The sequence below is a fragment of the Streptomyces sp. NPDC051322 genome, assembly GCF_040689485.1.
Lineage (GTDB): Bacteria > Actinomycetota > Actinomycetes > Streptomycetales > Streptomycetaceae > Streptomyces.
On the sequence record NZ_JBFBAK010000004.1, the window covers coordinates 170296 to 283986 of the forward strand.

Sequence of the window (113691 nt, forward strand, 5' to 3'; positions counted from 1 at the left end):
CGTTCGCTCTGCCGGGTTTCTGCCGTGCTCACCGCTCGGCCGAGAGGACCTGCGCCGTCTGCCCTTCGCCCTGCTCCGGGGCATCGGCGTTGGCCCGGCGCGTCATGAGCGGAGCCGTGTCCGCTGCCGCTGAGCGGTTGCGGAGCAGCACCAGGCACACCACGCCGGTGGCCACCCACACGCCGGCGCCGAGCAGCGCGGCGGTGAGATAGCCGTCGCCCGACGGCAGGGTGTGTCCGGCGGCGGTGTGCGCCTGCAGCACGGTCGCGCTCAGGGCGCTGCCGGTCGAGTAACCGACGTAGCGCAGCACCTGGTTGAAACTTATCGCGCTGCCGGTCTCGTGTGCGGGCACGGCCCGCACGATGAGGCCGGGCATCACGGCGAAGGTACAGCCGACACCCAGCCCGGCCACGCCCATGACGGCGAACATCTCCCAGAGGCTGTCCCGGGCGAACACGAAGATCAGCATGGCGGCGAGCGAGATCACGTAGCCGACCGGGAGTACCCGGGCCAGCGGTATCCGTCGGGTCAGCAGCGGCACCAGGCGGCCGGCCGCCACACTGGCCACGGAGAACGGCAGCAGTACCAGACCGGTGACGACCACGGAGGAGCCGAAGCCGTATCCGGCGCTCGTCGGTGTCTGGACGAAGCGGGTCACCACCGTCATCAGCAGATACATCGCGACCCCGGCGATCAGCGCGGTCACATCAGCGGTGAGCACCACCCGGTCCCGGGCCAGCCGAAGATCCACCAGTGGATGGGGGGTGCGCAGTTCGTGGGCGACCCACCAGACCAGCAGCAGGACCGATCCGGCAGCCAGCGCGAGCAGCCGCGCCGAGGTCCATCCCCACAGTTCGGCTTCGCTGAGTACGAAGAGCAGCCCGGCCAGCGCGGCGCCGAGCAACAGGGCGCCGAGCACGTCCAGCGGCCGCGCGGCGCGGTGTGCGGTGGAAGGCAGCACGATCGCGGCGGCCACCAGCGCCGCGGCGCTGACGACCGCCCCGAACCAGAAGCCGGCGTACACGTCGAAGGACTGCGCGATGAGCCCGGTCAGCGGATAGCCCAGGCCGACGCCCGCGACGGTGGTGATCGACAGCAGCGCGACGGCCGGCCGGGACCGCTCGGCGGGCAGCGCGTCCCGCGCGGTAGCTATGGCCAGCGGGGTGAGGCCGAGACCGACGCCCTGCAGCGCACGGCCGGTGACCAGGCAGGCGAATCCCAGGGGCAACGCGGCCAGCACGCTGCCGAGCAGTACCGCGACCAGCGCCCCGAGGATCACCTGGCGGCGGCGCGGCCCGTCGCCGAGCCGTCCCATCGTCGGCGTGGCGACCGCACCGACCAGCAGGGTGACGGTCAGCGACCACTGCGCGTCGGTCAGCGAGACGTGCTCCACCGCGGCGATGGTCGGGATCAGCGGGGCGCCGAGGCTGCTGACCACGGCGACCAGCATGCCGAGGGAGACCAGCACCGGAACCAGCGCCCGCTCCCGCACGGTGGGCTGCTTGTTGGCTGCCTGCACGACGGAATACCACCTCTTCGTCATCACGCTCTTCGGCATCACCCACTGTCCTCGGACGATGTCCACAGATGATGTCTACAGATGATGTCTACAGATGATGACATGTGCTGGGCCCCGGGTTGACCACCGTGCCATGCTGGCCTGCGTCCCCATCGCCACCGACCGCCGGAGTCCGCGATCCCCGCCGCCGAACACCCGCCCCGCTCCCCCGCGAGATCCGCGGCAGACCGGCTGCTCGACCTTCTGGGCGCCTTCAGCCTGGACCGCCCGGCTCTGTCACTGACCGAGCTCAGCCGCCGGGCCGATCTCCCGGTCCCCACCGCGCACCGGCTGCTGGCCGCGCTCACGGCGTGGGGGGCGCTGGAGCGGGACCAGGACGGGCTGTACCACGTCGGGCTCCGGCTGTGGGAGGTCGCCGCGCTGGCGCCGCGGGGGCTCGGCCTGCGCCAGGCGGCACTGCCGTTCCTGGAGGACCTCTACGAGGCCACCCACGAGAACGTCCAGCTCGCGGTCCGGGACGGCATGGAGGTCGTCTACACCGAGTGGCTGTCGGGGCATTCGGCGGTGGGCGTGCGCATCCAGGTAGGCGCCCGCTGGCCGCTGCACGCGACCGGTGTCGGCCTGGTGCTGCTGGCCTACGCGGACACCGCGCTGCAGCAGCACTTCTGCAGCCGCCCGCTGCCCGCGTTCACTCCGTACACCGTCACCGAGCCGGCCCGGCTGCGCCGCATCCTGGCCGAAGTACGGCGCACCGGGTGCGCGGTGAGTGAGCGTCAGGTCACCGAGGACGCGGTGTCTGTGGCCGCACCGGTGTTCGGGCCGCGTGGTGACGTGGTGGCCGCGATCTCCGTCGTGGTACCGGCCGCCGGCGCCAGAACCCATGCGTTGGCCCCTGCCGTGCGGGTGGCGGGCCGGAGCATTTCCCGGGCCCTCGGCTGGCAGTCGCCGCCACCCGCACGCTGAGGTCCGCCGAGCACTTCCGTCAGGCGGAAGTGGCGTTGCCGTCCCCCCGGATCCGTCAGGAACCTGTTCGCACACCGCGCAGCCTCTTCAGGGACGGAAGTGCCATGACTCCATTCGCACGCAATCAGTGGTACGTCGCCGCCTACGGCTCCGAGGTCGGACGCGAGCTGCTGGCCCGCACCGTGCTCGACGAGCCCATCGCCCTCTACCGCACCGAGGACTCCGACACCGTCGTCGCGCTGGCCGACCGCTGTGTCCACCGCCGCTTCCCGCTCTCCGCGAGCAGACTGGACGGCGACCGGGTGGTCTGCGGCTATCACGGCTTCACCTACGAGACCACGGGCACCTGCGTGCAGGTGCCCGGGCAGAAACGTGTCCCGCGGACGGCCAGGGTCAGCTCCTATCCGGTGGTCGAGCAGGACTCCTTCGTCTGGATCTGGATCGGCGATCCCGCTCTCGCGGACCCGCTCACCATCCCCCGCGCCGAGCATCTGGTCCGGCCCGGGTGGACCACGGTCTGCGGCATGGAGCCGATCGACGCCGACTACGGGCTGCTCGTCGACAACCTGCTGGATCTCTCCCATGAGACCTACCTGCACGGCGGATACATCGGCACGCCCGAGGTCGCCGAGACGCCCATCACCACGGAGGTGGACGAAGCAGCCGGCGTGGTCCGGGTCGGCCGGCACATGGACGACGCCGAGTGCCCGCCGTTCTACGCGCGCTCCACCGGTATCGAGGGCAGGATCACCCGGAAACAGGACATCGAGTACCACGCCCCCTGCCTCTATCTGCTGCACAGCCGCATCACGCCGGTCGGCCAGGCCTCCCCCGCCTTCCTCACCGAGATCACCTACGCCATCACCCCGTCCGCCGAGGGCAAGGTCTACGACTTCTGGGCCGTCTCCCGCGACTTCGCCGTGGACGACACCGAACTCAGCGCATTCCTGCGGGACTTCAACCACACCGTGGTGATGCAGGACGTGGACGCACTCAACCTGCTGCAGACCGCGCTCGACGCCGAACCGGGCCCCTACCAGGAACTCAGCATCAACATCGACACCGGCGGACTCGCCGCCCGCCGCATCCTCGCCCGGCTGGCCGACCGGTGAGCAGCGCCGACGACCCGGGCGAGGTGTACCGGATCTCCTGGGTACCCGGTACGGACCTGCTCTCCGGTGTCTGCCACTGCGGGGCCGAGCAGTCCGCCGACGACCCCGTGGTGCTCTGGGAGTGGATGCTGTCCCACCCGGTGGGGCACGACCCGGTGGAGCACGAAAGGACGACAGAATGAACGACCACGAAGCGGAGCTGACCGTTTCCCGGCGGACCGTCGAGGCCTCCGGCGTGGTGTCCCTGACGCTGCGTCACCCCCAAGGCGCCGAGCTGCCCCCTTGGCAGCCGGGTGCCCATGTCGACCTGCTGCTGCCGGGCGGGCAGGAGCGGCAGTACTCGCTCTGCGGTGACCCCCACGAACGCACCCGCTGGCGGATCGCGGTACTGCGCGAGGAATCCGGGCGCGGCGGTTCTGCGACCGTCCACGACGCCCTCACCGAAGGTACGACGGTCCGGGTGCGGGGACCACGTAACCACTTCCCCTTGCAGCCGGCGCCGCGCTACCGTTTTGTCGCCGGTGGAATCGGCATCACCCCGATCCTGCCGATGATCGCCGCGGCGGATGCGGCGGGCGCCGAGTGGACCCTTCTCTACGGAGGCCGCAGCCGCAGCTCGATGGCGTTCGCCGATGACCTGGTGGCCCGCTACGGCGACCGGGTCGACGTGGCACCACAGGATGAGACGGGGCTGCTCGATCTGGATGCCCTGCTGGGCACCCCGCAAGCGGACACCCTGGTGTACTGCTGCGGTCCCGGCCCGCTGCTGACGGCCGCCGAGCGCAGCTGTTCGTCCTGGGAGGCGGGGACGCTGCACATGGAGCGCTTCAGTCCGAAAGAGCTGCCGGCCGAATCCGGTACCGGTGCCCACGCCTTCGAGCTGGAGCTCCGGCGCTCGGGACGGGTGCTGACCGTGGCGCCGGAGCGCAGCGTGCTGGACACGGTGCGGGAGGCCGGGATCGACGTCCTCTATTCCTGCACGGAAGGCACCTGCGGCACCTGCGAGACGGACATCCTGGAGGGCGCCGCGGACCACCGCGACTCGGTGCTCACCGCGGCGGAGCAGCAGGCGAACGAGACCATGATGATCTGTGTGTCCCGCTGCCTGGGCTCCCGTCTGGTGCTCGATCTGTAGAACCGGGCGGAGCGGGGTCGGCGGAGGGACTCAACCGATGGGCAGACCCGCGTAGTTCTCCGCGAGCTCGGCCGCGGCGTGCGGCGAGGAGGCGATCCGGCCGAGCTGCGACAACTGCAGCCGGGTCTGGAATTCACTCTGCTGCGGGTCGGTGTGCAAGGTGGTCGTCATGAACCAGGAGAAGTGCTCGGCCCGCCAGACCCGGCGCAGACAGGTGTCCGAGTAGGCGGCGAGCAGGTCCGTGTCGCCGGTGCGCTGCAGGTGCGCCAGCGCCCGGGCCAGGACGATCACGTCCGAGGCGGCCAGGTTGAGTCCCTTCGCTCCGGTCGGCGGCACGATATGCGCCGCGTCGCCCGCCAGGAACACCCGCCCCCAGCGCATCGGCTCGGTCACATGGCTGCGCATGGGGAGCACCGCCTTGGAGGTGATCGGGCCGCGCCGCAGTTTCCACTCGCCGTCGACCGCGAAGCGGGCGTCCAGCTCGTCCCAGATCCGTTCGTCCGGCCATTCGGCGGGATCGGTGTCGTTGGGTACTTGGAGGTAGAGCCGGCTGACCGTGGCGGAACGCATGCTGTGCAGCGCGAACCCACGCCGTGAGTGGGCATAGATCAGCTCGTCGCAGGAGGGCGGTACGTCAGCGAGAATCCCGAGCCAGGAGTACGGGTACACCCGCTCGTGGCTGACCCGGTGCTTCTCCGGTATCGCGGCGCGGGTCACTCCGTGGAATCCGTCGCAACCGACCACGTAGTCGCACTCCAGCGTCCGTTCGCGCCCCTCGTGCCTGTAGTGGATCACGGGCCGGTCGGTATCGGCGCCGGTGATCTCGCGAACGGTGGCTCCGAACAGGAGCGGGGGGCCGTCGGCGAGTTGCAGGGCGATGAGGTCCCTGACCACTTCGGTCTGGGCATAGACCCAGACCTTGCGGCCGCCGGTCAGCTCGGGGAAGTCGATACGGTGGCCGCGCCGTTCCCAGCGCAGTTCGATTCCCTCGTGGACGATGCCCTCACGGTCCAGCCGGTCGGCCGCGCCGCTTTCGCGCAGCGCGTCGACCGTGCCCTGTTCCAGGATTCCGGCCCGCTGACGCTGTTCCACGTACGCGCGTTCGCGGCTCTCCAGCACGACGCAGTCCACGCCGGCCCGGTGCAGCAGCCGGGCGAGCAGCAGTCCGGCCGGCCCGCCTCCGACGATACCGACGGTGGTGCGACGGGCGGTCGCGCGGGGGGCGGTGCCGCGCGGGGCGGTCCGGTGTCCGGTGGCGTCGTGTGGCGTGGCGTCGTGTGGCGTGGCGTCGTGTGGCGTGGCGTCGGCCATCAGTGGCCCTCCTGGCAGTGAGTCGGATGTGCGGCCAGATGTCCGGTCAGCGCCGCGAGCACCGGGCCGGGCTGCTCGACGGGGGCGAGGTGGGATGCCGCCGGTATCTCCACGAGTACGGCGCCCGGGATTCCGTCGGCCAGTTCCGTGGCGTGGTCGAGCGGGGTGGCCGGGTCCTGTTGTCCGGCGACGACCAGGGTCGGTGCGGTGATGCGTGCCAGGTCGGCGCGGAGATCGAAGCCCGCCAGGGCGTCACAGCAGTCCGCGTACCCGGCCGCCGATGTCGCCAGCAGGTCGCCGACCATCGCGGTGGCGGCCGGGGTATGCGCGAACGCGGGGGTGAACCAGCGGCCCGGGGCGCCGGAGGTGAGGGCTTCGGTGCCTTGTCCGCGCACCAGAGCGGCCCGTTCCTGCCAGCCTTCGGGGCCGCCGAAGCGGGCCGATGAGCAGACCAGGGCGAGCGTCGTCACCCGCTCGGGATGATGCACGGCGAGCCAGGCGCCGACCGCGCCGCCCAGCGAGACTCCCGCATAGGCGAAGCGGTCGATACCGAGAGAGTCGGCCAGCGTGATGACCAGACCGGCCAGATCGGCGACCGTGACGGCGAGGTCGGTGCCGAGTGCGCGCAGGAGGCCGGCCGGGGTGCCACCGTGGCCGGGCAGATCCCAGCGGACCACGCGGTGCCGTTCGGCCAGGGCGGGCGCCTGGGCGTCCCACACGGCCAGCGACGTGCCCAGCGACGGTCCGAGGAGAAGAGGCGGCGCCCCGGTGGGCCCGTCGCATCGATGGTGCAGCACAGCGGTCATCAGAGGGTGTCCTCCGGGGTGGCTTCGGTGGCTTCGGTGGCTGCGGGTCTCCCGCGCGACAGGGCACGGTCGATCAGCGCCTCGGCGGCACCGGGATAGGCGGTCGGATCGAGCAATTCGGTCAGCTGCCGGGGGGTGAACGCTCCGGCGATGTCCGGCTCGTCGGCAAGCGCGTCCGCCAGCGGGACGGACGTCTCGGCGGCCCGCCGGGAGGCGCGGGAGAGCAGATCGCGCCCCGCCGCCCGTCCCATCAGCGGTTCCAGGACGGCGACGAGCCGCTCGGAGACGATCAGACCGCCCGTCAGGTCGAGATGGTCGCGCATCGGGCGCTGCCGGACCCGCAGACCGCCGACGAGTTCAGCGGCGTCCCGGGCCGCTCCGCCGGCCAGCCGCAGCGCCTGGCGCAGCGGCTGCCACTCGGCGTGCCAGGCACCGGCCGGACGTTCGTCCTCCGCGGCCATCGAGCCGAACAGCACCGCTGCGAGCGCGGGCAGTTGGCGGGCGGCCGCGGCGATCAGCGTGGCACGGACCGGGTTGGCCTTGTGCGGCATGGCGGACGAACCGCCACCCGAGCCCTCGGCCACTTCGGCGATCTCGGTACGGGAGAGCACCAGCACATCGGCGGCGATCTTGCCGAGTCCGCCGCCGGTGAGCGCCAGAGCGGCACCCAACTCGGCCACCGGGGTCCGCAGTACGTGCCAGGGCAGCAGCGGTTCGGCGAGGCCGGTCTCGGCGGCGAATCGAGCGGCGAGCGGCAGCGCCTGTTCCCCGAAGGAGGCGAGCGTCCCCGCCGCGCCGCCCAGTTGGGCCGGCAACACCACGGCACCGAGCCGGTCGCGGGCATCGAGCACCAGATGACGCCAGCCCACCGCCTTCAGACCGAAGGTGACCGGAACGGCCTGCTGGGTCAGCGTGCGGCCGGGCATGGGCGTACCACGATGCTCGGCGGCCAGCCGGGCGAGGTCCACGGCCGCGTCGTCCAGGTCCGCCGTGATCAGCCGGACGGCCCTGCGGGCCACCAGCATGGCGGCGGTGTCCAGGATGTCCTGGCTGGTGGCCCCGCGGTGGACATGGCCGGCGTACTGCTCGGGCACCGCCCGGGTGAGGGCGGTGACCAGCGGGATCACCGGGTTGCCGCCGGTGCGGGCGCGCAGGGCCAGCGTCCGCAGGTCGAAATCGGCGGCGCGCGCGGCGCGGTCGACCGCTGCCGCGGCCTCGGCGGGCGCCAGGCCGAGTGCCGCCTGAGCGCGGGTCAATGCGGCCTCGGCGTCCAGCATGGCCTGCAGGAAAGCCCGGTCACCGGTCGCTTCCTCCACCGTCGAGCCGGCCCAGCCCGGGCCGAGCAGTCCGATGTCCGCGGCGTCCGGGTCCGGCCCGGGATCAGTGGAAGTCAAGGAAGACCGTCTCCTCGGTGGTTCCCCCCTGGAGCCTGATGTCGAAACCGTAGACGCCCGTGCGCTCCTGGCGGGCCAGCAGGGTGGCGCGTCGTTCCACCGGAAGCGAGGTCAGCAGCGCGTCCGGTTCGTGGTCCGGCAGATAGGCCCGGGTGTAGAGATGGTGCAGCAGGCCACGGGCGAAGACGCAGATGGACAGGTACGGCGCCGATCGGTGCGGCTGCAGCGTGCGGACGGCCCAGTGCCCGTCCGCGTCGGTGGCGACGCGGCCGAAGCCGGTGAAGTCCACCCCGTGGCGGCCCAGCACCACGGCGTTCACCGGGTCGCGGCGCAGCGATCCCGGTGCGCCGGCCCGCGAACCGTCCGGTGCGGACTGCCAGAACTCGAGCAGCGCGTCCGGGACCGGCCGGCCCTCACCGTCGAACACCCGGCCGTGCAGGGTGACGGTGTCGGGGTGACCGGTCGGTGCGATCTCTCCGCCGCCGGTGAAGGGCAGGGCATAGCCGTAGAAGGGGCCCACGGTCTGCGAGGGGGTGGGGCCCGGGGTGTTGGGGGTGGTCACTGCGCGTCCTCCGTCCAGGTCGCCTGCGGGCCGTCCAGCACGATGTCGAAGCGATATCCGAGCGACCATTCCGAGCGGGACAACTCGTGGTCGTAGGCGGCGACCAGGCGCTCACGGGCCGCCGGGTCGGTCACGGACTGGAGAATCGGGTCGTAGCGGAACAGTGGGTCACCGGGAAAGTACATCTGGGTGATCAGCCGTTCGGTGAAGGCGTTTCCGAACAGCGAGAAGTGGATGTGCGCAGGCCGCCAGGCGTTGTGGTGGTTACGCCAGGGATACGCACCGGGCTTGATGGTGGTGAACGTGTAGTTGCCGAGGTCGTCCGTCAGGCACCGTCCCGCGCCGGTGAAGTTGGCATCGATGGGGGCCGGGTGCTGGTCGCGCAGGTGGGCATAGCGGCCGGAGGCATTGGCCTGCCAGATCTCCACCAACTGGCCGCGTACCGGTTTGTTATGACGGTCGGTCACCCGCCCGGTGACGGTGATCCGTTCACCGAGCGGCTCACCGGAGTGCTGGCTAGTGAGGTCGGCGTCGAGGTCGGTGACATCGGTGACGCCGAAGACGGGGCCGGTCAGCTCGACGGCCTCGGGGTCCTTCACCACCACCAGGGACTGCTGGGGGTGGCGCAGCGCGGTGCTGCGATACGGCCGGTAGTCGCGGGCGGGATGCGGCTGCCCGTTGGGCTCGACCGCCGCTATCTCCGCGTCGATGGCTGCCTGTTCTGTCATGCGGGTTCTCCTCCTGGAACGTCGTGGGGCGCCGTACGTGGGGCGCCGTACCGGGGTCGCTACCGGACTTTCGCCGCGGTGCGGTCGCGCAGTTCCTGAGCGCTCACCCCGGGCGCGGTTTCCACCAGCAGCAGACCGTCCTCGGTGACGTCCAGCACGCCCAGGTCCGTGATGATCCGGTGCACGCAGGCCTTTCCGGTGAGCGGCAGGGTGCAGTCCTCGAGGATCTTGGCACCGCCGTCCCTGGCGTTGTGCTCCATCAGGACGATCACCCTGCGGGCACCGTGGACGAGGTCCATCGCGCCCCCCATGCCCTTGACCATCTTTCCCGGGATCATCCAGTTGGCGAGATCTCCGCGGGCCGAGACCTGCATGGCGCCGAGCACCGCGATGTCTATGTGTCCGCCGCGGATCATGCCGAAGGAGAGCGCGGAGTCGAAGAAGGAGGCGCCGGGCCGCACGGTAACCGTTTCCTTGCCCGCGTTGACCAGGTCGGGGTCCACTTCGTCCGCAGTGGGATAGGGCCCCACACCGAGGATCCCGTTCTCGGACTGGAGGACCACGTCCACGCCGGCCGGCAGGAAGCCGGGGATCAGCGTCGGCAGGCCTATGCCGAGGTTGGCGTACGTGCCGTCTTCCAGCTCGAGGGCCGCCCGGGCCGCCATGTCATCCCTGGACCAGGCCATCAGTCGCGCACCGTCCTCTTCTCGATCTTCTTGGCCGCGGCCTGCTGCGGGGTCAGTTCGACCACCCGCTGCACGAACACGCCGGGGACATGGATGCTGTCGGGGTCGAGTTCGCCCGGCTCGACCAGTTGCTCCACCTCGGCGAGGGTGACCCGCCCGGCCATCGCCGCCAACGGATTGAAATTGCGTGCCGCCCGGTGGAAGACCAGGTTCCCGTGACGGTCGCCCACCGCGGCACGGACCAGCGCGAAATCGGTGGTGATGGCGCGTTCCATGACGTAATCGGCGCCGTCGAACTCGCGCACCTGCTTCGGCGGCGAGCCCACGGCGACCGTGCCGTCCGGGCCGTAACGCCAGGGCAGTCCGCCCTCGGCGACCTGGGTGCCCACGCCGGCGGGCGTGAAGAAGGCCGGGATGCCCGCGCCGCCCGCGCGGAGCCGCTCGGACAGGGTGCCCTGCGGGGTGAGCTCCAGCTCGAGTTCCCCGCTCAGGTAGCGGCGGGCGAACTCCTTGTTGTTGCCGACATAACTGCCGGTGACCCGGACGATCCGCCCGGCGGCCAACAGGATGCCCAGGCCGCCTCCGTCCACTCCGCAGTTGTTGGAGACCACACTCAGCCGGCTCGCGCCCTGCCCGTGAAGTGCGTCGATGAGCACATCGGGCACTCCGCTGAGTCCGAAGCCCCCCACGGCCAGCGAAGCTCCGTCGCCGATGTCGGCGACCGCCTCAGCTGCGGTGGGAACCGTCTTGTCCATCCGTTCGTCCGATCGTGTGCGTTCGCCCAGTGAACTATAGTTCAATTGCTGCGCAGAGTCTCCGCCTGCCATCGCCGCTTGTCAACGGTGCCGGTCGCGCTCGGCACGGCAGGTACCGTTCCCACACGAGGAGGGCGCAGATGCCGCAGAGCAGCACCGTCGACGCTTCCACCGAGGCCACCGCCGGGAGCCCGCTGGAGCGCGGTCTCACCGTGCTCCGGACGCTCGCTTCGGCGCCGGGTGGCCGGTTGCGTGCCAGCGAACTGGCCCGTGCCACCGGCCTCGCCCGGTCACCCGTCGACCGGATCGCCACCACGCTCGTCCACCTCGGGCATCTGCGCGCCGAGGACCGCGACCTGGTCCTCGCGCCCCGTTCGATGGAACTGAGCGGTGCCTATCTGCGTGCGGTCGCACTGGTGGACCTCCTCGCTCCGTCGTCGGAAGCACTCGCCGACGAACTCGACGAGTCGGTCTCTCTTGCCGTCCCCGATGTGGACGCCGTCCGTTTCATCGCACAGGCCGCGCGCCGTCGCACCCTCTCCGTGACCTTCAGTGCCGGGGACGCGCTGCCCGCCGAGGTGTGCGCCCCGGGAGCGCTCTTCGCCGCGGAGTGGGGCCCGGAGGAGTACGCCGTGTGGCGCGAGCGGCGGCGGGATCCGGACAGGTCGCTTCTGGCTGTGCCGCCGCCACCCGCCGTGGATCTGCCGGCCGAGGAGGCGGCGTTGGCCCGTCGGGCGGCCGTCGCCCGGGAGCAGGGGTGGTCGGTGGACGATCAGTTCATCGAACCCGGCCTCGTCGCGGTCGCCGTACCGGTCCGGGACACCGCCGGCCGCGCCGTGTGCGCGCTGAGCGTGGTGTCCCACACCAGCCGCCACTCCGCCGCTTCGCTGCGCGACGCCGTGCTGGCCAGGATGCAGCGGACGGCGCAGCAGATGGCGCAGGCACTCGCTGCCGGAGCCCCTGGCGCCTCCAGCGATCCGGCGCCTGCGCAGCAGCGCGACACCTCGCTGGACCCGAAGGCCGAGCTGGGGCCCAGCTACCTTCAGTCACTGGCCAGGGGCCTCTCGGTGCTCGCCGCGCTGGGCAGCGCAGGAGGCGGAATGACCCTGTCCGAGGTGGCACGGACCACCGCTCTTCCCCGCGCCACGGCCCGGCGCGCACTGCTGACGCTGCAGCAGGTGGGCTATGCCGCAGCGGACGAGGGGCTTTTCGTGCCGAGGCCCCGAGTGCTGGAACTGGGCTACTCCGTACTGTCGCGACTGACCCTGGGTGAGCTCGCCCAGCCGCACCTGGCCGCCCTGGTGGGCCGGATCCACGAGTCGGCGTCCGTCGCCGTCCTGGACGGCGACGACATCCGCTACGTGGCCCGGGTCGCCGCCGGACGGATCATGAGCGTGAACATCACGGTCGGCACCCGCTTCCCCGCGTACGCCACCTCGATGGGCCGGGTCCTGCTGGCCGGGCTGCCCGGCGGTGAACGCACTGCCCGACTCGGACGCATCACACCACGCCCCCTGACCGGACACACGCTGACCGACCCCGCAGAGCTCCGCGCGGTCCTCGACCGCACGGCCGAGGCCGGATACGCCATGGTCAACGAGGAGTTGGAGGAGGGCCTGCGGTCCGTGGCCGTCCCGGTACGGGACCGAAGCGGCTCGGTGATCACCGCCGTCAATGTCTCGTTGCACGCCGGCCGCACCTCGGCCGCCGAGGCGCGCGCCACCATCCTGCCGGCGCTGCGGGAGTGCGCTGCCGCCATCACGGCCGATGTCGCCCTGGTCTCCGAACGGACGCCGATCAGGATCGGTTGAGCCGCAGCCGGCTCGTATCAACGGGTTCAGCGTTGCATTACTGCGGGCCCAGTTCCGGGCGCCCTCTCATGAGCTGCCATACATGCAACGCGCTTGCCCATTCCGTCCGTCCGTACGCGGTCGCACGTCTAGAGCGGACCGGAATCGGTCGGCTGGATACCCGCTCGGCGAGCGACGGCCTCACCGTGTTCCAGGTGTTCGCGTCCTGCCTCGCCCAGCTGCCCCAGTACACGCGCGAGGACCGTCTCAACCGTGGCCAGCGTGGGTACCAGGCTGTCGTACGGGGAGGGCGCGGCCACCTGGTTGGGGAGGACAACGTCGGCAAGATTGGTCACCGGCGAGAGCCAGGTATCGGTGAAGAGCACGATCTTGCTGCCGCAGTCCCTGGCCATCTCCGCAATGACGATCTTGTCCGGTTCATAACGGCGGTAGTCGAAGACGATGAGGACGTCCTGACGGCCCAGCCCAGCGAGAATTGCGGTGCGCTCCACGTCCCGATCCGGCAGAAGTACCACTTGGCCGCGCAACTGCATGAGATGCAGGGCCAGATACTGCGCCAGCAGATGCGTGAACCGGCCGCCGACGAGAATCACACGACGCTTCGGATGGCAGAGCAGATCGACTGCCGCCTGCATGTCGTGCGGCGGCAGTTCCCGCAGCGTACGGGCCACCGCAGCACTGAATACGTCCGGCTCGCCCTCGCCCGCGTCGTCTGCGGCGCCCCGCACTTCTCCCTCCTTCCGGTGCGGGCTGCTGGCGTATCCACGTGTGCTGTACAACTCGAGAGGCGAGGCGCTGCGTTCTTCCAGTTCCCCGCGCAACGCTGCCTGGAAGTCGGGGAACCCCTTGTAGCCGAGCCTGTTGACGAAACGGATTACGGTGGGGGCGCTCACCCCTGCCCGTTCGGCGAGTGTGGCCACGGTCTCGAATCCCGCCGACGGGTAGCCGGCGAGCAGCACGCGGGCCACTTTACGTTCAGCGGGACTGAGGTCACCGAGCTTGTACCGGATCTCTTCGGCAAGTGAGGGCATGGGATGAGCCACCTTTCCAAGGACCCAGGTTACGCAGGGGCAGCAGGTCAGCTGTCGCGCGCATCTCCGAGAGCCGCGATCAGAGCTGCCAGCAGCGCGATGCGGGAGGGGACCGTTGTGACGTCCAGCCACTCGTCCGGGCCGTGGTCCCCGCCCCCGACCGGTCCGAGGCCGTCGAGGGTGGGCACTCCGGCGCCGGCGATGGTGTTGGCGTCACCGACCCCGCCGGTGGCGGCGGCCCCGAGGCCCAGGGCCAGTTCCTTTCCTGCCTCCAGGGCGTGAGCGAGCATGTCCCGGGCCTCCGGGGTGTCCTCCATCGGCGGACACGCGTCGGTCTGTCGAACGGTAGCGCTGGTGCCCGGTACGGACAGCCGGGCGGCTGCGGCGCCGATGGCCTCGCCGGCGCGCTCAATGCCGCCGACGGTGGACGAACGCACCTCCACATGCAGTTCGGCTTCGGGGCAGACGATGTTGATGCGGCTGCCTGCCCTGACGATTCCCACGTTGACGGTGACGTCGTCCCAGCGTCCGTTCATCTGTTGACAGGAGACGAGCAGACTGGCCGCGGCCAGTGCGGCGTTCGCACCGCGCTCCGGTTCGATACCTGCATGTGCCGCCCGCCCGGTAATCGTGATCAGGAAGTCCGCGACACCCTTGCGCGCGATGACGAGATCACCGTTCTCCCGGGCACACTCCAGGCCCACGGCGTAGTGCATGCCGTCGGCGATGGCAGCTGTCACCGAGCGGCTGGCCGGCGAACCGATCTCCTCATCGGGAGTGGCGAGGAAGACGATCTCCGCGAAGGCCGGCAGCCTCCGGTACAGCAGGAGCTCGACAGCGGTGAGGCCGGCCAGCAGCCCTCCCTTGTCGTCGCTCACACCAGGACCGTGGGCGAGCGGACCCTTCCGTGAGAAGGGCCGCAGCGCTGCCGTCCCGTCGTCGAAGACGGTGTCCATGTGGCCCGCCAGGAGGATGCGCCTGCCGCCCTGTGCCACGGGGAGGCTGCCACGCAGCCGGCCGACCACCATGTCGCCGAATCCAGCGCTCGGGTCCTCGGTAGCGACGGGAACCCGCTCCACCTCGAAACCCATCGTGGCCAGCCGCCGAACAGTCCATGACGCGACGCGGTTGACCCCTTCGGGACTGTAGGACCCCGAGTCGATGGAAACCAGGTGCTCCAGCTCGGCGAGATAGCGGTCCTGGCGGGCGAGAGCCTCGGGCAGGATGAGGGCCGCGGTCCGGGCTGCTGTTCCCTGCTGACGTACGTGGGTCATCACAGCACCTTCGAGAGAAACGCGCGGGTCCGTTCGTGCCGGGGCTCGCCGAGTACCTGCAGCGGGTCACCGGCCTCGATCACGACACCGCCATCCATGAACACGGCGGAATCGCCCACCTCCTTGGCGAAGCCGATCTCGTGAGTGACCACGATCATCGTCATGCCGTCGGAGGCGAGCTGTCTCATGACGTCCAGAACCTCGCCGACCAGTTCGGGATCCAAGGCGGACGTCGGCTCGTCGAAGAGCATCAGCTTGGGCTTCATCGCCAATGCTCTGGCGATGGCCACGCGCTGCTGCTGGCCACCGGAGAGCTGGGCCGGATACCGGTCGACGCGGTCGGCAAGACCGACGCGCTCCAGAAGGCGCAGGGCGTCGGCCCGAGCCGCAGCCCTGCCCTCGCCAGCCACCTTCACGGGGGCCTCCATGACGTTCTGCAGCGCTGTCATGTGCGGGAAGAGATTGAACCGCTGGAACACCATCCCGATGTCCCGGCGGCTGAGGGCGACCTCACGCTCCTTCAGCTCATAAAGCCGGTGGCCCTGCCGCCGATATCCGACCGGAGCACCGTCGACCGTCAGCCGGCCCCCGTCAAGTTTCTCCAAATGGTTGATACAGCGCAGGAAGGTCGACTTGCCTGAGCCGGACGGTCCCAGCAGGCAGCACACCTGGCCACGTTCCACGGTCAGGTCGATGCCCCGCAGGACGTCGACCCTACCGAAGTGCTTGCGCACGCCATCGGCGTGCACCATGGGCGTTCCCATCGTCACTCCTTCGTGTCAGCCGGTGTGGAGCCCGCACGGGAGACGCGCAGTGCAGCGCCCGTGACAAGGCGCTTCAGCGGGCCTGCGACGGCTGGAGCGGCGGTGCCACGCCCGTACCGGCGCTCCAGCCAGCTCTGTGGCAGGCTCAGCCCGGTAACCAGGATCAGGTACCAGATACTGGCGACCACGAGCATGGGGATGACCTGGTAGCTCTGAGCGTAGACATCCTGGATGTTGGACATCAGGTCGTGCGCCGAGATCACGGACACCAGGGCGGTCATCTTGAGCATATTGATCGTCTCGTTGCCCAACGGCGGGATGATCACCCGCATGGCCTGTGGCAGCACGATTCGCCGGGTCGCGAGGGCGGGACGCATGCCCAGCGACTGAGCTGCCTCGGTCTGACCGGCGTCGACGGACTGGATGCCACCGCGGACGATCTCGCTGATGTACGCCGCCTCGTTCAAGCCGAGGGCCATGAGCGCCGCCACCGCGGGCGTAAGCAGTGTGTTGGTGTCCGCCCGGACGAAGGTGACATGGGTGAAGGGGATACCGATCAGTACATGTTGGTAGAGCGCGCCGGCGTATCCCCAGAAGATGATCTGAACCAGCAGCGGGGTGCTGCGAAATATCCACACGAACGATGTCGCGAGCGCATGAAGCACGGGATTGGACGACAGCCGCATCACGGCGACGATGACTCCGAGGCCGAGGCCGACCGCCATCGCAGCCGCCGTGAGCCATAGTGTGGTGACCAGTCCGCGGAATACCAGGTCCGCGAAGACATAATCTCCGATAACCGACCAGTGCAGGTTGCTGTTTCCGGCCAGGGAGCCGATCAGCCCGGCGAGCGCGCTGAGCGCAATCGCGGCGGCCAGCCAGCGACCCCAGTGCCGGACCGGAACCGCAGTGACGTTCTCCGGCAGGGGCTGCGGTGGGGCGGGGGCCCTCTGCGTGGAGCCGGTGGATCCGACGGCTGCCATATCAGGACACCGCCGAGTTCCGAGTGGCTTCCTTTACCGCAATGTCGGCAACACCGTACTTGTCGCAGATCTTCGTGAGGGTGCCATTGCTGATCAGCTTCTGCAGTGCCTTCTGGATGGCATCGGTCAGCCCGGGAAGGCGTTTGGCAACGCCGATTCCGTTGGGGGTGGCGTCGTAGCCGCCACCATGCGCTGGATCCTCGACGACTTCAAAGGCGCGGCCCGCATCCGCCGACTTGGCCGTCCATGCAGCCGCAGGCAGGGTGAGCAGATCGGCGGCCACTTTCCCTGCGCGCAGGGCTAGTTGCGCATCGGAATCCTTGGGGAAGGTCTGGATGGACACCGGGCTTTTGCCGGCCTCGGTACACGTGGACTGATGAGCCTCGAGGACTTCCAGCTGATGGGAAGCAGCCTCAGCACCGGCCTTCCTGCCGCAGAGGTCATCGAGACCGGCGACCTTGTCCGGATTTCCGTTGGCGACGAGGATCCCCGATCCGGACACGGAGTAGTCCACAAAGTCCAGGACTTGCTGGCGCTCCTTGGTATCGGTCATGGCGGATATGACTGCGTCGAACTTCCCGGCCTGAATGGCTGGCACGATGCCGTCGAACTTCTGCGCCGTGAAGGCGAATCTCACCCCCAACGTGGCGCCGAGCGCCTGTCCGAGGTCATAGTCGAGCCCGGTGAGACCCGGCCTTCCCGCGGTCACGAACATCACGAACGGCGCGTACGGCACATCGGTGGCCACCCGGACCGTGCCGGAGGACTTCACCGCGTCGGGGAGAGCGGCATGAAGTCCGGGATCACGATGGACGCGCGCACCGGCAACGCTGACGACCGCAGCGGGGGCTGCTGCCCTGTTGCCCGGACTGCCGCTGTCGCATGCAGACAGCGTGATGGCGGATGTGATCGCCAGTGCGGTCGCCGCTTCTGCGCGGCGGAATGAGCGGGTGTGCAACACGGACTCCTCCCACGGATGCTGCCGTGCGGTGTTCACCGCCGGCCGTGGTTCGTACGTTACACAGACAGCGAGTCAGCGCATAGACGTAACACCCATTACATCGACACAGCGATCGATCCACGCGAGGAAGGCGCTCGCGAGGCGAGGACACGGAACCGTTGGGGACGTACTGCTGAGCAATCAATTGACGCCTTGGCGTTTCATAATGCGATACCTCGATGCCATCCGTAACGCCTATATCGTCTTGTCGAGCCCTCTGTGATCGGAATTTTGCAAGTTTCTCCCCCATTTTTGCGCACACTCATAGACTTCATGCAGCGGTGCTTCTAGCCTTCTCGCGTCCGCAGAGCCCTACGAGCCGCAAGGACGTATGCCTGTGATCCCTCCACCCGGGCGCCGCTTGCTCCGCCGCGGTCTGTCCGCCTCGCTCTCACTCGCCCTCGCCGCTACGGCCGCCGCCGTGGTGTTGTCGACCGCCTCCAGCGCCCCGGCCGCCCAGGCCGGCGTACCCGCGCCGTCCCCGGTCGGTATCTCCGGCCGGGGAGCAACCGTGCCGTTCCAGGAACAGGAGGCCGAATACGCTGCTACCAACGGCACCTTGATAGGCCCCGACCGCCTCTACGGTCATCTCCCCTCGGAGGCGTCCGGACGCCAGGCGGTGACACTCGACGCGACCGGCGAATACGTCGAATTCACCCTCACCGCGCCGGCCGACGCCATGTCGTTCCGCTACTCGCTACCGGACACACCGGACGGCGCAGGACGCGACGCGGCCATCGACCTCCAGGTCAATGGAAACCAGCTCAAGAGCGTCCCGGTGACGTCCAAGTACAGTTGGTACTACGGCGGTTACCCCTTCAACAACAATCCTGGTGACACCGACCCGCATCACTTCTACGACGAGACGCGCACGATGTTCGGGTCGACTCTGCCCAAAGGCACCAAGATCCGTCTGCAGGTCTCGTCGACGTCCGCGTCACCGACGTTCACCATCGACCTCGCCGACTTCGAGCAGGTGGCCGCGCCGATCGCGCAGCCGGCCGGTGCGCTGAACGCGGTGAGCGACTTCGGCGCCGACCCCACCGGGGCCACCGACTCGACGGCCAGGATCCAAGCCGCCGTCGACGCGGGCAAGAGCCGGCACCAGGTGGTCTACATTCCGCGGGGCACCTTCCAGGTGCGCAGCCACATCATCGTCGACCAGGTGACCCTGGCCGGGGCCGGCCCCTGGTACACCGTGCTGACCGGCCGGGACCCCACCGACCGCAGCAAGGCGGTCGGTGTCTACGGCAAGTACGCCGATGCCGGCGGCAGCAGCAGTGTCACCCTCAAAGACTTCGCCATCATGGGCGATATCCGCGAGCGCGTGGACAACGACCAGGTCAACGCCATCGGAGGCGCGCTGTCCGACTCCACCGTCGACGACGTGTGGATGCAGCACACCAAGGTCGGCGCCTGGATGGACGGCCCGATGAACAACTTCACCATCAAGAACAGCCGCATCCTGGATCAGACGGCCGACGGCGTCAACTTCCACATGGGCGTCACCAACTCCACCGTCACCAACACCTTTGTGCGCAACACCGGTGACGACGGTCTGGCCATGTGGGCGGAGAACGTACCGAACGTCAACGACAGCTTTACATTCAACACGGTGGTCCTGCCGATCCTGGCGAACAACATCGTCACCTATGGCGGCAAGGACATCACCATGTCGGACAACGTGATGGCGGACACCATCACCAACGGGGGCGGGCTGCACATCGCCAACCGTTACCCAGGGGTCGACTCCGGCCAGGGTACGGCGGTCTCGGGCACCACCACCGCTGCCCGCAACACCCTGATCCGTACCGGGAACAACGACTTCAACTGGCAGTTCGGCGTGGGCGCTGTCTGGTTCAGCGGCCTCAACGAACCGATCAACGGCGATATCGACATCACCGACAGTGAAATCCTGGACAGTTCGTACGCCGCGATCATGCTGATCGAGGGAGCCACCAACGGGCTGCACTTCAAGAACGTCAGGATCGACGGCGCGGGCACCTACGCGCTGCAGATCCAAGCGCCCGGCACGGCGTCGTTCACCAACGTCACCGCCACGCACATCGCACAGGCCAACCCGATACACAACTGCATCGGGTCCGGCTTCGTCATCACACAGGGCACCGGCAACTCGGGCTGGTACGCCGATCCACCGGTCTGCACCGGCACCTGGCCGGCTCCGGTGTGGACCAACGGCGGGGTGCCGGGCGGCGGCACCACGCCGACCGATCCCCCCACCGGCCCCAGCGACCCGCCGACCACTCCGCCCGCCGACCCGGGCAACATCGCCAAGGACCGCCCGGTCACCGACACCGGCCATGCCGACGTCTACAACGCGGCCAAGGCGCTCGACGGCAACGCCGACACCTACTGGGAGAGCACCAACCACGCTTTCCCGCAGTCCATCACCGTGGACCTCGGCGCGGCCAAGACCGTCAAACGGCTGGTCCTGAAGCTCCCACCGGCGACCGCCTGGGCCACTCGTACGCAGACGCTGAGCGTGTCGGGCAGCACCGACGACTCGTCGTTCAGCACGCTCAAAGCATCGGCGGACTACACCTTCGACCCGTCCGGTGGGAACACCGCCACGGTGGCTCTGCCCGGCACTGCGACCCGCTACCTGCGAGTGACCGTCACCGCCAACACCGGCTGGCCGGCCGCGCAGCTCTCCGAGCTCGAGGCCTATACCGGCTAGCAGACGGCTGCACGGCTCGCCGCAACGCACCGCGGCGCGCCGTGCACCCCTGCGGCGGCGGGCGTAGTCTCTTCGTGTACGAGGCCTGTACGAACGCGCGCACATCTTGACCTGGCACTTCTCACCTTGACCTGGCACTTCTCAAGGGAGGCGACGGTGACCGGACAGCGCAGGGCAGCACCTTCGGCCGCATGCGCGGCCGCATTCGTTCTGACGATCGCGACGGCCGGACCGCTCGCGGCAGCAGGTTCCGCCTCGGCGGACGACGGCATCGGCTCTCTCTCGGCGCAGCAGATCACCCGGCGGGCACACGATGCCCTGTTCGGGGTGACCTCCCTGCATCTGAGTACCAGGGGCAGCCTCGGGGCCCCGGGCACACCGGCCTCGATGGACCTCACGCTGGACCGCGCCGCGAACTGCCGGGGCTCGGTGAGCCTGGGGAAGCAGGGATCCGTCGAGATCATCAAACGAGGTGACACGGTCTGGATCAAGCCCGACCGGACGTTCTGGGAGCACCGGACGCCTCGCGGCAGCGCTGCGGCCAAGCTCTTCGGCGGGCACTATCTCAAGGGCTCCGCGAAGCAGCAGCCCCTCAAGGATATGTCGCAGGTCTGCGATCTGGACGCCTTCCTGAAGGCGACGGGCGACAGCCCCGACCCCACGCCCGCGAAGCTCACCAAGGGCAAGGAGACCACGGTGCACGGGATCTCCGTGATACCGGTGCGCGGGGTGGTCGGAGACCGCACCGAGACGCTGTATGTGGCCACGCACGGGAAGCCGTACCCGGTGCAGCTCTCGGTACGGGATCATGCCTCGGAGGCAACGATCCGCTTCGCCGACTTCAACAAACCGGTCCCGTCGAAGACGCCACCGGCGAACCTCACCATCGATCTCTCGACCGCGGGGCGCCAGACGGGCCCGGTCGGCGCGGCGTGACGAACGGTACCGAGTGACGGACGGTACTGCGCTGCCCGGTGGGCCGGAGCTCACCGGGCAGCGGAACATCAGCCGGTGCCCGAACCGGCGCGCCGACGGGCGCCCAGGAAGACCCCGGCCCCGGCGATGACTACCGCACCGAGCGCGCCGCCGTACAGCAGGCCGTGCTGCGACAGTCCACTCCCGGCCAGCTCTTCCATGGGGGCGGTGGTCTGCGGGTTGGTGATCGTGGCCGCGACCGGCGCCACCCGACGGATCGGGCCGACCGATTTGACGGACCCGTCCTGGTTGAGGAGCACCTGCTTGTTGTTCGGATGCCTGAAGTCGAGCATCCCGGTGAGCGATCGCGCCCGCGTGTCGAAGGAGTGGTCACCGATGCGACGGGTGTGCCAGTTCTCCTCGACGAACTTGATGATGGAGGTCTGCTCGGTCCGCGTGTGGTCGATGCTGTTGACCTTGGCGTACGGGGAGATCACCATCATCGGCTGCCGCGCGCCGGGTCCGCAGCGGTCGGCGTATCCGCCGGCCGCCTTCGGGCCCTGCCGGCAGGCCGGCGAGTCGACGGACCTGCCGTTCGACTGCACGGTCGTGTCGTCGGAGCCGTTGAGCGGCTTGGCGTAGACGTGGTCGTACCAGCCGTCCGAGTCGTCGTAGGCGACGACGACCGCGGTGTCCTTCCACTGCGGGGACTGCTGGATCCTGTTGATCTGTCCGACCAGGAAGTCCTGCTCGTCGAGCGGATCCGAGTAGCCGGCGTGGCCGTCCTGGTAGGCGGGCGCCTTCAGGAAGCTCACCGACGGCAGCTTGCCTGACTTGAGCGCCGCGTCGAAGTCCGTCAGATCGTAGTTGTGGTTGGCCTGGCCCGCGTGTCCGATCTCGGCGACGGACTTCGGGGGCAGGTGGTGCGGATTCGACGTGGACGCGTAGTAGGCGAAGGGGTTGTGGTGCGGGCTGTAGTCCACCACCTGCGCGCCGCCGACGTTGGCGTGGGTCGTGCCACCGCACTTGGCCAGGTCGTCCTGCTTGCCGGCCCACGGCGTGCTGGGGCGGAAGCCGCCCTGGAACCAGCCCCAGCTCACCTTCTTCTCGTTCAGCCGGTCGCCGATGTTCTTGCCACGGAGCTCGGCGAGCGAGGACTGGCTGGTGTGATCGCTCCCGGAACAGTCGTCGTAGGCAGGGTCCGGGTCGTTGATCATGGTGCCGACACCGTGCGCGTCGGGGGACGAGACCGCCGCGGAATCGGGCTTGTCGGTCTGTACCGGGTGCTCGGTGGACGATTTCGGATCGGTGGAGACCACGCCGTGCGTCTGGCCCGAGACCAGCTCGACCGCACCCGGCGTCGAGGGACCGTACGCGGAGCCGAAGGAGTTGTCATTGAGGCTGTAGTGCTGGGCGTAGTTCCACAGCGCGGTGACGGTGTTGCCGTCGTAGTAGTCCATCGCAAGACCGGGCTCGCCGAAGAGGTTCCCCGAGCACTTACCGGAGTCGGTGTTCTCCACGAACTTGTCGGCCTTGCCGCCGTTGTACGCGTACTGCTCGGGGCTGTACGCGTGGTTCTGGTCGCAGGTCATGGCCTGGTCGGGGGTGAGCCGCTTGGGCAGGTACTGGTTGGGGTTCTTGTCGAGGAGTCCCGCGGTGCGCAGATTGTCGATATCGCGTGGGGTGTGCCGGGATGCGGTGAAGGGTGTGCCGTCGGTGTTCGCGGCCTCGGGGTAGGTCGCGAAGTAGTGATCGAACGAGATGTTCTCGTCGAAGATCACCACGAGGTGCTTGATGGGGGTGGCGGTGGGACGCCCCGGATGGTGGGTGCCGGGTGCTGCGGCCCAGGTCGGAGCGGCCCCGCCGAGCACGGTGAGCGCGGCGGCTCCCGCCAGGGCCGCCCAGCGGCGTGCGGCTGTTCTTCTGCCCGTGTTGCCCATACGGTTCCGCCTTCCAGTGCTGACCGGATGCGCCTGCGACGCGCTTGTGGAGCCTGTGTACCACCGACCACACCCGCCACACCACGATGGGCACGAAAGTCGATCGTGAAGGCGTGACAACCCGTCACGTCCTCCGTACGTCGCAGAGGGCGGCGACGTCCGCCAGTCGCTCCACGAGTCCGCCGACAGCGGAGTTCACCTTTTCACGGTCACCTCGGCCGAGCTTGTTGAGCGGTGTCCACCGGCCTCGGTGACGGTGCCCGTCCAGCACCTGCTGGGTCTTGTCCAGTCCGCTGTCGAGTGCCGTGAGTTCCGGGTAGCGGCTGTTGAGCAGGGGACGCAGCCGGGAGAGCACGACCCGCGTTCCGTCGAGATTGGCACGGGCGGTCGCCAGGTTGCTGCCGCTGCCGTAGTCGGTGCGGCCGGTCAGCTCGAACTGCACGGTGTTCTCCAGGATTTCGTGCGCGCGCAGGCCCAGGTCGAGCGGGTCCATCCGCGCTCGGCTCCAGTCCGTGCGCAGCGTCCGTACGTCCTTGACCAGCCGGTCCGCGAGCGGGCGCAGGGCGGCTGCCGACTCGCCGTGCCACAGGCCGTACTCGATGCGGTGGAAGCCGGTGAAGTCACGGTCGCGCACGCCACCGGCCAGGCCTGCCGTGGTGCCGTTGATCGCCGCGTCGGCATCGCCGAAGGTGCCGTAGGCGGCCCCCATCCGCTCGTACACGAGGTGGGCGGGCAGCCACGCCGTGCGGGCCTGAGCCAGATCACCGGCCCTGACCGCGCTACGGAGTTGCTCGGTGGCGCGCACGAGATCGTTCATCCGGCCGGTCACCCAGGTCTGGTAGCTCAGGGTCGGTGGGATCAGGTCGTGCTCGCTCACCGGAACGGCGGCGGGACCACCGGCGTCGGCTCCCGAAGCGCGTTGCCGCGGCCCGGCAGGGACCTGGACCGTCGGTCCGGTGACCGGCGAACCGTCGTCGGGATAACAGGCAAAGGCGTAGAACCCTCCCGCGATGTCCGCCCGCAGCGGACGGGTGGTGCCGGGACCCAGCCCCTCGATCTCGCCGTACACCGCGCCGCCGGGCACCTTCTTCAGGTACACCTCGACGGGTGTGCTCGAGGTGTTGTGCACGTCGAAGACCTGGTTGCCCGCGTGCGGGTCCTGCCAGCCGGCTCCGCAGCCGCCCGCCGAGGCCTCGACGCGGGTGTGCCGCAAACCGTCCACCGGCCTGACGGCAGGGTGCATCGGATGGTGCACAAGACCGGTCACCACCACCGCGAGCAGGACCAGAGCGGCCACCAGCGCCCCGTCGCCCGCCACCAGCGCACGCCTCGAAAGGCGTGGGACGCTCCGATCCGGCACACCGGCCTCCTGACGCAGCGGCACATGGGCGAACGCCATGGTAGACGGGTGGACGCTACCGTTCCTGCATGCCTCGAACAATCGATCCCGCCCCGGTGACCGCAGATGACCTCCAGAGCGCCGTCCGGCTCGCCGTCACCACGCTGCGGGACGCGCCCCCGTCGGCGTGGGACCGCAACGCCGGTTCCCTGGAGTGGGACTGCTGGGAAACCGTGGAACACCTCAGCGACGACCTTTTCGCCTATGCGGCCCAACTCGGCCCGCAGGTACCGCCGTTGGACGGAGAAGTCCCCTTCGTCTGGAAGAGCCGGCGGCCCGGCGGCCCGGCGAACGTGATTCACGCGGACCGCGCCGGGGGCCCCGAGGGCCTGCTGCAGGTGCTGGAGGCCAGCGGCGCATTGCTCGTCGCGATGGTGCGCACGACAGCGCCGACGGTCCGCTCCTATCACGGTTTCGGCGTCTCGGACCCGGAGGGGTTCGCGGCGATGGGCGTGGTGGAGACCCTGGTCCACACCCACGACCTGGCCGAGGGGCTCGGGCTCGCCTTCTGCGCGCCCGACGATCTGTGTGCGCGCGTCCTGGCACGGCTGTTCCCGGACGCGCCGGATTCCGCCGACCGCTGGTCCACCCTGCTGTGGGCCACCGGGCGCACCGAACTGCCCGGCCGCCCGCGCCTCACCACCTGGCGCTGGTACGGGGCGCCCGGGCCCCGGTGACCGCGCTCAGCTCGCGTCCTCGCTGTCGGCCGCCCTTCTGCCGGCGGGACGGGCGCGTACGTGCATCCGCTCGCCCTGCTTCCCGAACAGGCTGAGGAATTCGACCGGTTCCGGCCCCGCGTTGGCGAAGGCGTGCGGGGTACGGGTGTCGAACTCGGCCACTTCGCCGGCGGTGAGGACCATGTCGTGTTCGCCGAGGACCAGCCGGAGCTTGCCGGACAGCACGTAGAGCCAGTCGTAGCCCTCGTGCACACGTTGCTCCAGTTCCCCGGTGCACTCCGGTCCCGGTGGGAGCACCTGCTTGTAGGCGTTCAGTCCGCCCAGGTGCCGGGTCAGCGGAATGAAGGTCATGCCCTGGCGGGTATAGGGGCGGGGGTACACCCGGGGATCGCCGGTCTGCGGCGCGTCCACCAGTTCACCCAGAGGTACACCGTGTGCCTTGGCCAGAGGCAACAGCAACTCCAGGGTCGGTTTGCGCTGCCCGGACTCCAGGCGGGAGAGCGTACTGAGCGAGATCCCGGTGGCCGCGCTGAGCTGGGCCAGGGTGGTGCCACGCTGCTGGCGCAGCGCCCGCAGACGGGGGCCCACGGCGCTCAGGACGCTTGCGAGGTCGTTCTCTGCCATGCCCCCATTTGCCGACCTGGCAAGAACCTTTGTCAAGCAGTACGGCTCTGACCGACTATCCGATCCAGGAACAGCAGACAGGAACAGCGGAGAGGAAACGCAGATGAACGAGCACCGCACCGAGCACCCCACCGAGGACGGCGTCGCCCTGTCAGGGGCGGAATTCTGGGACAGCCGCTACCGCGAGAGCGACCGGATCTGGAGTGGCAACCCGAACACCACCCTGGTCCGCGAGACCGCCGGTCTGCAACCGGGCAGTGCACTGGATCTCGGCTGCGGTGAGGGTGCCGACGCGATCTGGCTCGCGCAGCAGGGCTGGACCGTGACCGCCACCGACATCTCCGGCGTCGCCCTCGACCGTGCTGCCCGGCACGCCACGGCGGCCGGTATCGCCGACCGGGTCGACTGGCAGCAGCACGACCTGGGCAGCAGCTTCCCGGCGGGTGTCTTCGATCTGGTCTCCGCACACTTCCTGCACTCGCACGGTGATCTGCCGCGCGAGCAGATTCTCCGGACGGCCGCGGGAGCGGTGGCTCCCGGTGGCATGCTGCTGATCGTCGGGCATGCCGGCTGGCCCGCCTGGGAGAGCGCGCCGGATCATGACGTGCACTTCCCCACGCCCGATGAGGTCCTCGGCTCGCTGCGACTCCCGGAGGGGCAGTGGGAGGTGCTGATCAGCGGAGAGCACGAGCGCATCCAGAACGACCCGGAAGGACGGCCCACCACCCGCACGGACAACACCCTCAAGGTCCGGCGTTCGGCGGGGTGAGCCGGGCGGAGGGAACCGGCACGAGAGATATCCTGTTCATGTGACGATCGCCGCAGCAACAGAAGACCCCGGTGAGGGAGAATCAACCGCGGCGTCGGCGCAGCCTCGACAGTTCATCGTGACGGTGTACGGCCTGTACTCCCGAACCGACGGCGGCTGGCTCTCGGTGGCGTCGCTGATCAGCCTGCTCTCGGACCTGGGCATCGACGCACCCGCCGTACGGTCTTCCATCTCCCGCCTCAAACGGCGAGGCATCCTGCAGGCCGAGCGACGCGACGGTACAGCCGGCTACGCGCTCTCGGGCGAGGGCCTCTCGGTGCTGCGGGAAGGCGACCACCGGATCTTCCGGCGGCAGCGCGGGACGCTCGCCGACGGCTGGCTGCTGGCCATGTTCTCCGTACCGGAGTCGGAGCGCAGCAAGCGGCATCTGCTGCGCTCCCGGCTGACCCGACTGGGATTCGGCACGGCCGCCTCGGGGGTGTACATCGCACCCGCTCATCTCTACGACACCACAGCGGAGATGCTGCGGCGTCTTGAACTGGACGGTTACGCGGACCTGTTCCGTGCCGACCATCTGGCCTTCGACCATCTCGACGACAAGGTCCGGCAGTGGTGGGACCTGGGCCGGCTGGAGCGGCTGTCCCACGAGTTCGTCCAGCAGTATGCCACCGTGCTGGACCGTGCGGAGCGTTCACCCGCTCCGGACGAGCGGGCTGCCTTCGTCGACTACGTACGGGTACTGACCGACTGGCGGCAGTTGCCGTATCTCGACCCCGGGCTCCCCCGGGAACTGCTGCCGGCCGACTGGGCCGGCATCCGGGCGGCGGACCTGTTCTTCACCCTGCAGACGCGACTGGAGACGGGTGCCCGGGACTATGTGACGGCGGCGCTTGCCCGCTGACAGCCGGCGAGCGGGCCGCGCCGCCGCACAACAGGTGCACGGCCCGGCCCCCGGTCAGGCCTTCGCCGAGGCCAGTGCGGCCAGCTCGCTGTCCACCACCGCCTGGTGTTCCTCGGCGTCCTGACGGGCCTTCTTCGGGCTCCACCGGCCGGCCATCACAAAGACGAACGGCAGGAAGAGGACCTGACCACCGACGCAGATCCACCACCAGGTGCGCCATTCGCCGGGCCCCTCCTTGGCCGCCTTCTGCACCCGTGGTCCGTACTCCTGCAACACCTTGAGCTGCGGCTGCGCCTTCTGCACCAGGGCGAGATCTGCGGGGCCGACCTCCTTGACCGCGCGGGCGCCGAGTTCGGCCGGCATGGTGGCAGGGGTGTATTTGCCCATCTCGGCGAAGAGCTGCGGATGTGCTTCCACCACCGCGAGAGCGGGTCCGGCCTGCGCCTGGGCGGCCGTCACCTGGGCACCGTGCTCCACCAGCGGAGTGACCGAGGTGACGACCACCGGAATGCAGGCGGAGGACACCGCGACGACGATGCGGATGGTCCAGCCCCATACCGCGAGACCGGCCGCGGTCGCCGCCGGATTGCGCTTCTCCACTGTCTCGGTGAAGCTCGCCATCCACGGCGCGTAGGCGATCCCGCTGAAGATCCCGATCCCCATGAAGAGCCAGGCGAACGTGTAGTAGCCGGTCCCCGGATGGGTGGCCCGGGTCGCGAAGACCGCGGTGGCCACCACCGTGCCGACGGCTCCGACGATCATGAACGGCTTGCGGACCTTCAGCCGGTCCGACCCCAGGCCCACCAGGACCAGCGCGATGGCGTTCGCCCCCCAGTACCAGTTGGCCAGCCCATTGGTGCGCTGCTCGCTGAAGCCGTAGTTGACGGCGAAATAGACCACGAAGTTACCGACCGCCGCGAAGTACAGCAGCAGGAAGGCGGAGATCGCGAAGGCGGATCCCAGGATGTCCGGGCGGAGCATCTGCCGCCACTCCCCGCGCCGTAGCGTCTCCGTGTCGAGCCCCTTGGCGCGTGCCTCGACCAGGACACGGTCCCGCAGGCTCACCATGATCTGGTCACGCAGCCCCGGTGACAGCTCCCGGAGGGCGAAGAGTGCCACGGCGAACACGACGAGGCCGGCGATCGCCGAGTAACGCAGCTCCTGCTGCCAGCTGGACGTGGCGAGGGTGTTGCTGGTGACCGTGGTGACCACCAGGCTCCCCACCACCGGCCCCATCGTCCAGTACCCCATCGCGGTGGCCCGCCCCAGCTGCGGCGAAAAGTCTCTGATCAGCGCGGGCGTGGCCACCAGCACGATGCCCTCGATGAAGCTGACCAGCGCGAAGAGCACCAGGTAGACGCTCTTGTCCGAGGCGTTCGGCAACCCGAAGAGGACCAGCAGAGCGGCCACCAGCAACCCGTAGACGACCAGGTTGGCCCGGCCCCAGCGGTCCGCGAGACCCGCCAGCAGGGAGGCGAAGGCGCCGATCGCGTTGCCGATCACCGAAACCCAGATGAAGTACCGGTAGGTCATGTGGAAGTGCGTGATGATCGAGGTGGCCACCGCGTACTGGATGTACAGCATGTAATACAGCACGACGGTGGTGACGACCACGATCGCCAGATAGACCATCCGCGGCCCGGTCGACGGATACTCCGCGAGGTCACGGCGGTACAACCGGGCGAACGGGCCGCGCGGACCGGCCACCGGGACATCGGGCGCGGCTCTGTCGGCATCGAACGGCGTCGGAACGGCGGACATACGACCTCCTGGGGATCACGAAACCGGGCGCGCTGCATCGGTGCGACGAGGGCACAGTGCGGCCCGGCGCCGAGAGTGTGGCCAGAGAGTAGTACCGACTGGTCGGTACGCCTAGGGTCGCGGCAGAGCTTTCCCCCGGGCACGGTCGCAGAGAGGGAAGATGCCGTCGGTCCGACTTCGGGGGGTGCCCGCCCGTCCTATTCCACGGTGGGCGGTTCGGTGGCCGGTTCGAACCAGGTGGGTTCGCCGGCGAGGGCCCGCTTGATCCTGGTCAGCGCGAAATCTCCGAGCTCGGGGAGCGCGTCCACGGTGAACCAGCCGACGTCCAGTGACTCGTCGTCGTTGACCCGGGCGCGGCCGCCGGTCGCCCGGCAGAGCAGGCTGATGTCCATGAACTGGCACCGGTCACCGTTGGGGTACTGAATCTCCTTGAGCGCCTGGACCAGGATCACCCGCTCCGGTACGCACCGGACGGCCGTCTCCTCGTAGACCTCCCGGACAGCGGTGTCCGCGGGCTGTTCTCCCGGCTCGGGGATACCGCCGATGATCGACCACTTTCCGGTGTCGGCGCGCCGGCCGAGCAGCACCCGGCCCTCGTCATCGAGGACGACAACGCTCACCCCGGGCAGCAGGAGCAGCTGTTGGCCCGCGGTGGCACGGATTTCTCGGATGAAGTCGGGAGTAGCCATGTCCGGAACCCTAACGGTGGCTGCGGCGGGACCTCACTGTGCGGGTCGCCGCCCAGCCGAGCCCGCCGGCGGCGACCGCCACCAGCAGCCACTCCGGCAGGGTGCCGAGCCGGGTCGCGGGGGTCTGTGAGGAGCGCTTGGGGACTTCGGCGACCAGGGCGGCGGCGGTGAACATCTTGGTCTTCTGGGCGATCGAACCGTCCGGCCTGATGACCGCGCTCACGCCGGTGGTGACCGGGACCATCACGGCCCGGCTGTGCTCGACGGCGCGTACCCGCGACATGGCGAGCTGCTGGTAGGTCATCTCGCTGCGGTCGAAGGTGGCGTTGTTGCTCGGTACGGAGATGATCTGCGCGCCCGCCTTCACCTGGTCCCGGACCGCCCAGTCGAACGCGGCCTCGTAGCACGTGACGGGACCGACCCTGGTCCCTGCCATGTCGAAGTCGGCCGGCTTGTGACCGGGCACGAAGTCCTTGCGGACCAGGTCGACGTCGGAGCTGAAGATCCGGAAGAAGGACCGGTAGGGCATGTACTCGCCGAACGGCTGGAGCTGCCGCTTGTTGTAGGTGTCGACGGGGCCCTTCACCGGGTCCCAGAGGATCTGCTGGTTCAGCGGCGAGCCCGTGCCGTTGTCCGGGGTGACCACGGCGCCGACCGAGATCGGCGCTTTGATCGCCTTGGCCGCCCGGTCGATCTCGTCGTAGGCGTCGGCATTCAGATACGGGTCGATGTCGGAGGAGTTCTCCGGCCACAGCACCAGGTCGGGCTGCTCGGCACGGCCCGCCTTGATGTCGGCGGCGAGCTTCAGCGTCTCCCGTACGTGATAGTCGAGCACCGCACGGCGCTGGGACGCGAAGTCGAGCCCCATCCGGGGCACGTTGCCCTGGATGAGTGCGACGGTGGCGGTGCCGTCCTCCGCACTGTCGTCGACGAGCGGCAGCGCGGCGAACCCCGCCACGACCGGCAGGACGGCCAGCACCGCGGCGGTCAGGACCCTGCGGTCCAGCAGCCGCCGCAGGGCGGCCCAGTGACGTACGGCATCGGCCAGACCGAAACCGCAGAGCACGACGGCGAAGCCCAGCAGCGGAGTACCGCCGACAGCGGCCAACGGCAGGAACACCCCTTCGGGCTGCCCGAAGGCGACCTTGCCCCACGGGAAGCCGCCGAACGGCACCCGGGCCCGGGCCGCCTCGACGGCGATCCACACCCCGGCCGCCCACAGCGGTGCCAGCGGAAGCCGGGAGACATAGGCGATCCCCGCTCCCGCTGCGGCGATGAACAGCGCCTCGACCGCTGCGAGCCCGAGCCACGGGCCCGGGCCGACCTCCACTCCGGTCCACACCAGCAGCGGCAGCAGGTAGCCGAGCCCGGCGAGATAACCGAGTCCCAGACCGACCCTGGCCCGCCTGCCGTACAGCGCGAGGCCGAGGACCGCGAAGGCGAACGGCGCCAGCCACCACAGCGGCCGCGGCGGGAAACTCGCGTACAGCAACAGCCCTGACAGGGCTGCGGCCACCGGCCGGACCAGAGCACGGGCCAGCCGGCGGCCGCGCGATGTGCTGGAGGGCTGCGGGGCGAGCTGGTCCGGCTCGTCGAGGGAGGTGGTGGGGGCGCTCACCAGGCGGAGTCTACGGTGGCGCGCCGCTTGCGCGGGAGGCCGGTCCGCACGGCGGGACGGAGGGCGGGGCCCGTCCGGTCCGCCGGGACGCTTCTCAGGCCCCGGAGGGCCTTCCGCCGGGTGACAGGCGGAGCCGGTCGCGGATGATACGGACGCCGGCCTCCGCATCGTCGACCGTGACGGTGAAACTCCGCCCGTCACCGAGGGTGAGAACGAGGCCTTCCCCACGGCGCACCACCACGGCCATGCCGTTCTCCGGATGCCAGCGGTATCCCCATCCGCCCCACTGACGGGGGGTCACTCTCGGAGCGAACTCCGCGCCGACCACATGGGCGAGCAGGATGCGCCTGCGCGGCACGCCCATGTATCCGCAGCGCACCTCGAAGCAGTCCTCGTCGATGTGCACCGCCACATGGACGAAGGCCAGCGTGCCGTAGAGCATCAGCAGACCGGCGGCGACACAGCCGACCACGGCCATCGCCAGCGGCACGTTGCCCGATGTCCAGGCGGAGTCCACCGCCAGTTCGATACCGAGGGCCAGGCACGCCACGCCGGCGGCCGAGAGCAGCCACTGCGCACGGTTGGTCGCACGGCCGGTCCAGACCCGGGGAGGGGGCTCGATGGGGTCCGTCATGCGTTGCAGCGTACCCATCATCCGGGCACCCGGCTGTGACGCGTCGGGGGCTATCCGGTGCGGACCGCCGACCCGACCGCCCGCAGCAGCAGACCTTCCGGGTACCTCAGTGCCTCGGCCGGCAGCTCCGCCGGGCGTCCGCTGAGCAGTACGGTGAGGACGCCGCTGGGCGCGGCCCCGGGTGCGGGCCCGGCACCGATACGGCGCAGCGCCTGCGCGGCCACGGCGCCGGCCGAGCCGTACAGGTCGACGTCCGGCCCTTCCGGACGCCGGACGGCCGTGCGGATCCGCTCGGCGACCAGTTCGAAGTGGGTGCAGCCGAGGACGACAGCCCGTACACCCGGTGGAGTGAGGGCGGCCGCGGCGGCGACGGCGCGGCCGATGGCGTCCTCGTCGGCGTACTCGACCGCGTCCGCCAGTCCCGGGCAGGGCACTTCGGTGACTTCGGCGCCGGTCGCGAACCGGTGGATCAGGTCGCGCTGATAGGGGCTGCCGGTGGTCGCCGGGGTCGCCCAGATGGCCACCGATCCGCCGTCCGCGGCGGCCGGTTTGATGGCGGGCACCGTGCCGATGACCGGGATACCGGGCTCCAGCTCGGCGCGCAGCGCGGGCAGCGCGTGGACGGAGGCGGTGTTGCAGGCGACGATCAGCGCGTCGGGCCGCTGCTCGGCGGCCGCCCGCGCCACGGCCAGCGCGTGAGCCGTGACGTCATGCGGCGCGCGGGGGCCCCAGGGCATCCCGTCGGGATCGGATGAGAGCACCAGATCCGCATCGGGCCGTAGCTCCCGCACCGCGGCAGCCGCCGCGAGGAGTCCGATTCCTGAGTCCATCAGCGCGATCTTCACCCGGTCACCTTAGTCGACGGCCGGTGCGCCCCGCCCTCGGTGGGGCAGACTGCGCGGATGAGCGTCATTGCCTGGATCGCCGTCGGATCGCTGGCCGTATGGGTGTGGCTGCTGCTGGGGCAGGGCCTGTTCTGGCGTACGGACCAGCGGCTGCCCCCGCGCACCGAGCCGGACGACTGGCCCTCCGTCGCCGTGGTGGTGCCGGCGAGGGACGAGGCGGCGGTCCTCCCGATGAGCCTTCCCTCGCTGCTGGCCCAGGACTATCCCGGCGACGCCGAGGTCTTCCTGGTCGACGACGGCAGTACCGACGGGACCGGTGAGCTGGCCGGAGCACTGGCGGCACGAGGCTGCGGCTTGCCGCTGACGGTGGTCTCCCCCGGTGAACCCGGTACCGGCTGGACCGGGAAGCTGTGGGCGCTGGGGTACGGAATCGGGCTGGCCCGGGCGCATGAGCCGGAGTACCTGCTGCTGACGGACGCCGATATCGCTCATGAGCCGGACAGCCTCCGGGAGTTGGTGTCGGCCGCCGTGTCGCGCGACCTCGACCTGGTCTCGCAGATGGCGCGGTTGCGCGTGGCGAGTTTCTGGGAGTGCCTGGTGGTGCCCGCCTTCGTGTACTTCTTCGCCCAGCTGTACCCCTTCCGGTGGGTCAACAGGCCGGGCGCCGCCACCGCCGCCGCGGCCGGCGGCTGTGTGCTGCTGCGCACCGCGGCCGCCGAACGGGCTCGCATCCCCGAATCCATCAGGCAGGCCGTGATCGACGATGTGTCACTCGCCAGGGCTGTGCAGCGCAGTGGCGGCCGCATCTGGCTCGGCCTCGCCGAACGCGTGGACAGCGTGCGCCCGTATCCCGGTCTCGGCGATCTGTGGCGGATGGTCTCACGGAGCGCCTATGCGCAGCTCCGGCACAACGTTCTGCTGCTTCTGGGCACCGTCCTCGGCCTTTCACTGATCTACCTGGCGCCGCCCGTCACCCTGGTGGCCGGGCTGCGGTCGCAGGACGCGCCGGCGGCCTGGGCGGGGGGACTCGCGTGGCTGGTGATGGCGGGCACCTATCTGCCGATGCTGCGCTACTACCGGCAGTCGCTGTGGCTGGCGCCGCTGCTGCCGTTCACCGCGCTGCTCTATCTCCTGATGACGGTGGACTCGGCGGTTCAGCACTACCGGGGACGGGGCGCCGCCTGGAAGGGCCGGACCTATGCCCGGCCCGAGCGGAATGCCGGCCCCGAGGCGGCCCGGGACCACTGACGGCCGCCCCCTTTTCGTCGGACGGCTACTTCCTCCCCGGGGTCCAGTTCATTCCCCAGCCGTAGGCCTGGTCGACGGTACGCTGCGGGCTGACTCGGCGGGCGGGCACCAGGTATCGGGCCTCGCGTTGGATGACGAGGTCGCCGCCGTTGTTGGTGATCAGGGCGAGCGCGCACACCGTGGACGGCACGGTGCACTCGTCGAGCGAGAAGTCGATCGCCGCGCCGTGCTGCGGCTGGAGGGTGACCGTCGCATGCAGGTCGGCGAAGCTCCTGGCCCCCTCGTAGATCGTCACGAAGACGAGAATCCGGCGGAGTTGGTTCATCCGGTCGAGGTTGATCGTGATGTTCTCGCCGGTGGACACGGAACCGGTGCGGTCGTCCCCGTCGAGGTGGATGTACGGCGGCTGGCTCAGCGACCCGAAAGCGTTACCCAGTGCCTGCACGACGCCTTTGCGGCCGTCGGTCAGCTCGTACAGCGCGCAGAGGTCGAGATCGAGGTCGGCGTGCGTGGCCACGGCCCTGCCGAGCTTGGCCCCCCAGCTCTTGAACTGCTTGCGCACCTCCCAGTTGAGATTGATCCGCATGGAGCCCGAGGTGCCGCCCTGTTTGGCGAGGGAGACCCTGGGGGCCTCCTTAGTGAGGGTGACTTTGCTGAGCCGTACCGGCGCCGACGCCGACACGGCCGCGGGCGGGGGTGAAGCGGGCGGCGCCATCGGGGCGGGCGTCGTGGGGGCGGGCGGAGCGGCCTGCCGGCTGTCGTCCACGCTGATCCCGAAGTCCGTGGCCAGGCCTTCGAGCCCGCTGCCGTACCCCTGCCCGACCGCGCGGAACTTCCAGGCGCCCTGGCGCCGGTAGAGCTCGCCGAGCAGGAAGGCCGTCTCCACCGTGGCGTCCTGGCTGTCGAACCGTGCGATCTCCGCGCCGCTCGTGGCGTCGAGCAGCCGGATGGAGAGACCTGGGACCTGTCCGAAGCTACCGCCGTCGGCCGAGGCGGCCAGGACCACCCGGTCAACGGCGGTCTCCACCCGGGCGAGGTCGACGGCGAGGGTATCCGTCATCAGGTCGCCGACCGGCCTCTTTCCTTCGTGGCGGACCGCGCCGGAAGCGTGCGCCGACTGGTTGTAGAACACGAAGTCGGCGTCGGAACGCACCTTCCCGGACACCAGCAGGAGTGCCGACGCGTCGACGTCCGGGACTCCCGGCCCCGGCCTCCAACCCAATTCGACCCGCACGGCCTGAGCCGACACAGGAACATTGGTTCCCTTAAGCATTGACATGCTCGCCCCCAACTGGCGCCGTGAAGCCGAAATCTTGCGCACCACCAACCTAATCGCAGGTGTCCCGGGTGCGCTGCTCCGAGGGCTGCCGAGCACCCAGGAAGATCGTCCGTCCGCGCCCCCGCAACCCGTCGGTAACCCGCCGCGAGCAGGCCACTACTTGATTCGAGCACACGAGGACGACCGTTTTTGCCAAGTTCGCTCGCATTGGGGATCCGCCGTCACTCGCAACACGCGAAACAACCCTCTTATCGGTCTCCCCAATCAGCACATCGTGGGCTTTACTTATGTGCCATGACGTCCCCCCGTGCGACCTACGGCGGCGGTTACTACTCCGCGCCGTCTTTCCCGGACACCCCTATCTACGATTCTCTCGTCGCAGAGCGGGGCACCCCTCAGATCGCACCGATCCGAGTCCCGTCCGCTTACGACACCGGCAACAGTTATCTGCCGGCTCTGCCGTCCGCATTGCCCGCGCTGCCCGCCGGCCCCTCCCAGCACGCCCCCGCCTACGGTTATCCGCAGGCCATGGCGCAGCCGGTGCCGATGCAGCACGCGCAGTCCCCGTACATTCCGCAGCAGGCCTCGGCCCCCCGCGGTTATCCGGGACCGCAGCAGTACCCCCAGCAGCAGCGCCCCCAGCAGCAGCGTCCGGCGGCCGGTGCCGGTTACGAGGCGATGCGCCCGGTGACGCAGCGTCCAGCACCCACGCCGTACGAGGATCCGTACAACCGCCCGTATCCGGGACGCGGATACTGAGCCGCCGCTGAGCAGCTCAGCACCGGGTGGCAGGATGCAGACATGCCTGAACCCGGTCGCGCAGTCCTGCAGAGCATCCACGTGTATCCGGTCAAGTCCCTCGCGGGGCAGGCGCCGGACTCGGTAGTCGTCGAGCCCTGGGGGCCGGCCGGAGACCGCCGGTGGATGCTGGTGGACGCAGCAGGTACGGCCGTCACCCAACGCCAGCAGCCACGTCTGGCGTTGGCCGGTGCGGAGCCGTTGTCCGACGGGGGAATACGGCTGTCCGCGCCCGGCTGCGAACCGCTGACCGTCCGTGTGCCGGGGCCGGCCGCCGCCATCGGTGTGCGCCTCTTCGGTGACAAGATCGAGGTCGTCCCGGCGCACGCCTGTGCACATACGTGGTTCAGCACCTATCTCGGCACCGAGGTGCGGCTCGTCCACCTCGACGACCCGGCGCGCCGTCGCACGATCGATCCGCGGTATGCACGGCCCGGCGAGACGGTCAGTCTCGCGGACGGCTATCCGCTGCTGGTCACCACGGCCGCTTCGCTGGACGCGCTCAACTCGCTCATCGCGCAGGGCGATCTCCCCGATGAGGGCCCGCTTCCGATGGATCGTTTCCGGCCGAGTCTGGTCGTGGCCGGTGTGCCGCCCTGGGCGGAGGACGACTGGCTGCGTATCGCTGTCGGCGACATCCCGTTCCGGGTGGTCAAACCGTGCGGGCGCTGCGTCGTGACCACCACCGACCAGCACACCGCCGAGCGCGGCAAGGAGCCGCTGCGCACTCTCGCCCGTCACCGCCGCGTGGACAGTGACCTGCTGTTCGGCCAGAACCTCATCCCCGAGCTGACGGGTGTCATTCGGGTCGGCGATCCGGTGCATATCTTGGAATGACGGAACCCGGCCGTGAGTGAGATCGGTCTCGAATGAGATGCGTCTCGCAGGGAACTCACAGGTAGTAGGGGCACGTTGAACGGGGCGAGGGTGGAAGGAGTACAGGGACCGTGCGAACAGCTTCCGGCGTGTGGCGCTGGCGGCACAACCCGTTGCGCCGCGGGACCGACCTGGCCGAGGCCTGGGTGGCACTTGCCGCGGTGCTGCTGATCGTGCTGGCGGGTCCGCTCGTGGGCTGGTTCTGCGGAGCCTTTGTCGACCGCGCGCTGGGTGACGTCGCGCAGGTTCAGCGCCTCCATCGCCATCCGACGACCGCCACGGTGATCCGTGCGCTGCCCGCCCGCTCCGCGGTGCCCAACCCCGACGGGATCGCCGACGTCATCCCGCGTGGCCGGGCCGCCGCACACTGGACGGGTGCGGACGGAAGCCGGCACACCGGCGCGCTCTCCACCGTCAAGCGTCACGACTCCCCCGGTGACCGACTGCGGATATGGACCGACGATCACGGGGAGATCGTCACGCGGCCCATGACACCGTCCACGGCGCGGGCCCACGCGATACTCGCCGGATTCGGTGCCGCCACGGCGACCGCGGGAGTCATCGTGGCAGGCCGGCGACTGGTCGTGTGGCGGCTCGTGCGGCGGCGCTACGTACAGATCGACCGGGACTGGGCCGAAGCCGGTCCCGACTGGGGACGAACCGGCACCGGCAGCTGAGACCGGCGCTTGCGTCAACTCCCGCGTCCCACGCGCGCTACGGTGGGGCGAGATCCGTCGCGTACACGAGGTGGGGGCACAACAGCGCCATGGCACAGGGCACGGTCCAGGTGACGTACACCGGCACATCGCGGTGGCGACGCCGCACAGGCGAGTACGCCTCACTCTCCGCAGCCCTGGAGGCCGCCGGCGACGGCGATGTGCTGACAGTCGCCCCCGGCACCTACCGCGAGAATCTCGTCGTCCGGCACGCCGTTACACTGCGCGGCAGCGAGGGCGCCATCGGGTCGGTGCGGATCGCACCCGCCGACGGCATCCCGCTCACCGTGCGGGCGTCGGCCGTGGTGCAGGACCTGCAGATCGAGGGCCAGGACGCGGCGGCGCCCGCTCTGCTCGTCGAGGAAGGCACCCCCGAACTTCTCACCCTGCGGATCGTCACCCGCTCGGCCGTCGGCATCGAGGTACGCGGGGCGGCCAGGCCGACCCTGCGCCGCTGCACCGTCGACAACCCGGCGGGGGTGGGCATCGGCGTACTCGACGGCGCCGGCGGGCTGTTCGAGGACTGCGAAGTGGTCGCGGCCGGTCAGTCCGGCATCGCGGTGCACGGCGGAGCACATCCCCGGCTGGAGCGGTGCCGGGTCCACCACTCCTCCGGCGCGGGGCTCAGCGTCACCGGCGACGGCAGCGGCCTCGAGGCGTTCGGCTGCGAGGTGTACGAGATCAAGGGCGCCGGAGTGCAGATCGCGTCGCGGGGCGCCGCGCACCTCACCGACTGCACGGTGCACCGCACTTCGGCCGACGGGATCACCCTCGACACCGATGCCGTACTCACGCTGTCCGATTGCGACATCCATGACATTCCGGAGAACGCGGTTGATCTGCGGTCCCGTTCGGTGCTGACGCTGACCCGGTCGACCGTGCGCCGCTTCGGCCGTAACGGCCTGTCGGTCTGGGACCCCGGCACCCGGGTCGACGCCAACCAGTGCGAGGTCCACGACAGTACGGGCGACTACCCGGCCGTCTGGGTCAGCGACGGTGCGACCGTCGTGCTGGACTCGTGCCGGGTCCACGACGTGCCGGACGCCATCTTTGTACTCGACCGCGGCTCCCGCGCGGACGTCGTCGACAGCGATCTCGCCCAAGTGCGCAACACCGCGGTGTCGGTGAGCGACGGCGCCACCGCGCAGCTCGACGACTGCCGCATCCGGGAGGCCTCCACCGGTGCCTGGTTCCGCGACCACGGCAGCGGCGGCACACTGAGCGGCTGCACCATCGACGCCGCCCAGACCGGCGTCATCGTCACCAAGGGCGCCGATCCGCGGATCGAGCGCTGCACCGTCACCGCGCCCGCCGAGGCCGGGTTCTACGTATCGGCCCAGGGCCGCGGCGCCTTCCACAACTGCCGGGTGACCGGCAGCAGCGGATACGGCTTCCACGTCATAGACGGCTGCCGCACCACCTTGACCCGCTGCCGCACCGAGCGGTGTGCCCGCGGCGGTTACGAGTTCGCCGACGGCGGCGCCGGACACGGTGAAGGACCGGCCGGCGGCCCGGTGGTCGAGGACTGCAGCAGCGACGAGAGCGGTGTGCTGACCGAGCCGCGGGAGGTCCCCGCGGTGGCGACGGCGACCCGGACCACCGGACTGCTCGGCGCGGTGCCCGAGCAGCACCCCGCGGAGCCGACCGCGCCCGCCGCGCCGGCGCCGCCTGCCGCCGGTGAGCCCATACGGTCGTCTTCGGATGTGCTCGGCGAGCTCGACACCCTGGTCGGGCTGGAGAGCGTCAAGCGGGAGGTCCGGGCCCTCACCGACATGATCGAGATCGGTCGACGGCGCCGGGCAGCGGGTCTCAAGGCCGCGTCGGCCCGCCGCCATCTGGTGTTCACCGGTTCCCCGGGCACCGGTAAAACCACGGTGGCCCGGCTGTACGGCGAGATCCTGGCATCGCTCGGCGTGCTGGAGCGTGGGCATCTCGTCGAGGTGTCCCGGGTCGATCTGGTCGGTGAGCACATCGGCTCGACGGCCATCCGCACCCAGGAGGCCTTCGACCGGGCCCGCGGCGGCGTGCTGTTCATCGACGAGGCGTACGCGCTCTCCCCCGAGGACTCGGGACGCGACTTCGGCAAGGAAGCCATCGACACGCTGGTGAAGCTGATGGAGGACCACCGGGAGGCGGTGGTGGTGATCGTGGCCGGCTACACCGCGGAGATGGAGCGTTTCCTGGGCGTCAACCCCGGTGTGGCGTCCCGCTTCTCACGAACCATCACCTTCGGCGACTACGCCCCCGACGAGCTGCTGCGGATCGTGGAGCAACAGGCCGACGAACACGAGTACCGGCTGGGCGACGGCGCCTCCGAAGCGCTGCTGAAGTACTTCACGGCGCTGCCCAAGGGACCCGGCTTCGGCAACGGCCGCACCGCCCGCCAGACCTTCGAGTCCATGGTGGAACGGCATGCGGGCCGGGTCGCCCAGTTCTCCGAGATGTCCACCGACGATCTCAGTCTGCTCTTTCCGGAGGATCTGCCGGAACTGCCCTGACCTCCGCTGCGCGCCGGCCGTCCACGGTGGTGGGCCGGACCGGCACGGGCTCGCCCGCCGCGCCGGGCTGGTGCGGCACCGCCACCGCGAGCCGGGCGAGCAGCGCCGCGCGTTCCTCGGTGAACACCGGGTCGGCCTGGTAGTCGGAGTGCCCCAGAATCGGGGCGGGCAGCGGGTGGTCGCGTGTTCGGCCGTAGGCGAGCGGATCGAGCAGTGGCCCCCGGTCCACATCCCCGCCCGGCATCACCTCGCCGCCGATGGGATCCGTGGCGCGCCACAGATTGCGCCAGCAGTGCACTTCCCGGTGCAGGCCCTCGAGACACACCGGTCCGAAGTACGCCGGGAACCACCGCCCGTAGAGCCGCTCCAGGGGGGACCCGTACGTGAGCAGGGCGACCCGGCGGCGGGTACGGGCAGGAAGCTGCCAGACCGCGGCCGCCGCCAGGACGCTCCCCTGGGAGTGCCCGGAGATGACGAGGCGCCCGCCGGTGAGATCGGTCCAGGTGAACATCCGCCAGGTCAGGTCGGGAACGGCGCGCTCGGCGTAACAGGGCGGCGCGAAGGGATGAGCGGCGCGCGGCCAGAAGGTGCCGACGTCCCAGAGAATGCCGATGGTGCGGCGGGCCGATGCGTCCCGGTAGGCGCGCCTGCCGCAGGCCACGAAGAGTATGAAGCCGAGGCCGACCAGCCAGGAGCCCAGCGCCTGGACGGACTGGGCCGCCGAGGCGATCAGAGCGGGGGCCGACCCGGCAGCCCGGCCCGGCACCTCCCCGGTCAACCCGGCACCGGCCACCGCGCCCGCACCGAGCAGCAGGGTGACCACTGCGATGATCCCGAGGAACCACGGCGCGGCGTCGGTGAGCCGGGCGCGGGCCCGGACGCCGGCGATCTGCCGGGTGCGTACGGTGTCGGGGCTCTCCCCCGGGTAGTCCTGCATGATCTTCTCGGCGATGCGGTTGCGGCTGCGCCGGGTGCGCACCGCGCAGATGGCAGCGGGGATCAGCAGGACGAGCAGCAGGACCGGGATCACCGAAGCCTGCCAGCTGAGCAGCACCGGTGGTCCGGGGATGGAGCTGCTACTTCCCATACCCGGGGTGCCGGGCCCGTCGAGCCAGTCGGCCATCCGCTGGGCGACCCCGCCCGTCATCACCCCGGCCAGCGCACAGGCCAGCAGGGCGACGGCCGGCCCGCCGAGCCCGCTGAGCACGGCGCCGGCGCCGGCGCCGGAGGCCCGGCGGCGGCGTACCAGCGCGACGGCGCCGAGGGCGACCACGAGCGCCAGCTGAGCGACGGTGATGATCCCGAAGGTGCGGTCACCGGGGAGCGTGCCGTGGGACGCCCAACCCGGGCGGGACCAGGCGGCGTACCCGGCGGACAGCACGAGCAGGGCGAGCGAGAGCCCGGGCAGCAGGGTGACCACGGCGCGGTCGAGTTCCTCGTCCAGCCGGGTCTCGGTCCGCCCCCTGCGGCACACCACCCACACCACCACGGCCGCCGCCACCAGCAGGGTCGCCTCGAGCAGTCGGCCGACGGCCTCCAGGAGCGTGCCCGAGGCGCGCCGGTCGCATCCGGCGGCGGCGAGCGTGAGCGCGGCGGCGACGGTCAGGAATCCGGCGGCCGTGTGCGCGGCACGCAGCCGTGCGACGAGCCGGCGCCCGTACCAGAATCCGGGCCGGCCGAGTGCGGGACGGTGGGACGGGTCGACGTCTTCGGTGTGGAACTCCCCGCTGAGCGGCTGCTGCGACTCGTACGCGCTCCAGGTGCGGTTGGAGAGGTACCACAGCAGCGCGGTCAGTGCGGTGGGCGCCAGTGCGGCCACGGCCAGCCGACGGCCGGGCTGGGACCACCAGCCACCGTGGGCGACGGACAGAAAGCCGAGCCAGGACCTGCCCTCCGAGCAGCCGGTCGAGCCCGCGCACTGCCAGGCGGTCAGGTCCAGCGCCACCTCGCAGACAGCGGCCACCAGCAGCACGGTGAGGCTGAGCGCGACGAGCCGCACCAGTAACCCGTACAGCCGTGCGGACTTGGGCATCCGGTGACTGGCGGGCAGCATCCAGTGGGCGAGGTTGACCACCATGAAGGGGAGCAACAGCAGCCACAGGGCGCGAGCGCCGTTGCCCGAGGTGAGGTTGCACCAGACGTAGGCCTCCGGGACCGGGCGGTCCCGGTACCGCTCGGGGTGCTGTGCGGCGTCCACGTCATCGGCGCAGCGGTAGACCGCCGCCGTCTCGTCGCCGCTGACCCGGACCGTACGCGGATCGCCGAGCATCTCCTGCGGGGTGGTCCCGCCGACGCCGTGGACCAGCAGTTCGAGCGCGGGTTCTGCGCCTTCCCGGGCGGGCGGGGCTGAGGACACTGCGGTGACTCCCTCTCGTCGAGGTGACGGTCGCGGCGGCATGGCGTCCATCATCCGGTAGGACGGCGGCCCACCATACGGCTCCTCATGAATCTCCCCGCGGAGCAACCCTGGCAACCAGTGGCACATCCGGGAACTGTGCGTGCGAGGATGAGGGATCTGCCGGACAACGGAAGGACCGGGCCTGTCGGTGAGCGAGAATCAGAATCTGCTCGCGGAGCAGCGTCGTGCCCTGATCATCGACGAGGTCCGGCGGCGTGGCGGCGTCCGTGTCAATGAACTCACCCGCAAGCTGAAGGTCTCGGACATGACGGTCCGCCGGGACCTCGACGCGCTGGCGCGGCAGGGCGTCATCGAGAAGGTGCACGGCGGCGCGGTGCCGGTGGTCGAGGCCTCGACACACGAACCGGGGTTCGAGGCCAAGTCCGGCTTGGAGCTGAGCGCCAAGGAGGACATCGCGCGGGCGGCCGCGGCGATGGCCGTGCCGGGCAGCGCGATCGCTCTCTCCGGCGGGACCACGACCTTCGCTCTGGCCCATCAGTTGCTCGATGTGCCCGATCTGACCATCGTCACCAATTCGGTACGGGTCGCCGATGTGTTCCATTCCGCGCAGCAGGTGCTCGGCGGTACGGGACACCGGCCGGGGGCCGCGACCGTGGTGCTGACCGGCGGGGTGCGTACCCCTTCGGACTCGCTGGTGGGGCCGGTCGCCGACCAGGCGATCCGGTCACTGCACTTCGATGTGCTTTTCCTGGGGGTGCACGGCATATCCGCCGAGGCCGGGCTGTCCACGCCGAACCTCGCGGAGGCGGAGACCAACCGCCGGTTCATCCAGTCGGCACGGCGGGTGGTCGTGGTGGCCGACCACACCAAGTGGGGCACGGTCGGGCTGAGTTCCTTCGCGACGCTGGAGGACGTGGACACCTTCGTCACCGATGCCGGGTTGTCCGCCGGGGCGCGCGAAGAGATCACCGAGTCACTGCCGGGCCTGGTGGTGGCGGGCGAGGCGGACTGAGGAGAGAGCCGCTCAGCGCGTGGCTGTGCGGCTCACGTTTAGTGGCCCGGCACCCGCCGCCTCACTGCGTCCAGCGGCCGGTGGTCAGGAGTTGCTCGATGGCCGCGGCGTACGGAGCGATATCGAGACCCTGCTCCTCGAGCCAGCTGTCCGAGTAGTACTTGTCGAGATAGCGGTCGCCCGGGTCGCAGAGCAGCGTCACCACGCTGCCGGTACGCCCCTCGGCCACCATCTCGGCGACGATCTTCAGCGCTCCCCACAGTCCGGTACCGGTCGAACCGCCCGCCTTGCGGCCGATGGCCCGGTCCAGCGCGCGGACCGCGGCGACGCTCGCGGCATCCGGGACCTTCATCATCCGGTCGATGGCGCCGGGCACGAAGCTGGGCTCCATACGGGGCCTGCCGATCCCCTCGATCCGCGACCCGCAGTCACTGGTCGCCAGCGGATCGCCCCGGGTCCAGCCGTCGAAGAAGCACGAGTTCTCCGGGTCGGGGACACAGATCCGGGTGTCGTACTGCATGTAGTGCACATAGCGGGCGATCGTCGCCGAGGTGCCGCCGGTTCCGGCGGTGGCGACGATCCAGGCGGGCTCCGGATACCGCTCCAGCCGCAGCTGCTGGTAGATGGACTCGGCGATGTTGTTGTTGCCTCGCCAGTCGGTGGCCCGCTCCGCGTAGGTGAACTGGTCCACGTAGTGACCGCCGGTGACATCGGCGAGGGAGGCCGCCTCCTCGTACAGCCGCCGGGAGTCGTCCACGAAATGGCACTGCCCGCCATGGAACTCGATCAGGCGGCATTTCTCCCGGCTGGTGGTGCGCGGCATCACCGTGATGAAGGGGATGCCGATGAGCTTGGCGAAGTACGCCTCGGAGACGGCGGTGGAGCCGCTGGAAGCCTCGATCACCGGCCTGCCCGGCCGGATCCAGCCGTTGCACAGTCCGTAGAGGAACAGCGAACGGGCCAGCCGGTGTTTGAGGCTGCCCGTCGGGTGCGTCGATTCGTCCTTGAGGTAGAGATCGATGCCCCAGCCCTCGGGAAGCGGGAAGCGCAGCAGATGGGTGTCGGCCGAGCGGTTGGCGTCGGCCTGTACCTTGCGGACGGCCTCTTTCAGCCAGGCCCGGTACTCCGGATCGCTGCGATCGATGTCCACTGTTGCCGCGGCCACGGCGTCCGGTCCCTGTTCGGCTGTGCTCACGCGTGTCTCTCCTCGCCCTGTCAACTCTGCTCGCCACGCGCCACAATATTCCCCTCACCAGCACAAACGATGACTTGGACGCTCCATAGGACGTGCTTGGGCGATAACGGCTCGAACCAGCACATGCCCATACGGTCCGGAGGCCGTTGCGTACTGGTGCGCGGCGCTTCGCCCCGTCAGACTGCCTGGAGAGACCCATCCGAAGGGGGCGGGAACAGTCATGGCGGAAGCAGAATTCACCGCGACGGGTGTACGGATCGAACGGTGGCCCCGCTCGCTCACCCGGGCCGGCCAAGTGTTGATCAAGGACGGCCGGCTGGCCCTGCTCACCAGCAACGGCCGTGAGATCGACAGCGCGCCGCTCGGTGCCGTCAGCGCGGCGAAGCCATGGTTCGCCGGGGTCGGCCGCATGGTCGCGACCCTGAACGGCACCCGCTACCGGCTGACCATGGGACAGCGGAACGTGCGGCTGGACAGCGCGAAGGCGGTGGGCCGATTCCTCGAGGCGGTACGCGGCGCGCGGCACTGAGGGGACCGCGAGTTGCGGAGCCGCACCCCCTGGGCGACCCTGGACACACATCACTAAGGGTTTACCGGCGGTCACGCTGAGAACAACCCCCCGCCGGGCCACTTCGTCTTCTTCCGGACCTCATTCGGGGAGTCGCAGCCGTGATCACCCAGCCAGCCAGGCATTGCGCAGTGGAGCTTCAGGCTCTGCCTTCGCGCATAGGACAAGTCCGTAGAATCGTGTCGGCCCAATTGCGTTACTGGCATCTCGACCCGCTCATCGACCAAGCCGCCCTCGGTGTCACCGAGTTGCTCACCAATGTCCACCGCCATGCCGAGCCGGACAAGCTGTGCACGGTCGAGATGGACCTGTTGCTCGACCGGCTGACGGTATCGGTCCGCGATCACGATCCCCGGATTCCTACCGTGAGCACGGCGGACCAGCTCGCCACCTGCGGGCGTGGGCTCTCGATGATCGCCGCGGTCAGCGAGAGCTGGGGCATTCGCCCGCAGGGCGACGCCGGGAAGGTCGTCTGGTTCACCCTGCCGGCCTCGGCCTCCGGCACTCTCGCAGCCGTGGAGACGCTCTACGGGGCGACGACGCCCGGTCCGTTCGCGTTCGCCGAGGCCCCCGCCGCCGCTGCCGCCCGGTCGGCTCTGGTGAGCTGACCGGGCGGCCGGCGGCCGGCGCCCCGTCCCGGCCCGCCGGCGGCGTGGCGGTGGTCATGCCGCGCCGCCCTTGGACGCCGGGCCGAACTGCTCGTCCAGGACCGACAACCGGCGCCAGTACTCGTCCTCGTCGATCTCACCGGTGGCGAAACGCCGGCCGAGGATCGCGATGGGCGACTGCTCACCGTGCCCGGCGCGTACCCGCGCCGGGCCCTGCCACGGCCCGCTGCGGCCACGCCACACGGTGCGGCGCAGCACGGTGACGACGGTGAAGACGACCGCCGCCCAGAAGAGCGGGAAGAGCAGGATCCACGGGCCCGGCCCGCCGGAAAATGCCAGGGTGTTCATATCGGTTCATCTCCTCGCTGGGGATGGCTCCTTACTGACCTCGAGCCTCCCTCCGCAGGGGGTCCCGGTCGTCGTACGGGCAGCGGCTCCGCGCGTACCACGGCGGGAGTACATGACGGGGCCGGGACTGCTCCCGTCAAGACTCTTCGTCCGGGGCTGCTTCCGCCGGGACGGTCGCAGCAGGTGGACCGGCCGGCATCAGCCCACCAGGGACAGAGGGTCGTCGAGTACCGGCTGCCAGGCCAACTCGGCCGCGCCCACCAGGCTGTTGTGGTCCAGCGTGCAGGGCAGGATGGGCACGCCGCCGCTGCGCCCCCACAGGCTCCGGTCGGCGACGACGGCGCGCAGCCGCTCCGGATCGGCGTCCAGCAGCGCACGGTGCAGTCCGCCGAGGATGATCCGGTCGGGGTTGAGGATGTTCACCAGCCCGGCGAGGCCGAGACCGAGCCGGTCGACGACCTCCTGGGCGGCGATCCTTACACCCGGGTCGTCGTACTCGGTGCGGAGGATGTCACGGGACTGCTGGAGCAGCGAGACCTCGGGGCCCGGAGTGCGCCCGGCGGCCGTGAGGAAGGCGAGCGGGTCGGTCTCGACGTCCAGGCAGCCGCGGCTGCCGCAGTAGCAGGGCCGGCCCTCCGGGTGGACGGTGAGATGGCCGACCTCCAGGGCGAGGCCCGAACTTCCGGTGTGCAGGCGGCCGTCGAGCACCAGGGCGCCTCCCACCCCGCGATGCCCGGTGGCCACGCAGAGCAGATGCTGCGCGCCGCGGCCGGCCCCGTGGCGGTGTTCGGCCAGTGCCGCCAGGTTCACGTCGTTGCCGGCGAAGACCGGACCCACGATGCCCGCCGCGCGGACCCGGTCGGCGAAGATGTCGCGGACCGGGGCGCCTGCGGGCCAGGCGAGATACGGCGGTTTGAGCGCGGTGCCGTCCGGTTCGGCCACCGCGGACGGAACGGCCAGCCCCGCCCCGACGCAGCGCAGACCGGTGTCGCGCAGCAGCGCGGCGCCCTCGTCGACCACCGCGCCGAGCACTTGCGCCGGGTCGGCGGAGATCGTGACACAGCCGGGTGAGGTCGCCACGGCCCGGCCGCCGAGCCCGATCAGCGCGGCCCGGAAACCATCCGCGTGCACCTGGGCGGCGAGCACGACGGGGCCCTGGTCGTTGACCGAGAGCCGGTGTGACGGACGTCCCTGCGATCCGGCCGCAGCCCCGGGGCTGGAATCGACCTGGATCAGCCCGAGCGCTTCGAGTTCGGCGGCGACGGCGCCCGCGGTGGCGCGGGTGACGCCCAACTCGGCCGTGAGTACCGCACGGGTGGGCGCGCGCCCGGTGTGGACCAGTTCCAGCGCCGGCCCCAGGGCGCTGCGGCCACGCTCCAGCTTGGTCCGGTTCGTCGTCACCTTGCCGTTCATGACGGCGAGTCTCCCATGATCCTGACCGGGCGAAGACGATCCGGTAGCACCCTTGTCGGCGCATCCGGCCGCCCCTATCCTTCTTTTGTGCCGAACCTAAACAAAATGCGGGTGGCGTCCTCCGGGGGCTCGAGGGCTGACGGCGCCGTTCCTTCCCTGCTCCGCCTCCGCATCGCCATCACCGTGTTCTTCGCCGTGGACGGCTTCCTCTTCGCGGGCTGGGTGGTCCGTATCCCCGCCGTCAAGCAGCAGACCGGCGCATCGGCGAGCGCCCTGGGTCTGGCGCTGCTCGGAGTTTCCGCGGGGGCCGTGATCACCATGGTGCTGACCGGCCGGCTGTGCAGGAGGTTCGGCAATCATCCGGTCACCGTGGCCTGCGGGGTGCTGTTCTCGCTGAGTATCGCCCTGCCGGCACAGACCCACTCGGCACTCGCCCTCGGTCTGGTCCTGCTGGTTTTCGGCGCCGGCTACGGCGGGCTCAACGTCGCGATGAACAGCGCAGCGGTCGATCTGGTGGCGGCGCTGCGCCGACCGGTGATGCCGAGTTTCCACGCCGCCTTCAGCCTGGGCGGCATGGTGGGAGCCGGTGCCGGCGGACTGGTGGCGGACCGCGTTTCGGCCGCGGTGCATCTGACCGGGCTGACCGTCATCGGACTGGTGGTGACCGTGGTGGCCGGCCGTGAACTGCTGCGCCACCGGCCGCCGTCCGGCGCCGTCCTGGCCCGGGGAGCGGACAGGAAGCCCGGGTCGCGGCGGCTGAGTACCCGGAGCCGCCGACTGGTGCTGGTCTTCGGGCTGATCGCGCTCTGTACGACCTACGGGGAGGGCGCCATGGCCGACTGGAGCGCCCTGCATCTGAAGCAGGACCTGCACGCGCATCCGGGCGTAGCCGCTGCCGCGTACTCGGTCTTCGCGCTGGCGATGACCATCGGCCGACTCACCGGCACCACACTGCTGGAGCGCCTCGGCCAGACTCGCACCCTGGTGGCCGGCGCGACGCTCGCCGCGGCCGGGATGCTGCTCGGTTCGCTGGCCACGAACACCTGGTCCGCGCTGCTCGGTTTCGCGGTGGCCGGTCTCGGGCTGGCCAACAGCTTCCCGGTGGCGGTGGCCAGGGCCGGCGCACTGGCGGGGCCGAACGGTGTCGCCACGGCCTCCACGCTGGGCTACGGCGGGATGCTGCTGGGGCCGCCGGTCATCGGCTTTCTCGCGGACTGGTTCTCGCTGCCTGTCGCGCTCACCACGGTGGCGCTGCTCGCCGCGACGGCCGCCCTCATCGGCGGCGCCACCCGTCATGCGTCCTCATCGGCAGGGTGAGGGACCCTGGCACAATCGAGGCCATGGTGATGAAGACGGCCGAACTGATCAACTCCCTGGACGGGGAGGGGCGGTTGCTCGCCCGAGCGGCAGCCGAGGCGGGTCCGGAGGCCGAGGTGCCCGCCTGTCCCGGCTGGCGAGTGCGCGATCTGCTGCGTCACACCGGCATGGTGCACCGCTGGGCGACGGCTTTCGTCGTGGAGGGATACACCACATTTCACCCCGGCGGCGGCGAGCCGGACCTCGACGGAGACGCGCTCGTCGACTGGTTCGGAGAGGGGCACGCCTCGCTGGTCGCCGCGCTGACCGCGGCGCCGGCGGACCTGACGTGCTGGACCTTCGTCCCCGTGCCGTCCCCCCTGGGCTTCTGGGCGCGGCGCCAGGCACACGAGACCGCAGTGCACCGGCTGGACGCGGAATCCGCCCGGCCGGAGCGGGAGCCCGGCACGGTGGGCCCCGAGTTCGCCGTCGACGGCATCGACGAGCTGCTTCGCATGTTCCACACGCGGCCCAAGAGCTGGGTGCGGACGAACGAACCGAAGACCCTGCGGGTGCGGGCCACGGACACCGGAGACGTGTGGACGGCCCGGCTGTCCGCCGAGCCGATGCGCACGGACCGTACGGACATCGGGAGCGCCGACTGCGAGGTGAGCGGGAGCGCCGGGCTGCTCTACGCGACGCTGTGGAACCGGCGGCCGCTCTCCGCGGTATCCGTGACGGGCGACAGCACCCTCGCCCGGCTCTGGCGCGACAACTCCGGGATCACCTGGTCCTAGACCGACTGTGCCGGTCCCCACGGCGGTTCCTTGCCCGCCGTCGGAAGTCCTGTGACACTAGCCGGGTGGGGCGAAGGACGCAGGCGGAGCGGGATGCCATCACCGTGGAGATCGGCTTCGCGTTGGTGAGCGCGGTGTTCGTGGCCGCGGCCACCTTCGGCGGGATCGTCTGCCCCCTGTTCTTCCTCGATCTTCCGAGCAGGATCGCGCATCTGCTCGTCACGACCGGCAGCACGCTGGCGGTGATCGTCTTTCTGGCGCGGGTGGTGTTCGTCCTGTGGCGTTTCGGCGGCGGGCCGCCTCAGCCGAGCCAGCCCGGGCGCACCAGGCCGGACTCGTAGGCCAGCACCACCAGTTGAGCCCGGTCCCGGGCGCTCAGTTTCACCATGGCCCGGCTGACGTGTGTCTTCGCGGTGAGTGGGCTGACGACGAGCCTGCGCGCGATCTCGTCGTTGGAGAGCCCGATGCCGACCAGCGTCATGACCTCTCTTTCGCGTTCCGTGAGTTCGCCGAGATCCGCGGCAGCCGTGGGCTCCTTGGAGCGGGCGGCGAATTCGGCGATGAGGCGGCGCGTCACCCCCGGCGACAACAGGGCGTCGCCGTCCACCACCGCACGTACCGCACGCACCAGTTCCTCCGGCTCGGTGTCCTTGACCAGAAACCCGGAGGCACCGGAGCGGATCGCCTCGAACACGTACTCGTCGAGCTCGAAGGTGGTGAGCATGACCACCTTGACCCCATGGAGGTGCTGGTCCTCGGTGATGCGGCGGGTGGCTGCCAGACCGTCGAGCACCGGCATCCGGATGTCCATCAGCACGACGTCCGGCCGCAGTTCGCGAACCGAGGACAGCGCCTGCGCACCATCCGCGGCCTCCGCCACCACCTCGATGTCGGGCTGGGCGCCGAGCAGCGCCCGGAATCCGGCCCTGACCAGGGACTGGTCGTCGGCGAGCAGTACGCGGATCACAGCGACTCCTTCGGGGCACCGGAGAGCGGGATGACGGCTTCGACCCGGAAGCCGCCGCCCGGCTGCGGGCCCGCGTCGATGGTGCCACCGAGGGCCGCCGTCCGCTCGCGCATACCCACCAGCCCGTTGCCGCTGCCGCCCGCATCGGCGCCGGTGGCGGGCCCGGCGTCGTCGATCCGCAGGACCAGCCGCCGCGGCGGATAGCCGAGGACGACGCGTGCGGTACGGGACTCGGAGTGCCGCACCACATTCGTGAGCGCCTCCTGAATGATCCGGAAGGCGGCGAGATCGACACCCGGCGGGAGTGGGACGGGGACGCCCTCCGTCACGGTGTCCACCGTCAGGCCCGCCGACCGCGCTTGCTCGACGAGTTCGGAGAGCCGGTCGAGCCCGGGGGCCGGAGCCCTGGGCGCTTCACCCGGCGCCCGCAGGGTGTCGAGGACCTGGCGCACCTCGCCCAGTGCCTCCTTGCTCGCGGCCTTGATGGTGGTCAGTGCGGTACGCGCCTGCTCCGGATCGGAGTCGAGAAGGGCGAGACCCACCCCGGCCTGCACATTGATGACCGAGATGCTGTGGGCGAGCACGTCGTGGAGTTCGCGCGCGATGCGCATCCGTTCCTCGTCGGTGCGCCGCTTCTCGGCCGCCTTCCGTTCGGCGCGCTCCCTGGCCCACTGCTCGCGGCGCACCCGGGCGAGCTCCGAGGCGGCGAGTATCGCCAGCACCCAGGCGGCGACGGCCAGTTCCTGGCCCCAGGACGCCGGGTGATCGCCGGACGGCGGCAGCCAGGGGTAGAGCCAGTGAGCGATCACTACATGTCCGGCCCAGAGCATGCCGATGGCCGACCACGCGGCGTGACGGTGCCCCGCCACGATGGCGGCGAAGCAGCCGACCGCGGCGGTGAGGAAGACCGGGCCGTACGGAAATCCGGCGCCCACGTAGATCAGGGTGGAAGCGGCGGTGGCCCAGGCGACGAGGACCGGGTGCCTGAGGCGCAGCAGCAGGAAGGTCTGGCCGAGCAGGAGCAGCGACCGGCCGAAGGCGTCGAGCGGGACACGTTGGCCGAGCTGACCGTGCTGGGCGAAAGCCGTCCCGCCCAGCACGATCACGGTCAGCACGAGGGTCGAGCGCCAGGGCAGCCGGCCCCTGGACGAAGCTGCCCAGGGCGGCTGCCATCCGTCCGGTCGGCCCTGCGCCCAGGGCCGGCCGCCGCGTCTGCGCACTCGCTGCTCGTCCGTGCCGGGCTCGTCCATGCAGGCAACGCTAGACCGGCGACGCTCTCCAGGCGTCAGACCGGCGCGGTGACCGCGTCTACTCCCGCCGGAGTAGACCGACGGAGTCGGCGAGCTGCCCTGCGGCCTGTGCGAAGAAGACGTCCCGGTCCTCGACCAACCGGTTGAACTGTCCGAAGATCTCGAAGGAGATGAGGCCGAAGAGCTGCGCCCAGGCGGCTGTGAGCGCCACGGCTACCGGGGGCGGGAGGTCGGGCGCGATGTCGGCGGCGAGCCGCTCGGCCTCGGGGCGCAGCTCACCGGCGATGGCGGGGAGGCCCAGACCGTCGGCGCGGTGCGCGTCACGGACGATGGTGATCAGGACCTGACCGGTCCGGGACGCCGGGCCGATGGTCGCCTGCGGCGCGGTGTAGCCGGGCACGGGCGAGCCGTAGATCAGGGCGTACTCATGGGGGTGGCCGATGGCCCAGCGGCGGGCCGCGGCGCAGACCGCGGCCCAGCGCGCGGGGGCCTTGACCTGGCCCGCGGCGGCGAGTGCGGATTCGGCGGCTTCTCCGATCGCGTCATAGGCGTCGACGATGAGGGCGGTGAGCAGGTCGTCCCGACTGGGGAAGTAGCGGTAGAGACCGGAGGAGACCATGCCCAGTTCACGGGCCACGGCGCGCAGCGAGAGTTTCACGGCGCCCTGGTCGGCGAGTTGTCTGCGTGCCTCGTCCTTGATGGCTGCGGTGACTTCGGCGCGGGCTCGTTCCCTGGCTCCTCGGACAGCACTCATGGTGAGCAGTCTGCCAGATAAGCGGAGCACCGACCAAGGACGTGAGCGCCATACACAAAAAAGAGCACTGCTCTTGCAATGGTTCACCCCTGCGTGCAGACTGCTCTACAGAGAGAGCAGTGCTCACACTCAGCGAAGAGGCACCCACATGACCACGTACGTCAAGAAGCCCGGCTGGTTCACCGTCCATGTCCTCAACCGTCTCGTCGCCTGGCTGACCCGGCGCGGCGTCAGCGTCTGGGGATCGCGCGTCCTGGCGGTGCGTGGCCGCAAGAGCGGTGAGTGGCGCCGTACCCCGGTCAACGTGCTCACCCTGGACGGCGGCCGCTATCTGATCGCCCCTCGCGGCCATGTCCAGTGGACGCACAACATGCGGGCCGCCGGCGGCGGCGAACTCCTCCTCGGCAGGAACACGGAACCCTTCACCGCCACCGAAATCCCCGACGGCGAGAAGCCGGAAATCCTGCGCGCCTACCTCAAGCGGTGGAAGGCCGAGGTAGGCGCCTTCTTCGATGGCGTGGGCCCGGAGTCGAGCACCGAGGAACTGCTCCGGATCGCGCCCAAGCACCCCGTCTTCCGCATCACCGGGACGAGCTGACCGATCACTCGGCCCCGGTCGCCGCCTTGCCGGTGTCCTGGCCGGAGCCCTCAGCCAGGTCAGCCGCCGCTTCGGTGGCGCCCGCACCCGTGGCGTCCTCGGCCGCGCCCCCCGCCGGACCGCTCTTGCCGGGCTCCTTGCGGTCCATCGCCGTCAGCGCACGCTGGGCCAGCGGATGGGTACGCACCAGCTCGCCCAGGGAGGTCGAGCCGCGGGTGATCCCGGCGAAGGCCTTCCAGGCCGGACGGAACCCGGTGATCACCGCGTGCAGCACCATCGGGCGACGCTCGAATAGCTTGAGCATCCGGCGCCCCACCGCCATCTCCACGCCGAGTCCGGCCTTGACGGCGAACGCGTAGTTCAACGCCTGTCGGCGGGCATCCACCGCGTCGTGCGCCTCGGAGACCCGGACCGCCCATTCACCCGCGAGCCGGCCCGAGCGCAGCGCGAAGGAGATCCCCTCACGCGTCCACGGTTCCAGCAGCCCGGCGGCGTCGCCGCAGACCAGCACCCGACCGCGGGAGAGCGGCGAGTCCTCGCTGCGACAGCGCGTCAGGTGTCCCGAGGAGACGGCCGGTTCGAAGCCGGCGAGTCCCTGGCGGGCGATGAAGTCCTCCAGATAACGCTTGGTCGCCGCGCCCTCACCCCGGGCCGAGATCACGCCGACCGTGAGGGTATTGCCCTTGGGGAACACCCAGGCGTAACTGCCCGGGATGGGGCCCCAGTCGATGAGCACCCGCCCGGCCCAGTCGTCGGCGACCGTCGGCGGCACCGGAATCTCCGCTTCGAGACCGAGGTCCACCTGGTCCATCTTCACCCCGACATGGGCTCCTATCCGGCCGGCACTGCCGTCGGCGCCCACCACCGCACGTGCCAGCACCGTCTCACCACTGGAGAGGACGACGGCGACCGTGCGCCTGTCGGGCACCGCCGAGCCGTGCTGCTCCACCCGCGAGACCGCCACCCCGGTGCGCAGCTCCGCGCCCGCCTTCTGCGCGTGCTCCACCAGTTGCAAGTCGAATTCCGGACGGTTGATGAGCCCGAAGAGCATCTGCTTGGAGCGGCGGGTCCGCGTCAGCTTTCCGTTCATCGAGAACGTCACCGCGTACACCCGGTCGCGCAGCGGCAGTTCGAAGCCGGGCGGCAGACAGTCGCGCGATGGACCGATGATGCCGCCCCCGCAGGTCTTGTAGCGGGGCAGCTCGGCCTTCTCCAGGAGCAGCACCCGCCGCCCCGTCACCGCCGAGGCGTAGGCCGCCGAGGCCCCGGCCGGACCTGCGCCGACCACCACCACGTCCCATACCGGCTGGTCATGTTCCGTGCCCGCGTCTGCGTTCTCGCTGCTCACGATGTGCTGCTGCTCCCGATCCGACCGGTGGCCCGTGCTGTCGACGGCATCCTACGGCGCGGTGTCGACCGATCACCCTGTGGGAGGATCGGTCAGCCCGAAATCGTACTCAGGCGTACACACACGCACAGGTATTCCAACGTCGCACCCACGAGGAGCGTGCCCATGACCGCGAATCCGATTGCCGAGACCATCGCCTCTCTCATGCCCGGTGCCCGCGCGGAGCTGACCGAGCTGGTGGCTTTCCAGTCGGTTGCGGATCCGGCGGTCTTCCCGAGGAGCGAGTGCGAGGGTGCGGCGAACTGGGTTGCCGACGCCCTGCGCGGCGAGGGATTCCAGGACGTCGCCCTCCTGGACACTCCGGACGGCACCCAGTCGGTCTACGGTTTCCTGCCGGGCCCCGTGGAGGCACCGACCGTGCTGCTCTACGCGCATTACGACGTGCAGCCGCCACTGGACGAGTCCGCCTGGCTCTCCCCGCCCTTCGAGCTGACCGAGCGCGACGGCCGCTGGTACGGACGGGGCGCCGCGGACTGCAAGGGCGGCTTCATCATGCACCTGCTCGCGCTGCGCGCCCTGAAGGCCACCGAAGGCATCCCGGTGTCCGTCAAGGTGATCGCCGAGGGTTCGGAGGAGCAAGGCACGGGGGGTCTGGAACGGTACGCCGAGGCGCACCCCGATCTGCTGACGGCGGATGCCGTCGTCATCGGGGACACCGGCAATTTCCGGGTCGGTCTGCCGACCGTCACGGCGACGCTGCGCGGGATGACGATGCTCCGGGTCCAGTTGGACACCCTGGAGGGCAATCTGCACTCCGGCCAGTTCGGCGGCGCCGCTCCCGACGCACTCGCCGCGATGATCCGCCTGCTGGACTCGCTGCGCGCCGAGGACGGTTCGACGACCGTCGACGGTCTGCCCGCCGATGCCGTCTGGGACGGCCTGCAGTACGCGGAGGACGAGTTCCGGCAGGACGCGAGGGTCATCGACGGTGTCGCGCTGATCGGCACCGGAACCGTCGCCGACCGCATCTGGGCGCGCCCGGCCGTCACGGTCATCGGCATCGACTGCCCGCCGGTCGTGGGTGCCACCCCGTCCGTGCAGGCGAGCGCGCGGGCGCAGATCAGCCTGCGGGTGCCGCCGGGCGCCGACGCCGACGAGGCGACCAAGCTGCTCACTGCCCACCTGCGGGCGCACACCCCGTGGGGGGCGCGGATCTCGGTGGAACAGATCGGCCAGGGCCAGCCGTTCCGGGCCGACACCGGCAGCCCGGCGTACACCGCGATGGCGGAGGCGATGAGGGTCGCCTACCCCGGAGAAGAGATGCAGGCATCGGGCATGGGCGGCTCGATCCCGCTGTGCAACACGCTGGCGTCGCTCTACCCGGCGGCGGAGATCCTGCTGATCGGGCTCAGCGAGCCGGACGCCCGTATCCACGCGGTCAACGAGAGCGTCTCCCCGCAGGAGCTGGAGCGGTTGTCGGTCGCCGAGGCGCACTTCCTCGTCAACTACGCACGATCCAAGAAGGCTTGAGCGACACGTCTCGCCAGGTTCCCGCAAGGGTGTGCCCGGGTCGTTCCCCGGGCACACCGCAGGTCCGGTCGTGCGTCCGGCACCGGGCCGTACGGGACCGTCAGCCGACCGGAACGCCTGCCTCCAGGTTGAACACAGCCGAGTTCTCGCGGGCGCGCAGTGCCCAGCGCAGCCGTGCGTAACGGTGGGGCGGCAGCAGCTCCGCCGCCTCCCGCTCGCTGACGAATCGCCAGCCTCGCAGTTCCGATCCGGGGAGCAGCAGTCGTTCGGTCTCCGCGCTCCCCAGCCGGCCACCGTCGAACAGCAGCCGCAGCCCGCCGTAGCCCGGCGGCCGCGGAGGCTCCCAATCGACCACCAGCAGCCGCGGTACGTGGCCGAGTTGTATCCCCGTCTCCTCGGCCACCTCGCGGATGCCCGCGCGCGCCGGCGCCTCGCCGTTCTCCACTATCCCGCCGGGGAACTCCCATCCCGGCTTGTAGGTAGGGTCGACGAGCAGCACCCGATCGTGCTCGTCGAAGAGCAGCACCCCCGCTGCCAGGGTCTCCCCGGTCGGCGCCGGGGTCTGGACGATCTCGCACACCCCGGCCTCTCCGGTCCGCAGCGCATCGGCGATCCGCTCGGCGGTGGCGGCCGGTGTGAGGCCGCTGTTGTCGACGACATGGGCGTCCGCGGTGAGCCAGCTGAGCGCCGCGGTGTACGGCGCGATGTGCTCGTAGGCCCACTGCCGCATCCGCTCAGTGCCCTCCGGGTCGTCGGGCAGTTCCCCGCGGCCGGCGATCCGCTCCCGCAGGATCGTTTCCTCGGTGGCCAGCAGCACATGACAGACCGGGATCCGCCGGGAGGCGAGCCCGCCGAAGATCTCATCGCGGTACTCCTGTCTCAGCAGCGTCATCGGCACCACGAGCACCCCGCCCGTCTCCGCGAGGAGCGCGGCAGCGGTATCCACCACCATGCGCCGCCAGATCGGCAGGTCCTGGTAGTCGTTCACCTCGGCCAGCCTCTTCTGCGGCAGCAGGAACCGCAGCGCCCCGCCGAGCACTTCGGGGTCGTAGAAGGTGCTGTTCGGGATCAGATCGACCAGTTCTCGCGCGGTACTCGTCTTGCCCGCACTGAACGCACCGTTGACCCAGACGATCACGGTTCCCCCTCTTCGGTAGCCCCCAGTGGGTTGCCCGCAACACCCTGCCACGAAAACCCCATGGGGCGGCATGGCGCCCTGCGCCCCTTCGGGACACAACTGTGCCGGTCCTGTTTCCAACGGGCCGACCGTGGTTCGTAGGCTCCGAGGCGTTATTACTCACGAGTCCGTCGTGACGCGATCGCCCGGGACCTCGTTGACAACTCCGTCAGCGGGGAGCCGAGCGAGGCAGGGAGGGTGAACGATGAATCGCCTGGTGGTAGGACAGTTCCCGGCCGGCGGCCCGCGCGGCAGCTGGCCGGCGGAGGAGTACGCGGCGGCGCAGCGGGCCGCCGGTAAGCCGGTCGAGGTCGTGATGGACCTGGAGACGGATGCCTTCCTGGTCGTCTGCCGGGGCGAGAACACCGAGTAGCTGTCAGTCGGTCCCACGCGGAAACCAAACACAAGCGAACGCAGGGGCGGCGAACCGGGCTCGCTTCGGGCCCATCACCCCCGCTGCGTCGCCGCGAACAACCGTTACCGCGACTCTTCCAACAGACTCCAACACGGTCTAACGTGAGCCCGGTCACTGACGCGTACATGCAGATTTCCGACCACGGGCCCGCCTGGAGGAACATCACGATGCAGCTTCCGCCCCGTACCGACCGTCGAAGAATCAGAGGCATGATCGGAGCGGCGGTCACCGCTCTGCTGTGTGTCGGCGGCCTCGCCTCCCCCGTTGCCGCGGACGTCGGCGACAGCTCCCCGACGCCGCAGCTCGGTAACGGACTGGCGCTGACTCCGCCGATGGGATTCAACAACTGGAACTCCACCGGGTGCAGCTCCGACTTCAACGAGACCATGGTCGAGGGCATCGCCGACCTCTTCGTCGACAAGGGCCTCAAGGCGGCCGGTTACCAGTACGTCAACCTCGACGACTGCTGGGCTCTCTCACAGCGCGACGCCAACGGAAAACTGGTGCCGGATCCTGCGCGGTTCCCGCACGGCATCAAGGCAGTGGCCGACTATGTCCACGCGAAGGGGCTGAAGCTCGGCATCTACACCAGCGCGGGGACGAAGACCTGCAACAGCAAGGGTTTCCCCGGCGCGCTCGGCCACGAGTACAGCGATGCCCAGCAGTTCGCCGACTGGGGCGTCGATTACCTGAAGTACGACAACTGCAACAACCAGGGCGTCGACGCGAAACAGCGCTACAGGACGATGCGTGACGCCTTGAAGGCCACCGGACGCCCCATCGTCTACAGCATCTGCGAGTGGGGTTCCAACAAGCCGTGGGAGTGGGCCGGCGATGTCGGCAACCTCTGGCGCACGACCGGCGACATCAGCGACAACTGGAGCTCGATGCTGTCGATCCTCAAGCAGAACCTGCCGCTCGCCGCGGCGGCCGGCCCGGGGCACTGGAACGACCCGGACATGCTGGAGGTCGGCAACGGCGGAATGACCGACACGGAGTACCGCACTCACTTCTCCATGTGGTCGATCATGGCCTCGCCGCTGCTGATCGGCTCCGATCTGCGCAAGGCATCGGCTGCGACCTACGACATCGTGACCAATGACGAGGTCATCGCGGTGGACCAGGACCCGCTCGGCAAGCAGGGCACCGTGCTGTCCTCGGACGGCGGCCGGTGGGTGGTCGTCAAGGAGATGGCCGACGGCAGCCGCGCCGTGGCTCTCTTCAACGAGACGGACAGCCCTCAGCACATCTCGACCACGGCGTCCGCCGTCGGCCTGCCCGAGGCTCCCGCGTACAGCGAGCGCGACCTCTGGCAGCACCGGACGTACAACACCGCAGGCGCTCTCTCGGCCACTGTCCCGGCGCACGGTACCGTGCTGCTGCGGGCCTCCGCGGACCAGAAGTGGGCCAGCCACCCGTCCGCCGTGGACGTCGGGGTCGACGGATCGCTGCTGGTCGAGGCAGGCAAAGCCGCCCCGCTGACCACCACGGTCACCGATCTGGGCCGTACACCGGCGCTGCGGGTCGGCACTGCGCTGACCGGTCCGGCGGGCTGGCAGCTGAAGGCGGTGTCGGGCACGTCGGCGTCCGCGGTGCCGACCGGGGAGTCACTCCGGACCTCGTGGCAGGTCACGCCGCCCGCGGGCGGCGCCGCCACCGGTGCGTACAACCTGACGCTGACCGCGACCTACCGCTCGTCCACCGGCGAGCGTCTGCGGACCGTGCTGCCACTCACCGCCCATGTGGTGGTCGCACCACCCGCCGGACAGTCCTCGCTCAGTGATCTGCCGATGCTCTCATCCTCCAACGGCTGGGGCCCCGTCGAGAAGGACACCAGCAACGGCGAGGCCCAGGCCGGTGACGGCCATCCCCTCACCATCGGCGGCACGGCGTACGCCAAGGGCCTCGGAGTGCACGCGTCGAGCGCCGTCGAGTACTACACCGGCGGCGCCTGTTCAGCGGTGACCGCACAGGTGGGCGTCGACGACGAGAAAGGGGCCAACGGCACGGTGACCTTCGAGATCTGGGCCGACGGCAAGAAGGCGGCATCGACCGGTGTTCTGACCAACGCCATGCCCGCCCAGCCGCTCAAGGCTGACGTGAGCGGGGCGCAGACGGTGCGTCTGGTGGTCACCGACGGCGGGGACGGGGTCGACTCCGACCACGCCGACTGGGCGGACGCCACGCTCGGCTGCTGAGCTCAGCTGCTGACCGACGCCGCCGCCTCGTCCGGTTCGCCGAGCGAGGCGGCGGCCGCCGCTCCGACCAGTCCCGCATCGTTGCCCATCAGCGCCGGAGCGACTTTCAGGTGCTGGATGAACGACAGCGTGGCGTAGTCCTTCAAGGCACGGCGCAGCGGGGCGAACAGCACCTCGCCCGCACCGGCCACTCCCCCACCGATCACCGCGATGTCGATCTCGACGAGCGTCGCGGTGGCCGCGATCCCCGCTGCCAGCGCTTGCGCCGCGCGCTCGAACGAGGCGATGGCGACCGAGTCCCCGGCGGCCGCCGCACCAGCTACGGCCGCCGCGCCGGCGTCACCGTCCGGGCCGGGCCGCCAGCCGTTCTGCAAGGCCCGACGTGCGATGTTCGGGCCGCTCGCGATCCGCTCGACGCAGCCACGCGAGCCGCACGGGCACGCGTCACCGTCCAGGTCCACGCTGATGTGACCGATGTGGCCGGCGTTGCCGGACGGCCCCGGGTGCAGCCGTCCGGCCAGCACCAGGCCGCCCCCGACCCCGGTGGAGACGACCATGCAGAGCGCATTGCGGTAGCCGCGGGCCGCGCCCTGCCAATGCTCGGCCGCGGTCATGGCGACGCCGTCACCGACCAGTGTCACCGGCAGCCCGCCGGTGGCTGCGCGCACCTTCTCGACCAGCGGATAGTCCCGCCAGCCGGGCACGTTGACTGGGCTCACGGTGCCCGCCGAAGCGTCGACCGGGCCGGCGCTGCCGATCCCGACGGCCGTCGCCCGCTCCCAGTGCGGGTCGGCGGCGAGTTCGGCCAGCACGGTCGCGACAGCGCCCATCACCGTGTCGCCGCTTTCCCGGGCGGGCGTCGGCCGCTGTGTGCGTACGACGAGCTGTCCCCTGCCGTCCACCAGCGCGCCGGCGATCTTGGTGCCGCCGATGTCGAGCGCGGCTACGAGGTGGTTGTGCATGGGTGTCGGATCTCCAGGTGGCAGGGCATGCAGGCAGTCATGCGGATGGTGACGCTATGGGCCGAACGGGGGGCGGGGCAGCAGATCGTCCGTAGTGTAGTGACCAGTCTCCATTCACCTGACAACGTTGTCCAGGCCCTATGCTCGACGCCACAGCTCTTGCCCGCACATCCGCCGACGACAGGACAGCGCACCGTGGCCCATACTGCCAGCCGCCCCGAGCCCCGCTACGGCAATCGGCCGACAATGAAGGACGTCGCGGCGCGCGCCGGAGTCGGCCTCAAGACCGTCTCGAGGGTGGTCAACGGCGAGTCCGGCGTCACGCCCGACACCGAACGCCGGGTGCAGGAAGCCATCGAGGCCCTGGGGTTCCGCCGCAACGACAGTGCGCGGGTCCTGCGCAAGGGCCGCACCGCCAGCATCGGTCTGGTCCTCGAGGACCTCGCCGACCCTTTCTACGGGCCGCTGAACCGGGCGATCGAGGAGGTGGCAAGGGCCCATGGCGCGCTGCTCATCAACGGTTCCAGCGCCGAGGACCCGGAGCGCGAACAGGAGTTGGTCCTTGCGCTGTGCGCCCGGCGGGTGGACGGACTGATCGTGATTCCGGCCGGCGACGACCACCGTTATCTGGAGCCGGAGATCGCCGCGGGTGTCGCCACCGTCTTCGTGGACCGGCCGGCCGGGAAGATCGCCGCCGACACGGTCCTCTCGGACAGCTTCGGCGGAGCACGCGACGGTGTCGCCCATCTCATCGCCCAGGGCCACCGGCGTATCGGATTCATCGGCGACCAGCCGCGCATCCACACCGCCACCGAGCGTCTGCGCGGTTACCACGCGGCGATGACGGAAGCCGGCCTCACCGTCGACGATTCGTGGGTCTCACTCGGCGTCACCGAACCCGGCAGGGTCCGGGCGGCCACCGGGACGCTGCTCGACGCCCCGGAGCCGGTCACCGCGCTCTTCGCGGGGAACAACCGGGTGACGGTGACGACGGTGCGGGTCCTCGCCGAGCGGGAGCGGCCGGTCGCCCTGGTCGGTTTCGACGACATCGAACTCGCTGATCTGCTGGGCATCACGGTGATCGCCCAGGACGCGGCCGCACTGGGCCGCACGGCGGCCGAGACGCTGTTCCGCCGTCTGGAGGGGTCGAACGTCGCGCCGTCGCAGAAGATACTGCCGACCCGGCTGATCGCCCGCGGCTCGGGCGAGATCCGGCCGGCCTGACACCTGACAGCGGACACTGCTGCCCCCGTCGCACCGTACGGGGGCAGCAGCGCGCAGTCAGCGGCTCAGGGGGTTACCGGTTCACGGCGCGGTCACTGTCAGAGCGGCCCGGCGGGGGCTGGAGAAGCCCTCCAGGTCCGCCCGGGTCAGTCCGGTGAGCCCGGTGACCTCCGCAGTGTCCAGTGCGCCGCAGTCCAGACCGCGCAGCAGATAACCGCTGAGGGCCTTCGCGGTGGCAGGTTCGTCCATGACGTCGCCGCCGGCCTTGGCGACATACGCGGCAAGACGGGCGGCGGCCTGCTCGAGGCCCTCCCGGTAGAACGTGTAGACAGCGGCGTAACGGGTCGGCAGGTGGCCCGGATGCATGTCCCAGCCCTGGTAGTAGGCCCGGGCCAGGGCGCGGCGGGTCAGGCCGTAGTGCAGCCGCCAGGCCTCGTGGACGTGCTCGGCGGGGCCGATCGGCAGGACGTTGGTCGAACCGTCGCAGACGCGCACGCCGGTGCCGGCGGCGGCGACCTGCATGACGGCCTTGGCGTGGTCGGCCGCCGGGTGGTCGCTCGCCTGGTAGGCGGCGCTGACGCCGACGCAGGCGCTGTAATCGAAGGTCCCGTAGTGCAGACCGGTGGCCCGGCCGGCCGCGGCGTCGATCATGCGGGCGACGGCGGCCGTGCCGTCGGCGGCGAGGATGGACTGGCTGGTCTCGATCTGGATCTCGAAGCCGATCCGCCCGGCGGGCAGCCCGTGCGCCTTCTCGAAAGCCTCCAGCAGTCGCACGAACGCGGTGACCTGTTCGGGGTAAGTGACCTTGGGGAGGGTGAGTACCAGGCCGTCCGGCAGGCCACCCGCCCGCATCAGTCCGGTGAGGAAGATGTCGGTGGTCCGGATGCCGCGATCGCGGACCGCGGCTTCCATGCATTTCATCCGGATGCCCATGTAAGGAGCCGCCGTCCCGTCCCGGTACGCATCGGCGACCAGCCGGGCGGCGCGGGCAGCTGCCGCGTCCTCCTCGGCGTCGGGGCGCGGGCCGTACCCGTCCTCGAAGTCGATGCGCAGATCCTCGACGGGCTCCCGTTCCAACTTCGCCCGGACCCGGTCGTACACCGGGCCGGCGAGGTCGCTGCCGATGCCGAGCACGGCGGCGAAGGAGGCGGCGTCCGGGGCGTGTTCATCGAGCGACGCCAGGGCCTGCTCACCCCAGGTACGGATGGTGTCGGCGGTGAACGCGTCGCCTGGTACGTACACGGTGTGGACGGGCTGGCGGGTGCCGGGATCTCCCGGGTAGCGGCGTGCGAGCTCCTCGTCGACGGCGACGAGCGAAGCGCTGATGTCCTCGCTGATCGCGTCCGTGAGGCTCGTTGCCACCTTCTCCTGCTGACCCATCCTTCACCCTCCTGTTTTCCGTTGTGCGGAATCAACAATCCGCATAGTGAAGTTAGTCGGCACCCTGGATCTGCGTCAATGGTTGCCCGAAACGGCCCGGGGCCGCGCGGCGACGTTCACCGCGCGGCCCCGGGCCGTGCTGAGCGGTACCGCGGCGGCGGTACCGGAGACGCAGGTCAGCCCTTGCGGGAGGTGACTTCTTCGGTCAGTTGCGGGACGACCTGGAAGAGGTCGCCGACCACGCCGTAGTCGACGAGGTCGAAGATCGGGGCCTCGGCGTCCTTGTTGACGGCCACGATGGTCTTCGAGGTCTGCATGCCGGCGCGGTGCTGGATGGCGCCTGAGATGCCGTTGGCGATGTACAGCTGCGGCGAGACCGACTTGCCGGTCTGGCCGACCTGGTTGGAGTGCGGGTACCAGCCTGCGTCGACGGCGGCACGCGACGCGCCGACCGCGGCGCCGAGCGAGTCGGCGAGCGCCTCGATGAGGTGGAAGTTCTCGGCGCCGTTGACTCCGCGGCCGCCGGAGACCACGATCGCGGCCTCGGTCAGCTCGGGGCGACCGGTCGACTCGCGGGGAGTGCGCGAGACGACCTTGGTACCGGTGGACGTCTCACCGAAGGTGACGGCCAGCGCCTCGACGGTGCCCGCGGCCGGAGCGGCCTCCACGGGGGCCGAGTTGGGCTTGACCGTGATGACCGGGGTACCCCGGGACACCCGGGACTTGGTGGTGAAGGAAGCGGCGAACGCCGACTGGGTGGCCACCGGGCCGTCCTCGCCGGCCTCCAGGTCGGTGGCGTCGGTGATGATGCCGGAGCCGATTCGCAGCGCCAGGCGGGCCGCGATCTCCTTGCCCTCGGCGGAGGTCGGGACGAGTACCGCGGCCGGGGAAACGGCCTCGTAAGCGGCCTGGAGTGCGTCGACCTTCGGAACGACGAGGTAGTCGCCGAACTCGGGGGCGTCAGCGGTGAGCACCTTGACCGCGCCATGCTCGGCGAGGGTGGCGGCGGTGGCCTCGGCGCCGGAACCCAGCGCGACAGCGACCGGGTCACCGAGGCGGCGGGCCAGGGTCAGCAACTCCAGAGTGGGCTTGCGGACGGCACCGTCGACGTGGTCGACATAGACGAGAACTTCAGCCATGGGAATGGTCTCCTGCGCATGCGAAGAATCTGGGGGAAGGGGTGATGGGACCGGCTCGGCGAGCCGCGGCAAAACCGCCGGCTCGCAGCTGCGTCAGATGAACTTCTGCTCCGCCAGGAAGGCCGCGAGCTGCTTGCCGCCCTCACCCTCGTCCTTGACGATCGTGCCGGCCGTACGGGGCGGGCGCTGCGCCGCGGAATCGACCTTGGTCCAGGCGCCCTCGAGGCCGACCGCTTCGGCGTCGAGGTCCAGGTCGTCCAGGTCCAGGGACTCCACCGGCTTCTTCTTGGCGGCCATGATGCCCTTGAAGGACGGGTAGCGGGCCTCGCCCGACTGGTCCGTCACGGACACGACAGCCGGCAGGGAGGCCTCGAGCTGCTCGCTCGCAGCGTCGCCGTCCCGGCGGCCCTTCACCGTGCCGTCCTCGACGCTGATCTCGGAGAGCAGCGTGACCTGCGGGACGCCGAGCCGCTCGGCCAGCAGCGCCGGGACCACACCCGACGTGCCGTCGGTCGACGCCATACCGCAGACGACGAGGTCGTAGCCGGTCTTCTCGATGGCCTTGGCGAGCACCAGCGAGGTGCCGATGATGTCGGTGCCGTGCAGATCGTCGTCCTCGACATGGACGGCCTTGTCGGCGCCCATCGAAAGCGCCTTGCGCAGCGCGTCCTTGGCGTCCTCGGGGCCGACGGTGAGCACGGTGATCTCGGCGTCGTCGGCCTCACCGGCGATCTGGAGCGCCTGCTCCACCGCGTACTCGTCGAGCTCCGACAGCAGACCGTCGACATCGTCACGGTCCAGCGTCAGGTCATCGGCGAAGTGCCGGTCGCCGGTGGCGTCGGGCACGTACTTCACACAGACAACGATCCTCAAGCTCACGCCGGCTCTCCTACTGCATCGTCTTTTCCGGGCTGCCTTGTTGCTCGCAGCATAGGCTCCCGATGGGGCGATTTCCGGTCGGGGCTTCCGACGACCCCACCAAAATATTACTCGCCAGTACATCCAGAATGTACCCAGTAAGCAAGCGCTTTGAACTGTGACCTGAACAACGCGGAGAAGCTCGGATTCGGCGCCTGCGAGTTGTGGCCCGTCAGTCCCGCAGCGCGTTGAAGCGCCCCTGGTGATAGAGCAGCGGACGGCCCGTGCCCGTGGGATCGCCGGTGACCGCCTGGGCGATGACGATGCGGTGGTCCCCCGCGGGGATCCGGGCGGCCACCCGGCAGACCAACCAGGCCAGTACGCCGTCCAGCAGCGGCACTCCTTCGGGTCCGTTGCGCCAGCCGGTGGGCGCGGCGAAGCGGTCGGCGCCGCTGCGCGCGAAGGTGGCAGCCAGTTCCTGCTGGTGTTCCCCGAGTATGTGAACGCCGACGTGCTCCGCCTCGGCGATGACCGGCCAGCTCGAGGAACCCGTGCCTACCCCGAAAGAGATCAGCGGCGGTTCGGCCGCGACGGAGTTCAGTGAGGTGGCGGTGAAACCGACCGGGTGCTCGCCGGCCGCGGTGATCACCGCGACACCTGCCGCATGCTGCCGGAAGACCGAGCGGAGCAGTTCGGGGGTGGCGAGCCGGTCGGCGCCGAGAAGCTGCGACATAGCGTCAGATTGACGATTCGAAGGGTGCCCAGTCAAGCGGGCCCCGGTAGGTGCGAGATCTGTCACGGTGTCACGGCGGGTCAGACCGCTTCGCCCAGTGCGGCGATCACATCGGCTCTGCGCGGCTGACCCGATGCCCGCCGGACGATCCGGCCGGTCGCGTCGAGCACCAGGACGGTGGGCGTCTCCATGATGTTCAGCTCCCGCACCAGCCCGAGCTGCGCCTCGGCATCGATCTCGACATGCGCTACGCCCTCCACCATGCCCGCCACATCGGCCAGCGTGCGCCGGGTGGCCCAGCAGGGCCGGCAGAAAGCACTGGAGAACTGGACCAACGTCGCCCGCTCCCCCAGCCGCTCGCCCAATTCGGCGACGCTCAGCCGCCTTTCGCCCTCGCCGCGCACGTTCGTCCTTCCGTCGCTCCACCGGCATGCCGAGCCGGACTCCCGCACCGGCGGGTACGCCGCCGGGTATCACCGCGCACACGGAGAGTCCCGCTCATCGCCTCATTGCAGCATTTACGGAGCCGTGATCATTCCCCCGACCGGGCGCCGGAGGCCGGTGACGTGATGAGAATCTCCCGGATCCTCGCGGTCAGAGCTGGCTACTCTTGTCGCTATGGGGCACGATCTGCCCAATGCCGAAAAACCTACGGCAGCGTAACTTCCGCCGGGGGGCGCATCCCCGGGCACAGAAGGGCCTCTCCAGATGGCAGAACTCGTTTATCGACCGGTCATCGGCGCCGCTCGCGCAATGTTCAAGGCGCTCGACCTCAAAATCGATACTCAGGGTTCGGAGAACATCCCGCGCTCCGGCGGGGCGGTCCTCGTCAGCAATCACATCGGCTACCTGGACTTCATCTTCGACGGCCTCGCCGCGCTCCCGCAGAAGCGACTGGTGCGCTTCATGGCGAAGGAGTCGGTCTTCCGGCACAAGATCTCCGGCCCGCTGATGCGCGGGATGAAGCACATCCCGGTGGACCGCAAGAAGGGCGAGACCGCCTACCGGCATGCGCTGACCGCGCTGCGCTCCGGCGAGATCATCGGCGTGTTCCCCGAAGCCACCATTTCGGAGTCGTTCACGCTCAAGAGCTTCAAGTCGGGCGCGGCCCGCCTGGCCCAGGACGCCGGCGTCCCGCTGATCCCGATGGCGCTGTGGGGAACCCAGAGGCTGTGGACCAAGGGCCGGCCGCGCAATCTCAAGCGCAGCCACATCCCGGTCACGATCCGGGTCGGCGAGCCGATGGAGGCTCCCACCGACGAGTACGCGGGCGCCATCACCCGTCGGCTGCGCGAGCGCGTGCAGGAGCTGCTGGAGGCCGCACAGCGCGCCTATCCGGTACGTCCGAGGAACACCGCCGACACCTGGTGGGTTCCCGCTCATCTCGGCGGTACGGCACCGACGGCAGCGCAGGTACGTGAAGCCCGCTGACGTCAGCCGAAACGTCTCTCCTCACCGCGCTGCATCGTCAGAGACCAGCGGGGAGTGTGCGCTCCAGGTGCCTACGGACGGGCGCGGCTCGAAGGGCGTTCAGCACGGCCGGGTGCGGTGCGGCGAAGAGCACCGGGTAGTCCGTCTCCCCCAGTTCCGGACGCACGCTCCAGGCCAGGCGCTCGTCCACCAGGGAGAACTGCGCATCGACACCGGGCTTGTTGCCTCTCGCGTCCAGCCGGGACCAGGTGCCCCGCCCCGGTAGTTTCACCGCCACCAGACCGTGAACCGCATGGTTCGATCCGTCGTCGTCGCCGAGCCGCTGGTAGCAGAGGGCGGTGGGGATGGATTTGGCGCGCAGCAGCGCCGCCAGTGCATGGGATTTGGCATAGCAGATGCCGTTGCGCTGCTCGATCACATCGGACGCGCGCCAGGTGACACGGGGGTCGCCCGAGTCGAATGAGTGCGCGATGGCGTCCCGGACGTACTCATACGCGGTCCGCGCGTATGCATATGCGTCCGGGGCCATCCGGCTCAGCTGCTCCGACGTCTCTCGCACGAGCGGATGCTCATGGTCGATGACCGAGTCGGCCGCCAAATAGGCGGAAAGGTCTGGGACTTCTTGGATCAGCTCCATGTCCCGAGCCTACGGACACAAGCCGACCGAGGCCAATTAATTTCCACGCCATCGCATATTCATACAGATCCTTGGCGCCATCCCTAGCGGGCCATCTCTTCCTTGAGGGCCAGCAGGAAACCGTCCACGTCTTCCTCCGTGGTGTCGAACGCGCACATCCAGCGGACGTCGCCGGCGGGCTCATCCCAGAAGTAGAAGCGGTAGCGCTTCTGCAGCCGCTCGCTGACGTCGTGCGGAAGCCTCGCGAAGACGGCGTTGGCCTGGACGGCGTGCAGGATTTCGACGCCGTCCATCTGACGCACGCCCTCGGCGAGCCGCTGAGCCATGGCGTTGGCATGGCGGGCGTTGCGGAGCCAGAGATCGCGGGTGAGCAGCGCTTCCAGCTGTACCGACACGAAGCGCATCTTGGAGGCGAGCTGCATCGACATCTTGCGCACATGCTTCATCTGCCGCACAGCATCCGGATTCAGCACCACGACCGCTTCGCCGAAGAGCATGCCGTTCTTGGTGCCGCCGAACGACAGGATGTCCACCCCTACGGCGTTGGTGAACGTCCGCATCGGCACATCGAGCGAGGCAGCGGCGTTGGCTATGCGGGATCCGTCGAGATGGACCTTCATTCCGTGGCTGTGCGCATGCGCGCAGATGGCGCGGATCTCGTCCGGGGTATAGACGGTGCCGAGTTCGGTGTTCTGAGTGATCGACACGACTTGTGGCATCGCACGGTGCTCGTCGTCCCAGCCGAAGGCCTGGCGGTCGATGAGCTCGGGCGTGAGCTTGCCGTCCGGCGTCGGAACCGTCAGCAGTTTCAGCCCGGCCATCCGCTCGGGCGCGCCGCCCTCGTCCACGTTGATGTGCGCGGTCTCGGCTGCGATGACCGCGCCCCAGCGGTCGGTGAGCGCCTGCAGGGCCACCACGTTGGCCCCGGTGCCGTTGAACACCGGGAACGCCTCGGCGTGCTGGCCGAAGTGGCTGTGGATCAGCCGCTGCAGGTGGTCGGTGTAGGCGTCCTCGCCGTACGCCACCTGATGGCCGCCGTTGGCCAGGGCGAGTGCGGCGAGGATCTCCGGGTGGGCGCCCGCGTAGTTGTCACTGGCGAAGCCGCGCACGTCCGGGTCGTGGTGACGTACGGCATCGGTCTTCACGGGGCGGGGGTCAGCCACAGGCGTTTTCCGTTCACTTCTCCGGCGGGCTTGTCCCAGACGCCGACGATGGCCTCGGCCAGCTCCACGGCGTCGGTGAAGCCCGCGAACTTCGCGTTCGGGCGTTCGGCACGCATCGCGTCATGCACCAGTGCCTTGATCACCAGCACCGTCGCCGCAGCCCGCGGCCCGTCCTCGCCGCCCGCCTTGCGGAAGGCGTCGCCGAGCGCCAGCGTCCACGCTTCGGCCGCCGCCTTCGAGGCCGCGTAGGCGGCGTTTCCCGCGGTGGGCTTCGACGCACCGGCCGCGCTGATCAGCACATAGCGGCCGTGGTCGCTGCGCAACAGCCCTTCGTGGAAGGCCAGCGAGGTGTGCTGGACGGTACGGATGAGCAGCTTCTCGAGCGTCTCCCAGTCGCGCAGATCCGTCTCCGCGAAGCCGGCACTGCCGCGCCACCCGCCGACCAGGTGGACCAGGCCGTCGATCCGGCCGAATTCCTTCTCGATGCTGTTCGCCCAGGCACGCGTCGCCTCCAGGTCGAGCAGATCGACCGTCTCACCGATGACGGTGGCACCGCCGTGCGCATACCGCGCCGCGTCCACCGCCTCGGCCAGCCGGGCGACGTGCGCGTCGGCGCCGACCACAGTGGCGCCGGCCTCGGCCAGTTTCATCAGGGTGGCCCGGCCGGCCGGGCCCGCCGCCCCGGCAACGGCGACCACGGCGCCTTCCAACGATCCCTTGCTCATCGCCTTCGCCTCCTCCGTACGCGGACTCACGCGGCAGCTCGCTCGGGGCCGCCCGCCGCCGTGATGCCCTTGGTGGAGGCAACCACATTCTTCAGCTTCTTGGAGAGCGCCTCGTAGAACATGCTGAGCGGAAACTCGTCCGGAAGCACGTCGTCCACCAGTTTACGCGGCGGCTGACTGAGATCCAGGGCGTCCGGGCCCTTGGCCCAGCGGGAGCCGGGGTGCGGGGAGAGGTAGCGCGAGACCAGGTCGTAGGCCGCGAACCAGTGCACCAGCTTGGGGCGGTCGATGCCGGCCCGGTACAGCGCCTCGATCTCGGCACAGAGCTGGTTGGTGACCTGCGGGGCGAGATCCCAGTCGATCTTCAGCGTACTGTCGGTCCAGCGCACCACGTCGTGCTGGTGGAGGTAGGCGAAAAGCAGCTGGCCGCCGAGACCGTCGTAGTTGCGTACCCGCTCGCCGGTCACCGGGAAGCGGAACATCCGGTCGAACAGCACCGCGTACTGGACGTCACGGCCCTGCGCGAAACCGTCGGTCTCGAGCTGCACGGCCTCCCTGAACGCGGTGAGGTCGCAGCGCAGCTCCTCCAGGCCGTACATCCAGAACGGCTGACGCTGTTTGATCATGAACGGGTCGAACGGCAGGTCCCCATGGCTGTGGGTCCGGTCATGGACCATGTCCCACAGGACGAACGCCTGCTGGCAGCGCTCCTGGTCGCCGACCATCTCCCGGATGTCGTCGGGGAGTTCGACCCGCAGGATGTCCACGGCTGCCTCGGTGACGGTACGGAAACGGGCGGCCTCGCGGTCACAGAAGATGCCGCCCCAGGTGAAGCGGTCGGGGGCTTCGCGGACCGCGATGGTCTCCGGGAAGAGCACCGCGGAGTTGGTGTCGTAGCCGGCGGTGAAGTCCTCGAACGTGATGCCGCAGAACAGCGGGTTGTCGTACCGGGTCGCCTCGAGCTCGGAGAGCCACTCGGGCCAGACCATGCGCAGCACCACCGCTTCGAGATTGCGGTCCGGGTTGCCGTTCTGCGTGTACATCGCGAAGACGACCAGGTGCTGCAGGCCGTCGGCTCGCTGGTTCGCCGGGTGAAAGGCCAGCAGTGAGTCCAGGAAGTCGGGTACGCCGAAGCCGCCGGAAGCCCACTTGCGGAGGTCTGCGACAAGGGCTCGGTGGTAGGCGGCATCGTGCGGCAGCAGCGGAGAAAGCTCTTGCACGGCGTCGACGACCCGGCCGACGGCGGCTTCCGCGGTCTCACGGGAAGGGGCCGTATCGGCGTCGAAGTCGATGGAACCGTCCTTGGACTGCCAGGGCCGGATCTCCTCGACGGCGGCCTTGAGCACGGGCCAGGCCGGATGCTCGACCACACGCCGAGCGCCGGATATGGCGCCACCCACGGCGTCCTGCACAAGAATTTCCGTCATGTCACTTCCTCCACAGGAGAACCTAGCGTCGGGACACCGTATCGCTGTCCAGATCACCCGTTCAAGGGGCCCTTCCGTAAATTATCCTGCCGAAGGCCCTTGATCGCAGCGATTCTTCCCGTTGACCACCGTATCGACTGCGCCTTCTACCCGCTTCTGGGATCTCCACGCAGTACGCTTCTGGTCGCCCGCCCGCCGTCAACCGCGGGACACGGCACCACGGAAACGCAAGCAGGGGCCGGTCGTCGGGGTGGGCTACTGGGCTGCGGCTCCGTCATGTGGGTAGCTATGCCGCGAGAGCCGCCATCGACGGAAGCGAGAGAACCTTGAGTCTCCTCATCATCGGACATCGCGGGGTCATGGGCGTCGAGCCGGAGAACACCCTGCGGTCCTTCGTGCGCGCGGAACAGTCGGGCATGGACGCCATCGAACTCGATCTGCATCTGAGCAAGGACGGCTCGCTGGTCGTCATGCACGACACCGAAGTGGACCGGACGACCGACGGCAAGGGAGCCATCGCTGACAAGACGCTCGGCGAACTGCGTGAACTCGACGCCGGCCAGGGCCAGCGGGTGCCCGTCTTCGACGAGGTCCTCGATGCGGTGCGCTCACCGCTTCAGGCGGAGATCAAGGACGCGGCAGCGGCCCGCGCACTCGCCGAGGTGATGCGGCGGCGGGATCTGGTGGGCCGGGTCGAGGTGTCGTCGTTCCACGACGAGGCGATCGCTGAGATCAGCTCGCTGGTTCCGGGGGTACGGACCGCTCTGATCGCGAGCCGGTGGGGAGCCGATGTGGTGGATCGGGCGAAGGCGGTCGGCGCGGCGACGGTGGCGCTCAACATCCGCAGGCTGACCCTGGAGACCGTGGAGCGGGCGCATGCGGAGGGCCTGAAGGTCCTGGGCTGGGTGGTGAACACGCAGGACCATCTGCGGCTGGTTCGGGCGCTGGACCTGGATGGTGCGACGACCGACTATCCGGAGATCCGCCGCACCGGGCGGTTCACCGCGTAGCCGGCACGGACGGCCGCGCGGACGCCGTCACCGGTCACCGCGCGGGCCTTCCGGGCGGTCACTGCGATGCGGGGACCGTTGCGAGCCGCTTGATCAGCAATTCGAACTGCAGGTCGTCACGGAGCGGGATGCCGAAGCGTTCGTCGCCGTACGGAAAGGGCGTCATCCGGCCCGTGCGGCGGTAACCGCGCCGCTCGTACCAGGCGATCAGATCGTTCCGTACGGAGATCACCGTCATGTGCATCTCGAGGACCCCCCAGTCCGCGCGCACCGTGCGTTCGGCCTCGGCGATGATCTGCTTGCCGAGGCCCTCGCCCTGGTGGCCGGGGCTCACCGCGAACATGCCGAAGTAGGCAGCCGCGCCGCGGTGCTCCAGCTGGCAGCAGGCGAGCGGCCGGCCGTCGCGTTCCACCACCAGCAGTCGGCTTCCGGGGGCGGCTATGACAGTGCGCACCCCTTCCGGGTCGGTGCGTTGGCCCTCCAGAATGTCCGCCTCCGTGGTCCAGCCGCCGCGGCTGGCGTCCCCTCGGTAGGCCGACTCGATCAGCGCGACCAGCGCCGGTACGTCGGACTCGGCAGCATCCCGGAATGTGAGCGGGTCGGGGGCGGTGTCCATGAGGTGAGGTCTCCCGTCGGAGGTGGGCCGAAGATTCCCCGACAGTAACGCGCGGCGGCAACGCGCCGGGTCGCGCTCCCCGTGTACGCCTCTGCGCTTGCGTGCGCTTCGGCCGGTACGGGAATCGATGCCTGGGGGCGCCCTACCGAGGGGCCCGTACCGCCCGGGCCGGTCCCGACCGGCGGAGCGGTGACGCCGACGGGGGAGAAGATCCGTGCACGGACCTGCGATGTCCGGCTGGTTGCTGGTGGCGTTGAGCACAGCGACCGGCGCCTACTGCCTGGCGCGCCTGCGCAGTAATTCGGAGTCGGCCCGCGCATCGGCCGGGGGCGAGGCGTTGATGGCGTTCGGCATGGCCGTCATGGCGCTGCCCGCGGCGCTGGTCACCATCCCGGCCCGGGGGTGGACGGTGCTGGCGGTGGTGTTCGGCTGCGGTGCGCTGCGCGCCCTGTGGTCGGCACGCACCGCGGGTCACCATCTGCACCATCTGGTAGGGACCCTGGCCATGGTCTACATGACGGTCCCGATGGCCTCCGGCGGCATGCAAGCGGGCCACATGGAACACGCGGCCGGCGGGGTTCCGCTGGTCACCGGGGTGCTGCTGGCGTACTACGCCGGATATGTGCTGCGGACCGGCGCCACCCTGATACCCGTGCCGCCGCCGGTCGCGGCAGGGCCGACGGGCGGGGCGGCGAACGCCGCGACACCGGGCTGGGGTGCCCGGCCGGAGCTGACGCTGGCTTGCCGGCTCTCCATGGGCATCGCGATGTTCGCGATGCTGCTGACGCTCTGAACTCGCCGATCACGACCGTGTCATACATCACTTGAGAAGCCGGACCATACCCGGGGCTCCGCCGCGCTCATAAGCTGACGCCCATGGTGGTCTCCCTAGCGCTGTTGCTACTCGGAGCCGTGGCCGCTGTCGCGGCTCCGCGGCTTCTGGCGCGCGCCCAGTGGCCGGAGCGGGAGCCGGTGGTGGCGCTCTGGGTGTGGCAGTGCGTGGTGGCCGCCGTACTGCTGTGTTTCGCGCTCGCCATGACGTTCAGCGCTGCCGCGGCCTGGCAGCTGGTACGGGGCAACGTGTTCGCGCCGGCCCCGCACGCCGTCGTGGAGGCCTACGCCCTGGGTACCTACGCCCAGTGGTCGGCGGCGACCTCGGTGGTTCTCGCGGCCTGCGGCATCTGGACGGCGGCCATGCTCACCCGGGAGATCCACCGGGCGAGGGCCAGACGCCGGCAGAGCCGTGAGGAACTCCTGGTGCGCTCCCCGGTGTTGCCCGGTGAGGAACCCGGCGGTGAGCGGCTCGTGGTGATCGAGGGCGAGCGTCCCGATGCCTGGTGGCAGCGAGGTACCCACCCTCAGCTGGTGATCACCACGGCGGCCCTGCGGCGTCTGAAGGGGCGGCAGTTGGATGCCGTGCTCGCCCATGAGCAGGGCCACGCACGGGCGCGGCACGACTGGCTGCTGCACTGCTCAGCCGCGCTCGCGGCCGGGTTTCCCCAGATTCCGGTGTTCGCCGCGTTCCGCCAGGAGATGCACCGGCTGGTGGAGCTCGCCGCCGACGACGTGGCATCGCGTCGGTTCGGGCGGCTGACCATAGCCCTGGCACTTGTCGAACTCAACGAGCATCGCGGGGTGTTCGGCCCCTGCCCGACGCCCGACGCACAGCTTCCGCGCCGCGTCGACCGGTTGCTCAGCGCCGCCCCGCGACTGACCGCCGGCCGCAGGCTGCGGCTCACCGCGGCCGCCGCGCTGGTCCCGGCCGTACCGCTGCTGGTGGCGTTCGTACCCGGGCTGCGCGCGCTCGGGTAGCACCCGCAGAGGGCGCGGGCAGCACTCGGACAGCACGTGCACATGAGGAAGGATGCCGGTATGACGATCAAGGCTGTGCTCTTCGACTTCTCAGGAACGCTCTGCCGGATCGAGCCGGTGGGAGCCTGGCTCCGGGCCGTCGTGGACGATGCGGGGATGTCCCTGAGTGACACCGAATTCGCACGTTGCGAGCGGGAGTTGACGTGGTCCGGGGCCCTCCCCGGCGGCCCGCCCCCGCAGCAGGTGCCCAGCCACCTCGTCGCCCTGTGGGCGGCCCGCGACAAGAGTGCGGAGCAGCATCGTGCGGCGTTCACCGGTCTGGCGCGGCAGGTGGCGCTGCCGGACGCCGCGCTCTACGAGGCGCTGTACGACCGCCACATGACGCCGGCCGCCTGGCACCCGTACCCGGACGCCGTGGAGGTGCTGGAGGGGCTGCGCCACCGCGGCATCGGCGTGTGCGTGCTGAGCAACATCGGGTGGGATCTGCGGCCGGTCTTCCGCGCCCACGGCCTCGACGGCCTGGTGGACGACTACGTCCTCTCGTACGAACACGGCGTCCAGAAGCCCGAAGCGCGGATCTTCCGCATCGCCTGCGAGGCGGTGGGACAGGATCCACGCGATGTCCTGATGGTGGGGGACGACCGGGGCGCCGACGGCGGAGCCGCGGATCTGGGATGCGCCGTCCACTTCGTGGACCACCTACCGGCCGCGGAACGCCCCGACGGGCTGCGGCCCGTTCTCGAGCTGATCGGGTGAGCACCGGTGAGGGCGGGGCAAGGCAGCAGAACCACCCGAACCGGACGATCCCCCGCGTCGCCCGGTTCGGGTGCAGCCCCGCACAACGGACCCGACGGACCCCTGTGCAGGATGCGTTGAGTATAGTTGGCTGAGAGCCAGTCAACGCAGGAGTCAAGCATGTCCCCGCGAAGCCCATCGGTCAATGAGGAGTTGCGGCGACGTTCCCGCGAGCGGCTTCTGCAGGCCACAGTGGATCTTGTCGGCGAGCGCGGCTACGAGGCGACCACCCTGGCGGACATAGCCGATCGGGCCGGCTCGGCCCGCGGTCTGGTCTCGTACTACTTCCCCGGCAAGCGGCAGCTCCTGCAGTCAGCGGTGCACCGGCTGATGCACCGCACACTCAGCGCCGCCCTGGAGCGCGAGCCGCGTACCGAGGACGGACAGGAGTTGCTGGCCCGTGCGATCGACGCGGTTCTGGGACTCGCCACCGACCATCCCGTCCTGATGCGCACCCATATGGCCGGAATTCTGCAGGCCCAGGGGTTTGTGCAGTGCCCCGAGCAGCAGCGGCTCGCGCAGGTGCTGTACGAGACGGTGCGGAGCTATGGGTCTCCCGATCCGGCCGCCGGCTATCTGCTGCTGCGCGCCCAGTTGATGGGCACGGTCTTCGCGCAACTGCTGCCCGGGGCGCCGATGCCGCTGGCCCGGCTGCGCGCCGAGCTCTTCCAGCGGTACGGGCTGGAATGGGGGCTTGGCGTACCACCGGACGAGGAACCCCCACCCGGCGATGCCCGGCACGACTTCGCCGGTCCGCCGCCGCAGCCGTAGCCCGCGTCCGTTCAGCTCTCGCCGAGGCGACGGGACTCCCGCTCGGCGGCCTCGAGCACACTCCCCAGCAGGCCGGGGAACAGCGCTTCCAGATCTTCACGGCGCAGCCTGTTCATCTTCGCGGTACCCCGGTAGATCTGCTGGATGACGCCGCTCTCACGCAACACCCTGAAGTGGTGGGTGCTGGTCGACTTGGTCACCGGCAGGTCGAACCGTGAGCACGCCAGCTCGCCCCCGTCCGATGCCAGTTCACGAACGACGCACATCCGCATGGGGTCGGCGAGGGCGTGCAGCACCCCTTCGAGACGGATCTCGTCACAGCTCGGATGAGCCAGGGTGCGGCTGCTCGTCGCGCTCGTCACGTCGGCTCCACTTCGCTCGATACCTCGAGAGTCGTTCGGTCACTGAGCACTCATTGTACGAGCATCGTCGTAGTTTGACATTGCCCGTACTACGATGTGTATCGTACTAACCGTTTCCGGTAGCCGTTGCGAATGGAGCCCGATCGTGAGTGCCCTCTTCGAGCCGTACACCCTGCGGTCACTGACCATCCCCAACCGGGTGTGGATGCCGCCCATGTGCCAGTACTCGGCCGACACCTCGGGGCCGAACACCGGAGCCCCCAACGACTGGCACTTCTCGCACTACGCGGCCCGCGCCGCCGGCGGCACCGGGCTGATCATCGTCGAGGCCACGGCCGTCAGCCCGGAGGGCCGCATCAGCCCGGCGGACCTCGGTATCTGGAACGACACCCAGGTCGAGGCGTTCCGCCGGATCACCGGCTTCCTCGAGGGACAGGGCACGGTGGCGGGCATTCAACTGGCGCACGCCGGACGCAAGGCGTCCACCGACCGCCCCTGGAACGGCGGCGGCCCGGTGAGCGCCGACCAGGACGGCTGGCAGCCGGTCGCCCCGAGCGCGGTTCCCTTCGACGAGGGCCACCACATCCCCGACGAACTGACGGCCGACGGGATCAAGGAGATCGTCGTCCAGTTCGCCGATGCCGCTCGGCGGGCCCTGGACGCCGGCTTCCGGGTTGCCGAGATCCACGGCGCGCACGGTTACCTGGTGGGCGAGTTCCTCTCCCCGCACAGTAACCACCGCACCGACGAGTACGGCGGCTCGTTCGAGAACCGCTCGCGGTTCGCCCTGGAGGTCGTCGACGCGGTACGGGAGGTCTGGCCCGAGGAACTCCCGCTGTTCTTCCGCATCTCCGCCACCGACTGGCTCGACGAGGGCGGCTGGACGCCCGACGACACCGTTCGCCTCGCCCCGCTGCTCAAGGAGCACGGCGTCGACCTGCTGGACGTCTCGTCCGGAGGCAACGCGGCGCGGGTACGCATCCCGACCGGCCCCGGCTACCAGGTGCCGTTCGCCGCCCGCGTCAAGGCCGAGACGCCACTGCCGGTGGCGGCGGTCGGCATGATCACCGAGACGGAGCAGGCCGAGAAGATCCTGGCCAATGGCGAGGCGGACGCGGTGCTGCTCGGGCGCGAACTGCTCCGCGACCCCTCCTGGGCCCGGCGCGCCGCCCGCGAACTCGGCGGCCACGTGCAGGTACCTCAGCAGTACCACCGCTCGGTCTGACGGCCCGTGGTGGTCGGCGGTCCAGGGCCGCCCACCCCGCTCGGCGTGTGATGTGATGCGTGGCGACCGAACCGATCAGCAAGGAGGCTGGCGCATGCAGCGGGTCGCGCAGGTGATCAAGATACGTCCGGAGAAGCTGGCCGAGTACCGGGAACTGCACCGGGCCGTCCCGGAGCCCGTTCTCGCACGGCTGCGCGCGAGCCACGTCGCCAATTACTCCATCCATCTGCTGGGCGACCGGCTTTTCAGCTACTTCGAGTACCACGGGCAGGACCTGTCGGCGGATCTCGCCGCGCTGGCGCAGGACGAAGCCACCCGGCAGTGGTGGGAGCTCACCGATCCCTGCCAGGTACGCGTTCCGGAGGCCCGTCCGGGCGACTGGTGGACACCGATGGAGCAGGTCTTCCTGATGGAGTAGCCCGGCACGGCCGCGGTCGTTGATCAGCCTGCCGTCAGCCGTTCCGGCAGCCAGCGCAGCTTCGCGGCCTCCTGGAAGGGGCCGCCGCCCTCATGGTCGTTGAACGTGTAGAGCTCGATCTGCTTGTCCTGGGACGACCAGGCGTTGAAGGCGGCGAACACGGTCGACGGCGGGCAGGTCTCGTCCTCCAGCGCCACCGAGAACATCGCGGGGGCACGTCCCCTGGCCGCGAAGTGCACTCCGTCGAAGTAGGCCAGTGTGCGGTACACCTCCGCGTCCCTGCCCCGGTGGGTACCGAGATAGCTGCCGATCTCCCGGTACGGAGCGCGGTTGGTGAGCGTGGTCGCCCGGGGGAAATCGCAGAGGAACGGCACATCGGGGGCGATCGCTGCGAGGTCGGGAACCAGACCGCCGACGGCGATGGTGATGCCGCCCCCCTGGCTGCCACCGATCACCGCGGTGCGCGCGGCATCGACCGACTCGTGCGACCCGGCCGCCTCCACGGCCCGCACCGCGTCGGCGAAGACCCGACGGTAGTAGTACGCGTAGGGGTCCTCGATGCCACGGGTCATGAAGCCCGGGTAGGCAGGCCCGCTGCCGACCGGGTCCGGGGTGTCGCCGCCGCCCCACCCGCTGCCCTGGCCGCGGGTGTCCATCACGAAGTGGGCGAAACCGGCGGCGGGCCAGAGCAGATGGGTGTGCGGGAGACCACGCCCGCCGCCGTAACCGATGAACTCCACGACGACCGGGAGGGGTTCGGCGGTGCCCGCGGGGAGTATGAACCAGCCCTTGACGGGGTGGCCGCCGAAGCCGGCGAACGTCACGTCGTACACGTCCACCGCGGTCAGTCCGGTTCCGGTGACGGGCTCGAACCGGGCGTCGAGGTCGTGGGACCGGGTTTCGGCCAGTGTCTTCGCCCAGAACTGGTCGAAGTCCTCGGGCTCCACGGACTGCGATCGGTAGCTGCGGAGTTCATCCTGCGGAAGGTCGAACAAGGCCATCTGAGGTACTCCTCGTCGATGCGGCGAAGTGATCGAGACCGCCACAGTAAGGCCTTTCCCCCGGCACGCAAGCCCGCATCCGGACCGCGGGACCGGCCCGTCACGCAGTGTGGTTCACGAGACAGGCGAACTGCCCGCGACTGCTTCCGCGTTGGCGCGCGCCTGACGCACCAGGACACCGGCCCTCCGCAGCGCGACGAAGAAGCGGCCCTGCTCCCGCCACTGACGTTCCGGTGTCCAGCCGGCCGCGCGGGCATGGCGGAGCAGGGCGCCCGCGCCCACCCGCGCCCACGGGAAGCCGGCTCCGGCAGCGCCCCTGCCGTCGTCGACCCGGACCCGTACGCATTCGTCGACCTCCACGGGAGCGGCCTCGGCCAGCAGGAGACCGTCGGGGGCGATGAGTTGGGCGGTGCGGGCGAGCAGGGCCACTGGATCGCCGCCGATGCCGATATTGCCGTCGATGAGCAGCGCGGTGCCCCAGCGTCCCTCCCCCGGGAGCTGTTCGAAGACCGAACGGCACAGGGCAGGCCCGCCGGCCCGGGCGGTGCGGGCCACTGCGGCGGGGCTCACATCGACGCCGAGGGCGCGGTGTCCGAGCGCGGCGAGGGCGGCGACCAGCCGGCCGGGGCCGCAGCCGATGTCGAGGACCGTCCCCTCGCACCGGCCGAGGACCGACATGTCGGCGCGGTCGGCGCCCGCACACCAGCGTTCCACATCCAGTGGCAACAGCCAGCCGTCGTCCCTGCGCAGAAAGAGCGGGCCACGTCCGGTGCGCAGCGCGTCGGTGTACGGATCGGCCTGCCAGCTGCGCGACTGTACCGGCGCGGTCATGCGCGGCCCGCAGGGTGCGAAGGGGCGGCCGGGGACGCCAAGGCCGCTGCCTCTGCGGCTGCGGCTGCCGCGGCGAAGCTGCTGTCCGGGATCAGCGCGGCCACCTCCCGGACGTCGTCCGCGGTGTCGACGTCCCGCAGCGTGCGGAGATCGCGCACGGTGAGTCCGGCACGGATGAGCCTGGCGCGTTGCACGGCGCCGGTGACCGGGGTGGACATGGGGACGCCGCGGAGCAGTCCGGGCCTGGGCTCAGCAAGCCCGAGGGCCCAGAAACCACCGTCGGCAGCCGGACCGAACCAGGCGTCGCAGCCGGACCAGGCATCCGGGCCGAGTGCCGGAGCGAGCAGGGCGGGCGTGATCTGCGGGGTGTCCATGCCGATCAGCAGGGCCGGTCCCGTGCAGCGGGCGAATGCCGCGGCGAGCCGTTCGTCGAGCCCTCCCGCGCACTGCGGTGCCACCTCGATGCCCGGCGGCAGCCACTCCCCCGGCGCCCCGTCCAGCACCAGGATCCGGCGCTGCGCGGGGCAGCCGGCCACCGTGGCGAGGGTGTCGGCGAGCGCGGCCTCGGCGAGTCCGGCGGCCTCGAGCGGACTGTAGGGCGGGGTGAGGCGGGTTTTGACCCGGCCGGGCCTGGGCTCCTTGGCGATCACCAGCAGCGTGGTCATCGCACCGCCCCTTCGGCGACGGATCCTCCGGCGACTTCGGCGAGCACCGCGCGCATGTCGCCGACGGCCTGCCAGGTGCCTCGCCAGGTGCCGGTGACCTTCGATTTCCCGGTTCTGGGCAGGTACGGCACGTCCTGTTCGACGATCCGCCAGCCCGCGTCGGCGGCCCGTACGACCATCTGCAGCGGATAGCCGCTGCGCCGATCGGTGAGCCCGAGGCCGAGCAGCGCCGTGCGGCGAGCCGCCCGCATCGGGCCGAGATCGCGCAGCCGGAGCCCGGTCCGGGTGTGCAGCATCCGGGACAGCGCGAGGTTGCCGGCCCGGGCGTGCAGCGGCCAGGCACCGCGTCGCGCGGGGCGCCTGCGGCCCAGCACCAGATCGGCCTCCATGTCCGTCACCCCGCGGACCAGCGCGGGCAGCAGACCGGGGTCCAGCGAGGCGTCGCAGTCACAGAAGCACACCAGGTCCGCCGTGGCGGCGAGCAGGCCCGCGTGGCAGGCGGCGCCGAAGCCGCGCCGCGGCTCATGGACCACGGTGGCACCGAGGGACTCCGCGAGGGCGGCCGAGCCGTCCGTGGAACCGTTGTCGACCACCAGGGCCCGCCATCCGGTGGGAATGCGTTCCAGCACCCAGGGCAGCGCGGCCGCTTCGTCGAGGCAGGGAAGGACGACGTCCACCGTCGTCGGGATGAGGTCGGTCACGTCCCTCACCGTACGAACCGGAAAGTGGCCTGCGGGGTTTCCAGTCCTTACGAAACGCGGACATCCGCACCCCGGCGCCGAAGCACTGGGCCGTTTGCGGCGGCTCGGTGACAGGCTGGGCACATGCAGAACCCGCACCCCGCCCTCCACCCGCCCCGTGTGCTGGTGGTCGACGACGACCCGACCGTCTCCGAAGTCGTCACCGGCTATCTCGACCGGGCCGGATACGCCGTGGACCGAGCGGCCGACGGACCCGCCGCCCTGGAGTGCGCCGCACGGCGCAGGCCGGACCTGGTGGTGCTCGACCTCATGCTGCCCGGCATGGACGGCCTGGAGGTGTGCCGGGCGCTGCGCGACACCGGCCCGGTGCCGGTGATCATGCTGACGGCCAGGGGCGACGAGGACGACCGGATTCTGGGCCTCGAGATAGGCGCCGACGACTATGTGACCAAGCCGTTCAGCCCCCGGGAACTGGTGCTGCGCGTCGAATCGGTGCTCCGCCGCAGCGCGGTGAGCGGTGACCGGCCGGGTCCGCGGCTGCGCGCGGCCGGCATCACGGTGGACCCGGCGGCCCGGCGGGCTACCAAGAACGGCCGCGAACTCGCTCTGACACTGCGGGAGTTCGACCTGCTGGCGTATCTGGTGGAGCACCCGGGGCAGGCCTGCAGCCGGGAGCGGCTGATGCACGAGGTATGGGGCTGGGAGTTCGGTGATCTGTCGACCGTGACGGTCCATGTGCGCCGGCTGCGCGGGAAGGTCGAGGACGATCCGGCGGTGCCCACGCTGATCCAGACGGTGTGGGGCGTCGGCTACCGGTTCGACGCGGCTTCGGGCGTCACCGCCGACGGAGCGGAGGCCCGGTGAACGATGTGCTGTGGATCGCCCTGTACGCCTTCGTCGGCGCCGCCGCGGCCGGACTGCTCGGCGCGGTGGCACTGCGGTTGCTGCGACACCGCTCGGTCGCGGTATCGGTCACCGTGATCTCGGCGGTCGCGGTGACCGCGATGCTTGCCGGGACGCTGGCGGTTGCCTGGGCGATGTTCCTTTCGCGGCACGACCTCAAGGTGGTGACGCTGGTCGTCGCGATGGCCGCCGCGGTGTCGCTGGCGACCGCGCTGCTGCTCGGTCGGTGGGTCGTCGCAGGAAGCAGGGCCCTCACCCTCGCGGCGCGTACCTTCGGCGACGGTGGCGACTTCGCCGCGCCGGGCGGCGCGCCCACGGCCGAGCTGGCCGAGCTGGGCCGGGAGCTGGCCGCGACCAGCGAGAAGCTCGCCGCGTCCCGTCGGCGGGAGCAGGCGCTGGAGACGTCGCGCCGGGAACTGGTCGCCTGGATCTCGCATGATCTCCGGACTCCGCTGGCCGGACTGCGGGCGATGTCCGAGGCGCTGGAGGACGGGGTGGCCGACGAACCCGAACGCTACTTCCGGCAGATCCGCGCGGAGGTGGACCGGATGAACACCATGGTCGGCGACCTGTTCGAACTGTCGCGCATCCATGCCGGGGCTTTGACTCTCTCCCCCACCCGGATGTCCGTGTACGACCTGGTGGGGGACGCGCTGGCCGGTGCCGGCCCGCTGGCCCGCGAGCTGGGTGTCCGGTTGGACGGCGACCGCGTGGCGCCGCTGCCCGTCGAGGTGGACGGAAAGGAGATGACCAGGGTGCTCGCCAATCTGCTGGTCAACGCCATCCACCGGACGCCGGCCGACGGCACGGTGGCGGTCGCTGCCGAGCTGCTGGCCGACTCGGTGGTGCTTTCGGTGACCGACGGCTGCGGTGGCATCCCCGAGGACGATCTGCCACGGGTTTTCGACACCGGCTGGCGGGGCACCGCTGCCCGCACGCCCCCTGGCGGCGCAGGCCTCGGGCTGGCCATCGTGCGCGGCATCGTGGAGGCGCACGCGGGAAGGGCCGCGGTGCGTAATGTGACGGGCGGCTGCCGCTTCGAGGTCACTCTCCCCGCAGCCCGCTCCTAGCGAATTCGGCCACGCCTTCGGCGAAGCCCGTCTCCGGCTTCCAGCCGAGTTCGTTCATCAGCCGCTGCGAGTCGGCGGTGATGTGCCGGACGTCGCCCAGCCGGTACTCGCCGGTGACGACCGGCGCCGGACCGCCGTACGCCCGCGCCAGTTCGCCCGCCATCTCGCCGACCGTGCGCGGCGTGTTGCTGCCGGTGTTGTAGGCGGTGAGGGCTGCCGGCGCGCGGTCCGCAAGGGCCTCCAGGGCGAGGACGTCAGCGGCGGCGACATCCCGGACATGGACGAAGTCCCGGCGCTGGCGGCCGTCCTCGAAGACCCGGGGGGCCTCGCCGCGGGCGAGTGCCGAGCGGAAGAACGACGCCACACCCGCATACGGAGTGTCCTTCGGCATCCCCGGGCCGTACACGTTGTGGTAGCGCAACGAGACCGCCCGGCCCCCGGAGGCGCGGGCCCAGGAGGCGGCCAGGTGTTCCTGGGTGAGTTTGGTGGTCGCGTACACATTGCGCGGATCGACCGGGGCGTCCTCCGCGACCAGGCCGGGACGCAGGTCGGTCCCGCAGCGCGGGCAGGGGGGTTCGAACCGCCCGGCCACCAGGTCGGCCTCCGCACGCGGGCCCGGCCGGACCTCGCCGTGGGCCGGGCAGTCGTAGCGGCCCTCGCCGTAGACGACCATCGATCCGGCGAGCACCAGACCGCGGACCCCCGCCGTCGTCATGGCGGCCAGCAGCACCGCCGTGCCCAGGTCATTGCAGCTGACGTAGTCGGGGGCGTCCGCGAAGTCCCTGCCGAGGCCGACCATGGCCGCCTGATGGCAGACCACGTCCACGCCGTGCAGCGCGCCGGCCACCGCATCGGCGTCCCGCACATCCGCGTGAATCCACTCGGCATCGGACAGCGGCGGCTCGGGGCGGGGGTGGGCGGACGGCAGCAGGGCGTCGATGACGACAGGGCAGTGCCCGCGGTCGGTGAGGGCCCGAGTGATGTGCGAGCCGATGAAGCCCGCGCCTCCGGTGACGAGTACACGCATATCCGGACCGTACGGCGCCGGACGGCCGTCCGGGCGCTGTCGGCGCCGGTGTCACCGGTCCGTAAGAAGTGGTGTGGCGGAACCGGCGCGGCCTGCACGATCGCGAGTCCCGGCCGTCGTTGTCAGTGGTGCGGGGCAGACTGGTTCTCATCCGCGACAACGACGTCCTGGAGGTGCTGTACATGACTGAAGTACTGCTGGCCGTGGGAACCCGAAAAGGGCTGTTCATCGGCCGTAAGCGCGGTCGGAGCTGGGAGCTCCAGGGACCGCATTTCAACGCCCAGGCCGTGTATTCGGTGGCGATCGACACCCGCCGCCCCACACCGAGGCTGCTCGTCGGTGGAGACAGCGCGCACTGGGGTCCCTCGGTGTTCCACTCCGACGATCTCGGAGCGAGCTGGGTCGAGCCGAAGAAGCCCGCCGTGAAGTTCCCCAAGGACACCGGTGCCTCGCTGGAGCGGGTGTGGCAGCTGCATCCGGCCGGTCCTGCCGCGCCCGATGTGGTCTATGCGGGCACCGAGCCCGCCGCGCTGTTCCGCTCCGACGACCGGGGCGAGACGTTCGAACTGGTGCGACCACTGTGGGATCACCCGACGCGGTCCAAGTGGGTACCGGGCGGCGGCGGCGAAGCGGTGCACACCGTGGTCACCGACCGGCGGAGCGCAGACCCGGTGACGGTGGCTGTCTCCACCGCCGGAGTGTTCCGCTCCCGGGACCGCGGAGCGGCCTGGGAGCCGTCGAACAAGGGGGTGTCGGCCGTCTTCCTGCCGGATCCGGACCCGGAGTTCGGACAGTGCGTGCACAAGATCGCGCAGGATGCCGGGGACGCGGACCGGCTGTATCTGCAGAATCACTGGGGCGTCTACCGCAGTGACGATGCGGGGACCACCTGGGGCGATATCGGCGCCGGCCTGCCGTCCACCTTCGGTTTCGCGGTCGCCGCTCATCCGCACCGGCCGGGCACTGCGTACGTCTTCCCCATCACCGCCGACGCCGACCGGGTCCCGGCGGACCGCAAGTGCCGTGTCTACCGCACCAGCGACGCCGGTGCGAGCTGGGAGCCGCTGTCGGCAGGGCTGCCGGGGGGCGAGCACTACGGCACGGTGCTGCGGGACGCACTGCGCACCGACGACGCGGACCCGGCCGGGGTGTACTTCGGCAACCGCAACGGCGAGGTGTATGCCAGCGCGGACGACGGCGACAGCTGGCAGCAGCTCGCCTCGCATCTGCCGGACGTCCTGTGCGTACGGGCGGCGGTGATCGCCTGAGCGGCACCCGCCGGTTTCCCGGCGCCCCGCACCAGTAGAGTGACGCCCCGTGGCAGCACGACCGTTGAACGAAATTGTCGAGGCCGGATGGGCGCAGGCGCTCGCGCCCGTCGCCGGGCGGATCACCGCGATGGGCGAGTTCCTGCGCGCGGAGATCACCGCGGGGCGCACCTATCTTCCGGCGGGGGCACATGTCCTGCGCGCGTTTCAGCAGCCGTTCGACGAGGTGCGCGTCCTGATAGTCGGACAGGACCCCTACCCCACCCCCGGACACGCTGTGGGTCTGAGCTTCTCGGTGGCACCCGAAGTCCGTCCGGTGCCGGGCAGCCTGGAGAACATCTTCCGCGAGCTGCATACGGACCTGGGGTTGCCGCGTCCTTCCAGCGGTGATCTGACACCTTGGGCGGGGCAGGGTGTGCTACTGCTCAACAGGGCGCTCACCACGGCGCCCCGCAAGCCGGCTGCGCATCGCGGCAAGGGCTGGGAAGAGGTGACCGAACAGGCTATCCGGGCGCTGGTGGCGCGCGGGAAACCGTTGGTCTCGGTGTTGTGGGGACGGGACGCCCGTAATCTGCGGCCGCTGCTCGGCAGCCTCCCGGCGGTCGAATCCGCGCACCCGTCCCCCATGTCGGCGGACCGTGGCTTCTTCGGCTCGCGTCCTTTCAGCCGCGCCAACGACCTGCTGGTACGTCAGGGCTCGCACCCCGTCGACTGGCGGCTGCCGTGAGCTGGGTCATCGGAGTGGACTCCGGCGGCTCGGGGCTGCGCGTCGCGCTCGCCGACGCGGCGGATCCCACCCGCAGCGAGTGCGTGGTGTCTCGGGAAGCGGTCCGCACCGGCCCGTCCGGCATCGAAACGGCGCACCTGCTGGCCCAGTTGCTGCCGATGGCCGGGGAACTGCTCGGCCGGGCAGGAGGCGTCGGGGTGACCGCGGTGGCGGTGGGCGCTGCCGGGATGGCGACCCTCGGCGACGATCTGCGGGAACGGCTGCCGGCCGCGCTGGAGAGTTCGCTCGGCGTCCGCCGCCTGGCGCTGGCCGCGGACGCGGTGACCGCTTATGCGGGGGCGCTCGGGCAGCAGCCGGGGGCCGTGGTCGCCGCGGGCACCGGCATGATCGCGCTCGGCACGGATCTGACCGGGTGGCGCAGGGCCGACGGCTGGGGCCATCTGCTCGGCGACTGCGGCGGCGGAGCCTGGATCGGGCGGGCCGGTCTGGAGGCGGCGATGCGCGCCCACGACGGCCGGCGCGGTGGCTCTCCCGCCCTGCTCGCACGTCTGGAAGCGGTGTTCGGCCCCGCTGCCGGTCTGCCCGGGCAGTTGTATCCGCGCCACGACCGACCCGCCCTGCTCGCCTCGTTCGCCCCGGAAGTGGCCGGCTGCTCCGCCGGTGACCCGGTGGCTGCCGGGATTCTGCGGGAGGCGGCCCGGCAGATCGTCGACGCCGCGGAAGCGGTCTGCCCGCCGGCCGGGGCCGGGGCTGCGGAAGCGGCTCTTACCGGTGGTCTCCTCAAGATGGGGGACCCGCTGCTGACCCCCGTGCGGGAGGAGTTCGCGGAGCGGCTGCCGCACGTGCGGGTGGTACCGGCGGCCGGTGACCCGTTGGCCGGAGCGGTCCGGATCGCTGCCGCGCTCGCCACCGGGACACTGCGACTGCCGTCGGACCCGCGCCTCCTGCAGCTGGCGACCGAACAGCTCAGGTGATCTGCCCGCCATGCACCGGATAAATGCGGACAGATGTTGCGGGAAAGCACCCTCCCTCAGCCGTCGGGCCTCCGAAGCCAGTAGCATGCGGCGCCATGAGCTCCCCCAATGGGCCCGCATCCGGCCTGCCTGTACGAATGCCGCGACCTCGCCAGACGGGACGGCACCGCCGCCCGGAACCCGCGGTGGCCCCTGAGGGCGCGCCCGCACTGATCCTCGCCGTTCCCGGCACTCCTTCTTCCGCTGTGCGCAGCCTGGCGGAAGAAGTCAGCTTTATCGCTCGCTCCGAGCTTCCCGGCCTGGACGCCCGCATCGGCTACCTGGACGGCGCGGACGGCGAGTTCCCGACGCTGGAGACAGTGCTCGCGCAGACCGCCGCCGAACGCGTCGCGCGTTATGAGCAGGCGAAGGCCGCCGGCCGCGAGGTGGCCGAGCCCACCGGCCCCACGGCGGTCGTGGTGCCGCTGCTGGCCGGCCCCGATGCCTCCGCCGAGCAGCGGATACAGCAGGCCGTCAAGGACAGTGGCACAGCCGCCGAGCGGACGGAGGTGCTCGGCCCGCACCCGCTGCTCGCGGAGGGTCTGCACGTCCGGCTGTCGGAGGCCGGGCTGTCCCGCGCCGACCGCGCCCGGCTGTTCACCGTCGCCACCGCGGCCGACGGCATCATCCTGGTGACGGTCGGCGGCGAAGAGGCGGTGCAGGCCGCCGGGATCACCGGCATGCTGTTGGCGGCGCGCCTCGCCGTGCCGGTGATGGCCGCCGCACTCGATGTCGAGGGATCGGTCACCGCCGTCGCGGAGCAGTTGCGCGGTTCCGGTTCCACCCAGCTCGCGCTCGCGCCGTACCTGATCGGCCCGGAGGTCGCCGACGGTCTGCTGGACACCGCCGCCAAGGAGGCCGGATGCGCCTCGGCCGAGGCGCTCGGCGCGTACCCGGCGGTCGGCAAGCTGGTCCTGTCGAAGTACACCGGCGCGCTGGGCATCGTGCCGCAGCAGCCGTCACAGGGGGCCCCGGTCAGCTGAACCGACATACAGCAATGCCCTGCTGAGGGGGTCGGCACCGAACACTGGCGAGCGAGACAGTGGGTGCGGCCCCCTGCGGGCGGCTTCTTTCGGGCGCCCGCTCCGACGTCAGGCGAACACCACGCAGCTGGCGGCGGACGCCTCGAGGGAACCCGCACGGCGCGGGACACCTGTCCTGGCGTCGATGTCGAACCAGGTCACGTCCCCCGAGCGCTCATTGGCCGCGTACAGCCGCCGCCCGGTGGGGTCCAGGGCAAGATCACGCGGCCACCGGCCGCCGCAGCCCACGGTCGTGACGAGTTCGGGCTTCTCCCCTGCCCGGTCGAGTGTGAAGACCGAGATGCTGTCGTGGCCACGGGTCGCCGCCCAGATGAAGCGTCCGTCGGGCGCCAGGACCACCTCGGAGCCGAATGTCTCCGTGCGGTCGCCGGCGGGCAGCAGTGAGGTCTCACCGAGCGGCTCCAGCGAGCCCGACTCCGCGTCCCAGCGGCATACCGTGAGGGTCGGCTCCAACTCGTTGATCACATAGGCGTGGGAGCCTGCCGGGTGGAACGTCAGATGACGCGGTCCACTGCCTGCTCGCAGCGGGCTCTCGCCCTGCTCCCGCACCGCACCGGTGGCCGGGTCGAGGGCGTACGCCCATACCGAGTCCGTGCCGAGGTCGACGCTCAGCAGCCACCGGCCGCTGGGGTCCCGCTTCGCCTGGTGCGCGTGCGGACCCTCCTGGCGGTCCCGCACCGGTCCGCCGCCCCGGTGCTGGAGTACCGCCACGGGCGCGCCCAGTCCGCCGTCCGAGCCCCGGACGGGCAGCACACTGACGCTGCCGGAGGTGTAGTTGGCGGTCGCGACATGGCCGTCGGCGAAGGCCAGGTGGGTCGGGCCGTCGGCGCCGACCCGCACCGGTGAACCGATGAGACGGGGCTCGGTGTCCGTGACGTCGAAAGCGGCCACGGCTCCGTCGTCCGTCTCGGAGACGGCGTACAGCAGGCCGCCGGGAGCGGGGGCGAGGAACGACGGGTTCGGCACGGTGTCCACGGCGCCGAGCACGGTCAGCGCACCGGTGCCGTCGTCGACGGAGGCCGCGATGACGCCCCGTCCCCCGTTCTCGGTGAACGACCCGATGAATGCCCGCCCGGTGCCTGTGCTGTTCACCGTGCCACCCCTCTCCTCCGGTGCCCGCCGGTGCGCGTCCGACCCGTCTGCGGCCGACCGTAGCAGGGGTTGGTACCGAGGCCGGTGATCTCGCGCGGACGTCCGGCTCGGGCCGCTGCCGCCCGCTCGCGCGGCGCTCATGAAGCTCATCGATCACATCTTCAGTAAATCTGCACACGGAAGGCGCAGCCGGGTCACCTCGCGGGGCGTCCACGCCATGGTCGGACCCGTGGACGGGTCTTTGGTGCGGGAGTGCCCTACTTCAAGCAACTGCCCATTCCGCTTGCGAAAATACAGAAGGTGGATCATGTGAAGGAGATGCCACCAACCAATGGACACTCCTGCACGCAGGCATATCCGATATGGGCATGAGCCCCTGATCAGTGGCAGTTTGATTGGCTGCGCAATGCGTCAACGTGCTTTGATCCAGCGCAATGCGGGAGCCACACCAAGGCGTTCGCGGTTTTACATATCCACAGGAAGGGATGTTCTCCTCATGAACTCCACCCCCAAGGTCGAGACCCTCGAGATCTCCGACAACGACCTGGACAACGTGTCCGGTGGCCTCCTCGGCAACGTCGTCGGCAACGTCACCGGCACCGCTGACTCCATCCTCCCGGTCTCGGGCATCGTGGGCTCGGTCACCGGCCTCGTCGGCTCGACCACCGGCGTGAACGCCGGCCCGGCCACCGGCCTGGCCTCCGGTCTCGTCGCGGGTCTCTGAGACAGCGCCAGGTGAGCCCCGGAACCTCCTGGTTCCGGGGCTCACTGCGGACAGTCGACAGGTGAGGTAAGAGTTCCGTGCAGTTCCGCCAGCAGGCCCTCTCCAAGCTGCAGTCGCCGGAGGAACTCGACCTGCCGGTGCGATTCGCCCGGCCACAGGGCTGGCTCGTACTGTGCGTCACCGTGGTGGTCATGGCCGCAGCATGTTTCTGGGCAGTGACCGGTTCGGTGTCCTCCACCCTGAGCGCACCGGGCATCCTCACCCATGCCCAGGGCAGTTACGTACTGCAGAGCCCCGTCGCGGGCCAGGTCACCGATGTACTCGCGAAGCAAGGCCAGACCCTGGCAGCCGGTGCTCCGCTGCTCAAGGTCCGTACCCAGCAGGGCGACCGGGTGGTTCGCATCATCGCCGCAGGCCGGGTGACCGCGCTGACGGCCACCATCGGAGCGGTGGTCACCACCGGGGCCGATGTGGCGAGCGTGGAGCGCAGCGCCGCCGCCGACAATCCGCTGATGGTGATGCTCTACGTGCCCGCCGACAACGGTTCGGCGGTGCCGGTCGGGGCGCCGGTGGATCTGACGGTCCGTTCCGTGCCGGCCCAGCAGTACGGAGTGCTGCGCGGCCGGGTGGCCGCGGTCGGCAGGGCGCCCCAGACGCGTGAACAGATCAGCGGCTTCCTCGGCGACAGCCAGCTCGGTGAGCAGTTCTCCCAGCACGGCAGGCCGCTTGCCGTCCTGGTGCGCCTGGACCGTTCCGCTGCCACCAGGTCCGGCTACCGGTGGTCGTCGGCGCAGGGCCCGCCTTACAAGATCGACTCCATGACGCTGACCACCGGGTCGATCCACCTGGCCGACCAGCGCCCGATCGATTGGCTGCTCCCGTGACCGCGCCACACCCTTCCCCGACGGCCCAGCAGCTGCCTCCCCCCGGCCGCGGCCGCCACCGTCCGGACAGCACACCGCCCGGCAGGCGCCGTTCCGGGCCCGCCCCGAAGGGCAAGAAGGCCAGGGCCGTCCGCAGCCCCACGGTCCTCCAGATGGAGGCCCTGGAGTGCGGCGCCGCATCGCTGGCCATGGTGCTCGGCCACTACGGACGGCACGTGCCGCTGGAGGAACTCCGGATCGCCTGCGGTGTCTCGCGGGACGGCTCGCGGGCCAGCAACCTGTTGAAGGCCGCCCGCAGTTACGGACTGCAGGCCAAAGGCATGCAGATGGAGCCGGCGGCGCTGGCCGAGGTGCAGGCGCCCGCCATCCTGTTCTGGGAGTTCAATCACTATGTCGTGTACGACGGCATGGGGCGCCGCTTCGGCCGGCGAGGCGTACACATCAACGACCCCGGCAAGGGCCGTCGGTTCGTGGCCATGGAGGATTTCGACACCAGCTTCACCGGAGTCGTCCTCGTTCTCGAACCGGGCGACGACTTCACCCGGGGCGGCCGCAGGCCGGGGATCATGCGGGCGCTGCCGGCCCGGCTGCGCGGCACCACCGGCACCATGCTGGCCGCGATGCTGGCCAGTCTGCTGCTGGTCGCCGTGGGCGCGGCCGTACCGGCGCTGAGCCGCACCTATATCGACATGTTCCTGATCGGTGACCAGACGTCGCTGCTCGGCGTGCTGTTCACCGCGATGGGCGCCATGGTGGCGCTCACCGCGGTGCTGACATGGCTGCAACAGGCGAATCTGCTCCGCGGGCGCATCATCTCCTCCACACTGAGCAGCGCCCGCTTCCTGCGGCACCTGCTCAGGCTTCCCGTCACCTTCTACGCCCAGCGCGGACCCGCCGACCTGGTCCAGCGGCTCCAGTCCAATGACGCGGTCGCCGAGACGCTGGCCCGGGACCTCACCGCCGCCGGGGTCGACGGGGTCGTGGTCCTGCTCTACGCGGTGCTGCTGTGGACGTACGACCCGCAGTTGACGGTCATCGGCGTGGGGCTCGCGCTGCTGAACGTCGTCGCCATGCGCGTCGTGGTGCGGCTGCGCGCCACCGGCACCCAGAAGCTGCGCGCGGACAGTGCCCGGCTCACCAACACGTCGTACACCGGGCTGCAGCTCATCGAGACCATGAAGGCCACCGGTGGCGAGAACGGCTACTTCCGCCGTTGGGCGGGCCAGCACGCGACCACGCTGGAGGTACAGCAGCGTCTGGGGGTGCCGAGCGCGTGGCTGGGGATCGTGGCGCCCGCGCTCGCGACGCTCAACAGCGCGCTGATCCTGTGGATCGGCGGGCTGCGGGCGGTCGAGGGGCACCTCTCGATCGGACTGCTCGTCGCCTTCCAGGCACTGGTGGTCCGCTTCACCGCACCGGTCACCCGGCTCAACGGGGTGGCGGGCCGTATCCAGGACTTCGCCGCGGATGTGGCCCGGCTTAAGGACGTCGAGAACTTCCCGGTGGACCCGCTTTACTCCCGCCACGAACCCGCCGCGAGCACCCGCCGCCTCAAGGGCCACGTGACGCTCGAGGACGTCACCTTCGGATACAGCCCGCTCGACAAGCCCCTGCTCACCGGCTTCTCGCTGTCCGTCGGGCCGGGACAGCAGGTGGCGCTGGTGGGTGGCTCCGGCAGCGGCAAATCGACGGTGTCCCGGCTGATTTCGGGACTCTACAGCCCGTGGGAGGGCACCATCCGTATCGACGGCCGGCGCCTGGAGGACATCCCGCGCAGCGCGCTCGCCGCCTCGGTGTCCTTCGTCGACCAGGACATCTTCCTCTTCGAAGGCACCGTCTGGGACAACGTGGCGCTGTGGGACCCCTCGATCCCCGACGAGGCCGTCGTCGCCGCACTGCAGGACGCGGCTCTGTACGACGTCGTGGCCAAGCGCCCGGGAGGTGTGCACGGCCGGGTCGAGCAGGACGGCCGCAATTTCTCCGGCGGCCAGCGGCAGCGTCTGGAGATCGCCAGGGCGCTGGTGCGCAGGCCCAGCATTCTGGTGCTCGACGAGGTGACCAGCGCTCTGGACGCGGAGACCGAGCGGCTCATCATCGACAATCTTCGGCGGCGCGGATGTGCGTGTGTGGTGATCGCGCACCGGCTGAGCACGGTCCGCGACAGCGATGAGATCGTGGTACTCGATCACGGCTCCGTCGTGGAACGCGGACGGCACGAGGACCTGGTCGCCGCCGGCGGTCCGTACGCCGAGCTGGTCAAGGAGCACTGACGTGACATCCGTGCACGACGTGGTCCCGGGAGGGATCGCGCAGGATCCGGTCCTGGGCGCCCTGGGGCACCTCGGTGAGCCCGTCGACTGCGCCGGCCTGCGCAGTCTCGCGCTGGAGGGGCCACAGGTGCTGTGGCTGGTCGCGGGCGGCGCCCTCGACCTGTTCGCGGTCGACGCGGCGCACCAGGGCCACTGGCACTTCCTCGGCCGCCTCGAGCCGGGCACGCTGCTGCTCGGTCCGGTCGAGGGACCGCAGCACACTCTGGTCGGCAGGCCGCTGCAGGAGTGCATACTGCGCCGGATCCCGCTGCGCGAGCTCTACCGCACCGCCGCATACGCCGACGGCTATGCGTACGAAGGCCAGTACCACAGTCAGTACGACACCGGGGACGCCGCACTCAGTCTGCTGGAGCACGCCTTCGCGCTCGGCGTCGGGCGCAGCCAGCACGTCCTGTTCGAGGCTCCGCTGGACGGCCGTACCACGATGGACGAGGCGGTGGCCGACGACGACATCCTCTGGCTCCCGGTGTCCCCGGGCAGTGTGCAGTACGGCGCCGCCTTCAGCGCGGAGGCGGCCGGGGATCTGCTGGTCGACCCCGCGATGTGGCAGAGCATGGTCAACCAGCAGTTCCGGCTGCTCGCCGCCCTGGACCGCTGGATCGAACGGCTGGAGCGGGCGCACGAGGATCGGACGGCGGCCGGGATCAAGGCGGGCCGGGCGGTCCGCGAAGAGGCCGACCAGGCGCTGCTGGCCTCCATCGGCCGGTCCGGGAAGCCCGCATCCCGCACCAGGGGCGGCGGTGACGACGCGACCTACGCGGCCTGCCGGGTGGTGGCGGAAGCAGCCGGGATCACGCTGGCGGAGGCGCCGGCGAGCGGCGCGGTGAGCGAGCGGATGGATCCGGTGGAACGGGTCGCGGTCGCCTCCGGGATCCGTACCCGGCCGGTCCGGCTCGTAGGGCGCTGGTGGCGGGGTAATGCCGGGCCGCTGGTGGGTCACCGGAGCACCTCGGGTGCGCCGGTCGCCCTGCTCTGGCGCCGCGGCGGGTACGAAGCGGTGAACCCGGCAACCGGCCGGCGCGCACGGATCAGCCGGAGCAGCGCGGCGGAGTTCGAGGAACGCGCCGTGATGTTCTACCGCCCGCTGCCGGAGCAACCGCTGAGCAAGTGGCGGCTGGCCCGTTTCAGCCTGCGGGGCACCCGCGCCGACCTGCGCAATCTGATCCTGGCCGGCCTGGTGACGGTGGCACTCGGCGCGCTGGTGCCGCTCGCCACCGGACAGGTGCTCGGTGTGTACGTGCCCAACGCCGAGACCAGCCTGATCGTGCAGGTCTCGCTGGCCGTCATCGTGACGAGCGTTGTCTCGGCGGCCTTCATGCTGCTGCAGAACCTGACCATTCTGCGCATGGAGGGGCGGATCGAGAGCATCCTCCAGCCGGCCCTCTGGGACCGGCTGCTGCGGTTGCCGACGAAGTTCTTCGCCGAGCGCTCCACCGGGGAGCTGGCGAGCGCCGCGATGGGGATCAGTGCCATCCGCCGGGTGCTGTCCGGCATCGGTCCGGTGGCCGTGCAGGCCGGCACGGTGGGGGCGATGAACCTGGTCCTGTTGTTCTGCTTCAGCGTGCCGCTGGCGCTGACCGCGATCGTCATGCTGATCGTCATCGCCGGAGTGTTCCTCACCATGGGGCTGTGGGAGCTGCGCTGGCAGCGGCGGCTCATCAAGCTGAGCAACAAACTCAACAACCAGGCGTTCCAGACGCTGCGCGGGCTCCCCAAACTGCGGGTCGCCGCGGCGGAGAACTTCGCGTATGCGGCGTGGGCGGGGGAGTTCGCCCGCAGCCGGGAGCTGCAGCAGCGGGCAGGGCGGATCAAGAACCTGACGACGGTACTCAACGCGGTGTATCTGCCGTTCTGCTCGCTGGCCATGTTCATGCTGCTGGCAGGACCGGCCCGCGGGTCCCTGTCGTCCAGCGCGTTTCTGACCTTCAACACCTCGGTGACCATGCTGCTGACGTCGGTCACCCAGCTCACCGGGGCCTTCGTGTCGGCCGCTGCCGCGCTGCCGATGTTCGAACAGATCAGGCCGGTGCTGGACGAGGCCCCCGAGGTGCGTGCCGGGAGCACCCAGCCCGGCATGCTGTCCGGGGACATCGAGGCGAGGGACCTTTCCTTCCGTTACAGCGACGAGGGTCCGCTGGTGCTCGACGGGGTGTCCCTGCGGGTGCGGGCCGGGGAGTTCGTGGCGATCGTCGGGCCCAGTGGCTGCGGCAAGTCGACCCTGCTCAGGCTGCTCATCGGCTTCGACAAGCCGGTCGCCGGCAGCGTGCTCTACGACGGCCAGGATCTGTCCGCCCTCGACCGGGCGGCGGTGCGCCGCCAGTGCGGCGTGGTGCTGCAGAACGCCCAGCCGTTCACCGGGTCGATCCTGGACTGCATATGCGGTGCGGAGGTCTTCACACAGGAGGAGGCGTGGGAGGCCGCGGCGATGGCAGGTCTCGCCGAGGACGTCAAGCGGATGCCGATGGGCCTGCACACCATGATCTCCGCCGGCGGCGCGATCTCCGGCGGACAGCGCCAGCGCCTGATGATCGCCCAGGCCCTGGTGCGCCGCCCCCGCATCCTGTTCTTCGACGAGGCCACCAGCGCACTCGACAACGAGACCCAGCGCACGGTGATCGAGAGCACCCGCGCACTGAACGCCACCCGCGTGGTGATCGCGCACCGGCTGTCCACGGTGCTGGACGCCGATCGCGTGATCGTCATGTCGGACGGCCGGGTCGTCCAGCAGGGCCCGCCCGCCGAACTTCTCGCGGACACCGGCGGACGACTGCACGAGCTGGTGCGACGGCAGATGCAGTGAGGGTTCCGCCGCTGTGCACAGGGGTGCGATGCTGAGGCGGTGCCGTTCACCCCGGACGTCCCGGAACCCGTAGCAGCCGACCCCTCCTCTCACGTCGGGCGGCCACTGCTCACCCAGTCCTGGCTCGATCTGGCCTTTCTGCACTGGGCCGTGGAACCGGAGAGGGTCGCACCGCTGCTGCCGGCGGGCACGGTCCCCGACACCCTCGACGGGGTGACCTATGTGGGTCTGATCGCCTTCCGTATGCACCAGGTCGGTTGGCTCCGCCTGCCGGGTGTGCCGTATCTGGGGAGCTTCCACGAGACCAACGTCCGGCTCTATTCGGTGGACGGGGACGGCCGCCGCGGGGTGGTCTTCCGTTCACTCGACGCCTCACGGCTGATACCGGTGACCGTCGCCCGTGCCGTCTTCCGGCTTCCCTATCTGTGGTCCTGGATGACGGTCCGACGGCGCGGGGACATCCTCACGTACAGCAGTTCCCGGCGCTGGCCGGGGCCCCGGGGAGCGCACAGCCGCATCGTCGTACGGGTCGGCGAGCCGGTGGCGGAACCGACCGAGCTGGAACATTTCCTGACCGCCCGGTGGGGGCTGCACAATGCCGTCGCCGGCCGGACGCTGTATCTGCCCAACAGCCATCCGCGCTGGCCGCTGTACCGGGCCGATCTGATCGAGTGCGACGAGAGCCTGGTGGCGGCGGCCGGGCTTTCCCGGCCCACCGGGGAGCCTGCCAGTGTGCTGTATTCACCCGGTGTACCGGTGCGTTTCGGGCTTCCCTCACTTATCTCTGCCGCCATTCCTCCGGGTACTCCCGAGGCGCGCGGCGCCGGTCTGAGCAATGATGGAAAGCCCCAATAGCGTCTTTCCGGGAGATCTTCATGGAATACCCGAGAAGCTATGAACTTGTCTTCGAAGGACCTACTGGTGCCGAAGATGTGGTGACCGTCCGGCGTACCGCGGCCGCGGGTGCCGGCGGGAATCCGGTGTACGAGGACGAGACGGGAATCGTCCGCGCCGAGATCAGCCTGCAGGGAGAAGTACGCATGCTCGCCAGCGGAGGCCATCAGGCGCCCGGGACTCCGCTGGCGCGGTCGGGCAGTCGTTGAAGCCGGTCGTTGGACCCCGAGGGGCCCCGGCAGGCGGTTCGGCCTGCCGGGGCCCCTCGGGCAAGGGTGGCTTTCCGGTCAGCCGAGGGACGCGATGGCTTCGTTGAAGGTCGTCGAAGGACGCATCACGGCCGTCGCCTTGGCGGCGTCGGGACGGTAGTAGCTGCCGATGTCGGCGGGCGAGCCCTGCACCGCGATCAGCTCGCCGACGATGGTCTGCTCCTGCTCCGTCAGCGTCTTGGCGAGAGCCGCGAAGGCCTCCGCCAGCTGCGCGTCGTCGGTCTGCTTCGCCAGCTCCTGCGCCCAGTAGAGCGCCAGGTAGAAGTGGCTGCCGCGGTTGTCGATACCGCCGAGCTTGCGACTGGGCGACTTGTCCTCGTTGAGGAAGGTGCCCGTGGCGCGGTCGAGCGTGTCGGCGAGGGTCTGGGCGCGTGCGTTGCCCGTGGTCTGCGCGAGGTGCTCGAAGCTGACCGCCAGCGCGAGGAACTCGCCCAGGCTGTCCCAGCGCAGGTAGTTCTCCTTGACGAGCTGCTGCACGTGCTTCGGCGCGGAGCCGCCGGCGCCGGTCTCGAACAGTCCGCCGCCGTTCATGAGCGGGACGACCGAAAGCATCTTGGCGCTGGTGCCCAGCTCAAGGATCGGGAACAGGTCGGTCAGGTAGTCGCGCAGCACGTTGCCGGTGACCGAGATGGTGTCCTCGCCCCGGCGGATGCGCTCCAGCGAGAACGCGATGGCGTCCTCCGGCTTCATGATCTCGATCTGCAGGCCGTCGGTGTCGTGCTCCGGCAGGTACGCCTTGACCTTGGCGATCAGGGCGGCGTCGTGCGCCCGGCCCTCGTCGAGCCAGAAGACAGCCGGGCTGCCGGTCGCGCGGGCACGCGTGACGGCGAGCTTGACCCAGTCCTGGATCGGCAGGTCCTTGGTCTGGCAGACGCGGAAGATGTCGCCGGCGCCCACCGCCTGCTCGAGCACGAGCTTGCCGCTGCCGTCGACGACCCGTACGGTGCCCGTGGTGGGGATCTCGAAGGTCTTGTCATGGCTGCCGTACTCCTCGGCCTTCTGGGCCATGAGTCCGACGTTCGGGACCGAGCCCATCGTGGCGGGGTCGTAGGCGCCGTTCGCCCGGCAGTCGTCGATGACGACCTGGTAGATACCGGCGTAGCTGCTGTCCGGGATGACCGCGAGGGTGTCGTGCTCCTGGCCGTCCGGGCCCCACATGTGACCCGAGGTGCGGATCATCGCGGGCATCGACGCGTCGACGATGACATCGCTGGGGACGTGCAGATTGGTGATGCCCTTGTCGGAGTCGACCATCGCCAGTTCGGGGCCTTCGGCCAGCTCGGCCTCGAAGGACGCCTGGATCTTCGCTCCGTCGGAGAGTGACTCCAGGCCCCTGAGGATGCCGCCGAGGCCGTCGTTCGGGGTCAGGCCGGCTGCAGCGAGCGCCGCGCCGTGCTCCGCGAACGTCTTCGGGAAGAAGGCCCGGACCACGTGGCCGAAGATGATCGGGTCGGAGACCTTCATCATCGTGGCCTTCAGGTGCACCGAGAACAACACGCCCTCGGCCTTGGCCCGCGCGAGCTGCGCCGTGAAGAACTCACGCAGCGCCGCGACCCGCATCACCGAGGCGTCGACGACCTCGTCCTTGAGTACGGGTACCGACTCGCGCAGCACGGTGGTGCTGCCGTCGTCGCCCGCCAGCTCGATGCGCAGCGTGCCGTCCTCCGGAATGACGGCGGACTTCTCGGTGGAGCGGAAGTCGTCGACGCCCATGGTGGCGACGTTCGTCTTCGAGTCGGCCGTCCACGCGCCCATGCGGTGCGGGTGCGCCTTCGCGTAGTTCTTGACCGAGGCCGGCGCGCGGCGGTCCGAGTTGCCCTCGCGCAGCACCGGGTTGACGGCGCTGCCCTTGACCTTGTCGTAGCGAGCGCGGACGTCCTTGTCCTCGTCGGTCTTCGGGTCGTCCGGGTAGTCCGGCAGGTCGTAGCCCAGCTGCTGCAGCTCGGCGATCGCGGCCTTCAGCTGCGGGATGGAGGCCGAGATGTTCGGAAGCTTGATGATGTTCGCGCCGGGGGTCTTGGCCAGCTCGCCGAGTTCGGCGAGTGCGTCGTCGATCCGCTGGCTCTCCTCCAGACGCTCGGGGAAGACGGCGATGATCCGTCCCGACAGGGAGATGTCGCGGCTCTCCACCGTGACACCGGCCGTCGATGCGTAGGCCTCGATCACCGGCAGGAACGAATACGTCGCCAGGGCCGGGGCCTCGTCGGTGTGCGTATAGATGATGGTCGAGTCAGTCACCGGGTGCTCCGCTCCACGTCTGCAACATTGCTTGACATCAAGATATCTCCTGACGGCCCTGCTCTCGACAGGGCCCCGCTCCCCCGCAGGCGCCCTGCGGCATCCCGCTACGGCCTCGACGGGGCGGTCATGCCCGGAAGACCGTGCTCAGGTGCGCCGACAGTTGCGAGGAGAGTCCGGGGCCGTCCGCCGGATCGGCCCGGAGCCCCAGGTAGCCGTCCGGCCGGACCAGAAACCCCGCTCCGCCACGTGCTCCGTACATCTGCCGGAACTCATCGCGGTCGTCGTGGACGGTGGGCAGGCCCGGCAGGGCCCCCTCCACCTGCGGGGCCGCCACGACCAGGACGTCCAACCGTCCGTGCGCCTGCTGCCTCGCGGCCGCCGCCACCTCGTCGTACCGTTCCGCCTGTCCCTCGCCGTCCACGTAGAGCAGCAGGACGTGCTCCCGCTCCCGCAGCAGGTCGAAGAGCCGGGACGGGAAGGCGGTCAGGGCGTACCGCAGGCCCCCGCAGTCCGGCGCCCGGTCGCCGGGGACCGGACCATCCTGACGCCGGCCGTTCCCCGTGGCCGCGCTGCCGTGCGCGACCACGGGGCTGTCCCGGTAGCCGACCAGCAGTTGGGCCTCCCTGCGGATCAGCGTCGACGGGTCGTCCGGATCGGCCTCGATACCACTGCTCGCGTGGCGGACCGTGCGCTGCACCACCTCCTCGCCCACCGGTCTGCGTTCGGCGTCGTAGCTGGCCGGCAGCCGATCGCTCGCCTCGCCCCGCACGATCGACGCGAGTTTCCACGCCAGGTTGTAGGCATCCTGGATACCGGTGTTCATGCCCTGCGCGCCGGTGGGCGGGTGGATGTGCGCGGCATCCCCGGCCACGAAGACCCGGCCCTCGCCGTAACGGTCCACGATGCGGTGGCTGATCCGGAAGACCGATGACCACCGGAGTGACGAAGCGGTGGCGGGCCGGGGTGACAGCCGGTCCAGGACCGCCTGGATGTGCTCGAGACCGGGGACGGCGCCGTCGCCCTCCGTCAGCCCGTGCGCCACTCCTTCACCAACGGCCTCGTCCGCCCGGGACAGTTCGGGCGGGGTCAGCATGGACATCCGGTAACGGCCCCGGCCCGGCAGCGGGATACCTACCAGGAGGTCGTCGGTGCGTCCGTCGCTCCGGTGCATGGCCCGGACGCCGTAGCCGGGCGGCAGGTCCCAGTCGACCTCGACATCACCCAGCATGTACTCCTCGGGGAGCGCCGCCCCCTCGAAACTGAGCCCGAGGCCCTTGCGTACGAGGCTGTGGGCGCCGTCGCAGCCGATGAGGAATCCGGCCGTCAGCTCCTGCCGCTCGCCCGAGGGGCCGGCGATCCTGACCCGGACCTCGTTCGCGTCCTGCTCGAACGACAGCAGTTCGACACCCCGCTCGACGTGGCCGCCACACCGGTGCAGAAGCCCTTCGAGGAGGCGCTCCGTCTCGTACTGCGGCAGTGCCGCGAAACCGTACGGCACGTCGGGAGGCAGCGTCAGATCGATCCGGGGCTGCTCCTCGCCGTTGACGAAGAGCAGCTGACCCCGCAGCGGAACGGCCGCTTCCAGGACGTCGCGCACCATCCCCATCCGGTCCCAGATCTCCAGCGTCCTGGGCTGCACCCCGACCGCCTTGGCGAACGGCCGGCGGGTCAGGAGCCTGTCGATGACGCGGCACCGGATCCCCCGGCGCCGCAGTTCCGCTGCGGCCGTCAGCCCCACCGGGCCCGCCCCCGCAACCAGTACGTCGACGTCGCTCACGGTGGCCTCCCTGGGGGAAGTACGTTCCCTCCAATCCAACACATCGGTGATTGTCTGTCCATTTCGTCTCCTTACGGTGCCCGGGCGGGGCCCGGTTCCGCACCTGCCGGTACCGACCGTGATGATGTACCGGACTGCCTGCCGTCCTCGACGCGGCACCCCACTCCCAGGAAGGGCTCCCGATGCGGGAAACGAAGCCGGAACAGTCCCCGCAGGACGAGCGGGCCGGCCACGGCCCGGCCGAAGAGGCACAGGTGATCGTGGTCGGCGCGGGGCCGGCGGGCTCGTCCGCCGCCTTTCACCTCGCGAGGGCGGGCATCGATGTACTGCTTCTGGAGAAAGCCGTCTTCCCCAGGGAGAAGGTGTGCGGAGACGGTCTGACCCCGCGGGCGGTGCACCAGCTCATCCGGATGGGGATCGACATCACCGGCCCGGGCTGGATGCGCTCGCGCGGAATGCGCTGGGTGGCCGGGAAACATCAGGTGCACATCGACTGGCCCGCCCTGGGCGGCTATCCGGACTTCGGCCTGGCACGCAGCCGTCATGACTTCGACGACATCCTGGCCCACCACGCCGTCGCCGCCGGCGCCCGGCTGCGCAACGGCGTCAAAGTCACCCGGCCGGTGACCGATCGGGCCGGTCGCATCACCGGCGTCACGGCCGTCGCGGCGGACGGCGAACCCCTGGCCTTCCACGCTCCGATCGTGATCGCCGCCGACGGTGCATCCGCCCGCCTCGCTCTCGCCATGGGGGTGCAGCGTGACAAGAACCGGCAGATCGCCACAGCCGCTCGCCGCTATTACCGCAGCCCGGAACGTTCCCAGGAGGAGTACCTGGAGCTGTGGGCGGATCTCCGCTTCCCGGGGACCGATCACTTCCTGCCGGGCTACGGCTGGATCTTCCCCATGGGCGACGGCCGCGTCAACGTGGGCCTCGGGGCGCTGCCGCACCGGCGGCACGGAACCGCGGACCTGCGGGCCACCTTGGACCGCTGGCTGGCCCGCACCCCGCACGCATGGGGGCTGCGTGAGGAGAACGCCGAAGGCCCCGTCCGCAGTGCGGCACTGCCCCTCGGCTTCAACCGGCACCCCCTGTACACCCGCGGGTTGCTGCTGGTCGGGGACTCCGGAGGCATGGTCAGCCCCTGGAACGGCGAGGGCATCGCCCAGGCCATGGAAGCCGGCGAGGTCGCGGCCGAGAGTGCCACCCTGGCGCTGGCCCTCCCCCGAGGACCGCGACGGGAGCAGGTCCTGCACAACTACCCCGCCGAGATGAACCGGCGCTGGGGTCGCTACTACCGTCTCGGCAACGCGGCCGCCGATCTCGTCTTCAGCCGCTCCGGCTTCCAGCCCGTGCTCAACCGCTATGTGATGGGCTCACCGGCGCTGCTCAACACGCTGGCCCGGCTGTTGACCAACCTCACCGACAAGCCGTCGCGCGACGCGATCGACCATGTGCTCAACACGGCGGTCCGTCTGGTGCCGGCACCGCGGGTACGGAAACGCTGAGCGGCCGGGCCCACGTCGCTACGGGAGCGCTTTCGGAAGGCGAGCCGTGTCTCTCAGCTTTTCGGACAGGCTCGACAGATCGGGGCGCCCCCCGAGTCGCTGGACGGTGGCGCTCGCCGCGGCCGACGCCAAACGGCCTGCGGATAGGACGTCCGCGCCGTCGCGCAGTCCGGTGATCAGCCCGGCGGTGAAGGCGTCACCCGCCCCGGTGGGATCGACCACCGGCACGTCCGACAGAGGCAGCAGGTGGCTGCCGTCCGGCCGGACGAGCAGGTCACCGACTTCGGGTAGGGCCAGGGCGACGAGTCCGGGCCCCTTGGTGAGCAGCCGATGCCCGAGTGACTGCGCGTCCGGCACGGTCCTGACGGGTCCGCCGGCCAGTAGTTCCGCCTCCGCGGCGTCGGCGCGCAGCACGTCGACCGAGGCCAGGAGGTCGTCGCACACTCCCGGTTCGGGTACGCCGTCAGCCACCACGCGTGCGCCACCCCGGCGGGCCCGCCGTGCCGCGGTCAGCACGGTCACCGCCGGCTGCTGCAACTGGATCGACACCGTGTCCGCCTTCTCCCACACCGCTTCAGCCCGCGGGAGGTCCTCGACGGTCACCAGGCTCTGCTCCGGGATGTCTTCCAGCAGACGCCGGCTCGCCGGCTCGGCCACGATGTCGACCAGCAGCGCCGTGCGACCGCGCCGGACGACCGCGGCGGTGTCGATACCATCCCGGCCTGCCTGGCGCAGCACCGACGCTCCTTCGCGGTCATCGCCTGCCACGCCGACGAGTGAGACGGGTACGCCCAGTTGCGCCAGCGCGACCGCTTGGTTGGCGCCCTTGCCGCCGAGTGACTCCCACCGTCTCTCGGCAGTCACCGATCCACCGGACGGGGGCAGACCGTCCGTGCGCAGCACCAGGTCACGCCCGAGCTGTCCGATCACCACAACGCCCACGTGTTGCGCGTACCCGTGCTCGCCGCAGCCACTCCCGCTCGCCGCCGCGCCCTCCGGCGGCAGATCGCCTACTTTCCGAGCATCTTGTTCATCCGGGCGATTTCGGCGGACTGCGACATGATGATGGACTTCGCCAGGGTCTCGGCCGGGCCGTAGGCGCCCTTGGACTGCTCGGTCTTGGCCATATCGACGGCGCCCTGGTGGTGGCCGATCATCATCTGCAGGAACGCGGTGTCGAAAGCCGGCCCGGACAGCTTCTCCAGCTTGGTCATGTCCGCTTCCGGCATCATTCCGTCCATACCGCCGCCGGAGTGAGCCATGCCGCTCATGCTGGGCATGTCACCCGTCGGCACGTTCCGGCCCCAGGTCTTCAGCCACCCGGACATCGTGGTGATCTCCGGGTCCTGTGCCTTCTTGATGGTCGCGGCGAGGTCCGTGACGGCCTGCGACTTCGCCCGTGACGGTGCGAGATCAGCCATGACCACGGCCTGCCGGTGATGCGGGATCATGCCCTGGGCGAACGCCACGTCCTGCGCGTTGTGAGCGCCCTGGGAGTCGGAAGCCGATACGGACGGCGTGCTGCTCGTCGAGCTCTTGTCGTGGCCCGGCGCGTGGTGGCCGGAAGAACCGTCGTCACTTCCGCAGGCGGCCAGCAGTACCGCTGCGGCAGCAGTGGCGACGACGCCGGCGGTCCGGCCCAGGGAACGGTGTGCGGTCATGGGATGGCAACTCCTTGGGTGGCGCCCCTGCTCAGGAGGGGCGCGGAAAAGCGGATCTTCGAAGGCATGCGGAAGCACGGCACCGCCGGTGCGCACAGAGCGCGGCCCCGGCGGGGGGTGCCGTGCGGGTGCCTCTAGATCTGCAGGAGCTGCAATTGCGCGAGGTCGGGCGGGGCCCGCCCGTCGACGGCCTCGGTCCCCGGGGTACCGGGCCAGACCACAGAGGCCGAGGCGGGAGTGCTGACGGCAGGAGCGAGCGCGGGAGGGGCGTAGGCGGTGCTGATGCCCCCGGCCGCGCAGGTGCTGTCGGCGTGATGCATGCGCATCCCGCCGCCGGACCCGGTGCTCGTGGCGTGCCCGCGGTGGCCGATGCGGTGCATGGCCGGCGCGGCATGCACCGCAGGACCACCGGCGACGGTGGCTGCCATGCCTGCGGGCCTGTTCATGGGCGTCGCTCCGCCCGGGGCCAGAGCATGCATGGCCAGCAAGCCTGCCAGCACCGCAAGGACCAGCACGGCCCATGCGCGCCCGGCAGGGCGCACGCCGGTCGACGAGCAGCTCCGCTTCACGGGCCCATCGTACGGGCGGTCCTGAACCCGCACGACATGACATCGGGTTGAGACTCCGATCACTTTCGGGGCGCCCACTGGACGACATACCGACCAGTCAGGATGATGAGTCTGTCCAGTGCAGACGTCCGTAGGAGCGATGATGAGTGTCGGCCACCCCCCAGGTCTCGATCTCGACCGGCTGCGCGGCCACCTCGACCGGGAACGCCCGGGCCTCGTGGCCGGTCCGCTGTCCGGACGGATCATCGAGGGCGGCCGGTCGAACCTCACGTACGTCGTCGGCGACGGCTCGTCGACCTGGGTGGTCCGGCGCCCGCCGCTGGGCCATGTGCTGGCCACCGCGCACGATATGAAGCGCGAGCACCGGGTGATCAACGCGCTGCATCCGACGCCCGTGCCGGTGCCCGAGGCGCTGCTGTTGTGCGAGGACGACAGCGTGCTGGGCGCACCGTTCTACGTGATGGAATTCGTGGCGGGCACGCCCTACCGCACGGCCGACCAGCTCGCAGAGCTCGGGCCGGAGCGCACCCGCGCCGCCGTGCTCGGGCTCGTGGACACGCTCGTCGACCTGCACGCCGTGGACCCCGGCGAGGTCGGCCTCGCGGACTTCGGGCGGCCCGCCGGCTTCCTGGAACGGCAGCTGCGCCGCTGGGGCAAGCAGCTCGACGCGTCCAGGAACCGCGAGCTCGCCGGTGTCGACGAGTTGCACGCGGCACTCGACCGCTCGCTGCCCGCCTCGCCCACCGGCACGATCGTGCACGGCGACTACCGCCTCGACAACGTCCTCATCGACCGGGACGACGACGGCGCCGACCGGATCAGGGCCGTCCTCGACTGGGAGATGTCCACGCTCGGCGACCCGCTCACCGACCTGGGCCTGCTGGTGATGTACAGCGCGAGACTGGACCTGCCCGGCTCCCCCATCTCCACGACCGCCGCGGCCGCCGGGCACCCCGACGCCGCGGAGCTGGTCGAGCGGTACGCCGCGGGTTCGGGGCGCGACGTGTCCGCCGTCTCCTGGTACACGGCCTTCGCATGGTTCAAGCTCGCGGTGATCCTCGAAGGCATTCACTACCGCTACACACTCGGCCAGACCGTCGGCGACGGCTTCGACCGCATCGGCGAACTCGTGCCCGTCTTCATCGAACACGGCCTGACAACCCTCAAGGAAGGCTGACCGCTATGGACTTCGCATTCGACGCGCGCACCGAGGAACTGCGGGCGAAACTCCTCGCCTTCATGGACGAGTACGTGTACCCGGCCGAGACCGTCGCGCACGAGCAGCGCGCACAGCTCTCGTCGCCGTGGGACACCCCGGCGGTCGTCGAGGAGCTGAAGGCCGAGGCCAGGCGGCAGGGCCTGTGGAACCTCTTCCTTCCCGACGCGGAGTACGGCGCCGGGCTGACCAATCTCCAGTACGCGCCGCTGGCCGAAATCACCGGGCGCAGCCCGCAGTTGGCGCCCACGGCCCTCAACTGCGCCGCCCCCGACACCGGCAACATGGAGGTGCTCTCCCAGTTCGGCGACGAGCAACAGAGGAAGCAGTGGCTGGAGCCGCTGCTCGCCGGTGAGATCCGGTCCGCGTTCGCGATGACCGAACCGGAGGTGGCTTCCTCCGACGCCAGGAACATCACCACCCTGATCGAACGCGACGGTGCGGGAGAGTACGTCATCACCGGCCGCAAGTGGTACATCTCCGGGGCCATGAACCCGGACTGCAAGATCTTCATCGTGATGGGCAAGACGGACCCCGAGGGTTCCGACGTCCGCCGGCAGCAGTCCATGGTGCTCGTCCCTCGCGACACCCCCGGCCTCGAAGTCCGGCGCGCCATGCAGGTGTACGGGTATGAGGACCACTCCCACGGCGGCCATGCCGAGGTCGTGTTCGACCACGTCCGGGTGCCGGTGAGCCATCTGATCGGCGAGGAGGGCGGCGGCTTCGCCATCGCGCAGGCGCGGCTCGGCCCGGGCCGTATCCACCACTGCATGCGGCTGATCGGCATGGCCGAACGCGCCATCGAGCTGATGTGCGAGCGGGCCGTTGCCCGGACGGCGTTCGGCAAACCACTGGCGCAGCAGGGCGTCGTGCAGGAGTGGATCGCGGACGCGCGGGTCGCGGTGGAGCAACTGCGCCTCCTCGTCCTCAAGACAGCCTGGCTGATGGACACCGTCGGCAACAAGGGCGCCCACACGGAGATCCAGGCCATCAAGATCGCGACGCCGCGCACGGTCGTCGACATCATCGACCGGGCCGTCCAGCTGCACGGAGCCGGCGGCGTCAGCCAGGACTTCCCGCTGGCAGAGCTGTGGGCCGGGGCCCGCACGCTGCGACTTGCGGACGGTCCCGACGAGGTCCACCAGCGCTCGCTGGCCCGGCGCGAGCTGAAGAAGTACCTCTGACACCGGTCGAAGTGTCGTGGACGGCCGCCCGGCTGGAGCCCTCGCTGCGGGGGTCCAGCGGGCGGCCCGGCCGACCACCCGGCCCCGAAGCAACGCCGCTTGGCACTACGCGGGTTCGACGCGCTGCAGCTTGGCGCGGCGCACCACCCGGGGTCCCACCTCGGCGGCCCTGGCCACCAGCGCGCGGCCGTCCCAGTCCGGTGGCCAGCCGTCCCACAGCCGCAGCCGGCCGTCCACGACGACCGCGCTGATCTGGTCACGGTTCGAGAGACGGACCAGCTCCCAGCGGAGATCCCAGGACGGGGTGAGCTCCGGGACGTGCACGTCCACGACGAGGAAGTCGGCTGCCTTGCCGACGGCGATCTCACCGGTCACCCGGCCCAGCCCGACGGCGTCGGCGCTCAGCGTGGTGGCATGTTCGAGCCACAGCCGTCCGGCGCCGCACGAGGAATCGCCCGTCGCCAGGCCGGTCGTCAGCCGCTGCGCGGACTCCGCCGCGTCGACCAGCCGGAACCCGTCGCCACGGGTGCCGTCGGTACCCGTACCGAACCGCACGCCCATCGCAGCCATCATGGTGGCCTGTGCGACGGCGTTGCCCTTCCAGGCGCTGGCCACCGGGTTGTAGCTGATGGCCGAGCCGGAATCCGCGAGCTGACGCATCTCGGTGGGGGTGAGCAGAGTGGCGTGCGCGCCCAGGAGGTGCGGGCCGAGCGCGCCGATGTGGTGCAGATGGTCGACGGGGCGCCGGCCCACGCTCTTCAACGAGCGTTCCACCGAGGCCAGATGTTCGTTGACATGGATCTGGAGGACTGCGCCGGCTTCCGCGCACATATCGGCGGTTTTCTTGATGACCGCGGCCGTGGCGTCCTCCGGGACGGCGATGGCAAGGGAGGGATGGACCAGCGGGTGACCGCCCCACCGCCCGAGGTGCGCGGGGCCGCCCTTCCCATCGGAGACGATCTTGGAGAGCACACAGCGGATCCCGGCCTCCTCGGTGCCCTTGGCCAGCGCCGCCACGTCGACCGGGGCGCGGGTCCCCGCGTCGGCGACGGTCGTGAAGCCGCCACGCAGCGCTTCCAGCGCGGCCAGCTTCGCGGAGAGATAGGCGGTCTCCTCGTCGAGCGCGTGCTCCAGCGGTTCCCAGATCGTCTTGAAGATCTCCGAAGGCTGTCCGAACGACTTCGCCTTGCCGAAGCTCTGGGTCAGATGGTGGTGGGCGTCGACGAAGCCCGGCATGAGCAAGTGCCCGTCCAGCCGGACGGGGTGCAGGTCACCGTGGGCGGCAATAAGCCGCTGGGCCGGGCCTACGTCCCGGAATTTCCCGGATTCCACGAGGACAGCCTGCCCGCGCACCGGTCCGTCCGCAAGGAGCAGCAATTCGGGTACGAGCAGCACGCGCCTGCCCGAAAACTGGTCCGGCCGGAACTGGCGCGTACCGCCCGTCCCGGAACCTGCGCCGGCCACCGCCGCGGGAACCGCGTGGGCCGCGCCCTCAGCGGGGATGTGCCGGGGAGGTTCGGCGGCGGCGCTCGGACCGGCGACCACCGACGCATCGAGCAGCCCGCCCGCACCGGTCAGTCCGACCCCGGCGAGGAACCCGCGCCGTCCGACACCACCCCGGCCCCCGCTCCATCCCGTGGCAGACCCTCGGTCCTGCTGCTGCCTGCCGGACGGTCCCTGCTCCGGACTTCGCCGGTCCCTGTTGGAGGGATCCCGCTGCCACTGCCCGTCGTTCGCCAACCCGCTCGCCTGCTTTCCGTCCGTTCCCAACCGACATGCGTCCAGAGGCATCCGCCCACGTAGGGCAGCGGGTGTGCTGCACAGGTGACGGAGCCGGAAATCACCGGCGTACGAGGTCGACCGCACCGGGTGGACCGACCCTAGAACCACTCCAGGAAGCGGAACAAGTCTTCCGACATACGGGATTTTGCTGGTCGGAGGTTGGGGCGGCGGAACGGCTCGTCCGCTCCACTCGCCCCTGGCCAGAGCGCCGGAGGGCGGGCAGGCGGGTGGCGTAACCTCCCGGAAACATGGGTTCGTGTTGCCGCCGGCCGCGGCTGAATCAAGTCGGTACCCGGACAAACCTCGTGCGGACGCGATCAACGTATCGAGCTAATTTCGGCGACTTCCCTTGGTCAACGGGGCGAAGCGGCCATTAGTGTTCCTCTGGATCTGGACGGATTCCCGTTCATATACCGCTTTTCCCTCCTGTTGCCCGGTGGCGCCCGTATATGCGCCGTCACCGCCCTGACCAAGGAGAGTTCGCCCGATGACTGTTGACTCGAGCCCGGAAGCACGACCGGAGTTGCCCCCGCAATCCAGCCTGGGCACGGCGGCTGCCCGCAACCTTGCCACCACGACCAAGTCCGCCCCGCAGATGCAGGAGATCACGTCTCGCTGGCTGCTGCGCATGCTCCCCTGGGTGGAGGCCCACGGCGGGACCTACCGGGTGAACCGGCGCCTGACCTACACCGTCGGCGACGGGAGTGTGGAGTTCATCCAGAACGGCGCCGATGTCCGGGTGATTCCCCGTGAGCTCGGTGAACTGGCGCTGCTGCGCGGCTTCGACGACGTGGAGGTGCTGACTGCCATCGCCGACCGGTGCGTTCAGCGCGAATTCCGCATCGGCGAAACACTGGTCGAGCGCGGGGCGCCCGCGGATGAGCTCCACTTGATCGCCCACGGCCGCATCCGTCAGAGCTCCGTCGGCAGTTACGGCGACGAAGTCGCTCTGGACGTCCTCGCCGATGGCGACCGGTTCGGAGAGAGCGCCCTGCTGGACGAGGACGCCCGGTGGGAGCACACCGCCACCGCCGAGACCTCGGGCACACTGCTTACCCTGTCACGCTCCGACTTCGCGTCCGTGCTGTCCGCAGCGCCGGGCCTCCGCGACCACGTCGAAGAATTCTCATCGCGTTCCCGTCGGCGGCAGAACCATCGCGGCGAAGCGGAGATCGCGATGTCGGCCGGCCACATCGGCGAACACGAGTTGCCGGGCGCATTCGTCGACTACGAAGTGAAACCGCGCGAGTACGAACTTTCGGTTGCCCAGACGATCCTGCGGATGCACACGAGAGTGGCCGATCTCTACAACGGGCCGATGGACCAGACCAAGGAGCAGCTCAGGCTTGTCATCGAGGCGCTGCGCGAGCGCCAGGAGCACGAGCTGATCAACAACCGGGAGTTCGGCCTCCTCCACAACGCCGACTTCAAGCAGCGCATCCAGACGCACTCCGGCCGGCCGACACCGGACGACTTGGACGAACTGCTCTGTCGACGCCGCGGCTCCAAGTTCTTCCTCGCGCACCCCAGGACGATCGCGGCGATCGGACGTGAGTTCAACGCGCGTGGGCTCTATCCGGACCACGTCGACCTCGGCGGTCAGCAGGTCCCGGCCTGGCGCGGCGTCCCGATCCTCCCCTGCAACAAGATCCCCGTCACCCGGGAAAAGACCAGCTCGATCCTCGTCATGCGTACCGGGGAGAAGAACCAGGGCGTCATCGGTCTGCACCAGACCGGACTGCCGGACGAGTACGAACCGGGCCTGTCGGTCCGTTTCATGGGCCTCAACGAGAAGGCCATCACGTCCTACCTCGTCAGTACCTACTACTCCGCCGCCATCCTCGTGCCGGACGCTGTCGGCGTGCTGGAAAACGTGCAGATCGCCCGCTGGCCCAAGTAGCGGGCCCAGCCCCTCAGGGCTTGGTGCGCCCCCCCCGGAGCCGCCGGGGAAGTCACGCATGCCCCGGAGGGCTTCGGGACAGCCGCCCACCCCACCAAGGAGCCATGGATGCCCACGCCTGAGCTGCCACCGCCAGAGTCGAGCCTGCCAGAGGCCGCTTCCCCCTTCGGGGCGCACGTACTCGCTTCCGCCGCGGCCCGCGCCTGCGATATCAAGGCCGCCACGGGCGGCCCACCCGGCGCGCCTCCCCTGCCCGCCCCGCCTGCGGTGTCCGCGCCCGCCCCGCCTCCTCTCGAGACCCCCGTAACCGAGGTACCGGCACCGAGCGCCGACCTGGAACGGATCCTGCGCGGCCCCAGCGGCCTGGGCACGGCGGGCCTGCGCCTGAGCCTGCGGGAAGAGCCGCCGACGCCTTCCGACCCGCCGGCAGATACGGCCGAAGGCGTGCCCGTCCCGGGCCTTTACTACCACCCGGTGCCCGAGCCCGACCCGGTACGGGTCGAGGAGGTCAGCCGAAGGATCAAGTCCTGGGCATTGGATGAGGTCACCCTGTATCCCGAGGACTGGGAGGAGGAGTTCGACGGCTTCTCCGTGGGCCGCTACATGGTCGGCTGCCATCCGGACGCGCCCACCGTCGACCACCTGATGCTCGCCACACGCCTGATGGTCGCCGAGAACGCGGTGGACGACTGCTACTGCGAGGACCATGGGGGCTCGCCCATCGGCCTCGGCGGACGTCTTCTGCTGGCGCACACCGCCCTCGACCCCCTGCACACAACGGAGGAGTACCAGCCGCAATGGGCGAAGTCACTCCATGAGGACGCGCCTCGGCGCGCCTACCGCTCTGCCATGGAGTACTTCGTCCGGGCAGCCAGCCCTTCCCAGGCGGACCGGTTCCGGCACGACATGGCCCGGCTGCACATGGGGTACCTCGCCGAAGCAGCCTGGGCTCAGCTGGATCACATCCCGGAGGTGTGGGAGTACCTGGCGATGCGCCAGTTCAACAACTTCCGTCCCTGCCCGACCATCACCGACACCGTCGGCGGCTACGAACTGCCGGCGGACCTGCACGCCCAGGCCGCCATGCAGAAGGTCATCGCTCTCGCGGGGAACGCGACGACCATCGTGAACGATCTGTACTCGTACACCAAGGAACTCGACGCTCCAGGGCAGCACCTGAACCTTCCCGTCGTGATCGCCGAACGTGAGGGCCTCTCCGACCGGGACGCCTATCTGAAGTCGGTCGAGGTCCACAACGACCTCATGCACGACTTCGAGACCGAAGCCTCGGCCCTGGCCGCCGCCTGCCCCGCCCCGCATGTGCAGCGCTTCCTACGGGGCGTGGCCGCATGGGTCGACGGCAACCACTAC

At 70.2% G+C, this 113691-nt stretch carries 106 protein-coding genes (1 of these 106 only partly in view); 51 read left to right on the plus strand and 55 right to left on the minus strand.

Features of this window, described 5'->3' with window-relative positions:
• Positions 1-28 precede the first annotated feature (28 nt).
• On the minus strand, positions 29-1519 hold the full coding sequence (locus tag AB0436_RS11935; protein ID WP_366467660.1) for an MFS transporter: 1491 nt from the start codon (positions 1517-1519) through the stop codon (positions 29-31).
• A gap of 177 nt (positions 1520-1696) precedes the next feature.
• Between AB0436_RS11935 and AB0436_RS11940 the strand changes: the two genes are divergently transcribed.
• The 4 genes from AB0436_RS11940 to AB0436_RS11955 all read left to right on the plus strand — a co-directional run bounded on the left by AB0436_RS11940 (position 1697) and on the right by AB0436_RS11955 (position 4729).
• Positions 1697-2482 (plus strand): IclR family transcriptional regulator, encoded by a 786-nt coding sequence (locus tag AB0436_RS11940; RefSeq protein ID WP_366467950.1) that lies wholly within the window; start codon positions 1697-1699, stop codon positions 2480-2482.
• 104 nt (positions 2483-2586) lie between these two features.
• Positions 2587-3594 (plus strand): aromatic ring-hydroxylating dioxygenase subunit alpha, encoded by a 1008-nt coding sequence (locus tag AB0436_RS11945; protein ID WP_366467661.1) that lies wholly within the window; start codon positions 2587-2589, stop codon positions 3592-3594.
• Entirely contained in the window at positions 3591-3776 is a 186-nt protein-coding gene (locus tag AB0436_RS11950; RefSeq protein WP_366467662.1) for a hypothetical protein, read from the plus strand. The genes AB0436_RS11945 and AB0436_RS11950 overlap by 4 nt, the downstream gene beginning before the upstream one ends.
• Positions 3773-4729 (plus strand): PDR/VanB family oxidoreductase, encoded by a 957-nt coding sequence (locus tag AB0436_RS11955; RefSeq protein WP_366467663.1) that lies wholly within the window; start codon positions 3773-3775, stop codon positions 4727-4729. Before AB0436_RS11950 ends, AB0436_RS11955 begins: the two co-directional genes overlap by 4 nt.
• 30 nt (positions 4730-4759) lie before the next feature.
• Here the strand turns inward: AB0436_RS11955 and AB0436_RS11960 are convergent, their stop codons facing one another.
• The 7 genes from AB0436_RS11960 to AB0436_RS11990 are packed head-to-tail and all read right to left on the minus strand — an operon-like array spanning position 4760 to position 10971.
• Positions 4760-6040 carry a 4-hydroxybenzoate 3-monooxygenase gene (locus AB0436_RS11960; protein WP_366467664.1) on the minus strand — a complete coding sequence of 427 codons (1281 nt, stop codon included), beginning with the start codon at positions 6038-6040 and terminating at the stop codon, positions 4760-4762.
• Positions 6040-6846 carry a 3-oxoadipate enol-lactonase gene (gene pcaD, locus AB0436_RS11965; RefSeq protein WP_366467665.1) on the minus strand — a complete coding sequence of 269 codons (807 nt, stop codon included), beginning with the start codon at positions 6844-6846 and terminating at the stop codon, positions 6040-6042. Before pcaD ends, AB0436_RS11960 begins: the two co-directional genes overlap by 1 nt.
• Positions 6846-8240, minus strand: coding sequence for a 3-carboxy-cis,cis-muconate cycloisomerase (pcaB, locus tag AB0436_RS11970; RefSeq protein WP_366467666.1), 1395 nt, complete (start codon positions 8238-8240; stop codon positions 6846-6848). The genes pcaD and pcaB overlap by 1 nt, the downstream gene beginning before the upstream one ends.
• Positions 8227-8802 carry a protocatechuate 3,4-dioxygenase subunit alpha gene (gene pcaG / locus AB0436_RS11975; protein ID WP_366467668.1) on the minus strand — a complete coding sequence of 192 codons (576 nt, stop codon included), beginning with the start codon at positions 8800-8802 and terminating at the stop codon, positions 8227-8229. The genes pcaB and pcaG overlap by 14 nt, the downstream gene beginning before the upstream one ends.
• Complete coding sequence (gene pcaH, locus AB0436_RS11980; protein ID WP_366467669.1) at positions 8799-9530, minus strand: protocatechuate 3,4-dioxygenase subunit beta; 732 nt, start codon at positions 9528-9530, stop codon at positions 8799-8801. The genes pcaG and pcaH overlap by 4 nt, the downstream gene beginning before the upstream one ends.
• A 59-nt stretch (positions 9531-9589) precedes the next feature.
• The gene (locus AB0436_RS11985; protein WP_366467670.1) at positions 9590-10216 is read right to left on the minus strand and encodes a CoA transferase subunit B; all 627 of its coding nucleotides are present in this window, start codon (positions 10214-10216) and stop codon (positions 9590-9592) included.
• Positions 10216-10971 (minus strand): CoA transferase subunit A, encoded by a 756-nt coding sequence (locus AB0436_RS11990; RefSeq protein ID WP_366467671.1) that lies wholly within the window; start codon positions 10969-10971, stop codon positions 10216-10218. The genes AB0436_RS11985 and AB0436_RS11990 overlap by 1 nt, the downstream gene beginning before the upstream one ends.
• Positions 10972-11111: 140 nt before the next feature.
• Between AB0436_RS11990 and AB0436_RS11995 the strand changes: the two genes are divergently transcribed.
• Positions 11112-12782: an IclR family transcriptional regulator C-terminal domain-containing protein gene (locus AB0436_RS11995; protein ID WP_366467672.1), complete on the plus strand. Its 1671-nt coding sequence runs from the start codon at positions 11112-11114 to the stop codon at positions 12780-12782.
• A gap of 128 nt (positions 12783-12910) precedes the next feature.
• Here the strand turns inward: AB0436_RS11995 and AB0436_RS12000 are convergent, their stop codons facing one another.
• Genes AB0436_RS12000 through AB0436_RS12020 form a run of 5 tightly spaced genes read right to left on the minus strand, consistent with a single transcriptional unit; the run spans position 12911 to position 17795 of the window.
• A complete protein-coding gene (locus AB0436_RS12000; protein ID WP_366467673.1) occupies positions 12911-13813 on the minus strand; it encodes a MurR/RpiR family transcriptional regulator in 903 nt (300 codons plus the stop codon).
• 47 nt (positions 13814-13860) lie between these two features.
• Positions 13861-15087 carry a M20/M25/M40 family metallo-hydrolase gene (locus AB0436_RS12005; RefSeq protein WP_366467674.1) on the minus strand — a complete coding sequence of 409 codons (1227 nt, stop codon included), beginning with the start codon at positions 15085-15087 and terminating at the stop codon, positions 13861-13863.
• Positions 15087-15851: an amino acid ABC transporter ATP-binding protein gene (locus AB0436_RS12010; RefSeq protein ID WP_366467675.1), complete on the minus strand. Its 765-nt coding sequence runs from the start codon at positions 15849-15851 to the stop codon at positions 15087-15089. Before AB0436_RS12010 ends, AB0436_RS12005 begins: the two co-directional genes overlap by 1 nt.
• Positions 15852-15853: 2 nt before the next feature.
• Positions 15854-16834: an amino acid ABC transporter permease gene (locus AB0436_RS12015; protein WP_366467676.1), complete on the minus strand. Its 981-nt coding sequence runs from the start codon at positions 16832-16834 to the stop codon at positions 15854-15856.
• Position 16835: 1 nt separating this feature from the next.
• A complete protein-coding gene (locus tag AB0436_RS12020) occupies positions 16836-17795 on the minus strand; it encodes an ABC transporter substrate-binding protein (protein WP_366467677.1) in 960 nt (319 codons plus the stop codon).
• 376 nt (positions 17796-18171) lie between these two features.
• On the opposite strand from AB0436_RS12020, the gene AB0436_RS12025 reads away from it, so the two are divergent.
• Together AB0436_RS12025 and AB0436_RS12030 are read left to right on the plus strand one after the other, a co-directional pair.
• Positions 18172-20532 (plus strand): discoidin domain-containing protein, encoded by a 2361-nt coding sequence (locus AB0436_RS12025; protein WP_366467678.1) that lies wholly within the window; start codon positions 18172-18174, stop codon positions 20530-20532.
• 156 nt (positions 20533-20688) lie between these two features.
• On the plus strand, positions 20689-21468 hold the full coding sequence (locus AB0436_RS12030; protein WP_366467679.1) for a hypothetical protein: 780 nt from the start codon (positions 20689-20691) through the stop codon (positions 21466-21468).
• A 68-nt stretch (positions 21469-21536) separates the two neighbouring features.
• Here the strand turns inward: AB0436_RS12030 and AB0436_RS12035 are convergent, their stop codons facing one another.
• Together AB0436_RS12035 and AB0436_RS12040 are read right to left on the minus strand one after the other, a co-directional pair.
• Positions 21537-23387, minus strand: coding sequence for an alkaline phosphatase family protein (locus AB0436_RS12035; protein ID WP_366467680.1), 1851 nt, complete (start codon positions 23385-23387; stop codon positions 21537-21539).
• Positions 23388-23511: 124 nt separating this feature from the next.
• Positions 23512-24786, minus strand: a complete 1275-nt coding sequence (locus AB0436_RS12040) for an EfeM/EfeO family lipoprotein (RefSeq protein WP_366467681.1) — start codon at positions 24784-24786, stop codon at positions 23512-23514.
• A 29-nt stretch (positions 24787-24815) separates the two neighbouring features.
• On the opposite strand from AB0436_RS12040, the gene AB0436_RS12045 reads away from it, so the two are divergent.
• Positions 24816-25463: a hypothetical protein gene (locus tag AB0436_RS12045; RefSeq protein WP_366467682.1), complete on the plus strand. Its 648-nt coding sequence runs from the start codon at positions 24816-24818 to the stop codon at positions 25461-25463.
• Between the two features lie 6 nt (positions 25464-25469).
• On the opposite strand, the gene AB0436_RS12050 is transcribed toward AB0436_RS12045, so the two are convergent.
• On the minus strand, positions 25470-26087 hold the full coding sequence (locus AB0436_RS12050) for a helix-turn-helix transcriptional regulator (protein ID WP_366467683.1): 618 nt from the start codon (positions 26085-26087) through the stop codon (positions 25470-25472).
• Between the two features lie 103 nt (positions 26088-26190).
• Here AB0436_RS12050 and AB0436_RS12055 point away from each other — a divergent pair, with 103 nt between their 5' ends.
• Together AB0436_RS12055 and AB0436_RS12060 are read left to right on the plus strand one after the other, a co-directional pair.
• Complete coding sequence (locus AB0436_RS12055) at positions 26191-26856, plus strand: class I SAM-dependent methyltransferase (protein WP_366467684.1); 666 nt, start codon at positions 26191-26193, stop codon at positions 26854-26856.
• Between the two features lie 46 nt (positions 26857-26902).
• A complete protein-coding gene (locus tag AB0436_RS12060; RefSeq protein ID WP_366467951.1) occupies positions 26903-27757 on the plus strand; it encodes a PaaX family transcriptional regulator C-terminal domain-containing protein in 855 nt (284 codons plus the stop codon).
• 54 nt (positions 27758-27811) lie between these two features.
• On the opposite strand, the gene AB0436_RS12065 is transcribed toward AB0436_RS12060, so the two are convergent.
• The 5 genes from AB0436_RS12065 to AB0436_RS12085 form a co-directional block, all read right to left on the minus strand.
• The gene (locus AB0436_RS12065; protein ID WP_366467685.1) at positions 27812-29518 is read right to left on the minus strand and encodes an MFS transporter; all 1707 of its coding nucleotides are present in this window, start codon (positions 29516-29518) and stop codon (positions 27812-27814) included.
• Positions 29519-29715: 197 nt separating this feature from the next.
• Positions 29716-30207 (minus strand): NUDIX domain-containing protein, encoded by a 492-nt coding sequence (locus AB0436_RS12070; RefSeq protein WP_366467687.1) that lies wholly within the window; start codon positions 30205-30207, stop codon positions 29716-29718.
• A 10-nt stretch (positions 30208-30217) separates the two neighbouring features.
• The gene (lnt, locus tag AB0436_RS12075; protein WP_366467688.1) at positions 30218-31825 is read right to left on the minus strand and encodes an apolipoprotein N-acyltransferase; all 1608 of its coding nucleotides are present in this window, start codon (positions 31823-31825) and stop codon (positions 30218-30220) included.
• 94 nt (positions 31826-31919) lie between these two features.
• Positions 31920-32459 carry a hypothetical protein gene (locus AB0436_RS12080; RefSeq protein WP_366467689.1) on the minus strand — a complete coding sequence of 180 codons (540 nt, stop codon included), beginning with the start codon at positions 32457-32459 and terminating at the stop codon, positions 31920-31922.
• 50 nt (positions 32460-32509) lie between these two features.
• Positions 32510-33304 (minus strand): aspartate/glutamate racemase family protein, encoded by a 795-nt coding sequence (locus AB0436_RS12085; RefSeq protein WP_366467691.1) that lies wholly within the window; start codon positions 33302-33304, stop codon positions 32510-32512.
• Between the two features lie 57 nt (positions 33305-33361).
• On the opposite strand from AB0436_RS12085, the gene AB0436_RS12090 reads away from it, so the two are divergent.
• Positions 33362-34552 (plus strand): glycosyltransferase, encoded by a 1191-nt coding sequence (locus tag AB0436_RS12090; protein ID WP_366467692.1) that lies wholly within the window; start codon positions 33362-33364, stop codon positions 34550-34552.
• Between the two features lie 25 nt (positions 34553-34577).
• Here AB0436_RS12090 and AB0436_RS12095 read toward each other — a convergent pair whose 3' ends face one another.
• Positions 34578-35831, minus strand: a complete 1254-nt coding sequence (locus AB0436_RS12095; protein ID WP_366467693.1) for a TerD family protein — start codon at positions 35829-35831, stop codon at positions 34578-34580.
• 294 nt (positions 35832-36125) lie between these two features.
• Between AB0436_RS12095 and AB0436_RS12100 the strand changes: the two genes are divergently transcribed.
• The 4 genes from AB0436_RS12100 to AB0436_RS12115 all read left to right on the plus strand — a co-directional run bounded on the left by AB0436_RS12100 (position 36126) and on the right by AB0436_RS12115 (position 40719).
• Positions 36126-36590: a DUF6643 family protein gene (locus tag AB0436_RS12100; protein WP_366467694.1), complete on the plus strand. Its 465-nt coding sequence runs from the start codon at positions 36126-36128 to the stop codon at positions 36588-36590.
• Positions 36591-36632: 42 nt separating this feature from the next.
• Positions 36633-37466, plus strand: a complete 834-nt coding sequence (locus AB0436_RS12105) for an MOSC N-terminal beta barrel domain-containing protein (RefSeq protein ID WP_366467695.1) — start codon at positions 36633-36635, stop codon at positions 37464-37466.
• Positions 37467-37576: 110 nt separating this feature from the next.
• The gene (locus AB0436_RS12110; protein WP_366467696.1) at positions 37577-38182 is read left to right on the plus strand and encodes a hypothetical protein; all 606 of its coding nucleotides are present in this window, start codon (positions 37577-37579) and stop codon (positions 38180-38182) included.
• Positions 38183-38271: 89 nt separating this feature from the next.
• Positions 38272-40719, plus strand: coding sequence for a right-handed parallel beta-helix repeat-containing protein (locus AB0436_RS12115; RefSeq protein ID WP_366467697.1), 2448 nt, complete (start codon positions 38272-38274; stop codon positions 40717-40719).
• Here AB0436_RS12115 and AB0436_RS12120 read toward each other — a convergent pair.
• Complete coding sequence (locus AB0436_RS12120) at positions 40679-43075, minus strand: hypothetical protein (RefSeq protein WP_366467698.1); 2397 nt, start codon at positions 43073-43075, stop codon at positions 40679-40681. The genes AB0436_RS12115 and AB0436_RS12120 overlap by 41 nt on opposite strands.
• A 190-nt stretch (positions 43076-43265) precedes the next feature.
• On the opposite strand from AB0436_RS12120, the gene AB0436_RS12125 reads away from it, so the two are divergent.
• Positions 43266-44090 carry a DeoR/GlpR family DNA-binding transcription regulator gene (locus AB0436_RS12125; protein ID WP_366467699.1) on the plus strand — a complete coding sequence of 275 codons (825 nt, stop codon included), beginning with the start codon at positions 43266-43268 and terminating at the stop codon, positions 44088-44090.
• Positions 44091-44151: 61 nt separating this feature from the next.
• On the opposite strand, the gene AB0436_RS12130 is transcribed toward AB0436_RS12125, so the two are convergent.
• Positions 44152-45285, minus strand: a complete 1134-nt coding sequence (locus AB0436_RS12130) for a PLP-dependent cysteine synthase family protein (protein ID WP_366467700.1) — start codon at positions 45283-45285, stop codon at positions 44152-44154.
• Positions 45286-45505: 220 nt separating this feature from the next.
• Between AB0436_RS12130 and AB0436_RS12135 the strand changes: the two genes are divergently transcribed.
• Entirely contained in the window at positions 45506-45814 is a 309-nt protein-coding gene (locus AB0436_RS12135) for a hypothetical protein (RefSeq protein WP_366467701.1), read from the plus strand.
• A gap of 140 nt (positions 45815-45954) precedes the next feature.
• Positions 45955-46461 (plus strand): ATP-binding protein, encoded by a 507-nt coding sequence (locus AB0436_RS12140; RefSeq protein ID WP_366467702.1) that lies wholly within the window; start codon positions 45955-45957, stop codon positions 46459-46461.
• 54 nt (positions 46462-46515) lie between these two features.
• Here AB0436_RS12140 and AB0436_RS12145 read toward each other — a convergent pair whose 3' ends face one another.
• Together AB0436_RS12145 and AB0436_RS12150 are read right to left on the minus strand one after the other, a co-directional pair.
• Positions 46516-46809, minus strand: coding sequence for an SHOCT domain-containing protein (locus AB0436_RS12145; protein WP_366467703.1), 294 nt, complete (start codon positions 46807-46809; stop codon positions 46516-46518).
• 198 nt (positions 46810-47007) lie between these two features.
• On the minus strand, positions 47008-48222 hold the full coding sequence (locus AB0436_RS12150; protein WP_366467704.1) for an ROK family protein: 1215 nt from the start codon (positions 48220-48222) through the stop codon (positions 47008-47010).
• 87 nt (positions 48223-48309) lie between these two features.
• On the opposite strand from AB0436_RS12150, the gene AB0436_RS12155 reads away from it, so the two are divergent.
• The 3 genes from AB0436_RS12155 to AB0436_RS12165 all read left to right on the plus strand — a co-directional run bounded on the left by AB0436_RS12155 (position 48310) and on the right by AB0436_RS12165 (position 50656).
• Positions 48310-49539, plus strand: coding sequence for an MFS transporter (locus AB0436_RS12155; protein ID WP_366467705.1), 1230 nt, complete (start codon positions 48310-48312; stop codon positions 49537-49539).
• Positions 49540-49568: 29 nt separating this feature from the next.
• A complete protein-coding gene (locus AB0436_RS12160; RefSeq protein WP_366467952.1) occupies positions 49569-50315 on the plus strand; it encodes a maleylpyruvate isomerase family mycothiol-dependent enzyme in 747 nt (248 codons plus the stop codon).
• Positions 50316-50380: 65 nt separating this feature from the next.
• Entirely contained in the window at positions 50381-50656 is a 276-nt protein-coding gene (locus AB0436_RS12165) for a DUF6332 family protein (RefSeq protein WP_366467707.1), read from the plus strand.
• On the opposite strand, the gene AB0436_RS12170 is transcribed toward AB0436_RS12165, so the two are convergent.
• The 3 genes from AB0436_RS12170 to AB0436_RS12180 are packed head-to-tail and all read right to left on the minus strand — an operon-like array spanning position 50617 to position 53286.
• Positions 50617-51282, minus strand: coding sequence for a response regulator transcription factor (locus tag AB0436_RS12170; protein ID WP_366467708.1), 666 nt, complete (start codon positions 51280-51282; stop codon positions 50617-50619). The genes AB0436_RS12165 and AB0436_RS12170 overlap by 40 nt on opposite strands.
• On the minus strand, positions 51279-52532 hold the full coding sequence (locus tag AB0436_RS12175) for a sensor histidine kinase (protein ID WP_366467709.1): 1254 nt from the start codon (positions 52530-52532) through the stop codon (positions 51279-51281). Before AB0436_RS12175 ends, AB0436_RS12170 begins: the two co-directional genes overlap by 4 nt.
• A 58-nt stretch (positions 52533-52590) precedes the next feature.
• Positions 52591-53286 carry a TetR/AcrR family transcriptional regulator gene (locus AB0436_RS12180; RefSeq protein WP_366467710.1) on the minus strand — a complete coding sequence of 232 codons (696 nt, stop codon included), beginning with the start codon at positions 53284-53286 and terminating at the stop codon, positions 52591-52593.
• Positions 53287-53434: 148 nt separating this feature from the next.
• Between AB0436_RS12180 and AB0436_RS12185 the strand changes: the two genes are divergently transcribed.
• Positions 53435-53884: a nitroreductase family deazaflavin-dependent oxidoreductase gene (locus AB0436_RS12185; protein WP_366467711.1), complete on the plus strand. Its 450-nt coding sequence runs from the start codon at positions 53435-53437 to the stop codon at positions 53882-53884.
• A gap of 4 nt (positions 53885-53888) precedes the next feature.
• Here AB0436_RS12185 and AB0436_RS12190 read toward each other — a convergent pair whose 3' ends face one another.
• Positions 53889-55232 carry a geranylgeranyl reductase family protein gene (locus AB0436_RS12190; RefSeq protein ID WP_366467712.1) on the minus strand — a complete coding sequence of 448 codons (1344 nt, stop codon included), beginning with the start codon at positions 55230-55232 and terminating at the stop codon, positions 53889-53891.
• Between the two features lie 165 nt (positions 55233-55397).
• Here AB0436_RS12190 and AB0436_RS12195 point away from each other — a divergent pair, with 165 nt between their 5' ends.
• Positions 55398-56762 (plus strand): dipeptidase, encoded by a 1365-nt coding sequence (locus AB0436_RS12195; protein ID WP_366467713.1) that lies wholly within the window; start codon positions 55398-55400, stop codon positions 56760-56762.
• Positions 56763-56862: 100 nt separating this feature from the next.
• Here the strand turns inward: AB0436_RS12195 and AB0436_RS12200 are convergent, their stop codons facing one another.
• Positions 56863-57900 carry an NUDIX domain-containing protein gene (locus AB0436_RS12200; protein ID WP_366467714.1) on the minus strand — a complete coding sequence of 346 codons (1038 nt, stop codon included), beginning with the start codon at positions 57898-57900 and terminating at the stop codon, positions 56863-56865.
• A gap of 244 nt (positions 57901-58144) precedes the next feature.
• Here AB0436_RS12200 and AB0436_RS12205 point away from each other — a divergent pair, with 244 nt between their 5' ends.
• Positions 58145-58312: a hypothetical protein gene (locus tag AB0436_RS12205; protein ID WP_366467715.1), complete on the plus strand. Its 168-nt coding sequence runs from the start codon at positions 58145-58147 to the stop codon at positions 58310-58312.
• 251 nt (positions 58313-58563) lie between these two features.
• Positions 58564-60552: an NPCBM/NEW2 domain-containing protein gene (locus tag AB0436_RS12210; RefSeq protein WP_366467716.1), complete on the plus strand. Its 1989-nt coding sequence runs from the start codon at positions 58564-58566 to the stop codon at positions 60550-60552.
• Positions 60553-60554: 2 nt separating this feature from the next.
• Here AB0436_RS12210 and AB0436_RS12215 read toward each other — a convergent pair whose 3' ends face one another.
• Complete coding sequence (locus tag AB0436_RS12215; protein ID WP_366467717.1) at positions 60555-61514, minus strand: ROK family protein; 960 nt, start codon at positions 61512-61514, stop codon at positions 60555-60557.
• Positions 61515-61760: 246 nt separating this feature from the next.
• Between AB0436_RS12215 and AB0436_RS12220 the strand changes: the two genes are divergently transcribed.
• Positions 61761-62738 (plus strand): LacI family DNA-binding transcriptional regulator, encoded by a 978-nt coding sequence (locus tag AB0436_RS12220; protein ID WP_366467954.1) that lies wholly within the window; start codon positions 61761-61763, stop codon positions 62736-62738.
• An 81-nt stretch (positions 62739-62819) separates the two neighbouring features.
• On the opposite strand, the gene AB0436_RS12225 is transcribed toward AB0436_RS12220, so the two are convergent.
• The 5 genes from AB0436_RS12225 to AB0436_RS12245 form a co-directional block, all read right to left on the minus strand.
• Complete coding sequence (locus AB0436_RS12225; protein ID WP_366467718.1) at positions 62820-64118, minus strand: aldolase/citrate lyase family protein; 1299 nt, start codon at positions 64116-64118, stop codon at positions 62820-62822.
• 176 nt (positions 64119-64294) lie between these two features.
• Positions 64295-65257: an electron transfer flavoprotein subunit alpha/FixB family protein gene (locus AB0436_RS12230; protein ID WP_366467719.1), complete on the minus strand. Its 963-nt coding sequence runs from the start codon at positions 65255-65257 to the stop codon at positions 64295-64297.
• 93 nt (positions 65258-65350) lie between these two features.
• Positions 65351-66136: an electron transfer flavoprotein subunit beta/FixA family protein gene (locus AB0436_RS12235; RefSeq protein WP_366467720.1), complete on the minus strand. Its 786-nt coding sequence runs from the start codon at positions 66134-66136 to the stop codon at positions 65351-65353.
• A gap of 211 nt (positions 66137-66347) precedes the next feature.
• On the minus strand, positions 66348-66848 hold the full coding sequence (locus AB0436_RS12240; protein WP_366467721.1) for a flavin reductase family protein: 501 nt from the start codon (positions 66846-66848) through the stop codon (positions 66348-66350).
• 80 nt (positions 66849-66928) lie between these two features.
• Positions 66929-67252, minus strand: a complete 324-nt coding sequence (locus AB0436_RS12245; RefSeq protein WP_366467722.1) for a thioredoxin family protein — start codon at positions 67250-67252, stop codon at positions 66929-66931.
• A 304-nt stretch (positions 67253-67556) separates the two neighbouring features.
• Between AB0436_RS12245 and AB0436_RS12250 the strand changes: the two genes are divergently transcribed.
• A complete protein-coding gene (locus AB0436_RS12250) occupies positions 67557-68279 on the plus strand; it encodes a lysophospholipid acyltransferase family protein (RefSeq protein WP_366467723.1) in 723 nt (240 codons plus the stop codon).
• Between the two features lie 37 nt (positions 68280-68316).
• On the opposite strand, the gene AB0436_RS12255 is transcribed toward AB0436_RS12250, so the two are convergent.
• The 4 genes from AB0436_RS12255 to AB0436_RS12270 form a co-directional block, all read right to left on the minus strand.
• On the minus strand, positions 68317-68916 hold the full coding sequence (locus tag AB0436_RS12255) for a transglutaminase family protein (RefSeq protein WP_366467724.1): 600 nt from the start codon (positions 68914-68916) through the stop codon (positions 68317-68319).
• An 83-nt stretch (positions 68917-68999) separates the two neighbouring features.
• Positions 69000-70061: a low specificity L-threonine aldolase gene (locus AB0436_RS12260; RefSeq protein ID WP_366467955.1), complete on the minus strand. Its 1062-nt coding sequence runs from the start codon at positions 70059-70061 to the stop codon at positions 69000-69002.
• Positions 70058-70804, minus strand: a complete 747-nt coding sequence (locus tag AB0436_RS12265) for an SDR family NAD(P)-dependent oxidoreductase (protein WP_366467726.1) — start codon at positions 70802-70804, stop codon at positions 70058-70060. The genes AB0436_RS12260 and AB0436_RS12265 overlap by 4 nt, the downstream gene beginning before the upstream one ends.
• Before the next feature lie 26 nt (positions 70805-70830).
• On the minus strand, positions 70831-72231 hold the full coding sequence (locus AB0436_RS12270) for a DUF6421 family protein (RefSeq protein WP_366467727.1): 1401 nt from the start codon (positions 72229-72231) through the stop codon (positions 70831-70833).
• A 359-nt stretch (positions 72232-72590) separates the two neighbouring features.
• Here AB0436_RS12270 and AB0436_RS12275 point away from each other — a divergent pair, with 359 nt between their 5' ends.
• Entirely contained in the window at positions 72591-73241 is a 651-nt protein-coding gene (locus tag AB0436_RS12275; protein ID WP_366467956.1) for a glycerophosphodiester phosphodiesterase family protein, read from the plus strand.
• A gap of 58 nt (positions 73242-73299) precedes the next feature.
• Here AB0436_RS12275 and AB0436_RS12280 read toward each other — a convergent pair whose 3' ends face one another.
• Positions 73300-73857 carry a GNAT family N-acetyltransferase gene (locus AB0436_RS12280; RefSeq protein WP_366467728.1) on the minus strand — a complete coding sequence of 186 codons (558 nt, stop codon included), beginning with the start codon at positions 73855-73857 and terminating at the stop codon, positions 73300-73302.
• 214 nt (positions 73858-74071) lie between these two features.
• Here AB0436_RS12280 and AB0436_RS12285 point away from each other — a divergent pair, with 214 nt between their 5' ends.
• From AB0436_RS12285 to AB0436_RS12300, 4 genes are all read left to right on the plus strand, one after another.
• Positions 74072-74650: a DUF5134 domain-containing protein gene (locus tag AB0436_RS12285; protein ID WP_366467729.1), complete on the plus strand. Its 579-nt coding sequence runs from the start codon at positions 74072-74074 to the stop codon at positions 74648-74650.
• A gap of 83 nt (positions 74651-74733) precedes the next feature.
• Positions 74734-75669 carry a M56 family metallopeptidase gene (locus AB0436_RS12290; protein ID WP_366467730.1) on the plus strand — a complete coding sequence of 312 codons (936 nt, stop codon included), beginning with the start codon at positions 74734-74736 and terminating at the stop codon, positions 75667-75669.
• Positions 75670-75729: 60 nt separating this feature from the next.
• The gene (locus AB0436_RS12295) at positions 75730-76425 is read left to right on the plus strand and encodes an HAD-IA family hydrolase (RefSeq protein WP_366467731.1); all 696 of its coding nucleotides are present in this window, start codon (positions 75730-75732) and stop codon (positions 76423-76425) included.
• Positions 76426-76584: 159 nt separating this feature from the next.
• Complete coding sequence (locus tag AB0436_RS12300) at positions 76585-77235, plus strand: helix-turn-helix domain-containing protein (protein ID WP_366467732.1); 651 nt, start codon at positions 76585-76587, stop codon at positions 77233-77235.
• 11 nt (positions 77236-77246) lie between these two features.
• Here the strand turns inward: AB0436_RS12300 and AB0436_RS12305 are convergent, their stop codons facing one another.
• Positions 77247-77597 (minus strand): transcriptional regulator, encoded by a 351-nt coding sequence (locus tag AB0436_RS12305; protein WP_366467733.1) that lies wholly within the window; start codon positions 77595-77597, stop codon positions 77247-77249.
• A 145-nt stretch (positions 77598-77742) separates the two neighbouring features.
• On the opposite strand from AB0436_RS12305, the gene AB0436_RS12310 reads away from it, so the two are divergent.
• Together AB0436_RS12310 and AB0436_RS12315 are read left to right on the plus strand one after the other, a co-directional pair.
• Positions 77743-78822 (plus strand): NADH:flavin oxidoreductase/NADH oxidase, encoded by a 1080-nt coding sequence (locus AB0436_RS12310; protein ID WP_366467734.1) that lies wholly within the window; start codon positions 77743-77745, stop codon positions 78820-78822.
• A gap of 94 nt (positions 78823-78916) precedes the next feature.
• The gene (locus tag AB0436_RS12315; protein ID WP_366467735.1) at positions 78917-79240 is read left to right on the plus strand and encodes an L-rhamnose mutarotase; all 324 of its coding nucleotides are present in this window, start codon (positions 78917-78919) and stop codon (positions 79238-79240) included.
• 23 nt (positions 79241-79263) lie between these two features.
• Here the strand turns inward: AB0436_RS12315 and AB0436_RS12320 are convergent, their stop codons facing one another.
• From AB0436_RS12320 to AB0436_RS12335, 4 genes are all read right to left on the minus strand, one after another.
• A complete protein-coding gene (locus tag AB0436_RS12320) occupies positions 79264-80241 on the minus strand; it encodes an acetylxylan esterase (protein ID WP_366467736.1) in 978 nt (325 codons plus the stop codon).
• A 114-nt stretch (positions 80242-80355) separates the two neighbouring features.
• Positions 80356-81072: a class I SAM-dependent methyltransferase gene (locus AB0436_RS12325; protein ID WP_366467737.1), complete on the minus strand. Its 717-nt coding sequence runs from the start codon at positions 81070-81072 to the stop codon at positions 80356-80358.
• Complete coding sequence (locus tag AB0436_RS12330; protein ID WP_366467738.1) at positions 81069-81737, minus strand: DUF2064 domain-containing protein; 669 nt, start codon at positions 81735-81737, stop codon at positions 81069-81071. Before AB0436_RS12330 ends, AB0436_RS12325 begins: the two co-directional genes overlap by 4 nt.
• Positions 81734-82447, minus strand: a complete 714-nt coding sequence (locus AB0436_RS12335) for a glycosyltransferase family 2 protein (protein WP_366467739.1) — start codon at positions 82445-82447, stop codon at positions 81734-81736. Before AB0436_RS12335 ends, AB0436_RS12330 begins: the two co-directional genes overlap by 4 nt.
• A gap of 114 nt (positions 82448-82561) precedes the next feature.
• On the opposite strand from AB0436_RS12335, the gene AB0436_RS12340 reads away from it, so the two are divergent.
• Both AB0436_RS12340 and AB0436_RS12345 read left to right on the plus strand, forming a co-directional pair.
• Positions 82562-83302 carry a response regulator transcription factor gene (locus AB0436_RS12340; protein WP_366467740.1) on the plus strand — a complete coding sequence of 247 codons (741 nt, stop codon included), beginning with the start codon at positions 82562-82564 and terminating at the stop codon, positions 83300-83302.
• Positions 83299-84411, plus strand: a complete 1113-nt coding sequence (locus tag AB0436_RS12345) for a HAMP domain-containing sensor histidine kinase (protein ID WP_366467741.1) — start codon at positions 83299-83301, stop codon at positions 84409-84411. The genes AB0436_RS12340 and AB0436_RS12345 overlap by 4 nt, the downstream gene beginning before the upstream one ends.
• Here the strand turns inward: AB0436_RS12345 and AB0436_RS12350 are convergent.
• Positions 84386-85438 carry an NAD-dependent epimerase/dehydratase family protein gene (locus AB0436_RS12350; RefSeq protein WP_366467742.1) on the minus strand — a complete coding sequence of 351 codons (1053 nt, stop codon included), beginning with the start codon at positions 85436-85438 and terminating at the stop codon, positions 84386-84388. The two genes, AB0436_RS12345 and AB0436_RS12350, sit on opposite strands and share 26 nt — an antisense overlap.
• A gap of 182 nt (positions 85439-85620) precedes the next feature.
• Here AB0436_RS12350 and AB0436_RS12355 point away from each other — a divergent pair, with 182 nt between their 5' ends.
• The 4 genes from AB0436_RS12355 to AB0436_RS12370 all read left to right on the plus strand — a co-directional run bounded on the left by AB0436_RS12355 (position 85621) and on the right by AB0436_RS12370 (position 89429).
• A complete protein-coding gene (locus AB0436_RS12355; protein WP_366467744.1) occupies positions 85621-86706 on the plus strand; it encodes an exo-alpha-sialidase in 1086 nt (361 codons plus the stop codon).
• 49 nt (positions 86707-86755) lie between these two features.
• Entirely contained in the window at positions 86756-87433 is a 678-nt protein-coding gene (locus AB0436_RS12360; RefSeq protein ID WP_366467745.1) for a uracil-DNA glycosylase, read from the plus strand.
• Positions 87430-88407, plus strand: coding sequence for a BadF/BadG/BcrA/BcrD ATPase family protein (locus tag AB0436_RS12365; RefSeq protein WP_366467746.1), 978 nt, complete (start codon positions 87430-87432; stop codon positions 88405-88407). The genes AB0436_RS12360 and AB0436_RS12365 overlap by 4 nt, the downstream gene beginning before the upstream one ends.
• Positions 88408-88502: 95 nt before the next feature.
• The gene (locus AB0436_RS12370; RefSeq protein ID WP_366467747.1) at positions 88503-89429 is read left to right on the plus strand and encodes a hypothetical protein; all 927 of its coding nucleotides are present in this window, start codon (positions 88503-88505) and stop codon (positions 89427-89429) included.
• Between the two features lie 108 nt (positions 89430-89537).
• On the opposite strand, the gene AB0436_RS12375 is transcribed toward AB0436_RS12370, so the two are convergent.
• Positions 89538-90581, minus strand: a complete 1044-nt coding sequence (locus AB0436_RS12375; protein ID WP_366467748.1) for a lactonase family protein — start codon at positions 90579-90581, stop codon at positions 89538-89540.
• 496 nt (positions 90582-91077) lie between these two features.
• Between AB0436_RS12375 and AB0436_RS12380 the strand changes: the two genes are divergently transcribed.
• From AB0436_RS12380 to AB0436_RS12405, 6 genes are all read left to right on the plus strand, one after another.
• Positions 91078-91305 carry a type A2 lantipeptide gene (locus tag AB0436_RS12380; protein WP_366467749.1) on the plus strand — a complete coding sequence of 76 codons (228 nt, stop codon included), beginning with the start codon at positions 91078-91080 and terminating at the stop codon, positions 91303-91305.
• A gap of 77 nt (positions 91306-91382) precedes the next feature.
• Positions 91383-92189 (plus strand): HlyD family efflux transporter periplasmic adaptor subunit, encoded by an 807-nt coding sequence (locus AB0436_RS12385; RefSeq protein ID WP_366467750.1) that lies wholly within the window; start codon positions 91383-91385, stop codon positions 92187-92189.
• Complete coding sequence (locus tag AB0436_RS12390; protein WP_366467751.1) at positions 92186-94459, plus strand: NHLP family bacteriocin export ABC transporter peptidase/permease/ATPase subunit; 2274 nt, start codon at positions 92186-92188, stop codon at positions 94457-94459. The genes AB0436_RS12385 and AB0436_RS12390 overlap by 4 nt, the downstream gene beginning before the upstream one ends.
• A gap of 10 nt (positions 94460-94469) precedes the next feature.
• On the plus strand, positions 94470-97319 hold the full coding sequence (locus tag AB0436_RS12395; RefSeq protein ID WP_366467957.1) for an NHLP bacteriocin export ABC transporter permease/ATPase subunit: 2850 nt from the start codon (positions 94470-94472) through the stop codon (positions 97317-97319).
• 39 nt (positions 97320-97358) lie between these two features.
• A complete protein-coding gene (locus AB0436_RS12400; protein ID WP_366467752.1) occupies positions 97359-98174 on the plus strand; it encodes a DUF2071 domain-containing protein in 816 nt (271 codons plus the stop codon).
• A gap of 20 nt (positions 98175-98194) precedes the next feature.
• The gene (locus tag AB0436_RS12405) at positions 98195-98422 is read left to right on the plus strand and encodes a DUF6296 family protein (protein ID WP_365852007.1); all 228 of its coding nucleotides are present in this window, start codon (positions 98195-98197) and stop codon (positions 98420-98422) included.
• 78 nt (positions 98423-98500) lie between these two features.
• Here the strand turns inward: AB0436_RS12405 and AB0436_RS12410 are convergent, their stop codons facing one another.
• Both AB0436_RS12410 and AB0436_RS12415 read right to left on the minus strand, forming a co-directional pair.
• Complete coding sequence (locus tag AB0436_RS12410) at positions 98501-100720, minus strand: NADP-dependent isocitrate dehydrogenase (protein WP_366467754.1); 2220 nt, start codon at positions 100718-100720, stop codon at positions 98501-98503.
• 127 nt (positions 100721-100847) lie between these two features.
• On the minus strand, positions 100848-102500 hold the full coding sequence (locus AB0436_RS12415; RefSeq protein ID WP_366467755.1) for an FAD-dependent monooxygenase: 1653 nt from the start codon (positions 102498-102500) through the stop codon (positions 100848-100850).
• A 182-nt stretch (positions 102501-102682) separates the two neighbouring features.
• Here AB0436_RS12415 and AB0436_RS12420 point away from each other — a divergent pair, with 182 nt between their 5' ends.
• The gene (locus AB0436_RS12420) at positions 102683-104008 is read left to right on the plus strand and encodes a geranylgeranyl reductase family protein (RefSeq protein WP_366467756.1); all 1326 of its coding nucleotides are present in this window, start codon (positions 102683-102685) and stop codon (positions 104006-104008) included.
• Positions 104009-104026: 18 nt separating this feature from the next.
• On the opposite strand, the gene AB0436_RS12425 is transcribed toward AB0436_RS12420, so the two are convergent.
• From AB0436_RS12425 to AB0436_RS12435, 3 genes are all read right to left on the minus strand, one after another.
• A complete protein-coding gene (locus tag AB0436_RS12425) occupies positions 104027-104950 on the minus strand; it encodes a PfkB family carbohydrate kinase (protein WP_366467757.1) in 924 nt (307 codons plus the stop codon).
• A gap of 68 nt (positions 104951-105018) precedes the next feature.
• Positions 105019-105669, minus strand: a complete 651-nt coding sequence (locus tag AB0436_RS12430) for a DUF305 domain-containing protein (RefSeq protein WP_366467758.1) — start codon at positions 105667-105669, stop codon at positions 105019-105021.
• Positions 105670-105803: 134 nt separating this feature from the next.
• Complete coding sequence (locus tag AB0436_RS12435) at positions 105804-106484, minus strand: DUF6153 family protein (RefSeq protein WP_366467760.1); 681 nt, start codon at positions 106482-106484, stop codon at positions 105804-105806.
• On the opposite strand from AB0436_RS12435, the gene AB0436_RS12440 reads away from it, so the two are divergent.
• On the plus strand, positions 106381-107415 hold the full coding sequence (locus tag AB0436_RS12440; protein ID WP_366467761.1) for a phosphotransferase family protein: 1035 nt from the start codon (positions 106381-106383) through the stop codon (positions 107413-107415). The genes AB0436_RS12435 and AB0436_RS12440 overlap by 104 nt on opposite strands.
• 5 nt (positions 107416-107420) lie before the next feature.
• Positions 107421-108638 (plus strand): acyl-CoA dehydrogenase family protein, encoded by a 1218-nt coding sequence (locus AB0436_RS12445; RefSeq protein ID WP_366467762.1) that lies wholly within the window; start codon positions 107421-107423, stop codon positions 108636-108638.
• Positions 108639-108743: 105 nt separating this feature from the next.
• Here AB0436_RS12445 and AB0436_RS12450 read toward each other — a convergent pair whose 3' ends face one another.
• On the minus strand, positions 108744-110033 hold the full coding sequence (locus AB0436_RS12450; RefSeq protein ID WP_366467959.1) for an amidohydrolase family protein: 1290 nt from the start codon (positions 110031-110033) through the stop codon (positions 108744-108746).
• Positions 110034-110907: 874 nt separating this feature from the next.
• Between AB0436_RS12450 and AB0436_RS12455 the strand changes: the two genes are divergently transcribed.
• Positions 110908-112320, plus strand: a complete 1413-nt coding sequence (locus tag AB0436_RS12455; RefSeq protein ID WP_366467763.1) for a family 2B encapsulin nanocompartment shell protein — start codon at positions 110908-110910, stop codon at positions 112318-112320.
• Positions 112321-112428: 108 nt separating this feature from the next.
• Positions 112429-113691, plus strand: the 5' portion of a protein-coding gene (locus AB0436_RS12460) for a family 2 encapsulin nanocompartment cargo protein terpene cyclase (RefSeq protein WP_366467764.1). It continues 48 nt past the right edge of the window; only the first 1263 of its 1311 coding nucleotides appear in the window; its start codon is at positions 112429-112431; the stop codon falls past the right edge of the window.

What these genes read in the sequence shown, in the direction of transcription:
- AB0436_RS12210 (WP_366467716.1), top strand. Translation starts at nt 58,564, where the DNA reads ATGATCGGAGCGGCGGTCACCGCTCTGCTGTGTGTCGGCGGCCTCGCC.
- AB0436_RS12435 (WP_366467760.1), bottom strand. Translation starts at nt 106,484, where the DNA reads ATGATCCGTCCGGACAGCGGACCGGCCACGAGGCCCGGGCGTTCCCGG.
- AB0436_RS12420 (WP_366467756.1), top strand. Translation starts at nt 102,683, where the DNA reads ATGCGGGAAACGAAGCCGGAACAGTCCCCGCAGGACGAGCGGGCCGGC.
- AB0436_RS12160 (WP_366467952.1), top strand. Translation starts at nt 49,569, where the DNA reads ATGAAGACGGCCGAACTGATCAACTCCCTGGACGGGGAGGGGCGGTTG.
- AB0436_RS12070 (WP_366467687.1), bottom strand. Translation starts at nt 30,207, where the DNA reads ATGGCTACTCCCGACTTCATCCGAGAAATCCGTGCCACCGCGGGCCAA.
- AB0436_RS12240 (WP_366467721.1), bottom strand. Translation starts at nt 66,848, where the DNA reads ATGTCGCAGCTTCTCGGCGCCGACCGGCTCGCCACCCCCGAACTGCTC.
- AB0436_RS12380 (WP_366467749.1), top strand. Translation starts at nt 91,078, where the DNA reads ATGAACTCCACCCCCAAGGTCGAGACCCTCGAGATCTCCGACAACGAC.
- AB0436_RS12330 (WP_366467738.1), bottom strand. Translation starts at nt 81,737, where the DNA reads ATGACCACGCTGCTGGTGATCGCCAAGGAGCCCAGGCCCGGCCGGGTC.
- AB0436_RS12250 (WP_366467723.1), top strand. Translation starts at nt 67,557, where the DNA reads ATGGCAGAACTCGTTTATCGACCGGTCATCGGCGCCGCTCGCGCAATG.
- AB0436_RS12455 (WP_366467763.1), top strand. Translation starts at nt 110,908, where the DNA reads ATGACTGTTGACTCGAGCCCGGAAGCACGACCGGAGTTGCCCCCGCAA.
- AB0436_RS12090 (WP_366467692.1), top strand. Translation starts at nt 33,362, where the DNA reads ATGAGCGTCATTGCCTGGATCGCCGTCGGATCGCTGGCCGTATGGGTG.
- AB0436_RS12300 (WP_366467732.1), top strand. Translation starts at nt 76,585, where the DNA reads ATGTCCCCGCGAAGCCCATCGGTCAATGAGGAGTTGCGGCGACGTTCC.
- AB0436_RS12005 (WP_366467674.1), bottom strand. Translation starts at nt 15,087, where the DNA reads ATGACCCACGTACGTCAGCAGGGAACAGCAGCCCGGACCGCGGCCCTC.
- AB0436_RS11995 (WP_366467672.1), top strand. Translation starts at nt 11,112, where the DNA reads ATGCCGCAGAGCAGCACCGTCGACGCTTCCACCGAGGCCACCGCCGGG.
- AB0436_RS11945 (WP_366467661.1), top strand. Translation starts at nt 2,587, where the DNA reads ATGACTCCATTCGCACGCAATCAGTGGTACGTCGCCGCCTACGGCTCC.
- AB0436_RS12180 (WP_366467710.1), bottom strand. Translation starts at nt 53,286, where the DNA reads ATGAGTGCTGTCCGAGGAGCCAGGGAACGAGCCCGCGCCGAAGTCACC.
- AB0436_RS12265 (WP_366467726.1), bottom strand. Translation starts at nt 70,804, where the DNA reads ATGAGCAAGGGATCGTTGGAAGGCGCCGTGGTCGCCGTTGCCGGGGCG.
- AB0436_RS12145 (WP_366467703.1), bottom strand. Translation starts at nt 46,809, where the DNA reads ATGAACACCCTGGCATTTTCCGGCGGGCCGGGCCCGTGGATCCTGCTC.
- AB0436_RS12350 (WP_366467742.1), bottom strand. Translation starts at nt 85,438, where the DNA reads ATGCGTGTACTCGTCACCGGAGGCGCGGGCTTCATCGGCTCGCACATC.
- AB0436_RS12000 (WP_366467673.1), bottom strand. Translation starts at nt 13,813, where the DNA reads ATGCCCTCACTTGCCGAAGAGATCCGGTACAAGCTCGGTGACCTCAGT.
- AB0436_RS12430 (WP_366467758.1), bottom strand. Translation starts at nt 105,669, where the DNA reads ATGACCGCACACCGTTCCCTGGGCCGGACCGCCGGCGTCGTCGCCACT.
- AB0436_RS12270 (WP_366467727.1), bottom strand. Translation starts at nt 72,231, where the DNA reads ATGACGGAAATTCTTGTGCAGGACGCCGTGGGTGGCGCCATATCCGGC.
- AB0436_RS12355 (WP_366467744.1), top strand. Translation starts at nt 85,621, where the DNA reads ATGACTGAAGTACTGCTGGCCGTGGGAACCCGAAAAGGGCTGTTCATC.
- AB0436_RS12275 (WP_366467956.1), top strand. Translation starts at nt 72,591, where the DNA reads ATGGGCGTCGAGCCGGAGAACACCCTGCGGTCCTTCGTGCGCGCGGAA.
- AB0436_RS12230 (WP_366467719.1), bottom strand. Translation starts at nt 65,257, where the DNA reads ATGGCTGAAGTTCTCGTCTATGTCGACCACGTCGACGGTGCCGTCCGC.
- AB0436_RS12100 (WP_366467694.1), top strand. Translation starts at nt 36,126, where the DNA reads ATGACGTCCCCCCGTGCGACCTACGGCGGCGGTTACTACTCCGCGCCG.
- AB0436_RS12065 (WP_366467685.1), bottom strand. Translation starts at nt 29,518, where the DNA reads ATGTCCGCCGTTCCGACGCCGTTCGATGCCGACAGAGCCGCGCCCGAT.
- AB0436_RS12185 (WP_366467711.1), top strand. Translation starts at nt 53,435, where the DNA reads ATGACCACGTACGTCAAGAAGCCCGGCTGGTTCACCGTCCATGTCCTC.
- AB0436_RS12150 (WP_366467704.1), bottom strand. Translation starts at nt 48,222, where the DNA reads ATGAACGGCAAGGTGACGACGAACCGGACCAAGCTGGAGCGTGGCCGC.
- AB0436_RS12045 (WP_366467682.1), top strand. Translation starts at nt 24,816, where the DNA reads ATGCCTCGAACAATCGATCCCGCCCCGGTGACCGCAGATGACCTCCAG.
- AB0436_RS12175 (WP_366467709.1), bottom strand. Translation starts at nt 52,532, where the DNA reads ATGGACGAGCCCGGCACGGACGAGCAGCGAGTGCGCAGACGCGGCGGC.
- AB0436_RS12440 (WP_366467761.1), top strand. Translation starts at nt 106,381, where the DNA reads ATGAGTGTCGGCCACCCCCCAGGTCTCGATCTCGACCGGCTGCGCGGC.
- AB0436_RS12040 (WP_366467681.1), bottom strand. Translation starts at nt 24,786, where the DNA reads ATGGCGTTCGCCCATGTGCCGCTGCGTCAGGAGGCCGGTGTGCCGGAT.
- AB0436_RS12370 (WP_366467747.1), top strand. Translation starts at nt 88,503, where the DNA reads ATGAGCTCCCCCAATGGGCCCGCATCCGGCCTGCCTGTACGAATGCCG.
- AB0436_RS12290 (WP_366467730.1), top strand. Translation starts at nt 74,734, where the DNA reads ATGGTGGTCTCCCTAGCGCTGTTGCTACTCGGAGCCGTGGCCGCTGTC.
- AB0436_RS12320 (WP_366467736.1), bottom strand. Translation starts at nt 80,241, where the DNA reads ATGGCCTTGTTCGACCTTCCGCAGGATGAACTCCGCAGCTACCGATCG.
- AB0436_RS12095 (WP_366467693.1), bottom strand. Translation starts at nt 35,831, where the DNA reads ATGTCAATGCTTAAGGGAACCAATGTTCCTGTGTCGGCTCAGGCCGTG.
- AB0436_RS12445 (WP_366467762.1), top strand. Translation starts at nt 107,421, where the DNA reads ATGGACTTCGCATTCGACGCGCGCACCGAGGAACTGCGGGCGAAACTC.
- AB0436_RS12055 (WP_366467684.1), top strand. Translation starts at nt 26,191, where the DNA reads ATGAACGAGCACCGCACCGAGCACCCCACCGAGGACGGCGTCGCCCTG.
- AB0436_RS12340 (WP_366467740.1), top strand. Translation starts at nt 82,562, where the DNA reads ATGCAGAACCCGCACCCCGCCCTCCACCCGCCCCGTGTGCTGGTGGTC.
- AB0436_RS12280 (WP_366467728.1), bottom strand. Translation starts at nt 73,857, where the DNA reads ATGGACACCGCCCCCGACCCGCTCACATTCCGGGATGCTGCCGAGTCC.
- AB0436_RS12105 (WP_366467695.1), top strand. Translation starts at nt 36,633, where the DNA reads ATGCCTGAACCCGGTCGCGCAGTCCTGCAGAGCATCCACGTGTATCCG.
- AB0436_RS12225 (WP_366467718.1), bottom strand. Translation starts at nt 64,118, where the DNA reads ATGGGTCAGCAGGAGAAGGTGGCAACGAGCCTCACGGACGCGATCAGC.
- AB0436_RS11990 (WP_366467671.1), bottom strand. Translation starts at nt 10,971, where the DNA reads ATGGACAAGACGGTTCCCACCGCAGCTGAGGCGGTCGCCGACATCGGC.
- AB0436_RS12080 (WP_366467689.1), bottom strand. Translation starts at nt 32,459, where the DNA reads ATGACGGACCCCATCGAGCCCCCTCCCCGGGTCTGGACCGGCCGTGCG.
- AB0436_RS12010 (WP_366467675.1), bottom strand. Translation starts at nt 15,851, where the DNA reads ATGGGAACGCCCATGGTGCACGCCGATGGCGTGCGCAAGCACTTCGGT.
- pcaH (WP_366467669.1), bottom strand. Translation starts at nt 9,530, where the DNA reads ATGACAGAACAGGCAGCCATCGACGCGGAGATAGCGGCGGTCGAGCCC.
- AB0436_RS12205 (WP_366467715.1), top strand. Translation starts at nt 58,145, where the DNA reads ATGAATCGCCTGGTGGTAGGACAGTTCCCGGCCGGCGGCCCGCGCGGC.
- AB0436_RS11955 (WP_366467663.1), top strand. Translation starts at nt 3,773, where the DNA reads ATGAACGACCACGAAGCGGAGCTGACCGTTTCCCGGCGGACCGTCGAG.
- AB0436_RS11960 (WP_366467664.1), bottom strand. Translation starts at nt 6,040, where the DNA reads ATGGCCGACGCCACGCCACACGACGCCACGCCACACGACGCCACGCCA.
- AB0436_RS12115 (WP_366467697.1), top strand. Translation starts at nt 38,272, where the DNA reads ATGGCACAGGGCACGGTCCAGGTGACGTACACCGGCACATCGCGGTGG.
- AB0436_RS12315 (WP_366467735.1), top strand. Translation starts at nt 78,917, where the DNA reads ATGCAGCGGGTCGCGCAGGTGATCAAGATACGTCCGGAGAAGCTGGCC.
- AB0436_RS12215 (WP_366467717.1), bottom strand. Translation starts at nt 61,514, where the DNA reads ATGCACAACCACCTCGTAGCCGCGCTCGACATCGGCGGCACCAAGATC.
- AB0436_RS12255 (WP_366467724.1), bottom strand. Translation starts at nt 68,916, where the DNA reads ATGGAGCTGATCCAAGAAGTCCCAGACCTTTCCGCCTATTTGGCGGCC.
- AB0436_RS12220 (WP_366467954.1), top strand. Translation starts at nt 61,761, where the DNA reads ATGAAGGACGTCGCGGCGCGCGCCGGAGTCGGCCTCAAGACCGTCTCG.
- AB0436_RS12295 (WP_366467731.1), top strand. Translation starts at nt 75,730, where the DNA reads ATGACGATCAAGGCTGTGCTCTTCGACTTCTCAGGAACGCTCTGCCGG.
- AB0436_RS12405 (WP_365852007.1), top strand. Translation starts at nt 98,195, where the DNA reads ATGGAATACCCGAGAAGCTATGAACTTGTCTTCGAAGGACCTACTGGT.
- AB0436_RS12050 (WP_366467683.1), bottom strand. Translation starts at nt 26,087, where the DNA reads ATGGCAGAGAACGACCTCGCAAGCGTCCTGAGCGCCGTGGGCCCCCGT.
- AB0436_RS11985 (WP_366467670.1), bottom strand. Translation starts at nt 10,216, where the DNA reads ATGGCCTGGTCCAGGGATGACATGGCGGCCCGGGCGGCCCTCGAGCTG.
- AB0436_RS12015 (WP_366467676.1), bottom strand. Translation starts at nt 16,834, where the DNA reads ATGGCAGCCGTCGGATCCACCGGCTCCACGCAGAGGGCCCCCGCCCCA.
- AB0436_RS12035 (WP_366467680.1), bottom strand. Translation starts at nt 23,387, where the DNA reads ATGGGCAACACGGGCAGAAGAACAGCCGCACGCCGCTGGGCGGCCCTG.
- pcaD (WP_366467665.1), bottom strand. Translation starts at nt 6,846, where the DNA reads ATGACCGCTGTGCTGCACCATCGATGCGACGGGCCCACCGGGGCGCCG.
- AB0436_RS12195 (WP_366467713.1), top strand. Translation starts at nt 55,398, where the DNA reads ATGACCGCGAATCCGATTGCCGAGACCATCGCCTCTCTCATGCCCGGT.
- AB0436_RS12135 (WP_366467701.1), top strand. Translation starts at nt 45,506, where the DNA reads ATGGCGGAAGCAGAATTCACCGCGACGGGTGTACGGATCGAACGGTGG.
- AB0436_RS12325 (WP_366467737.1), bottom strand. Translation starts at nt 81,072, where the DNA reads ATGACCGCGCCGGTACAGTCGCGCAGCTGGCAGGCCGATCCGTACACC.